Source organism: Roseburia sp. 831b, assembly GCF_001940165.2.
Lineage (GTDB): Bacteria > Bacillota > Clostridia > Lachnospirales > Lachnospiraceae > Roseburia.
In genome coordinates, this window is the sequence record NZ_CP135162.1 from 2530001 (window position 1) to 2645343 (window position 115343).

Genomic DNA, 115343 nt, shown 5'->3' on the forward strand with positions numbered 1-115343 from the left:
TCCACTGTATGGAAACCGTTTTTCTTCGTATCTGCCATCTGGACTCCTTTGTATCATTGAACTCTGTCGGTATCAGTATAACATATCAGTCAAATGAATTCATCTCTTTTTAATGTGGAAGGGTTAAGCACTGTCCTTCATAAATCTGATCTGCATTTTCAATGCCGTTTACCTCACACAGCTTATCCATCATCGCATTGGTCTGATATAGCTTCATACAGATTCCGGCAAGGCTGTCCCCTTTTTGTACTACATAATACCCCTGATTTAAATACACCTTTGCCTCCGGCGAAATATTTGCAGCGGTTGTTGTCGCCGTCTGCTGGGATGCCGGCGCATTATCGGGCTGAGTCGTGGCGTCCGGCTGGGCGGTGTTATCCGACTGAACTGTGGCACCTTGCTGTGTTTCATTATCGGGCTGTGCTGCAGCATCCGTCGGCCGCGCAGATGCTGCCTGGGTTGTCGTGTCCGCTGCCGGTGCAGCATCCGGCTGGACAGTTTCGTCTGCCTGAACCGTAGTCTCTGTCGCAGGCTGGGCGTCCGATGTCTCTGTTTTCTTTTCGACATTTCCTTTTAAGGTTTCGATTGCAACCTTTTGCTCACTGTCTGTCTCCGCAAACACCGTCTGTGCTGTATTCATCTGTGAAATCGTTTCCTGCAGATTTTTCATCCGCACGTTGTTCCGATAAGCGGCAAAAATTAGCACCAGTGTTGCAATTGCCAATGCGTATGTCGGCGAAAAACGTTTTCTTTTTTCTTTCACAGGTGCTGCCTTTGAAAACCGCATCCTATTATTTTCTTCCTGTTTCGATACTTTTTCATGCTCTATCGTAACCTCTGCCGGCTTGTCCTTCTCTTTTGCTAATGCAAGCGCCTTTTTCTCATGATACAGATAGAAGCCTTCCCGCATAGAAAGTTCTCCGTGACGATTGCAAAAGAAATTCTCTTCTTTTTCCACAGAATCCATTAAAAACAACACCTGATGGCGTCCTCCAAAATGCGTCATATGTAACTGTGTCAGGCGATGCACCATTCCTGGCGTTCCTCCTTTTAAATCAAATGCCCAGCCGACAACAATCATTTCCTCAGAAAAGTGTTTCATTTTCTTAAAGACATATCCCCAGGTGGAATCACTCCAGACCGGAAGCCCCTCCTGCATCGGCATCGTCTCTAGTGATAGCGCATACTCAACAAAAATGCATTTTTGCTCCTGAAAATCTTCCAATTTTCCAAGCAACACAAAAACTTTCCGTTCCTCGAATGTTTCCTCGCTCCATGCCACCTTGCGGTGTAAATATTGATACACATTTTCCGCTACATAAATCCGGTCACCAATATCTGCATTTCCAATCTGGCGTATTTCCTTTGGTAGTCCTTTTTCTTTCTCCTTTTCTTCCTGAATAATCTCAATCATGCCACAGACCTGTCCTTTCTTTACGCAATTCCATTCCCGCTCTTTGTTGTTATATCTGGGAATCCTAAGGAAAAATTTAGCACAAATCGTTTTCTTTTTTTGGTGGATTATGGAGGATTTTTCAAAAAGTTTTCGACAGAAGACGCTCCTTTTGGGCAAGAAAAAAAGCTGCCGTATCAAATACGACAGCTTTTGAAAAAACATACTGTTATTTTGTAAAAGAAAGAATCGCCTAAGCTCTTACAAATGCTTTTACTTTCTCGTAAATGCTCTTTGCATCTAATCCGTATTTCTGAATTAATTCCGTAGCCGGGCCAGATTCTCCAAAGACATCATTGACACCAATCTTCATTACCTTGGTTGGAGCTTTCTCGCTTAAGACATCACATACAGCGCTTCCAAGTCCGCCGATGACGGAATGTTCTTCGACTGTGACAACTTTGCCAGTCTTTGTAGCAGATTTTACAACCAATTCTGCATCGATTGGTTTAATGGTATGAATGTTGATAACCTCAGCATTGATTCCGTCAGCCTCTAACAGTTTCGCAGCTTCTAAGGATTCACTTACTTCAAGACCTGTTGCAAAAATGGTAACGTCTGTTCCTTCTTTTAACACAACACCTTTTCCAATCTCGAATTTGTATGTTTCCGGGTCATTGATAACCGGAATTGCAAGACGTCCGAAACGAAGGTATACAGGACCTACATACTCATAAGCTGCTTTGACTGCTGCTCTTGCTTCTGTATCGTCTGCAGGGTTGATGACTACCATTCCCGGAATCGTACGCATCAATGCAAGATCTTCCAGACACTGGTGTGTTGCACCGTCTTCACCAACAGAGATTCCGGCATGTGTTGCACCAATTTTTACATTTAAATGTGGATAACCGATTGCATTACGAACCTGCTCGAATGCTCTTCCTGCTGCAAACATTGCAAAGGAACTGATAAATGGTACTTTTCCACAGGTAGCAAGACCTGCTGCGATACCAGCCATGTTACACTCTGCGATACCGATATCCCAATGACGTTCCGGGAACGCTTTTTTGAAAATACCAGTTTTGGTTGCGCCTGCTAAGTCTGCATCTAAAACGATTAAGTCTTCATGTTCTTTTCCGATTTCAACTAAAGCATTACCATAGCTTTCTCTTGTTGCGATTTTCTTTACTTCTGACATAATGCTTCACCTACTTTCTCTAAATCTGCCATTGCAACTGCATACTGTTCATCGTTTGGAGCTTTTCCATGCCAGTCTACGTTATTCTCCATGAAGGAAACTCCTTTTCCTTTTACCGTTTTCGCGATGATTGCGGTTGGCATTCCTTTTGTCTCACGTGCTTCTTTCATTGCTGCACGAATCTCATCAAAATTGTTACCATCAATATTGATTACATGGAAGTTGAATGCTTCAAACTTCTTATCGATTGGGTATGGAGAACATACTTCATCGATTGTTCCGTCAATCTGAAGGTTGTTGTTATCTACAATAACACAAAGGTTGTCTAATTTTTTGAAACCAGCCCACATTGCTGCTTCCCAAATCTGGCCTTCCTGAATCTCACCGTCTCCGCAAAGTGCATATACGCGGTAATCTTTTTTGTCAAATTTTCCTGCTGCTGCCATACCAACTGCTGCAGAAAGTCCCTGTCCTAAAGAACCACTTGACATATCTACACCTGGGATGTGCTTCATATCAGGGTGTCCCTGTAAGTAGGAACCGGTATGACGAAGTGTCAGTAAATCTTTCTTTGGGAAAAATCCTTTCTCTGCTAATGTAGCATAGAGACCTGGTGCAACGTGACCTTTTGATAATACAAAACGATCGCGGTCTGCCATCTTCGGGTTCTTTGGGTCTACGTTCATTTCCTCAAAATACAGATATGTAAAAATATCTGCTGCTGACAGTGATCCACCTGGATGTCCTGCCTTTGCACTGTGTACAGATGAGACAATACCTTTACGAATCTCATTTGCAGTGATTTGTAATTCTAAATTCGTCATCATGATTTCCTTTCCTTTGGTTCCTTTTAGGGAGCCTGTTCTTTATACCTTCTCCTGACATTTTAAACCAAACTACAATTATAGTTCTGTTCGGCCCTCCAATGCGCGGAGTAAAGTTACCTCATCAATATATTCCAAATCTCCTCCAACCGGAACCCCACTGGCAATTCTTGTCACCTTGATTCCTGTCGGTTTAATCAGTTTACTCATATACATTGCGGTTGTCTCACCTTCCAGGCTGGAGTTTGTCGCAATGATAACCTCATCCACATCCTGTTGGAGACGCTGCATTAATTCTTTTAATTTGATATCATTTGGTCCGATTCCAAGCATCGGCGAGATTGCTCCGTGGAGCACATGATAGACACCGTCAAATTTCCCTGTCTTCTCATACGCTGCAAGATCTCTTGTGTTCTCCACCACCATGATAACCTTGTGATTTCGGCTTGCATCCCTGCAAATCGGGCAGAGCTCTTCATCGGTCAGAGTGAAACATTCCTTGCAATATCTGACATTTTCTTTTGCATCTAATATCGCATGTGACAGACTTTCTACCTGTTCCTTTGGCATGTTCAAAATATGAAACGCCAGACGCTGTGCGGACTTTGCACCGATTCCAGGAAGGCTGGACAATTCTTCAATCAGTTTACTAATCTGTTTGCTATAATAATCCATCTTCTTTGCCCTCCCTATGTAGCTGTTTTAGAATGGCAAACCGCCTAATCCGCCTGTGATTTTGGACATGGAATTGGATGATTCTTCTTCGATTTTACGAAGTGCCTCATTGGTTGCTGCCATAATCAAATCTTCTAACATCTCAATATCGTCTGGATCTACCACTTCTTCGGATAATTTTACTTTTGTAATCTCTTTCTTACCGGAAATGGTAACTTCCACAGCCCCGCCACCAGCTGTTGCTGTCACTTCTTTTTCTTCTAACTCTTTCTGCGCTTCTTCCATCTGTCTTTGCATCTTCTGCGCCTGTTTCATAAGGTTATTCATATTTCCTGGCATACCGCCTGGGAATCCACCTCTTTTTGCCATTTTAAAATCCTCCTTAAATGTCTTCTATTTCTATGTCAAACTGTATCGCCTCGCGTAAATCCGGATAAACTTCCTTGCCCGGGCGACCGCTGTCATTGAGTTTTACAAGTACTTCTATCTGCTTACCAATCCGGTTGGCTGCAAGCTCCTTGAATTCATCCATACAGCCTGCACGGTTCTCTTCGATATATTCGTAAGCATTTGGATCATCAAATGCAAGCAGCAATGTACCGCCTGCTCCTAATGAAGGAATCGCTTTCTTCATATAGGTTCTTGAGATTCCTGCCATCTCAGACAGAATCGAATTCCAGTTTGTGACTACCTGCTGCACATCCTCCGGGACTGCCTTTGGAAACTCTGCTACCGGAGTGGGTGTTGCCGCATTCGCGACATTACCGGCTGCTTGCCCCAAAGCCCCTTCCGGTGCCGCCATCATAACACCTGATGCTAATTTCTTTTCCAGAGAATCGATTCGGTCGATGATGGACTCGTAATCTTTTTCCATCTCTGGTTTACATAACTTAATCACTGCAATCTCAATTAAGATACGCTTCTGTGAAGCATAACGAATCTGATTGCTTAACTCCGAAAAAATACGGATGTATCGTATCAGCACGGGCGGTTCTACCACCTGTGCTTCTTCTTTTAATAATGCAAGATTCTCACTCGATATGTCAAGTACATCTTCCATATCATCGGAACTTTGTACCAGCAAAAGATTTCTCAAATACCACGTGAAATCTGTGACAAACTGTCCCATCTCACGTCCTTCAATCACAAGCTCCTCGATGGTTGCAATCGCGCCTGTGACATTTTTCTCGAGAATCTGGCGAAGCAGGCGGCTGAACACTTCGGTATCCACTGCCCCCAGTGTCTCTAACACCTTGTCGTATGTCAGTTTCTGACCAAGGTAAAAGGCAATACACTGGTCAAGCAGACTTAACGCATCTCGCATGGAGCCGTCGCCTACTTTTGCAATATAACGGATTGCCCGCTCTTCTACGTCAACCTGTTCTTTCTCCATGAGCTCCTGCAATCTTGCTGCAATCGTGTCAATGGAGATTCTTCGAAAATCATATCTCTGGCAACGGGATAAAATCGTAATCGGAATCTTATGTGCTTCCGTGGTTGCCAGAATAAAAATAACATATGCCGGCGGTTCTTCCAATGTCTTTAAAAGTGCATTGAACGCCCCTATGGAAAGCATATGAACCTCATCTATGATATAAACCTTGTATTTTCCTTCCGTTGGCCGGTATGCAACTTCCTCGCGGATTTCACGGATATTATCGACACCGTTGTTGGAAGCGGCATCAATCTCGATGACATTCATCGAGGTTCCTGCTGCAATCGCCTTACAGGTCGGACATTCCCCACAGGGACTTCCGTCCACCGGGTGTTCACAGTTGACCGCTTTCGCAAAAATCTTTGCGATGGTTGTCTTACCGGTTCCTCTTGTTCCACAAAAAAGATAAGCATGTCCGATTCTGTCTGCTTTTATCTGATTTTTAAGAGTTGTTACGATATGATCCTGACCTTTTACATCTTCAAATTCCTGCGGTCGGAATTTTCGATACAACGCTGTGTATGACATGCTTTTTCACCTAACCTTTATCTTTCTTAAACAATATCTTTAATCACCAAAACTGATTCCGGTGCGTTTTGCTTCTTTAATCATCTGGCTGTCCGGATCCACCATTTTTAATTTTCCGGCTACATCGCCGAGTGGAATTCTTTTGGTCTTTCCATTGACCATACCAATCATATAACCATAATCTTCGTCAAGAATTGCTTTTGCGGCTGCCGAACCAAGTCTTGTACAAAGAACTCTGTCGTAAGGACATGGACTTCCTCCACGCTGTGTATGCCCCGGAACGGTCACACGCACCTCAACGCCGGCTTTTTGCAAAATCTGGTCTGCAATCTCGTAGGAGACGGATGGATATTTGGCATTCGCCTTTTTCTCCTTGTATGCCTTCTTGGAAAGGTCTGCGTCCGCCTTGGAAATTGCGCCTTCCGCAACTGCAAGAATCGTGAAACCTTTTCCCTGGCGTGTTCTCTTATCGATTGCTTCGATTACCTTATCGATATCATACGGAATCTCTGGAAGCAGGATAATATCTGCGCCACCTGCGATTCCTGCATATAACGTCAGCCATCCGACTTTGTGTCCCATTACTTCCACAATAAACACACGGTTATGGGAAGCCGCTGTTGTATGAATACAATCTATGGCGTCGGTTGCAATGTTAATGGCACTTTGGAAACCAAACGTCACATCCGTTCCATAAATATCATTGTCAATTGTCTTTGGAAGATGGATGATATTGAGGCCTTCCTCCCGAAGCAGGTTCGCTGTCTTTTGCGTTCCGTTTCCACCAAGAATCACAAGACAGTCCAGGGATAATTTATAATAAGTCTGCTTCATTGCTGCGACCTTATCCAACCCATTCGCATCCGGTGTGCGCATAAGCTTAAACGGTTGTCTGGAAGAGCCTAAAATCGTACCGCCTTTTGTCAGAATCCCGGAAAAATCCTTCGCCGTCAGCAAACGGTAATCACCGTAAATCAACCCTTTGTAACCGTTTAAAAATCCATAAACTTCTAACTCGTCTACATTCTCACTTAACGCTTTTACCACACCTCGCATCGCTGCATTCAGTGCCTGGCAGTCGCCACCGCTTGTTAACATTCCGATTCTTTTCATTGACAGCACCTTCCCTTCCACATATTCGTGTACATTATAATATATTTTATCACTTTGAACAACCCAAAACTTCACTACTTTCGCTTTTGAATGCTTGCAATTTATCCAAAATATGATATACTAGATAGGTGTTTTTTATACATTTGGAGACGTATCGAAGTGGTCATAACGGGGCTGACTCGAAATCAGTTAGCCGGGCAACCGGCACGCGGGTTCGAATCCCGCCGTCTCCGCTAAAAAAGCTATCACAGATTGTGATAGCTTTTTTATTTGTATTATGTAAACCTATCGTCTTTTTTTAGGTCAGCTTTCCTTCTAAATATCGAATCAGCTTTCTTAGCATTTCTTCATTTGTACTGTAATAGATTCGGTTTCCTTTTTTCTCTAAATTCAGAAGATGTGCTTCGTACAATTCGTTCGTGTGGTGGGAAATCGTTGCCGTCGTCAGTCCTAAATGCTGTGCCAGCACGCTTCCGTACGCCGATGCCTCCTTGGTAAGCGATAAAATTTCAAATTTATTTTTTTCACTGATGAGTCGTAATGTCTTAAGTGCCTGCTCATCCGAGAGGGTTGTCTCCGATTCGTAACAATCTCTAATTGTGTATCCTTCCCCAAATAAGATGCCTGCCGTTCCTACACATGGTCCATTTACTTTTCCGGTTTCCGGGTCCATATCGAATGTGACACCCATTCGTGTCGGCACAAAGATACATGGCCACAGCGTCCATTCCTCTATGGGTCTTTCTATATCCTCTTTAAAATGAAAAATCTCTTCCATATAATCCGGGAAGCTTTTGCCACCCAGTTCTTCCGTCCAATATTCACCAAAAATAGAAATCCATTCCTGTATCTGCTTTTGGTATTTTGTAATCTGGTTTAGCGCACGCTCCAATAACTGGTTTACTTTTTCAAAATGCGTTTCGCGATTTAAAATGATATCCTGCAGTGCCAGTTTTTTCTCATCTGGAATATCCATCTTCAAAATAAAAGAGATAACCTCCGCTAAACTTTCACCAAATTTTACGTCAACAACGTCCTGAACGGAATTATTGTAAACGCAAAGGCGATGATACACGTTTTTGTAATACTCGCTCTCTTCCATCTTTAAGATAGAATCTGACCATTCCTTCGGTGTTGCATACCAGAGTGGGAGATTGCTTTCCCAGAGATAAAGGATATGGGTCAGACGCTCTCCTCCCCAGTCTTCTGCTCCGAAATAAAACAAAACATCTTCCCACTTGTCTTTTAACACTGCTTTCGTGTCGGCGTCAATCTCTTTTAAAATAGAAAAAACCGATTCAAACCGTTTGTTGCGTTTTGCATTTTTCGCAATTTCTTCTTTATAGTCTTCTAACGTCTTTTGGGATGCAGCCATACTCAAAAGATTCATCGCCTCTGTGAGTGGTCTTATCTCTTTTTGAATTCCGTTTGCCATCGCGTACCTCTGTTTCTAAATTGTTATTAGATGTACGTCTAGTATAACACAACTACACCTCGTTGAGGGATTTATTTGCGAGCATCAGAATAGTTGCTGCTACTGCCAGTCCACCTGCAATCAAAAAGATAGTTGCAGTTCCCATCACTTTGGTGACTGCGGTAAGGAGAAACGATACGATTGGATTGACCGCAACCGTCAACGCTGCAAAAATAGCACCTACTCTTGCAAGATAACCTTCCTCTACCACTTTTAACATTTCAACGGAGGTAAATGCACTCGCAAGTGCCGCAGAGATTCCCAGCAAAAATGTTAAGGCTGCAAAAATCACATACATCGCCAGTTCAGAGGCGTATAGTGGACGACATGCCACCGTTCCAATATAAAAAGCTGCGATTGCCAGTCCACAGAATACGCACAGTGCTTTTCCAGACACCTTAGAACGAATCATTGGATATAGCACAGAACCTGCCAGCATGGAAAGGGAAATGCTTACCCCCATAACAGACAATGCTGCTGCACCGCCACCTAGTACTTCTTTGATAAATGGTGCCTGTAAACTGTTTAACGGAACCAGAATTCCATTTAAAAACAGGGCAATCATGCAAAGGAGTAAAATTGCTTTTTTCCGAAAAGAATAGGATAACCCTTCTTTTAAGGTCTCAACATATTCTTTTGCATCGAATTTCTGGTGTGCCTTCTTTTCTTCCCTGGTATTCATGGTTGCAATAATGCCGGCGGAAATCACAAACGTTGCCATATCCAGATAGATGGCGCCGCTTGTTCCAATCACGGCGATGATTCCTGCTGCAAGTCCGGTTCCAATCAGTTCCACAACGGTGCTTAATGCACCGGATAGTGACATTCCATAGTCGTAGTATTCTTTTTCCAGAATCATTGGGGTGATTGCCGTAGATGCCGGGGTACGGAACGCTTCTACTGTTGAGATCATCAATGTTGTAAGTACAAGGTGCCATGCCTGTAATATCCCAAACAAATATCCGGTCGCCACATAAGCTACGCAAAGTGCGCGAATCAGGTCTGTTATTACCATGATCGCCTTTTTATTTCTCCCTTCCACGAATGCTCCCGCAAACGGCGTAATCAAAACGGTCGGCAGGGTATTCATTCCGTAGATAAGTGCTGACCACATCGCATTTCCTGTCAGTTCGTACACAATCCAGGTCGATGCAATTGCATCGATTGCATCCCCAAAGCGGTTCACCACCAAAGCACTGGTGGACTTCATGTATTCTTTTTGTTTCAGGACACCGCGGTATCCTATCTTTTTAGCTTCTTCCATCACTGTTTTCTCCTGTCTCTTTTGTATAGATTTGTTTGTTACACTGTGTTTCTTGATATTGCATTACCTGTATTTCTTGATATTGCATTACCTGTGTTTTTCTTGATATTGCATTACCTATGTTTTTCTTGATAGTACATTTCCTGTGTTTCTTAATATCAAATAGGTTTCTAGTGGTTTGTTAGATATACTTCTTATATCTGTTATTATATTAAATTTAATTCTAATGTCAAGTGAAAGTCATTAGATATATTTCTAATGTTCGAGACAGAGAAGAAGTTAGAACTTTGTTTTTCATGGGGGATGGTACAAAAAACTAGAGGTGGAAACATTCTATTTTATAAATAGAACGTTTCTGTTGAAAAATTATCCAAAAACCACTCGAATCATCCATATTATGTAAACCATTTTATTTGTTTTGGATAAATGCGACGAACATTTAAAAATTTGCCCAAAATTTTGTAAAAAAAACGGGTTTTCTGGATAATTTTTTTCAAGTCATACATTATTATCCAAAAACCCTTTTTTATGTAAACTAGCGGCTATAAAATCAATCAAAATCGGACAATTTTAAAAAATATATACTTATATGTCCAATAGCACGCTTTGTTTAAATTTTTTCAAATACTTTTCGTTTGTGGCATTTCTATTTTTTCTGTGGCTGGAAGCGCGACATCTTTTTCAAATACTGATTCTTGAGTTCATTCTCTTCCTCAAGGCGTTTGATTTCACTTTTTAAATACTGCATGTATTCGCGTGTTAATTTGACCCCACCGCGGACTGCAACATCCTCGTGCTGTTCCATCTCATCAAGCCACTGGTTCAATGACTTATCTCTAATGTCATTGTATGTATTATCTTTTGGAAAAAACATGATGTGTTCCTCCTTATCTTTTTCTATTTCTTTCCGTGCAAGCGCACTATTTTCTCGTAAACACTGCTTTCTCACCACCTGCACAGCTTAAATCCAGCTGTAATCTCCTCCGGTGAGTGCAAGAGACAAGAGAGCATCCATTCGTTCTACTTCCTCGACTCCTTTTACGACCTGAAGAAGCTTCGCATCCTCTTTTGCAACCGGCATCTGCTCATCCGGTCCAATCTCCATATCCGGTTCCTCACCACAATATGGGCATACAATCTGTGGTCCGATTTTTAAGGATAAAAAGCGGCTTCCACAATCCTTACATTCATAATATCCGCACATTTCTGTGCCATCTGGTACATAATACATGTTTGTTCTCCTTTTTTATGTAAACCTATCTGTTTTTTCAAAAATATCTTATCCGTTCGTTTGCGACGCACCGTAAAAGTGTACTTGCTGTTCGACCAATTTTTCTCCTTGGTAAACGAGCTTCAACGTGAAAAATCGAGATTCCTCTTCTAAGATCAATTTTAAAAAGACCGCGTCCCCTTCCCAGGTCGGAAGTTCCTGCACATTTTCTTTTGGAATCCAGGCAAGTTCCCCTTCGTCGCACTCGTGCAGTTCGCCTTCGAATTCGTTTGCGGTAAAAAGACACATTTCTTCCCGTTCTGTTTCATCGCTGATAAAAGTCACCAGTCCCCGGAACTGATAGTTCGTCAGATGAAGTCCCGTTTCCTCTGTAACTTCACGGAGCAGACATTCTTCCGGGCTTTCTCCCTGCTCCATGTGACCGCCTACACCAATCCATTTTCCGGCATTTGGGTCTTCTTTTTCTTTATTGCGATGGAGCATCAGGAACTTTCCATCCTGCTCAATATAACATAGTGTTGTCATTTTCATTCTGACCATCCTGCCTTTCTATCCACAGACTGACGATTCCTGCTTCGCTTTTTCCACGAGACGACGGAAAGAATCCGCAAAACGTTTATCATCTTCCTCAGTACGCTTGGATGGCCCTTTTAAATGCGTCTTTTGGCGTTTGCTCATCCTTGCTTTCTTTGCCATGTGACGCTCCATCAACATCTGGTCGATGTTCTCATTGGTGTACCATTTTCCACTCTGATGAATGGCGTAGGCACCTTTTCCAAGCGCCATCGCAGCGACTCCATAATCCTGGGAGACCACAATATCGCCTTTGTGGCACAGATTAATCAGGGCATAATCCACCGCATCCGCACCTGCTCCAATGATTTTTACTTCGGCGTATTCCGAACGTAAAATATGATTTGTATCGCAGAGCAGGGTGCAGGGGATTTCATTTTCTTTTGCAATTTTTTCTACAATGCCTACCACCGGGCAGGCATCTGCATCTACATAAATGTGCATGCACCTCTCCTTTTATCTGCGATAGCCGCAGCCTTCACGCCCTGGCATGTCCTCACTTTTTACAAAGCGTGCCTGAAATTCCATGTTGATGTCACGCAATTCCTTTTTCCCATCGATATAATCCTGGTACATTTCTGCAAGACCAGACATACAGCCATCGCAGCTTGCCTCAATATTTCCAAGTGACTCCGCTACAATGCACTCTCTTTCTTCTTTTGTTGTTTCGCTGATCAAATATGACATTTTTACTCCATTCCGTGCCACTTTTTGTGCATCGTGACTTTCATACAAATCTTGTTTGTGAAAAATTTATCACACTATTATCTTACATAATGAACGCGATTTTCCTCGTATCTGTCCTGCTGCGATCTTTCCTCTGCCGGATAGCCACATGGAACAAGTGCAAACGGTGATAATTCTGACGGAATATTTAAGACTTTTCTTACCGCATCCATACGCTCTTCTGACGGTGAAATGCCCATCCACACAGCGCCAAGACCTTGTGCATCTGCCTCTAACAGCAGGTTTTCGACTGCTGCACTCAAATCAATATTGAAATATTCCGGCGCAATTCCTTCGTGGCGAAAACATGGCACAAACACAACCGGCGCTCCTGCTGCACATCCCGCATACGGCGATGCGGCCGCTAACTGCTGAATCACTTCTTTGTTGGTCACCACATAAAACTCCCATGGCTGCTGGTTACAGGCAGATGGTGCCGCCATCGCTGCGCGGAGAAGCTGTTCGATTTTTTCCTGCTCTACCTCTTTTGTCTGGTATTTTCGAATACTGACTCTATGAAAAATGCTGTTCATTGGTTTCCTCCTTTGCGATTGGATTTGTGGTTATTATAACATATTTGGGGGGAATTGATAGGGTCTTGAAAAAGACTCTTTTCTCCATAATCCTTATTTCAAAACCTTCTTCACCTGTTTCTCCGTCGCAACCGGATAAACCTCCCGCATGTGCTCCACAATTTTCTGCCAGGATTCTTCTGGACTTTCGTTATAACAGGACGTCACATAATCGTAACCGTGTATATGCTCCGGTGCTGCATAAACGGCTACATCCCAGCCATATTCTACACCCTTTTTGTTTTTGCGTTTTCGAAAATCACAGTTGCATAGATAAAGCTGCATCATCAGATTTGTGATGGCTCCGTCAAATCCTTTCTCGCCGTCTTTTCCAAAACCGGCAGCTTTCTTTAATTCATTGGAAAGCATCTCTGTATGGGCGTTATCCTCGATGAAATGGTCCATAATCTTTTTTTGTTTGTTCGGCGCTTTTCCATCTTCGTAGAGCGAATCAAAATCATAGCCATCTCTTCTATAATTTGCAAAAACAGGCAGCCATTTTTTCGAAATGAAACCAGCTTTTTTGTCGAAAAATTTGCCGTAAACGATACCGCCGCGTCTTGTGATGATGGCGCGCCACATCCACGGATCTTTTGCCGGGTCATTGCACCACCAATATTCCGGCACTGTCCGTTCCTCCAGTGAAAATCCTGGAATCTGGTTTTTAAAAAGTGGTAAAAAACCTACCTGATTGATATATTCAATTGCTTCGTCCACGCTGTGAATGCATTCCGGGTCGTCCCAATCCACGCCATACATCACCCACGTTCCAGCTTCATTTCCCATATATTGTCTCCTTTAAAAATTTTACCTTTTGTTTCCCAGGAAACATTGCCCCGATTTGCAATATACAAACCTTCCTTCTACTTCTTCCACCCAAATCCTATTACAGCAAGAAAAAATCCTGCACAACAATTTCCTATTACACAAGAAAGGCGCCCCACCACTTCTGATGGAACGCCTTTTCATCCTTAATTAGAAGTCTACTTCTGTATCATAATAACAGCATTTCAGCAATTTTTCCATCTCTTCCTGACTAGGCTGTCTTGGGTTTGAACCTGTACAGGCATCGAGGATTGCGTTTGCTGCAATTTCCGGTAATCTCTCTAAGAATACTTCCTCTGGAACGAAGCCTTGCTCTGTTGGATAGCTGTCCTGACCGTAATTCTTGATGCAGTGAGGAATCTTTAAATCATCATTCATCTTACGCAGGTACGCAATCAGAAGTTCTACCTTCTCATCTAGGCTGTTTCCGCCAAGTCCCATGAAGTCTGCAATCTCGCCGTAACGTTTCTTTGCGGTCTCATCTTTGGCATTGAAAGCGATAACCTTTGGAAGATACATTGCGTTTGCTGCACCGTGAATAATGTGTGCACCGTAGTCTGCAAACGCTGCACCGGTCTTATGTGCCATGGAATGCACAATACCAAGAAGTGCATTGGAAAATGCCATTCCTGCAAGACACTGTGCGTTGTGCATGGAATCTCTTTTTGCCATATCTCCGTTATAGGAATCTACCAAATCTCTCTGAATCATCTTGATTGCATGCAGCGCAAGTGGATCTGTGAAATCACAATTTGCAGTGGAAACATACGCCTCAATTGCGTGTGTCATGGCATCCATACCGGTATGAGCAACCAGTTTCTGTGGCATGGTCTCTGCAAGGTCTGGATCTACGATTGCAACATCTGGTGTAATTTCAAAATCTGCGATTGGGTATTTGATACCTTTTTCATAATCGGTAATAATCGAAAATGCGGTTACTTCTGTTGCAGTTCCAGATGTGGAAGAAATCGCACAGAAATGAGCTTTCTGGCGAAGTGGTGGAATCCCAAATACTTTACACATATCTTCAAATGTGATATCTGGATATTCGTATTTAATCCACATTGCCTTTGCTGCATCGATTGGAGAACCTCCGCCCATTGCAACAATCCAGTCCGGTTCAAATGCCTGCATCGCAGCCGCACCTTTCATAACAGTCTCAACAGAAGGGTCTGGTTCGATACCCTCGAATAACTGCACTTCCATGCCGGCTTCTTTCAGATACTGCTCTGCCTTGTCCAAAAATCCAAAACGTTTCATGGAGCCACCGCCCACACAAATCATTGCTTTCTTGCCCTTAAATGTCTTAAGTGCTTCCAGGGCACCTTTTCCGTGATATAAGTCTCTTGGTAATGTAAATCTTGCCATTGTAAAAACCCTCCTATAAATAAGATGTATGTTTTCTGAATTGTTAGATTTTTAACAAATTCATTGGTTATATTATACCATATATTTTATTTTATAGAAGGGTTTTTATGCGATTTTAATATAATTTAAGAATTATTTTTCACTTATTTCATTTGGATTGTCATGACATCCTGCACATCCTGTAAGGACTTTGCAATGTAAATCTGGTATTCACCAGGTTCAACTACAAATGCTTTTTCTTTTACGTCGTAGTAGGTAAAAGCCCGGCGTGTCAGCGGAATCTGCACCACTTTGCTCTCGCCTGGGGCAAGCTCTACCTTATCAAAACCGCGCAGCTCTTTTACCGCTCTGTCAACCTTGGATTCTCTCATACCAACGTAAACCTCAACGACTTCTTTTCCAATCCGCTCTCCGGTATTTGTGACGGTCACTTCTACCATGGCAGCCACTTCATCAAGCACTTCTTCCATATCCGCTGATTCGGCTGCGGCAAGCTGGTAAACCTTCGCATCGGAATACGCAAAGGTTGTGTAGCTTAATCCATGACCAAAACAGAATTGAACCGGAACCTGATATTTTTCGTAATAACGGTATCCAACGTAAATGCCATCTTTGTAGGTCATCGTTGTATGCGCATCCATGTGTTTCTTTTCTTCTTCTGTAAGCGGTCTTCCTGGATATTCTCCAAGTGCGACTGCGCCACAGTCTTCCATACAATATGGCATAGACTCTGGAAGCTTTCCAGATGGATTGACGCGTCCAAACAAAACGTCTGCCAAAACATTTCCGGCTTCCATACCGCAGTACCACTGCCATACAATGGCTTTTGCCTTATCCTTCCATTTTCCCATGGAAACGGCATTTCCTGCCATCACTACGATAACGGTATTCGGATTGACTGCAAGCACTTCCTCAATTAATTTGTCCTGATCGTATGGGAGTTCCATACTTTCACGGTCAAATCCTTCCACATCATAGTCATGATTTAAACCAACCACAAGAATGACATCTTTGGCGTCTTTTGCCAGCGCAACCGCTTCCTCACGAAGCTCGGTTCTCTTTTGCAAAACCTCCTCGCTGACTTTTTTTCTCTCAGCAAGAACGGCATCCTGATCCAGATTTTCATCCGTACTCTTTTCCTGCCAGCTTTCTTCGCTTTCTTCCTTCGGTGATACATAATAACCTCTTGCGTAGGTTACTTTAGTATTGCCGCCAAGCTGACTCTTTAATCCCATGAGAGGAGAGATTTCATAGAGTGCCTTGATTTCAGCGCTTCCACCGCCTAGTGCATGTAAACGCTCTGCATTGTCACCAATTACTAGAAGTTCCTTCATCCACTCTGCCTGGAATGGAAGTCTGTGTTCTTCGTTTTTCAAAAGAACAAACGACTCCTCTGCTGCCTTGCGCACAGTCTCGCGATGCTCTGGGGTATTGTAGCATCCGGATTTACGCGTGATATTTTCTGCCGCATCTAACATCTTTAAGCGGAACATCAGAAGAAGAAGGTGACGTACTTTTTCGTCGATATCCTTCTCTTTTGCTCTGCCTTCTTTTACGGCTTCTATCAATGGGTCTGCCAAGATATATTCATCAAAATTATAGGTGACTGACATTTCTAAATCGAGCGGACTCTTTGCGGCAGCTTCCGTGTGGTGAACAGCGCCCCAGTCGGATACAACCATGCCGTCATATCCCCACTCTTTACGCAAAATGTCACCGAGCAGCTCCTCATTTTCACAGCAATGCACGCCACGGAATAAATTGTAGGCTCCCATCAGAGAATAACTGTGACCTTTTCTCACTGCTGCCTCAAATCCCGGCAGGTAGATTTCACGCAATGCACGCTCGTCAATCTCTACATTGACCCACAAACGCTCTGTTTCCTGGTTATTCAATGCAAAATGCTTCACGCATGCTGCAACATCACTTTCCTGTATTCCCTGAATCAGTGGAACTACCAGTTCTGAAATCAGATAAGGGTCCTCGCTCATATACTCAAAATTTCTTCCGTTTGCAGGAATTCTTTTGATATTGATTCCAGGTCCTAAAATAATATCTTTTCCACGTCCACGGGCTTCCTCTCCCATGACACGTCCTGCCTCGTATGCAATCTTGCGGTTCCATGTCGATGCAATTGCGCTGTTGCTTGGGCAGTATGTTACATAGTCATCGGAATTCCCCACCGGAACCCAGTTCGCTTTCGGGAATTCCTGACGAACCCCCATGGGTCCGTCAGACATATGTACGGCAGGTATTCCAAGACGTTTTACCTCGCCGGAATAAAACAATGCATCTCCATGAATCATGGCAACTTTTTCTTCTAGTGTAAGCTTTCCTATCAGCTCTTCGATTTTTTGATTCATTTCCTGTATCTGCATGATCGTCTCCATTTCCATACTTTTGCAGTATCTTTGATTTTCCTAGCACTCCACTGTGATGATGTTCTTGCATTCGGATAAGAAGGTACTGTTTCCCTCTTTGCTTAATACTGCTCCGTCTGCGCTCTTTGCGTCACAGTTTACAAGTTCGATGCGATATGGTTTCTTTGCATCTGTTTTAACTACAATTGTATTTCCATTCTTGGTAGCTTCTGCGGTAAAATCAAGTTCTCCAGCCATATTGTAAACTTCTGTCTTTGCGGTCTTTCCATCTTCCAGTGCAAATACACGAAGTAAGACATTGTCAGCATAATCATATTCTGGATTGTCGTCACATGCACCAACTGCAACGATAGAGTTTGGACGTACCATCAATGGGATGTCGCAGTAACCGTATGTTCTAGAATACCAGTTACCAGACTCTTCCTCTTCTCCGGTAAAGAAGTTCGTCCAGATTTCTCTCTTTCCATTCTCAGAAACAGGAAGATAATATTCACCAATGCTGTTTTCATTAAAAATTGGTGCAACCAGTAAGTTATCACCGAGCATGTACTGACGGTCTAAGTACTGGCACATGCGGTCCCCTGTGTATTCGAGTACCATACTTCTCATGGATGGAACACCATGTGTATGAGCCTGAACGGCGGTCTTATAAATGTATGGCATCAATTTTGCTTTTAATCTGGTAAAGAATCTTACAACATCCACTGCTTCTTCATCATAAGCCCATGGCACACGGTAAGAAGTACTTCCGTGTAGTCTGCTGTGGGAAGAAAGAAGTCCGAATGCGCACCATCTCTTATAAACATCTGGTGTAGAAGTGCTTTCGAATCCTCCGATATCATGGCTCCAGAATCCAAAACCTGACATCTGAAGGGAAAGTCCACCACGTAAGCTCTCTTCCATGGATTCATAGTCTGACCAGCAGTCGCCACCCCAGTGTACCGGGAATTTCTGTCCGCCAACGGTTGCGGAACGTGCAAATAATACAGCCTGTCCTTTTCCTTTTTTGCGCTCTAACAGCTCAAATACGGTCTTGTTATATAAGTAGGTATAGTAATTGTGCATTTTCTCCGGATCCATTCCATTGTAATAAACACAATCCGTAGGAATTCTCTCACCAAAGTCTGTCTTAAAACAGTCTACACCCATGTCGAGCAGGACTTCCAATTTATCCTGGAACCATTTGCATGCGGCAGGGTTTGTAAAATCTACGATTGCCATACCTGGCTGCCACATATCCCACTGCCATACGGAGCCATCCGGTCTCTTTAGGAGATAACCGTGTTCCATACCTTCCTGGAACAGTGGAGATTCCTGTCCAATGTAGGAGTTGATCCAGACACAGATTTTTAAGCCTTTTGCTTTGATACGTTTTAACATACCTTCTGGATCTGGGAATACTCTGGAATCCCAGGTAAAATCTGACCAGTGGAAATCTTTCATCCAGAAACAGTCAAAGTGGAATACCTTCATTGGAATTCCACGGTCTAACATACCATCGATAAAGCTCATGACGGTCTCTTCATCGTAATTGGTGGTAAAGGATGTGGATAACCATAAACCAAAGGTCCAAGGTGCCGGAAGTGCAGGTTTTCCTGTCAAATCAGTATAACGGCTTAATACATCCTTCATCTTTGGTCCATTGATGAAAAAATAATCTAAGCATTCCCCTTTTACAGAGAACTCTGCCTTTGTCACTGCCTCTGTTGCAAGTTCCATCGACACACGGCCACTGTGGTTGACAAAGATACCATATCCTTTATTGGAAATGTAGAATGGAATATTTTTGTAGGACTGTTCTGTGGAAGTACCACCATCCTCATTCCAGATATCAATCGACTGACCATTCTTTACAAATGGTCCAAAATGTTCCCCTGCGCCGTACAGTAACTCGCCAACGCCGATGGAAAGCTGCTGACGCATGTATGCATCGTCATCGTAGCTGGATACATAAGCATCCCCTCTCCAGTTCGTCTTCATGTATGCGAGGTCACGTCCACTGCTGGAGCACATTTTTTCTTCTCCATTGTAGTAGGTCATCGACCAGTTTTCTTTTGTGATAACAAGTTTTGCATTTCCACTGTGGATGACGATTTCAGAATCGCTGTCTTCCACATCTACTTTTGCATTTTCATCAATATTCAGCTCAAACTTCGGGCTCTTATCTAACACTCCAAGATAATGGGATGTCTTGACACGGATTACCTCCGGCATCGGTGTTGTAATCTCAATGGTTAAATTCGCACCGCCTAAGGTATCGCCTCTGTGTGAGATTTTATGTGTTGGCGCACATAACGTTACCTTGGAATCCTCAATCTTTGTGAAATAAACTTCCGCTGGCGGGAAGCATGCCATTCCTTCTTTTTGTAACCAGCAACCATTACTAAATTTCATAAATACCTCCTTGTCTGTCGCTCATAGACATACACTATATTGTTGCAAACACATTACTTTCATTTTCCCACAGTATACCGAACTTCCTACTCGAATTATACCGCAAGAATTCCACTTATGATACCCAGCATTTTTGACAATCCATCTCAAATTTTTATGGTAAAAAAGCTAAAAAAAAATGCGTATTTGTTTTAAGTGAAATATGATATACTTTTTAAATAAAGAAGAAACAAATCAAAGATATGGGGTTTTACATATATGTTTCAAAAAATAAAAAATACATTGGCAATTCCAAGAATCAAACAACAGATCAATCTTATTTTTCTGTTATCTTCCATTATCCCAATTTGCGTATTTGGCCTGTTTGCCATTTTAAGTGCGCGCAAGCAAATGCTAGAACAATACGAATCGCAGCTAGAAACCGATGCGCTTCGTGTCAACTCTACCCTTTTTGACCTTACCACGACAATCCGCATCAGCACCGCGAACATTTTGGACAACGAAAATTATTGGACACTGTTTAACGAGGACTATACAGAGGACTCTGTCGCATCCTATCAGAGCCTTGTCAATTATCTTCATACATTCCGTAACAACACGGCCGCTATCTCCTCTATCTGTATGTACACGGATAATCCTAGTATTCCTGATAACGACTACACCAAAGTCATGACATCTGGATTTGATTCTGAACCGTGGTATCAATACCTGGAATCGGCGTCCTACAATACCTGGATTTGCGCACCTTACGAGGACCGCTTCGGGAACACCAGCTATGAGCTGACACTTGTGGAAAAAATCGTTTTAAAAAACAGCCCTTACAACGCCTATCTTGTCACCAGATTAGACAGTAACTATATCCGGAACCGCCTTTTGACCGGCGAAAACCTGATTATGGCATCTGTGGATGAGAGTAAGATTTTCTTTTCCTCGGACCGCTCCTGGATTTGGAGGGAAATGCCTTGCTCCTCTGATTTCCAGAATCGCAATTACAAATATACCGGCCCCGTGACGATTGACGATGCGTCGCTTTTAACCTCCATTGTGACGTTTCATCCGTACCAGACGGACAACCGGTTTTACATTTTGGTGAGCGATAAAAGTGCTTACAAGGATATTAACCAGATTACCATCATCTATCTTGTAATTTTACTGTTTGCGACACTCGTTCCGACACTGTTAATTCTCTTCTTTTCTTCTTACTTCAGCGGAAGAATTGAGGTTTTAAAACACGCAATGCACCAGGCGAGCCTTGGCGACTACAATATTATTGATCAGTTCCGTGGGGATGATGAACTGACCGATACTTTCCGGGATCTGAAAACAACCGTTCGTCAGATTCATGAAAAAGAATCCCGCTTCTACGAATCGCAGTTGAACGAACAACAGCTGATTAATACGCAGCAGCAGATGGAATTTAAAATGCTTGCAAGCCAGATTAATCCGCATTTTCTGTATAATACCTTAGAAACCATCCGTATGCAGGCGATTGCAAGCAATAGCCGTGATGTTGCCGACTCCATCAACCTGCTCGGGAAAACCATGCACTATGTTCTGGAAAATACCGGAACGGATTCCACTACGATTGCCAAAGAACTGGCTCATGTAACCACCTATTTAAAAATTCAAAAACTTCGCTTTGGCGACCGCGTCAACTATGAGATTCATGTGCCGCCTTACCTGAATCTGGAGCAGTTTCGCATTCTTCCACTGTTGCTTCAGCCGATTGTGGAAAATGCGATTATCCATGGGTTAGAGGGTGTCACACAAAATGGCATGGTGAACATCGACTTTATCTTAGAGGAGCCAAACCTTTATATTACGATTCATGACAACGGAGAGGGCATGGATTCCAAAGCCGTTCACGCACTGCGGGAACATATCAATGAAAAAGACAATACTTCCTCGGTATCGATTGGTCTAAGGAACATTGACCATCGTCTGCGCTTACTGTATGGTGAGGAATATGGGTTGTCAATTGAAAGTGAACTTCACAACGGAACAACCCTTACTTTGACACTGCCGCTTAGTCAGCTGATTGACGCAGAAGCACTTTCTGATATACTAATGTTACGGGAAGAATATTTAGATTCTGATATGGAAATTGACGAATAACATGATTGTTTAAAAGGGGATTTTACAAATGGAACACACGATGATTAACGTACTTCTTGTGGATGATGAAGCTATCGTCCGCGAAGGTATCAAACATTTAATTGACTGGAATAACTTAGGATTTTGTATCTGTGGAGAAGCCTCAAATGGGGAAGAAGCTCTAGAAAAAATACGAAAATATCAGCCAGGCCTTGTACTTTTAGACATCCGTATGCCAAAACTGTACGGAACCGATTTGATTGCAAAAGTAAGAGACGAGGAATTTACCGGTGATTTTATTATCCTGAGCGGATATTCTGATTTTCAATATGCACAGACTGCGTTGCATTACGGTGCTGCCTTTTATCTGACGAAACCAATCGATGAAAAAGAACTTATCGATGCTGTGTTATCTGTCAAAAAAAGAATTGAAAAACGCATGAATCAGACCTTTTCCATGAATCAATATCTAAGAAAAGCAAAGCTTACCGTCTTTCAGGACTTGCTTCTTGGAAAAGAATTCAGCGATTCCATCAATTATATGGAGCTTGGTCTTACTGCGCCCATTTATCAGGTTGTGATGTATGAAGGGTACACGCCTTTTTATCAGTCCTATAATTTTGCGGACATTTTGCGTGTAACCAACCAGGGCAACGACTCTTTTGAGCATGTTATCATCGAAAATTCCAACGTCATTCTTTTAAAAGGGAATTTTGCTCTCGACCGCTTCAATTCCTGTTTGAAATATTATTCCAACGGAACCGAAAAGAATTCCCCACTCGATACCATTTTTCTTACCTATGGTCCATCGGTATCCACGCTGTCGCAGATTCATTCCTCTTACGAGACCTGCAGACAGTTGATGAGCAGACGTTTCTTTTGTTCCGAGAACCAACATGTGTTATCCTATGAGATGCTGCCATCTACCTCGAGTCAGACGATTTCCTTAACGCCAGAGACTGCCAACGATTATAGTGAGCGGCTGATGAACTTCATCCAATCTTTCAACCGGAAAATGATTTCCCAGGAGCTTGAAAATCTACGGGATGAACTTTTCCATTGTCAGGACAATGTCATGAGCATGAAACACTTTCTTGCTGATATTTTCCTTCAGATTAAGCAGATGACACTGCATCTTTTTCCAAATGCAGACATTCCGTTCGCACATAATTCTGCAATTATTGAATTAATTGAAAACAAATATTATTTATATGAAATTCTTACGTATTTCTCCGAACAGTTTGATGTGATTATCCGCGCCATTGGAAATAATTCTACGGAAAGTATTTTTGATGATATTTTATTCTATATCAAACATAATTATCAGAAATCCTTAAAGCTTGAAACACTGGCTCCGCTTTTTGGCTACAACAGTTCTTACCTTGGAAAGCTGTTCTCCCAGAAAACAGGCCTGTCTTTCAACAGTTATCTTGACGAGCTTCGGATTGCAGAAGCAGCCAACCTGCTTGTGAACACCTCCATGAAGGTGTACGAGATTTCCGCACAGGTTGGCTACAAAAATGTGGACTATTTCCACCAGAAATTTAAGAAACAGAAAAATGTAAGTCCTGCAGAATACCGGAAAATGTATTCCTAATTCTCTACCTGTAAAATTGCGACGTCTTTTTTTGCAAGTGTCAATTCCTCATTGTGGTAACTTTTTCCGGTCAAAATATCTTTGTAGTTACCTGAAAGCTGCACTGTTTTCTCTTCCTCTGCATGATTTAATACAAAAAGATATTTTCCTTTTTCATTTTCACGGCTTGTCACTTCTACCAGTTCCGGTGTCTTTAATACCGGCTTAACACCTGCATTTTCGCAGATTTCGGTCAATAGCTTCTGATAGAACGCTTCATTGGATGCCGTTCCAATGTAGTATGCTTTTCCTTTTCCATAGGAATTTACGGTAAATACTGGCGAGCCGGCATAAAAATCTTTCTCATAAGCAGAAAGTGCCTCTGCCCCTTCCGTATGAATGATGTCGCACAAAAGTTTTGCCGGATAGTTCTCTCCTTCGTAGGTGAAAGCATTCTCCTCTCCGTTTGGAAGTGCATCGATTTCTTCCACCCAGATTCCCATAATATCACGGAGTTTGCCTGGATAACCGCCGAGTGTGACAAGATCATTTTCCTGCACAATTCCACTGAAAAAAGTTGTCACAAATGTTCCACCATTTTGGGTGAAGCTGCGGATTTTCTCATCATAATCGCCTTTTACCATATAAAGAACCGGTGCAATCACAACGGAATAAGGCTCCAGCTCGTCTTCCGCTCCAATAATGTCTACATCATAATTCCTCTTACGGAGTGCCTCATAATATCTGCCAAACTCGGTCAAATAGCGAAGCTCACAGCTTGGTCCAGCAGAATATTCGAGTGCCCACCAGTTATCCCAGTCAAAAAGCAATCCAATCTTTGCCTTTGTGCGGCCTCCTAAGGTTAAGTCTCCGATTTCTTCTAACTCTTTTCCAAGTGCTGCAATCTCACGAAACACTCTTGTGTTCTCATTTCCAACATGGTCAATCACTGCTCCGTGATATTTTTCACAGGCTCCAATGCTTCTTCGCATCTGGAAAAACATGACGGTATCTGCTCCATGCGCAACTGCCTGATAACTCCAAAGTCTCATCACACCCGGTCTTTTTAACGCATTGTAGGATAACCAGTTCGTCACACTTGGAGTCTGTTCCATCAGTGCAAATGGTTTTCCCTGCTTAACACCTCGCATCAAATCATGTGCCATTGCAATTTTTGCGTAGGAATCATCATTTGACGGATAATTGTCCCAGGAAATGAAGTCCATGTATTTTGCCCACTTCTGATAATCCAGAGGCTTGTAAAATCCCATCAGATTTGTCGTAATCAAAACGTCCGGCGTAATCTCTTTGATTGCATGATATTCGTCCTTATAACGCTCTAACATGGAATCGGACATAAATCTGCGATAATCCAACGAAATTCCCTGGAACATCGTTCTCTCGTACGCAAAATGCTCACTCCGTAAATCCGGCAGTACAATCTCATCCCAGTCATAGAAGGTATGTCCCCAGAACGTCGTGTTCCATGCTTTATTCAAGGCTTCCAAAGTGCCATATTTTTCTTTTAACCAGATTCGGAATGCCTTTTCACAGTTGTCGCAGTAACATTCCCCTCCAAACTCATTGGAGATATGCCATGCGACGATATTTTCGTAATCTTTGTATCTTTCTGCAAGTTTTCTTGCCAGTCTTACGGAAAACTTCTTGTAAGTTGGACTATTCGGACAGGAATTGTGGCGTCCTCCGAATTTTCGTTTCATTCCGCCAAACTCTGTCCGTAAAATATCCGGATATTTTTTTGCCATCCATGCCGGGTGTGCACCGGTGGAAGTTGCCAGGCAAACAGAAAGGCCATTCTTTTTTACCATATCCATAATCTTGTCTAACAGACTAAAATCATAGACATCGTCATCTTTTTGTAAAAGTGCCCAGCTAAAGACATTTAGTGTGACAATGTCAATTCCTGCCAGCTTGAACAAGCGCATATCTTCTTCCCAGATATCTTCGCTCCACTGCTCTGGATTGTAATCTCCACCATATACCATCTTGGAAATTTTGTTACATTCAATCATTTTTTTCTCCCACTCCTTGTAAGGAAAAAGCGCCGGCAGTCACTCCACCGGCGTTTCTTCGATTTTTCTATTCTTTTATAGTTTTTATTTTGCAGAATCAATAGATTCCTGGAATGCTGCAAACTGTGCTTCACAGTTAGCTTTGTCTACTTCGTAAACATCATCATATCCAAGTCCTTTACAGGTATCCTGCATTTCTTTTAATAAGCTGTTGAATTCTTCATCACTGGATGCAAATGCCATCTGCCATGATTTTTCAAGGATAACCTGACCACACTGCTCTTTAATTGTCTGCATATCTGTTGTGTAATCTGGAACTGCATAGTTGGTACCTGGCTCAGTTAATGCTTTTCCAATGCTGTCAAGGTATTCAATTGCTGTTGTATCGATGGATACTCCATAATGATCAGCCCAATCCTCTTTTAATGCAGAAGTTGTTCTTTCAATATAGTCAGGCCATGTCTGGTAGTTGTAGCACATACCTGTTTCCTGGTTCTTAGCTGTCATACCAACTGCTTTGTAGTTCAATGCAGAGATACCATCTTTCCAAGTACCGCCGCCCCACTCATCTGGAACCTGTAAAGAATCATCAATATCTACAAATGCTTTTACACCAAAGTCTGTAAGTTTTGGCTGACCGTCATCACCCATTTCCCAGGTAAGACCTTCTGGACCACATGCTCCACCTGTCTGTGTTGCACTCATCTCAATTCCTTCTGGGCTGTATAACCAGTCAATGAAATCTGCAAGTCTCTGTGGATCCTGAGCTTTGCTTCCAATCATGATGGTATTTGTCATTTTACCCTGTGGGCTTCCGCCGTATCCAAGGCACTGCATATCATCGATAACTGCTGACTGGAATCCTTTTCCTGCTTCCATATTCTCAGTTGTGTTGTAGTAACCTGCTCCAAGCCATGGCCACAAGGAGTAAAGAACCTGACCATCTGTGTATTTGCTTGCTAAGGTATCGAAATTCTGGGTTGTAGATTCTGGGTCTACCAGTCCAGCTTTGTTTGCTTCATACATGAATCTTAATGCACGAACATATGCGGAATCATCATCAAGTGCACTCTGAACATCGGTTCCATCGGATTTACCAAGTGCAAATCCAGATATGAAACGGTATCCGTATAATGCTGCAATACCTGTTGCATTCTGCATAACTGCACCATCCCAGTCTTTGAACCAGGAGAACATGTAAGTCTGTTTTCCGGAATCACTGGTTGGATTTGCTTCCTGCATCTGTTTACCAACTTCAAGAAGATCCTCTAAGGTGCTCATTTCTGGATATCCAATCTGTTTGTAAACATCCCAACGAAGTGATGGAGCATTGGTTGGATCTGTTGCTTCTGAAGGATCTGTTGGGTCTCCTGCTGTAATCTCACTTGGCACTGCCCAGGTTCCTTCTTTGCCTGCAAGGGCGCTGCAGGCTTCGATTGCGTCACTGTACTGTTTTAAGTTATCGCAATCAGTGATTAAATCAGTCATATCGTAAACCAAATCTGCCTCAACCAAGTCTTTTAACTTATTCTGATCCGCATTAATCAGAATCAAATCCCCTAAGTTTCCGTTTGCGGAACGTGTCTGATATAAGGTATCTCCCCCACCTGCTACGTTTGGCGCAATAATGTTCAATTCCATGTTGAATTTGTCTTTTACTACTTTTGCAAACCAACCGGACTGAATTCCCTGGAAGTTTGCCTGTGAATCGTATACATCGATTGTCAGGAAATCTTCATAAGGTCCTCCATGTGCTGAACTTTTTGCAGAAGCGCTTTTACTTCCCCCATCACTGCCGCATCCTGCTAACAGTGAAGCCGTCATTGCTCCGACAAGAGCAATACTTGTGACTCTTTTTAATGATTTTCTTCTCATAGAACCCTCCTTATTTTATCATCATCAACCCTTTACTGAACCAATCATAATACCTTTTACAAAGTATTTCTGGAACATCGGGTAGATAAACAAAATTGGTAATACAACGATAACGGAAATCGTCATACGAATGGATGTTGGTGTCTGCATCGTAGCGATGTTTGCTACCGAAGCAGCGTTTCCTGTTGACTTAACCAGTGAAGCAAGTGAGCTTGCCTGGTTTAGGTATGTATATAACAAATACTGTAAGGAATACAGTTTCTGGTCTGTAATGTAAATCAAGGTATCCTGGAAGGAGTTCCACTGACCAACTGCTGCCCAGATTGCAATGGTTGCAAGAATAGGTTTACTGGTTGGAAGAATTACCTTGAAGAATATGGTTAAAATTCCTGCTCCATCTATTTCAGCCGCTTCCTGAAGGGAACGTGGAATGGATTCCACATAAGTTTTTACCATAATAACGTTGAATGGCTGAATAATCGCAGGGATAATGTATACCCAGAAAGTGTTGGTCAGATGCAATGTTTTCATTGTCATGAACATTGGAATCAAACCTGCATTAAAATACATGGTGATGACCAAAAGTCTGTACCATAATTTTCTGTGCCACATTTTTTCCTGTGTGAACATAAATCCCAAATACGCGGATGCCATAACGGTACATGCTGTACCAATTACTGTTCTTCCTACGGATACCAGTGCTGCCGTTCCAATACCGCTCATTTTCAAAACATCGATGTAGTTCTGGAAATGAATCTGTTTTGGAAGAAAGTTGATTAATCCGTTGTTACTCATATCATTTGCACTGATTGAGTTGATAATCAAATAGTAGAAAGGGTATGCACAAACGAGTGTAATCAATGCAAACACCAGATAGTTCACAATGTTGAATGCATGATCCGCTTTGCTATACTTAATTTTATTTTTTCTGTTTGTAGTTGCTGCTCTCATTGTTTCTCTCCCTTCTACACGATTGTCTCACCACGAGTTTTCTTCGAAGCGAAGTTTACAATCCATAATAATGTAACACTGACTAAACTCTTTAGAATACCGATTGCGGTACCAAGCGATAAGCTCTTTCCGGTCATACCAATGTTATATACATATAGGTCGAGAACCTGAATGGATGCTTTGTTAAAGGAGTTCTGGAATACGTAATACTGATCCATACCATTGTTTAAGAAGTTTGCAATGGATAACATCAACATTACGAAGTAGGTTGGAAGAATACAAGGGATTGTAATATTTTTGATGATTGCCCATCTTCCTGCTCCATCTACTTTTGCGGCTTCAAACATTTCCTGGTCAATACCTGCAATCGCTGCAAGGTACATGATTGCTCCCCATCCAAGACCTTTCCAGGTAGACCAGAGAATCATCTTCAACCAGATGTGATCTCCACTGTCAAGGAACTTAATTGGTTCTGTAATCAGTCCAATCTGCTGAAGGACTGAGTTTGCCATACCTGTTGTGGAAAATAATGCAAATGCTACGGCATATACCAAAGTCCAGCTGATAAAGTTTGGAAGTGTTGTCAATGTCTGTACGACATTTTTGAACCACTTGCATTTAATCTCATTTAAGAATACTGCAAACAATACCGGTAAGAAAGATGTTGCTATACCAAGCAAACTCATTGCAAATGTATTTTTCATTACCTGAAGCAACTGGCTTACCTGTGTGCTGTTGCTGAATAGTGTCTTAAACCATTTCAATCCCACGAACTGACATTGTGAAAGTTTTAACGGTGCTCTATAATCATAGAATGCATAAATCCATCCATGTAATGGAAAATAAGAAAACATAAATGTTAGAATCAGGAACGGTAAAATCAGAAGAAACAACTTTTTACCTTGTGCGTCGTTCCGTTTTGCCTGTTTCACTTTTCCTGACGAAGTCGATGACTTTTTAACCCTTGCCATATCGGTACCTCCCTTTCGATTTATCTAAATTTTACCATTCTACCTCTTTGGGAAATACCTAGAAAATTTCATTTTATTTTCCGAGAAAATTAGATTTTTTAGGGTATTTTTATAAAATCATGAAAAAACCATGCATTCCGTCTCTATTTTTTCGGGTAATTTTTCTGTCATATTTTCTAGCCTGTCCTTGATTCTGTTTTATGTAAACTATTTTCATTTTCTTGATGGTTTGTTTTATGTAAATTCTTCTTATTATTCTTTTGGTCTGATTTGATAGGTAATATCTTCTCCCTCCCACTGGATGTCAATCGTTTTGTTGCCATGAAGGCATAAGCCTTCGACACTTCCTTTTTTCCATGCTTTTGGAATTGCCGGAAGAATCTTCACTTCATTCCCCATTTCCTGCACAAACATTTGTGCCATCGCCATGGTGCCTGCAAAATTGGCATCAATCTGAAACGGCGGGTGGCTTGTCCACAGGTTATCACAGATGGATTTCGTCAGCAAAGTTTTCATATAAACGTATGCCTGCTCTCCATCCCCAAGAATTGCAAACAGATTTGCAATCCACGCACAGCTCCAGCCGGTATGTCCGCCACCGTGGGAAATGCGGTATTCGATGGATTTTCTGCACGCCTCTTTTAACCTTTCATCCTGACGGAACTCTTCTCCCGGAAAAAGCCCGTACGCATGCGAAATGTGCCGGTGTCCCGGTTCTGTCTCCTCAAATGGGTAAATCCACTCCAACAGCCTTCCGTCCTCGCCAATCTGATATGGAGGCAATTTTTCTCTCCGTTCGTTTATCTCTGCTAAAACTTGTTGTCCTTCCTCGATTTGCTCCTTGGAAAGAGCTTTTTGTTTTACTAATTCCAGATATGCCTTTTCATAATTGTTAAAAATTTCACGCACAATCGTCATGTCCATCGTTGTTCCCATGCTGATGGGTGAAATTCCTTTTTCAGTGCGAAACTGATTCTCTGGCGATGCCGACGGACAGGTCACATAGCGGCCTTTATATTCTACCAGCCAGTCGATGGTAAAGAAAGCTGCTTCTTTTAAAATTGGATATGCAAATTCTTTTAAAAAATTAAGATTTTTCTGATATTCATACGCTTTCCACAATTCCTGGCACATCCATTGCCCGGATAGCACGAAAAAGGCGTACAGCGAGCTTCCTTCGACACCGCCTTCTTTTCCATAAGGCACACCCACCGGATTGGTGATGCGCCAAAAATCCGTGTTGTGTCCTACGCAAAATCCTCTGCATCCAAAATGAACCTGCGCTGTTTTTCTGCCGCTTATCGACAAATCCTTTAACAGTGAAAAATATGGCTTCATGCACTCCGCAAGGTTACAGATTTGCGCCGGCCAATAATTCATCTCAACATTGATGTTTGTCGTGTAGTTGGAACTCCACGGCGCACGCATTTCCCAGTTCCAGATTCCCTGCAGATTTGCCGCCTCCGTTCCTTCCCGCGAAGAAGAAAGTAACAGATACCTTCCATATTGAAAAAACAGTGCATACAAATCCGGGTCGTCTTTTCCTTCCTTTAAACATTGGAGCCTCTGGTCGGTTGGAAGTTCCTTTACTTCGCCCAAATCCAGTTTGACACGGTCAAATAATTCCCGGTAATCTTTGATATGGGCTACCTTTTGTTCTTCATAACTTTTTGTTACGGCTGGTATCTCTTTTACCTGAAGTGGACATTCTCTCGTTCCACTTGCTGCCTGTAATGCCAGCTCGCAGTAGGTCGCGTTTTTCACAAAAAGATGTTCGCCGTCCGATTCAACGATTCCATCCGTCGCCGTGACATGAAGCTCTGTCACAAAGCAGATTCCCTTCGTTCCCCAGATGATTGGATGTTCACTTTCTAAATAAGATGGTTCCACATGTTCCGGGCACTGTCCGCTCATGCGAAGTCCCTCTGGGATTTTTTCTATTACAGGGCGCAGTTCACTTTCCAAAGAAAACTGCAGGTTCATCTTTTCCGATGATGCGTAACGGATTCCAATCAGGTGATCCGGGTAGCTTGCAAAATATTCTCTTTCGTAGGTGGTATTTCCTTTGCAATAGGAAATCGTGGCGATTCCTTTGTTTAAATCGAGGACTCTTTTGTAATCCTGGATGCTCTCGTTGTTCTGGATTCTCACATGTTCCTGATCTTCACTGCTATTTTTTTCCGCTCCTGTGCTTTTTACGCGGATAAACAGATTCCCCATTGGGAGATAATTTTCGCCAAACTCCCCAAGCAGGTGCTGCTCTACCATCTTCGACGCTTCGGTGTAATCTCCCGCAAAAATTTTTTTGCGTACCGGCTGTAAATATTCTCTGGCGTGATAATTGTTGGTATCTCTGGCAACACCCGACCATAAGGTATCAAGATTTAGGCCCAATTTTTCCTCTTCCGTTCCCCAAATCATCGCACCAAGATCTCCGTTTCCAATCGGATGCACCTGTTCCCAGACAGAAGCAGGCGCAGTAAACCAAATTTTGTTTTTATCGTTTTTCCCCATCCTAATAACCCTATCTTTCCGAAACCTGCAATTTTTCAGGTATTTTCTCCTATTTTTCTTTTACAGAAGCCTTTAGCCATTCTCTTACCAATGGCAGCCAGCTCTGGCATTCCTTTTGCACACCATATCCATCCGGCGTTTCCGCAAGACTGTCACAGGTGGATAATCCGTGTCCGCCTACCGGATACATATGGAATTCCACCGGAATCTCAAACTTTTTCATTGCTTGGATGAAAAGAAGCGAATTCTCGACCGGAACGCAGTCGTCGGTATAGGTATGCCACAAAAATGCTTTTGGCGTATCTTTGGATACCTGTTTTTCCAAGGACATCTTTTCCAACATTTCCTCTGTATACTGCGATTTCAAAAGTGCTTCAAAAGAACCTCTGTGTGCATATTCGCCGGATGTGATGACCGGGTAGCAAAGAATCATCCCCGCCGGTCGGAACAGCTCATTTTTACAGCCAAGTTTCCCTGCAATCCATGACTCATTCCAGAACACACCGACACTTGCTGCCAGATGACCGCCTGCGGAACAGCCTAAAATATAGATTTGATTGGTGTCTATGCCCCATTCTTCTTCGTGTTCCCGAATCAGTTTCATTGACTGACACGCCTCTAAAAGTGCAGTGGGATATTCTGCCGGTGCAACGGAATATCTTAAGATTGCAACCTGATATCCCATTTGTAAAAACTGTACCGCCAATGGGTCTGCCTCCCTGTCCGATGTAAATTCATATCCACCACCCGGACAAATCAGTATCATTGGCCTTTTTTCTATTTTAATTTCCGGGGATTTCTCCCATAAATAAATGTGTAATTTTGCGTATGGCAGAGAGCCCTCCACCTGAATTTTATATTCGTTTGTAATCATGGTTTCTTCTCCTTTTTTAGCCTTGCCGGCATATAATCACTGCGTTTATCGTATCATCCTGCGGCCGAATAGAATACCCATATTTTTAGCGAAAAGTACCTAGGAAATTGGGGATTTCCTAGAACGCGCAAAAAGGATCCTTTCTAGAATTTCTTCCAGAAAAAGACCCTTTTCCTGATTTCTCAGCCGATTATCCTTTGTATTTCTACATCATTTCTTTTTGGATTCTTTTTGCAATGCCTTCTGCATCAAGTTCATATTTGTGTAACAGTTCAACCGCTGGTCCAGACTCTCCAAACACATCATTGATACCTATCTTTGTAAGTTTTGTAGGCCATTTTTCTGCAAGAACTCCTGCCACGGCATCACCGAGTCCACCAATTACAGAGTGTTCTTCCACCGTGAAGATTCTGCCCGTCTTTTGGGCTGCTGATATTACAATCTCCTCATCCAATGGTTTGATTGTATGAATGTTAATAAGCTGCACATCAATTCCTTGCTTTTCTAGAATTTCAGCCGCTTTCTGGCTTTCCGATACCTCGAGTCCTGTTGCAATAATAGTGCAGTCTTTTCCATCCCGAAGTTCGATCCCCTTACCAATTTCAAACTTATAGGATGCCTCGTCATTGTATGCAGGCACAGCTAGTCTTCCAAATCTTAGGTATACTGGACCTTCTAACTCAAATGCTGCATGAACCGCAGCTCTTGCCTCAACATCATCCGATGGATTGAGAATCGTCATTCCCGGTATGGTACGCATCAAAGCAATATCTTCATTACACTGATGGGACGCACCATCTTCCCCTACCGATATACCAGCATGTGTGGCTCCGATTTTTACATTTAATCCAGGATACCCAATTGAGTTACGCACCTGCTCAAAAGCACGGCCTGCTGCAAACATTGCAAACGTACTGATAAACGGTATATATCCGCAGGTGGATAATCCTGCTGCAATACAAGTCATATTTGCCTCCGCAATACCGCAATCGATATGTCGCTGTGGGTATGCTTTCTTAAAAATTGCCGTCTGTGTTGCTGCTGCAAGATCAGCATCAAGAACGATTAATTTATCGGACTCATTTCCAATCTCAACCAACGCATTTCCATAACTGGCACGCGTTGCAATTTTCTTTACTTCTGGCATAATGCTTCACCTACTTTCTCTAAATCAGACATTGCAATTACATACTCCTCATCATTTGGAGCTTTTCCATGCCATCCTGCCTGATTCTCCATAAATGAGACACCTTTTCCTTTTACTGTCTTTGCAATAATGGCTGTCGGCTGTCCTTTTGTAGCTTTTGCCTCTTCAAATGCCGCTCTTAGCTGTTCCATATCATTTCCATCCTTCACATTTATAACATGGAAATTAAATGCCTCAAACTTTTTATCAATTGGATATGGCGAGCAGACCTCTTCAATTTCTCCATCAATCTGAAGATTATTATTGTCCACTATCACCACCAGATTGTCTAATTTACGGGCTCCGGCAAACATTGCCGCTTCCCAAATCTGCCCTTCCTGGATTTCTCCATCTCCGGTAAGTGTATACACACGGTAATCCTCATTCTTCAGTTTGCCTGCAAGTGCCATTCCAACTGCAACCGACACTCCCTGACCAAGTGAACCAGATGACATATCCACACCTGGAACGTCATTCATATTCGGATGTCCCTGAAGATAATGCCCCAAATGACGAAGTCCAACAAGGTCCTTCACTGGGAAATAACCTCTGTTTGCCAATGCTGCATAATATCCTGGTGCTGTATGTCCTTTTGACAATACAAAACGGTCTCTCTTTGGATCCCTCGCGTTTTTTGGGTCAATATTCATCTCCTGGAAATATAAATAGGTAAAAATATCTGCTGCTGAGAGGGAACCGCCTGGGTGTCCCGCTTTTGCACTATGAACACCCGTAATAATTCCCTTACGAACTTCAACAGCCATTTTTTGAAGCTCTAAATTTGTCATAAGATTCTCCATTCTTGAAAAATATAATTATTCACCAAACACTGCAATATAATCTTTCTGGAATTTTGCAATTCCCTGGTCTGTTAATGGATGTTTTGTCATTGCCTCGATTACATGGTATGGAATTGTTGCAATATCTGCACCTGCAAGAGCGCAATCTGTAACATGGATTGGATTACGAATGGATGCTGCAATAATCTCTGTCTCATATCCATAAATTCTAAAAATCTCTGCAATGTCACGAATCAAATCAATTCCAGCCTGACTAATATCATCTAATCTTCCAAGGAAAGGTGATACATATGTTGCACCTGCATTTGCAGCAAGAATTGCCTGATTTGCAGTAAATATTAATGTGACATTTGTTTTAATTCCCTCTGCAGATAACACTTTCACAGCCTTTAAACCTTCTATTGTCATTGGAATCTTTACAACCATGTTTGGATGTAATTTTGCAATTTCACGTCCTTCTGCAATCATGCCTTCTGCATCTACCGTTGTTGCTTTTACTTCTCCTGAAATAGGTCCATCTACAATGGATGCAATCTCTTTTAAAATTTCTTCCTGTGGGCGTCCACCCTCTTTTGCAATGAGAGATGGATTTGTCGTTACACCACAAATAACACCCATATCGTTTGCTTTCTTAATCTCTTCAATTTTTCCTGTATCAACAAAAATTTTCATCTCTAAACCTCCTAAATAATAAACTCACTTTATCTGTTTTCTGATAATTTTTTATGCAAAAGGATTCTCTGTCTTATATGGAATGCTTGCTGGCTGGTTATAGTTGATATCTTCCACTGGTACACCTATGTACTTAAACACTTCAAACAGGGCTTTTCCATAATGACCAAATGCGACTGCTCCATGATGTGGATAGTTTTTCTCAATTAATACATGACGATAGAATCTTCCCATCTCTTTGATTGCAAAAATACCAATTCCACCAAATGATTTTGTTGCAACCGGAAGTACTTCCCCCTGTGCAACATACGCACGAATCTGGCAGTCAGCGGTTGACTGTAAACGGTAGAATGTAATATCTCCTGGCGTAATATCTCCTTCTAGTGTTCCATTGGTAACCTCAACCGGGAGACTTCTTGCCATAATCATCTGATTCTTCATTTCACAACTTGCAAGTTTCTTTGAACATGTATTTCCGCAATGGAAGCCCATGAAAGTATCGGTATGTTTATAGTCAAATTTTCCTTCTATCGACTCTTTGTACATATCCTTTGGTACAGAATTGTTGATATCAAGAAGTGTAACCGCATCTTCACTGACACATGCTCCGATAAACTCACTCAATGCCCCGTAAATATCTACCTCACAGGAAACCGGAATTCCTCTTCCTGTCAAACGACTATTTACATAACATGGAACAAATCCAAACTGTGTCTGGAATGCTGGCCAGCATTTTCCAGCAATTGTAACATATTTGCGATATCCTCTATGTTCTTCCACCCAGTCTGTCAGTGTAATTTCATATTGCGCAAGTTTCTCTAAAATTTCAGGCTTCTTGTTGCCAGTGCCAAGCTCCTTTTCCATATCAGCAACAACCTCTGGAATTCTCTTATCTCCAGCATGTCTATTGTAAGCTTCGAACAAATCAAGTTCTGAATTTTCCTCGATTTCAACCCCTAAATTGTATAATGGTTTTATTGGAGCATTGCATGCAAGGAAGTTCAATGGTCTAGGACCAAATGAAATAATCTTAAGATTTGCAAGTCCATCAATCGCCCTTGCAATTGGAAGAAATTCATGCATCATATCTGCACATTCCTCAGCATCTCCAACCGGATACTCCGGAATATAAGCTCCAACATTACGAAGTTTTAAATTATAGCTTGCATTAAGCATACCACAATATGCATCCCCACGTCCCTGTACCAAATCATTCTGTGTCTCTTCTGCTGCAGCAATAAACATTTTAGGGCCTTCAAAATGCTTTGCAAGAAGTGTCTCTGAGATTTCAGGTCCAAAGTTTCCAAGGTAAACGCAAAGTGCATTACATCCTGCTTTCTTGATATCCTCTAATGCCTGAACCATATGAATTTCACTCTCTACAATGCAAATTGGACATTCATAAATATCATCCGCATTATATTTCTTTGTGTAGGCGTCAACCAATGCCTTTCTACGGTTTACAGATAAGCTCTCTGGAAAACAGTCACGGCTTACCGCCACAACTCCCAACTTAATTTTTGGTAAATTATTCATCATTATATCTCCTTCTCTTTATAACTCACGCAATATATGCGCATTTTTCTTACTGTTAAGATTTTACTATCTGAGCAACTTAATTTATATAAATAATTAAGTTGTATTTAAAAATTATTTGACTTAATCAACTTAAGATTTTACACTATATCATATATCAATTATTCAGGAGAATGAAGATGTCTATCACTGCAAAAGAACTAGCAAAAAAATTATGTCTGTCTGAAGCTGCTATTTCCATGGGGCTAAATAACAAACCAGGTGTGAGCACCGATACCAGAAAGCGAATCCTAGAGGCTGCCCAAAAATACGGGTACGACTTTTCCCGTATTCATCCAGCCGAAACGATTCAGATAGATCGTGGCATTATTTATCTGGTTGTATTTCGTAAAAACGGAGCATTAATTCCTGATCCACCTGTCAGTATCATTTCCAATCACGGAATCAATGTTCCGGATGTATCCTTTTTTGCACAACTCTCAGAAGGAATTGCAGCCACAAGCAAGAGTTACGGTTTTCACCTTAATATTTCCTATCTCTATAACGAAGATGATATTGATAATTTTATTGGCGAATTTAAAAGATTCCATGCAAAAGGCGTGCTTATTCTTGGAACGGAAATGTGTGAACATGAATTACGGCCTTTTGTCAAAAATCATGTTCCTTTTGTTCTCATCGATAATTACTTCGAGGGACAAAATGCAAATTACATTCTAATCAACAATGTACAGGGCGCCTATCTTGCAACCGAATATCTTATTCACAAAAACTTAGGACAACCTGGTTATTTACGCTCTTCCTATCTGATTACTGGGTTTGAGGAACGTGCAGATGGTTTTTACAAAGCAGTACGCAAAAATGGAATGGCCACCTCACGTTCCATTGTCCATGAATTAACCCCCTCCGTAGAGGGTGCTTATTACGACATGAAAGAATTACTAAAAAGCAACGTAGAACTTAGCAAATGCTATTTTGCAGACAACGATCAGATTGCTGCGGGCGCTCTTCGAGCATTTACCGAAGCCGGTTATCGGATTCCACAAGATATTTCTATTATTGGCTTTGATGACATGCCACTATGTACCTACACAATTCCAACCTTAACCACCATACATGTTCCAAAACAATATATGGGAGAATTGGCCGTAAAACGCCTTGCAGAAATTATTGAAAATCCATCTTCTTGCCCAGTAAAAATAGAAGTTGCAACACAAATCAAAAAAAGGAAGAGCTGTTAAGCTCTTCCTTTAATTCTGTCCGTAATAGGCATTTGCCCCATGCTTACGGTAAAAATGTTTATTTTTGATACTATCCGGTGCCGGTTTTACATTTGGATTAAGCAGTTCCGTTTTAATTGCCATCTTTGCCACTTCTTCTAGAACTACTGCATTATGTACTGCTTCTTCTGCATCTTTCCCCCATGTAAAAGGTCCATGATTTTTGCAAAGAACAGCCGGCGTATAGACAGGGTTAATTCCTCTTTCTTCAAAAGTCTCAATAATTACTTTTCCTGTATTTCTCTCATATCCTTCGTCAATCTCCTCCTGTGTAAGATTTCTTGCACAAGGTATTGGTCCAAAAAAGTAATCTGCATGCGTCGTTCCATATAATGGAATATCTCTTCCAGCCTGGGCCCAGGCTACTGCCTCCGGCGAATGTGTATGTACCACTCCACCAATTTCCGGATACTTTTTATAGAGCTCAAGATGCGTTGCCGTATCAGAAGATGGTTTGTATCTTCCTTCTATTTTGTTTCCCTCTAAATCCATCACAACCATGTCTTCCGCAGTAAGCTTATCATAATCTACACCACTTGGCTTAATGACAAAAAAACCAGTATCACGATCTATTCCACTTACATTTCCCCATGTGTAGGTAATCAAACCTCTCTTTGGCAATTCCATATTTGCCTCATAAATCCGTTTTTTTAACTCTTCTAGCATACTATCCTCCGTTCCCGCTATTTTTACAATGGTAATGCCTCTACTGCTGCCTGCTGTACCGGCACTGCTGCCTTATAATTTTCAATAAATCTATCATAGCCTTTCACATCTTCTGAATCCGGCTTGACAACAATACTTTCCTGTCCTACAAATACTTTATCATTCAGATATTGTTCTAGAGTCTTGTCAGCTTGTTTTTCTGCCATATACGCAGCAAGAACCGCCATTCCCCAAGGTCCGCCTTCGCCTGCAGTAGACATTAGGGCTACCGGTGCATTCATCGCCGCTGCAAGAATATTTTGCCCAACACCTTTTGTCTTAAAAAGGCCGCCATGACCATATATTGTATCAACTTTTACCTTTTCTTCCTTGAATAAGATATCGCATCCTACCTTTAGTGTTGCAAGCGATGCATAAAGGTTTGTTCTCATGAAGTTTGCAAGATTTACTTTACTATCCGGTCTATGGAAAATCATTGGACGTCCTTCATTGGTACCGATTACAGGTTCTCCGGATAATGTATTAAATGCCACTATGCCATCACAATCCTTAGCACCATTCATCGCATTTGTATATAATTTTCCGTAAATATCATTTATATCAAGATTCATTCCAAACAAGTCGGAAAACTCCTTAAACAAACCTACCCACTTATTCAAATCGGATGTACAGTTATTGCAGTGTACCATTGCAACAGCATCACCAACCGGTGTCGTAACAAGATCAATCTCTTCATGTACGGCTTTCAGATCTTCCTCCAAAACTACCATCGCAAATACCGACGTACCTGCTGAGACATTTCCTGTGCGGACTGCAACTGAATTTGTTGCTGTCATTCCAGTGCCTGCATCTCCCTCTGGTGGTGCCATTGGGCATCCGGCTTCTAGGTTACCTGTGACATCCAGCTTCTTTGCACCTTCTTCGGTCAGATAGCCCGCCACTTCACCTGCCACTTTAATTGTTGGAAGTATTTCATCTATCTTCCATGGATATTGCTTTACTGTACTAAGAGATGCAAACTGCTCCAGCATCTTTGCATTATAATTTCTGATTTTAGAATCTATCGGAAACATTCCTGATGCATCACCGATGCCAAGTACTTTTTCTCCACTTAACTGCCAGTGAATATAACCTGCTAACGTAGATAAATATGTAATGTCTTTCACATGTTCCTCTTTATTCAGAATTGCCTGATATAAATGGGCAATGCTCCATCTTTGCGGTATGTTGAATTGAAACTGTTCTGTTAGCTGGCTTGCAGCTTCACCTGTTATTGTATTTCTCCACGTACGAAATGGAACAAGCAGTTTTCCTTTTTCATCAAACGGCATATATCCATGCATCATTGCCGAAATTCCTAACGCGGCAAGTTTTTTTACAGGAATACCATACTTTTCTTTAACATCCTCTGTCATCTTTTTGTAACAATCCTGAAGTCCTCCCCAGATATCAGCAAGTGTATAGGTCCAAACTCCATTTTCTAACCGGTTTTCCCATGCATGCTCCCCAGTCGCAATTGGAACATGTTCCTCGTCAATTAAAACCGCCTTAATTCTTGTTGAACCAAATTCAATACCAAGAACCGCTTTCCCATTCTCAATCGTATTTTTTGCATTTATCATTTATTTGCCCCCACTTTTTCTATTTTGCATATCATAATATTACTACAGTTTTAGCTTTTGTGTTATAAATATTAAAATAATTTTCTCCGTTTCACAACGTTCTTCCCACTTACTCTGCTATCTAACCCGCAATTCCACTACACTGCATTTCGGAAGTTTTGCAGTTATTATATTGCCCTTTACCTTATATGCTGTAAACGCAGTCTCTCTTACATTTTCCGGATTCTCAAATGTATTGTAAGCTCTCATATCATCATTTGAGACAATATTTGCCTCTACTATCTCATACTCGCCTTTCTCTGTAAGCACAATATCAAGTTCCTTGTCATCTGTTGCAGATAAATTGTTAAGTGTAATTGTAATAATTCCATCCTTTTTCGATACGGATTCTGTAATTTCTGGCACACCCCATTCCTCTGTTCCTATAGTTTGAACATTATTCAGCGTGCTGTCTAAAAGCTTTGCTCCCTGATGATGGCGATACATATGGAATACATGATAAGTAGGTGTCTTTATCATTTTTTCTCCCTCTGTAAGGATAACAGACTGGAGTACATTTACCATCTGGGCAAGGCAAGCCATTCTGACTCGGTCACAATGTTTATTAAAGATATTTAATGTAATACCAGCTACAAGGGCATCACGAACTGTGTTCTGCTGATACAAAAATCCTGGATTTGTACCTGGTTCACAGGTAAACCAGGTACCCCATTCATCAACAGATAAACCGATCTTTTTCTCAGAATCATATTGATCGATAATTGCACTATGTCTGTTAATCAAATCTTCCATCACAAGGGCTTTTCCAAGGGTTTTATACCATACAGCATCATCAAAATCAGTAGCACTCCCTTTTATCTCCCATCCCTCTGGATGTACATAATAGTGGAGGGAGATATAATCCATGAATCCGTGGAACTGCCCTGGTGTATGGTCGAAGCAGGTCTTCATTACGCCTTCTGTCCAATGATAGTCATCCACATTTGCACCACAACATACCTTTGCAATTGGTTTTTCAGGATTATAATTTCTCACATAAGTCTGGTAACGGCGATACATATTGGCATAAAATTCTGGTGTCATGTTACCACCGCAGCCCCAGTTTTCATTTCCCACTCCAAAATAATCAACTGTCCATGGCTCTTCCTGTCCGTTCTTCTTACGCAAATCTGCCATTGGTGAAACGCCCTTAAAGGTCATATACTCAACCCATTCTGACATCTCCTGCACTGTGCCGCTTCCAAGATTTCCATTGATATAGGTCTTACAGCCAAGCTGCCTGCAAAGTTCCATAAACTCATGGGTTCCAAAGCTATTATCTTCTACCACTCCGCCCCAGTGGGTATTTATCATTTTCTTTCTCTTTGATTTTTCTCCAATTCCATCCTTCCAATGATATTCATCTGCAAAGCATCCACCTGGCCATCTAAGCATTGGAATATTGATTTCTTTAAGTGCCTCCACTACATCTGTTCTCATTCCATTGACATTTGGAATATCAGAGTTTTCTCCTACATATAACCCCTCATAAATGCATCTTCCCAGGTGTTCTGAGAAATGTCCGTATATCTCAGGAGCAATTGTATCTAATTCTTTTCCATCATTGATTAGTAATTTTGCCATATTTTTCTACCTTCCCCGCTTATGCGTTACATTTTTACTGAAGTTCTCTCATAAAAACACTTCTCAAATAGATGACATTCTATCCCTCATCTGCTCTCCACGGTCTAACTGCGAAATGCAGGTTCTGCTCGTGACTTCTATTACCAGCTATGATAGGGACATCTGCTAACCGGACTTAGCGCCCTTAGTTCTACATAACAGCCACAGGCTGCACAGATTCCTGCATTAAGTCTTTCACATTCTTTGCACAAAGACAGCCTGCGCTCATACTCTCCTTCTGGCACTCTATCCTCTGCTTTTATTGCTGCCATATATTTTTCTATCATCAAAGCATCCGCCGCTGCCATTTCCCGCATGAGACATTTTTTACAAACCCTATTCATAGTCAAATACCGGTCTTCCATCTTCATTCCACTTAACACGCATCAGCATTGCGTGACGGTTTGGATTATAGAGTGGATTGCCCACTATCTTTGCCTCTGTTCTTGCGTGGTATACAATAATGTCATTACCTTCTTCATCCTTCGTAAAGGAATTGTGGCCTGGACCGTAGATACCCTTTTCCTCATTTGTTGCAAGAACCGGATACCTTTCTTTTGTCCATGATCTTGGGTCTAGTAGGTCTGCATCCTCATCTGCTGAAAGCATTCCTACACAATACTGGATTCCCGTCTCACTAGCGGAATATGTCATAAATATTTTACCATCATGCTTTATGATTCCAGGACCTTCATTTACCCAGAAACCATGTCTCTCCCAGTCGTAATCCGGTGTTGTAAGAAGTTCCTGTACGGTCTTTAAAGTATAGCCATTTTCCATTTCAGCGATATATAGATTTGAAATCTGTTTTCCTACACCTACTTTCTCCGCCCAAATGTAATACCATTTACCCTTATTTTCAAAAACAGTTGCGTCAAGAGAAAATGCCTCAAAGGAGAACTCATCCTCCTTTGCCCTGACCATCTTGCCTTTTTCAATCCATTCATCTTTCATCGGATTATCGCCCTGACACTCTAACACATATGGTCTGATTTCCCACTCGTCTTCCATCTCACCACCTGCAAAATAGATGTACCATTTTCCAAAAAGATAATGGATTTCCGGTGCCCAAATGTGCTTGCTCATAGGACCTGACTCATGTTTTTTCCAGAGCACTTTTTCCTCTGCCTCTGCAAGACCTGCAAGGGTCTTTGCACTTCTTAAAACAATTGTATCATATGCCGGAACCGATGCTGTAAAATAATAGGTTCCGTCTGTGTGTTTGTATACATATGGATCTGCCCTTTGCACAATCCATGGTTCATTATATTTTACTGTCTTATCCATTTTCCTACTCTCCTAACTCTGTATATTTAACTCCCCAGATGCTCTCATTACTTCCAACCGCTGTAAAAGTCATAACATCTGTTCCGGCTTCATCCTTCATCTGACAGAATACGCCGCTGTACTCCTTGTCATCATATATAATATGCACATAGCAGCTTCCATCCGTCACCTTCCAGCTTCCTTCTATATCCTCCCCGACAACAGTTCCATCATCATTCAGATATAGGATAACTGGCTCTGCCACCTCACTGTCAATTCCTGTCCCTTGATTAATCACGTAGTATCTGCCAACAAGATTTTCATTGTCATATCCAGTGTCGGATATTGTCTCTCCATCCGTATAATAGGGAAGCATGCAAGGCCAGCCCTCTTCATTTATAAAATATTGCTTAACCCTTGGTGTATGAGTTTCAGACTGCATATCAAATCTGGTGTGATAGCAGATGTATCTCTTGCCATCCTCATCTATCATTGCAGAACAATGGCCAGTTGCCTTATATCCCATTTCAAGGCTAGGGAGATAATAATTACCTGATAGTTTTAATCCATAAAATGCATTGGCATCCCCAATGTTGGGATAAGCGCCGTTCATATCCACATAATCACCATCCACTGTTTTAGACCTGAAAACCCTAATCTGATAACCTCCATCCCTTGTCAGCTCACCATAGGCAACATAGAGATAATAGTATCCAGCATTCTCATCATATAATATATAAGGTGCTTCAATCGATGTATGTCCTCCACCTAAAAGTCTCTTGCCAAAGTATGGGTCCACATTATTGTCTGGATCAGCCTCTGGATGAATAACCTGACCTGTAGACTCATCTATTTCCAACAAGAAAATTCCTCCTGACCATGAACCATATACCATCCACATTTTTCCATCTGCATCATAAAACACGGTTGGGTCGATGGCATTTGGATATTCCTTGTAGTTATACTCATATCCCGCTTTTTTTGTATACGCATCAATAGCCGTTTCCTTGTCCACATAATCCAGCACATTGGTCGCCTCTATTGTGTCAACTGTAAAACCAGAATAAATAAGTGTACCTTGCCATTCGTATGGACCATCTATATGCTCAGATGTGGCATAAACTATGTCTGATGTATTCCAGTTAGAGGATGTACAATAATACATGTAGTAAAGTCCCTGCGCCTTGTTATAAATCACATCCGGCGCCCACACATGAGGCTCTCCATCCTCTGTCGGATTAAGACTTGCCTTATTACCAGCATAGTCAAATTCTCCTGAATCATAGTTTTTTAAATCTGTAAAAACTTTATTTTTTCCTGAATAACCATTTCCAATCACTTTCCAGTTCAGCATATCTGTACTGCTCGCAGCTGCCATATGGGAACCAAAAATATAATAGGTCCCATCCTCCTCTATAATGGAAGGATCATGAACAGCAACATCCTTAATAGTCTTTGCTGTAGCTATTCCATCATAACTAACAGTAAAATCATACTCTGGCGTCTTATTAAGTACACCGCTTGCAACAATAGCGATTGTGCCACCACCCACAGCAATTGCTGCAAGTCCAGCTGCAATACCTATTTTTACTCCTTTTTTCATCATAACCTCTAATCCTTATACATTATATTTTAGATACTTCTATAATATTTTACTAAATAGTAAATATGTCGTCAATCTATTTTCAATAATTCTTTTATTTTTCTTCATCCTATATCAATCTAGTAAAAGCAACCTTGTAATAAGAATGAAATTTCTTATTACAAAAAAAGAGACCACAAATAAACATGTGGTCTCTTTTTTATTAAACTATTTTACATTTCGCTATACGTTATATGAACTTTGATATCCTGGCTGTAGTTCCCAAACTCACTGCCAAACAGTGTAAGCCCACCGATATTTTTTGCATCATCCATAATCTGAAATTTAAAGCGAATAACACTCTTATATGTTAACTTAAACTGGTCGATGTTCACATCGGATATTTTTAGTCCATCTATAAAACAACCTTTTTTATCAATGGTAAGCATCTTAAGAAGTCCATACTGGTTCCAGTTTACCGGCCACCAATCAGGTGTAAAGATACCTCTGACATCCCCAAAATCACCCGCACTGGTCCATGTTCCAAGATATACATCATTTAAGACAAACGAGATATCAGACGGCCAGTCACTGTTGATGCCTGGTGCTTCTGAGCCAAGTTCAAACGAAATTGTAATCTTATCAATCTTTGTGGCATCCGGCAACAAATTCGGAATAATGTATTCCACATATCCGCGGCCAAACCAAAGAATCCCCGCATTGATTCTGTCCTGATGCGCAAAATACCTAGGATCGTCAACCTCCCCTATCAGGTTATGGGAAGTTGCAATACCACAGGTCGGATAAATCTCATAATCAGAATAATGTCCAATCTTCACATCTGTATCGTAAATCAACTCATTGCCACTGCTCTCATCACCACTGATATCAAACATAATCTGAGTCTCCTTCAAACGACACATCTTCTTGTTTCCATGAACATTTCTCTCCGACAAGACAACAATAATTCCTGTCTCTTCGAGCATTCGTATGTGGCTTGTCAAAGCTCCATTGGTCACACCAAGTGCCTTAGCAATCTCATTCATACTCATTTCCTTATGTTCAAGAAGAAGCTTGATTATATTTATTCTTATTTCAGAACCTAGTGCCTTAAATACCGGCACTCCCTCCTCAAGTTTTTTAATGTGAATCATTGTATCCTATTTACTCCTAATTATCTCTTTTTCATCCAATAGCAAACGTGCTCATCCGTGTACCCTGTAACAGCAAGCGTTTCCTTGCTATTCTCGTAATCACTACACCTATATATTTTATACTTTCCAGGCAAACTTTGAAAGTCCTTTATGGAAACTATTTTCGATTTTTTCAGACCATTATCTCTGTCATCTAGCAAAATATACTCCCATTCACCCGGTATCTCGTTTTGATTTACAGCTTCGAATGTTTCTCCTTCGTAGTTCTCCGGTCCAAGTACCGGCCAGCCATCGAGGAAAAACATTGGCCTAATCATCATATAATGTCTGCTATAACTTACTCTGCCCTCCATATTCTCGACATATTCATTGCATTTTGCACCATCTCTGATATGATGCACAAAAAAATAATTCCTGCTCCTAGGATCATAAAACGGAACCCCATGCCCCGGTCCACGAAATCCATTCCATGCCCAATTTTTCTGAGCATTTCCATGTTTGGGATTTTTTCCATCAAATTGATAACTGTTGGCTATCTTCTGCCCCAGCGCCTTCTCCCGTAAATCCAATCCATTTCTGTCAACATATGGTCCTGTTACATATTTGCTCCTTCCAACCCGAATGTCATAATCATTTCCAAGCCATCCATAAGACTGAAATAAGTAGTAGTACCCTGTTTTTTTTACATAGATTATGGACGCCCCTTCTGGTCCATCCATAATCGGTGGATTCCCTTTTTGGGCAATGCATTTTCCTAAACTTTTGGGGGAGCCGTCTAATGAAAGTCCTGTCATAGAATTAAGTTCTTTTATATAAATTCCTCCAAAAAACGAACCATAGACCAAATATGACCTTTCCTTTTCCCATATAATGTGCGGGTCAATTCCATTTGGTTTGCTGTCATCTGTCTCCCAGGTATCGACCACAATACCACGATTTTCAAATGGTCCAAGCGGATTTTTTGAACATGCCAGCCAGATTCTTGACTCAGAACTTCCAAATGCTCTTGTGGCAGAATAGTACATTCTATACTCACCATTCACGTATTCTGTAAATGGTGCCCAAAAATTTACCGTCTTTGGAAATTCACCATTATCTCTCGCCTCTTCTATTGCTGCGTCCGATAGTGCAATACCTTCATATTTAAAATGTATCAGGTCCTCAGAACTTCTAATGGGAATTCCAATTTTATCCTCGAGACCAAGAGGAGGATCATAGACATCTGTACAATATGAATAATATTTTTCACTTACCGGATCCCACATCATAGATGGGTCATGAGCCCCGGCATTTCCATATTTTTTTACATTATATTCATTAAGTGTAAAATAGTGTTCCATCTTAGCCTTTTACACCCGCAATTGCCATCGACTCAATAATATATCTCTGGAAAAAGAAAAACAGTAACAATGTTGGTATCAATGCCAGTACTGATGCAGTCATGATAAGTGGATAGTTGCTATTTACCGCATACTGCGAGTTAAACTGTCTGATTACAACCTGCAATGTCTGCCACTCGTCATTCGCCACAAATATCGTTGGTGCAAGATAATCATTCCAAATCCCCATGAACCATAGAATAATCTGTGTCATCACAGCTCCCTTCATCAATGGGAAAAAGATTGCATAGTACATTTTAAAGTATCCACACCCATCAATCTTTGCCGCCTCCACAAATTCATACGGAATACTGGAAAGATTCTGTCTTAAAAAGAAAATCATGCCCACATTACCAAATAATCCTGGCAGAATAAGTGGCAAAAGACTATCTGTAAGTCCCCATCTGGTAAACATAACATATTGTGGAATCATAATTACAGCAAACGGAATCATCATGGTCGCAAGAAGTCCTAGGAAGATTCCATTCTTACCTTTAAATTTTAATTTGCTGAAGGAAAATGCTGCAAGTGATGATGTAAATCCGCCTACAAGAAGCACCGGAATTTCAACAAGCATTGTGTTTCTGACACCCTTAAGGAAATTCGAATCAAAAAGTACTTCTGCATAGGTACCGGTTTTTACCGGATTCGGTATCAGGCTAAACTTACCTGATAAAATCTGTCCTTTCGTCATAAAGGATGCGCACACCATATAGATAAGTGGAAATACCATCGCAACTGCTCCAATTGCAAGAACGATAAAGACAACAACGTCCATTCTTTTTTCTTTTTTTGTTCTTACTCCTGAATCCATTCTTTCTGTATTCTTAGCCATCTCATCGCCCCCTTAATCTATTGTTTTCACCCATTTATCCTGCCCCTTGAAATTAATCGCAGTTATGATAAAGATGATGATTGCCAATAAGAATGCCATTGCGGATGCATATCCATATTTATTCGCTGCAAACTTATCATATAAATAGAATACAACCGTTGCTGCCGAGTAGTTTTTGCCACCTGTCGGAAGCATAACAAGGACTTCAACAAATGCCTGGAAACCGCCAATCATACCAGTAATCAGCAAATAGAATGTAACCGGTGATACAAGCGGCCATGTAATATTTTTAAATAACTTCCATCCATTCGCTCCATCAATTCTGGCTGCTTCATAGTAATCTCTAGGAATGCTCTGAAGCCCAGAGAGATAAAGAATAATCGACGTTCCTAATCCCTTCCATGTCATGAAAATGATCATGGAAACCTTTACCCAGGCTTCATTTCCAAGCCAGTTCGGTCCCTGTTTTCCTGTAATGCCTTTTATAATCACATTGATAAGTCCGTTATCATAGTTAAATACAAATGCCCAGAGAATCGCAACTGCTACCAGAGAGGAAATAACCGGTACATAATACATTGTTCTAAGAACTTTGATTCCTTTTATTTTACGATTCATTCCCATGGCAATAAAAACCCCTAGGAACATGCCGATTGGAATACCAATCATGTATACAATCGTATGACCAAGAACCTTCCAGAATTTTTCATCTGTAAAAAGTTTTATATAGTTTTCCAATCCACAAAAATGATCTATCATATTGTTCATACCATTCCAGGTTGTCAAACTTGCAATAAACGAAAATACAATCGGAAATGCCATAAACACCAAAAAACCGATAAATGGAGGCGCCACAAACGCCAATCCATAACAATGCTCACGAAATGCAGCCTTGCTCATTTTTTTCTTTGGGGATTTATACCCCTTTTTGCTCATAAGTCTTTCCTCCATAACTACCTTCTTATATAGATGGGAATGGACAACGCGCCCATTCCCATTGTTATTTTTCTATTTTACAGGATTCATTACTGATCTTCGTATGCCTCATCAAGTAACTGCTGCATCTCTTCCTGAACTTCATTACAATATTCTTCAGTTGTCTTGGAACCATCCCTTACTGTATCAAATCCTTCAAAGAATTTGTTTAACCACTCTGCGTTTGGAGTATATGTCTCATCATTAAATCTTGAGTGATATCCATTCTGGTTATTTAAGTAGTTAAATAATACTTCATAATTATCTGGATATTTCAGTGTTCCATCATCGATTGCTTGTGCAAACTCATTTTCTGACATGGATACAAGGTTCGGAATCAATACCGAATTTCCTCCTTCAATACCTGACTCAAGCTTCATAGCCTCATCAGATGCAGACATGTAGTAGGCAAGCTTTGTAGCAAGAACATCGTTCTTTGTATTAGCACTTACACAGTATCCAACAGTTCCACACCATGCATAGGTCTCACCGGTTGAAAGTGTTGGGTATGCACAGAGATCCCAGTTAAAGTTTACAACCTCAGGATCCATGAATGCTGCGATATCCCATGTACCACAAGCATAGAAACCAACAGTTCCATCAATCCATCTCTGGTATACCCCAGTTCCCGCCTCTTGTTCAACGGTTGGTGTTACATGATATTCTGTTGTAAGAGCTACCATATCATCTACAGCCTCAATAAATGCTGGATCTGTAACGTTTACTGTCTTATAATCATCTGTAAGGAAACTTGTTCCATTTGAGTATATCCATGGCTGAATCATAAGAGTTGGTGCAAACGCACATCCCCACTGGTCAAGCTCTCCATCCCCATCTGTATCTTTTGTAAGAGCCTTACATACCTCAACGAACTCCTCATAGGTATATGGATGATCTGGATCTGGATAATCAAGACCAGCCTCATCAAACAAATCTTTGTTATATGCATAAGCAAATACGGAAGAATCGTGCGGTAAACCATACTGTCCATCCTCATACTCATATGCCCCAAGTGTGCTTGCCAAAATATCCGAAGTATCTAACCCCTCGCTCTCCAGAATTGGCTTCATATCAAGAACATATCCATTATCAACATAAGACTTTACATTTTCCGGCCCCATGTAGAATACGTCTGGAAGGTTTTTGGCTGTCATCATACCAGTAATGGTTGTGCCATAATCATCCTTAATACTAAACTGCGCATCTACGGTACAGTTGTTCTCCTCTTCAAACTTTTCGAAAAGTTCCTGATACATTTCCTGTTCCTGGTCGTTACCGTATACATAAATGCTAACGGTGTCCTTTCCAGATTTTTCTTTTGATTTTGCACCAGTATCTGTTGAATCTGATGCTCCCCCACATGCTGTTAGTGATGTTGCTAACATAGCTGCCACGATTGCGGCTGAGACGAATCTCTTTTTCATTAATTTCTCCTCCTTAATGAATCAACACATTGCACATTTTTGCTGTGCTTTATTTTTTGTAATTTTATAGTATCAGATTGTTTTAGTATTTTCAATACTTCTTTACTATTTTCTAAAAATACGTCAGTTGCTATGACAGAAAATCGCTATTCATATACTATATTTTAGTTATATTGCACAAGTTTTTTTATTTTTAGTGCCACTGTTTTAGTTTTATCTAAACTAAAAATTTAATAAAAGATAGACACCTTTGAAAAAACGTAATATAATAATCAAAAAATAAACATGGGGGTACTTTATGAACTTTTTATCTTCTGATTCTTGGTTAGGACGTTTTTTTAACCTTGTATTTGATTTGGTTATTATGCACGTAATCTGGATAATTTGCAGTCTTCCTATCTTCACAATAGGCGCTTCCACTACTGCTCTTTACTATGCATTTATGAAAAGAACAAGACGTGATGAAGGATACATATGGAAAAACTTTTTTCATTCTTTTAAAGAAAATTTCAAGCAGGCAACAATGATATGGTTCCTTCTATTAGCTATAGGAGCCCTTTTATTTACAGATATCCGAACCGGCATGGCTGTCACCACTAGCTTTGGGCAAGTTATCATTTTTGTATCATCCATTTTGCTTGTACCCTTTTTTCTGGTTCTTTTGTACATTTTTCCAGTACAGGCAAAATTTGAAAATACAATTTTTACCAACATAAAAAATGCACTTTTAATGTCGGTTGCCAACTTTGGATATACCTTGCTCATGCTTGTGATTATCCTGACTTTTGGTCTTTGTTTTATAGGCTCCAAAACTTTTATCGGACTTTTTGTTGTGTGTGGGGTTGGACTTATCACATGGATTCTTTCCAACTTTTTTATCATAATCTTCCGAAAATATCTTCCCGATGAATACGATGAGGACATGGAAGCTACGGGCACAATCTCAGATAGAATAGAACATTAAAATATCAGTGCACGGTTTCTTTTATCACAGAAAGAAAACGCTCCCCATATTTCGCAAATTTGTTTTCACCCACACCGGAAACATTCATCATCTCTTCTTTATTAGAAGGCACTTTGGCTGCCATATCAATCAAAGTCTTGTCACTGAAAATAATATAAGGTGGCATCTTTTCCTCTCGCGCAATTTCGAGGCGGAGTGCCCGAAGCTTATGAAACAATTGGAAGCCGGCTGAAGTCAGCGATTCCGTACCCTTTGCCTTCTTTTTCGGCTTCGAAGCTTTTTCCGGCAGCTTATCCTCGTCCGTAATTTTGACCAACACTTTTGTGCCAGAAGCTTTCAGGGCGCTGATATCGCCAAGCTTTATGACCTGATAGTCCCCGACCACCAGATAGCCTTCCATTACCATCTGTTCCAGCAGACGCCGCAAAAGTTTTTTGTTCGAGGAAGCTAGTACGCCGTATGACTTGTAGCCTGTCGCCCCGATTTCTTCCAGCCTTGCCGTCTTCGCGCCCACAACCGTGTCGATAATGATTGTTTTTCCATACCGGCCTTTGGCTTCAAAAACGCAGTTAATGATTTTCTTTGCTTCCTCTGTCATATCCAGAGTTTCAAATTCGCGCAGACAGTTGCCGCAATCCTCGCACGGTTTTGACGGGTTCTCCCCAAAATACTTCAAAATATAGTTGCGCAGACACTCTGTCGTATAGCAATACCGCTCCATCACCTGAAGCCTTTTCGCATCACGTTCCTTTATCGTCTCCCTGTCTGCCGGGTCGATATCCGCCATTTCCTTGTGCTCTAACAAAAACCTGTTGATTACAATATCCTGCGGAGAAAACAGCAAAATGCACTTAGAATCTAAACCATCCCTGCCGGCTCTGCCCGCTTCCTGATAGTAATTTTCCATGCTTTGCGGCATATTGTAGTGGATGACAAACCGCACGTTTGATTTGTCGATTCCCATTCCAAACGCATTTGTCGCAACCACAATACTGGTATAATCAAATACAAAATCTTCCTGCATCTGCTTTCTGTCTGCCGCACTCATTCCAGCATGATATTTCGCAACTGACACACCTTTTTCCTTCAAAAGCTCATATACGCTGTCCACATTTTTTCTGGTAGCGCAGTAAATGATGCCGCTTTCGTCCGGGTGCTTCGCTATGTAATCCACAATATACTGTTCCTTGCTCTTTGGCTTATCCACCTGAAAAAACAAATTTTCCCTGTCAAATCCGGTTACCATCGTGTATGGATTGTCCAATCCAAGTGTACAGACGATGTCCTCGCGGACGGTCTCCGTCGCCGTCGCCGTGAATGCACTGATAATCGGGCGCTTTTCTAATAGATTCACAAACTCCACAATCTTTGTGTAACTCGGACGGAAATCCTGTCCCCACTGTGAAATACAGTGCGCCTCGTCCACCGTTATCATCGAAATCGGAACCTCTTTTGCAAGATTTAAAAATCCCTCCGTCACCAGCCGCTCCGGAGCCACATATATCAACTTATATATCCCCTGCTTCGCCCTGCTGACCGTCTCGAAAAATGCGCTTTCCGACAATGCACTGTTGATAAATGCTGCAGAAACGCCCGCATCATTTAATGCTTTTACCTGATCCTGCATGAGCGAAATCAGCGGTGAAATTACAATTGTAATTCCAGATAATAACATAGCAGGAATCTGATAACAAAGCGATTTCCCGGCGCCGGTCGGCATGACTGCAAACGTATCTCTGCCTGAGAGGATGCTGTCGATTATGGGCTTCTGCCCCGGCCGGAAGGTGTCGTAGCCGAAGAGGTCTTTTAGGGCTTCTTCGGGGGTGTTGTAATGGGTTGGATGTTTAGGGGTGTTGGTCATTTTTTTATTTCCTTATATACTCAATATTTTATTAGTGTATTTTCTTTTCATTTATAATCCATCAATATCTAAATCTACTATCATCTTACCAATTTGCTGTTCTTTTAAAAGATAACACATATATATTGGAAGATATGTCACTGTTCCTGCCTTTTCTACATTGCCGGTGGAAAAAACATATGCTTTTTCTATATGATAATCCGAAACGTTCATAAAATTGTCTAACGCTTTATGCACCTTATAGGATTTTCCTGACTTAACCTCGATTGGGACGACTTTTCCTCCCATCTCTATCACAAAGTCCAGTTCACCCAGATTCTTCTTTTTACAAAAATATGGTTCAAATCCATTCGCCGATAACTGCTGTGCAACCGCGTTTTCAAAATGCGCCCCGTTGTTAACTTCCCCATTTTTATTAATTAATTCAACTTTTGTTTCTGCGGGATACGCACTTGTAAGCAACCCAATATCACTCGAAAAAAGCCTAAACACATTACTGCTTTTACTTGCCAAAAGGGGAATAATTGGGGCATCCGCATTATAAACAGGCAGCACAACGCCTGCATCTTTTAACCACAAAAAGCTATTTTCATATCTATTAAACTTTAGTTCTTTATCCAGCATTGTAAAAACAAACTTTTTATTCTGCTTATTTAATTCAGCCGGAACGATTTCATAAATAGATTTTAGTTTTAGCTTTTTATCTTCACTCTCATATTGCGTAAAATCCTCTTTGTATAGCGTCACAATGTCTCTTTGTATCTTATCAACCTCACGTATATCCTTCGTATCAATGTAAGTTTTTACAGCATCCGGCATTCCTCCAACAATAAGATACACGAAAAACAATGACAAAAGTTTCTGATGTATAAATTCATCTACCGGTCTGCAGGTTTCAAATTTTTCTTTCAACATCTCTAATGTTGTTTTCGATACGTGATTCGCTATCATAAATTCTTCAAAATCCATAGGATACATTCGCAAAACCGATAGATATCCAACCGGCGCAGATGCAATTCCACGAAGTTCTACCCCTAATAAGGAACCACTCATAACATATTTAAAGCTTCCTTCATCCACAAGAAATTTTATTTTGGTTACTATTTCCGGGCATTTCTGAATCTCATCAAAAAAAACCACCGTCTCATGCGGTTTACAATTCTCCGGCATAATCATTTTCAATTTAACCAGAAACTCCTCCGCACTCATTTCCGTATTCAAATAAGTAACCATGTCTGGCTGATCGATAAAATTTATTTCAAACTTTGCATATCCACTCTTGCTAATCTCGTCTCTTATAAGCCAAGTCTTTCCTATTTGTCTTGCGCCCGTCACCAGCAGTGCCTTGTTTGAATTTATTAACCATTCTTCTATTGTAATAGAGTCTTTTCTGTACATAAGCCTGCACCTCCAACTAAACAATACACCTTTTGCCCCGTTTTTTCAATTGTTTATGTTGTATTTTGCCCCGTTTTTGTAATTAATATGTATATATTTTGCCCCGTTTTTTCAATTGATGTAGTAAAAATAAAATCAGCATCAAATCTATCCATAAGTTCAATGCTGATTCTTTGTCTTTCCAACTCATCCTTTTTCCGTTACAACTTTTGTCTTTTACTGCCTTAATCTTAGAACCTTTTAATTGCCCCACAACTCTTCTAATGAATACCCTCTAGCCACGCAAATTGCCTGTAACACTTCAAGAACATCTGCCATCTTTATCTCGAACTAATTTGTTATATATTTTCATTGAATCCTCCTATGCAAGATTCCATATTTCATAGCCTTGTCTTCTTGCTGAATCGCATACCGGACACATATTTTTTTCTAAGATATTAGCAAAATCTGTTAACGAATTTGCCTTGCCCACGATTTTCTAGAAATCTCTACTTTATACAAATTCTTCTGTTGTCTGGTATTTCACATATTAACCTATATAAAAACGATAACACACCATTATTATTGTATTCTTTTGACAGGAGAGTTTCAAGAAATTTGTGACTGCTTGACATCCCTCATCTTCATTTTGTTCCTTTACATCACTTATCCAATATTTAATTGCATTTTTCCAAGTAAGTCACCGATTGTACAACTTAATGGTCCGTCTGACTCCAACAATGCATAATCAACTAACTTATATTCCGGATTCAATTCAAGTTTTTCAATCAGCTTTCCGGTATTGACCGCATCATCTAGTCCATCGTGAAAATTGCCTTCTGGCTCAATTTCTGCACGTTCTAGTGCTTCTTCCAAACTAAAATGCCTGTCCAAATGGAATCGTTGCGTAAATACCTCTTGATAATCTATCCACCGATTTTCGTCCATAAATATATTAATTTTGTCACTCTTTATATCCTTCGCCTTTATTTCTCGCAAAATTTGCAATTGATCCGAATTGCTCCATGCGTAAACTCTGTATTCTCTATCTCCAATCCAATCAACTAAATGTTCGAGTGCTTCTGTCAATTTTGGTGCTCTCTTAATTTCATAATTTTTTATTCCTGTCAATTTTTCTATAAAATTATCTAACACCCCATACTCAGGATTAACATATTGACAAAGTGTCGCAATTTTTTTGAAGCGTTCATCTAAAAGAACCGCTCCAATCTGTATTATCTCACTTGCATATTTGTAATTTCTTTTATAAAGTTTTTGAACTCTACACATTTCTAAATCTATCACTAAATAATTCATATGTACCTCCCGCCTTCTCAACTGTAAGTATTTTCTATCTATTCTTTCACGAAAAGTCAATTTTTCATTTTTACCAATCCTCACCAGCTTCATCCATCGCATCATCTACGCCATCTGCGTAGTCACTATCGCTATCATATCGGTCGTAATCATAATCTCCATCCATATAGATGTCATCGTAACCGTCATCATACGAATTATAGTTACCTGAAGTAACGCTTGATGTATGATTTTTCGTTCCATCACTATATGATGAATCACTTGATGTATAAGATTTATTTTCACTACTATAACTGTCCTTTGTCTCTGAACTACTCTCAGTCGTCTTGTTTGAATAAGAAGAACTGCCATTGGAATATGAATAACTACTTGTATATGGCTTATGTATATAACAATAGCTACTATTTGTTGCCTGTTTATTGTCACATCCAGATTTAATACACTTTGGTTCATTAGCCTCACTCACAGTGCCTATCAAATAAAAAATTGCTATAACTACAAGAAAAATTATTATTTTTGCCCCAAATGATGAATTCCCATTCTTATTACAATTATACATTGCCATATGCCCAACCTCCTATTTTCACTAATTAAAATAGCTTTTTCTAAAAAGTTTTCCTTCTTGTTACTTTCTATTATGCACTTCTCATGTCCTATAAACCGGACACATATAGCAATGTAATTAACTTTTTCATAATACAACCTAAACTGTTATCTTGGTTTTTAATAACATCCCCTGCTGCAAAATATACAATGCCCGCCTTGCACATTTTTACAGTATATCAAAAAAATCAAAAAAAATAGAACCCCTCACTCATTCGTAAGGAAGTCCTATTTTTCAACATCTTCTCTTCAATTTTAGTACAACTTCGCACCCGCCGGAATATGGTTATCCACCATCAAAAGATGAAGTTCTTCATCCTCGCTGTCCTTCTTGTTGTTGACTGCTGAAAGCAGCATACCGCAGGACTCAATTCCCATCATAGCCCTAGGCGGAAGATTGGTAATTGCAATCAGTGTCTTTCCAACCAATTCTTCCGGCTCATAGTATGCATGAATTCCGCTTAAGATGGTACGGTCTGTGCCGGTTCCATCGTCAAGTGTGAACTGCAATAATTTCTTTGATTTTGGTACTGCAACACATTCTTTTACTTTTACAGCACGGAAGTCTGATTTGCTGAAGGTTTCGAAATCGACAGCTTCCTCAAATAAAGGCTCTACCTTTACGTTGGAGAAATCAATCTTCTCATTTGCTGTGAAGAATCCGTTGTTGTCATTTACAGCAGCTTCTATGGAAGTGCCTTCGGAAGTCTTAGAAACCTTCTTATCAGAATCTAACGACTTCATTGTCGGGATTTCACATCAATTTAATTTACATTGACGCTTTTTCCTTTAATAAAGCCCTTTTCGGCTCATCAACATCGTTATAATAACACTTCTTTGTTGATTACGCCACTAAAATTTGTCGTACTTTTGTCGTATGGCACACATTTTGTCGTACTCAGTCAGTCCCAGTAGGACTCTTTCCTAAAATACATCTAACTTGTGTGCTAAATTTTGAATTGCTTCTTGCTTTTTGGTATCGGTAACTTCCGCATAAATATCCATCGTCGTTTCGATGTTTGCGTGTCCCATAATGGACTGAATTACCTTTAAGTTTGTTTCATTCTCGCAAAACCTTGAGCAAAAGGTATGTCGCAAATGATGACATGAGAAATGTGGTATTATCACAGGCTCACGATGTTCTTTTGAAGCCTTCACCACTTCTTCTGCATTGTACGCTTCATATATACGCTTGATTGCCCGATTGACTGCTTGCGGATTATGGACATTCCCAAAACGATTCATGAAGATAAATCCTTTCATTCCATCAATTTCGGTTTCATTAAACCCGTTCTCCTTTTGATCTTCCCACTCCGTCTGGAGCGCATCATAAACAGTATCCATCATCGGAATAATGCGTATACCTGCTTCTGTCTTTGGAAGGGATACCGCAAACGAACACATAGGGTGGTCTTTATATTCTCTGCTGTAATAGACTAAGCTGTGATTGATATTGATCATTCGCTTATCAAAGTCCACATCTTCCCACCTGATTCCGATTGCTTCTCCAATTCGACACCCTGTTCCCAACAGGAACTTAAAAAACGGTGCCCAATGATAAAATGTAAGACTGTTTTCTACATAGTTGATAAAAGCTCTCTGCTGTTCTATCGTCAAAGCGTGTCTTACACCATGATTTTTGCCTGGCTGCTTTTTAATCTGCGCCATAACTCCATCGCTCGGATTAACTCGAATAATGTTATCACGCACTGCAAGCTGAAATGTCGGGTGCAGGACTGTATGAATTGTTTCCAGCGTATTTATCTGCATTTCCTTTTCCTTCAGTAAGTGCTGGTAAAACTGCAACACATCTGAATACTTCACAGAAGCGATTTTCTTCTTTCCAAATCCATCTCTGATAAAGCGGTCATACATATACTTGTAATTTCTCATAGTCGTTCCTCTAAGTTCTGACTTCGTAGAAATATATCTGTCAAAAACAAAGTTGACTGTCGAATTACCCGCCGCATACGAATCCAATCCGTCCAGTTGATCTTTAATCAACTTTTCTTCCCTCTGCCGCAGCTCCATGATGTCCTTAGAATAAATGCTCCGGCGTTTTCCCTCCGGATCAGTGTATGTATAAACATACTTACCATCACAGCTACGCTGCGTTTCGCCTTTTCTTAAAACCCTTCCTTTGTTATCCTTTCTTGATTTCGCCATCTCGTCTCCTTTCTCAAGGAAAGAGATTTCGTACTAACTACTCAAAGGTTTTTCCATTGCATATTGCAAATCAATACCTTTTTGTAGCACCTGCGTTATGGTCATGTCATGTTTGGACGCATATTCTCTAAGTTTTGCGGCTTCTTCCTCTGTCAGTTTCAATCCTATTAAAGTCTTTTTAGGATTTTCCGACTTTGGTCTACCTGTTCTCGCCACAGCATACACCTCCATCCATTTCATATTCATTATACTTTCGGTTAAACCAAAAGTCAACACATTTTTGGTTATACGAAAAATCTTTCTCAAAACTCCAACTACCTATTTCACACGAAATGACTCCAGATATTGGTCAAACACATCAAGGTCAACCAGCACCATTCTGTCTATCTTCAAAATAGCACCTGCGTCTTTCGCAAGAGTCTGAAACTTATTCATTCCCATGCTATACATTTCTGCTCCTTCCTTATATCTGACTAATCTTTTCTTGTTAATTGCCTTTGGTATTCTTTGCATCAATAAGTCCTCCTTAATTTAAGCACACAGTTTTATCTGCTTATAAACAAATAGAATGTGCTTCTACATATTTATAAGCAGATAAAAACTGCATTACAGGTGGCAGGTCATTACTCTGCCCACATCGGTATCGCACCGTCATCCAAATTGACCGGATTTATCCGGAAGTATCATTATCAAAAATATGTATCTTTGCCCCGTGCAACTGCTACACATTTTGCCAGACATCCCTCGCTACTTACCTTAACTTCAATACCAGATTTCAGTATTCCTTCGTATGAACCTTCTCTATAAAAGAAAGCAGGTATCTCTTGGCGTGTCCGCATAGTGGCTCCACATATTCCACACGTCCTGTATGCAATCAATATTCAGTTGTCAAGGTACAGGGTGCATACGCACCGATCAGCGAATGGAAAGGGACACCGCTGACCGACTGCTATGCAACTTCAAAAGCCAATATTTTTGTTATCAGCTTTGTTTCTAATCTGCGACGTAAAGTTTCATCAACACAGTAATGCGGATTCCCGCACTCATCATAGAGCATTCTTGTAGACAGAGCTGCAATATACCCCTCGTAATGTTTCAAAACCTCTTTGATTGCTTCCACATCGCCGGAAGCCGCTGCCGCAATGATATGGTAAGGCAGCAACTTTGAACATTTATTTGATTTCTCCATTCCTGATTCCCTCCATAATCTTTTTTAATGCCTGGAGTGAGCTTACCCGGTGATGATGAATGGTACTTCTGACAAGGTTCATGTGCTTTGCGATCTCCGTATCTGTCATATCCAGAAAAAAAGACAGCAAAATAACATTCCGCTTCTTTTCTGGCAGATACTTCAATGCTTCACTGATCAGCTCGTCCTTTACCTCAATATCATAATCAAGGACACGAAATACCTCTGATTCTGCTATATAATCATCCTCAGTATTCAACCGACTCAACTCCTCCTGCGTTAGTTCCGAGAAAGAAACTTCATGCTTTTGCCGATAGCTTCTTGCCCGTTCATAGTCAATCATTTCATTCTTTAACAGGGTTTTACAAAAGCTGTCAAACTGTTTCCTTATTCTTAACTGCTTTTCGGAAGAAGATTGCTCCATAAGAGTTCACCTCCTTCCGCACCCATTTGGAACAGAGTGAAATATCTCCCTTTCACTCCGTAGCACGAATGGAAATATGAACAGCGTCGAAAAATCGACAACTTTTTGAAAAAAATTTTATGTATATAAAAAACGCCCTTGCAGGTACATACCCACAGGACGTTTCCTATATCCGATATTAAATTTTTACCACACAGTACAAGTGCGTATAGTGCACTTTCAATGATATACTTTGCCACATCTACGAAGATGCGACCTATAAAATTACCTTTCCACGCAAAATGCCGGACAGGTTCCTGATAACATAAAAATATCCTCTAAACTGTTCAGAACACATAACTCTCCCAAACATATTCAAAGGACAAAACAACGTGAAAAAACCTTTGAATACTGCGTTTTTTTATATGCAATATCCAAAGTCCCTACATTCCATTAGTGCATTATACCCCTTTTCTAAAGTGAATTATTAGTGCATTTCCAAACCAAAACGTGCACTATACACTATACATGGAGGTGCATATATGGCTAAAGCTAAGAAAATTGATAAAGACATGGGTTTTCGTCTTAAAAAGGCTAGACTGGATCAAAAGCTGACATACGATGAGTTATCAGAAATGTCCGGTGTTTCCTCAAGGTATATCAAGGAAATTGAAAATCATGGCAATATTCCAAGCCTTGAAAAATTGGGGCAACTGATTCGTGCATTACATATCTCCGCTGATCCTTTCTTTTATCCGGCAGCTCCAACTGACAATTTGGATTATCAAAGGCTGCTGGTCTATCTCTCACAATGTACGGAAGAACAGATAACAACGATTCTTGCCATTGTGGAAGCCTATCTTCGGACATATAACAAACCCACAAATTAGAATAGCAGAAAGATTTTGATTTTAACTTGATTGTTTCTGAATTATTCTGGAGAAAAACAGGGTGGAAGTTCCATGATTGGACGCTCCACCCTGCTTACTTATTTCATTATTGTATTCAATAACTCTTTTACCTTAACACTCTCTTTAACAATCCCAAGTCCGGCAAATATCTGTACTGCATCTACGATACCCTGATAATAGGCTCTCTGTTGTTCCTGAAAGTGTGCATGGTCTACAATATCCATATAATTTTCTAAAAAATTTCTCTGCTCTGCTGAAAGCTCAGATAAGAATTTTTCATATTCCCGGTTTGCTTTTTTCAGTTCCTTATCAGCTTTCTTTGTTTCCTCTGTCTGTATGGAATACTCCCGTTCGCCTGCATCGCTTCGAAGCTCCTCAAAAACATCAGATAATCTTTCAAATACTTCATTCATTTTGTGTCCACCTTTCTCTAAATAAGTATTGCATTTTACAGGCAGTATTATCAATCCTAAAATTTCTTACAACAATATTTTTCTGTACTTCATCTTTAGAAGTATATTATCAAGATTATTCCGTAAAATCAATCATGTGACACTTCATCTTTAGAAAGTTGGTGATGATATGAAAATTTACTGGAATAAAGAAAGCAATTCCAAAAATCTGATAGGTCAGAGAGTAAAGGAATTGCGTACAGAAAGGCAGCTATCGCAAAAAGCACTGGCAGAACAGCTCCAGCTTGCCGGATATGAATTTAGCGATTTGACCGTATTACGAATAGAACAAGGGACACGCTTTGTACCGGATTATGAAGTGGTTGCCCTTGCTGAATATTTCCAAGTATCATGTGAATATCTTTTAGGTGTCGGAAACGAAAAATAAGCAGTGATCTGTATTTCTTCTTTACAGACCGCTGCTTAAATTTTTGTTGAAACGATACCCAACTCCCCAGACCGTCTGTATATAAATTGGTTTACTAGGATTATCTTCTATCTTCTCTCTGAGATTCCGAATATGGCTCATTACGATATTATAATCTCCAAAATATGGCTCTTTCCAAACATTATCGTAAATTTGCTCCTTACTAAATATTCTACCCGCATTTTGAGCAAGCAATAAAAGGATTTCAAATTCTGTAAAAGTTAATTTTATTTCTTTATCCTTTTTCGTTACAGTACGCCTATATATATCTATCTCTAATTCACCATATCTCTGCACGTCCTTCGTACCATCAAATACTTGCAACGATTCAACTTGAGTATTAACATATTCTACCATATTTTGAAATAACTCTTTTTCGTCATCTTCAAAGGTTAATATCAACATTTTCCCATACTGACCACCACCTTTTATCCACCTTGTACATAATATCAATGAATCACTCAAAGCTGATTATTGGCTCAATTTGTTCTTTAATTTCAAGATATTTTCCTCAATTTTCCTAATCGTCTCCTCAAACACTTCATCACTCTGTCCTGAAGGATCGTCTAATCCCCAATTTTCTGCATACTGACTTGGAACATTTGGACAGCTTACATTACATCCCATAAAAATCACCACATCCGGTTCTGGAATATCTGTAACCAACTTGTTATACTGTGTCTGCTCCATATCTATTCCATGCAATTTTTTCATCATACGAACTGCATCTTGATTGATGTGGTCTTTCAGTTCTGTTCCTCCCGAATAACTTTCAAAAACGTCAGAAGCCAGCTTTTTTCCCAATGCTTCTGCAATCTGACTACGGCAGGAATTGTGTACACAGACAAATGCTACTTTAGGTTTTCCCTCACACTCAATCTCCGGCTTATAGGTTTCGTAGTCATAATCAATGTTCAATGTGCCATCATCACCATAATAATGAATTGCTCCCATTGGACATTTGTTTTCACATCCATGACAGCCATGCACACAACCATTCCCATAAACCACTTTCGGTTTATGAGTATCTTCATCCGGCTTATACACACCATGTTTACACATATCATTGCAGACCATACAGCCTACACATTTATCATAATCTATAACAGGATACCATCCTTTGCTCATTATAGTACCTCCAATAATTTTTCTCCTTTTATCTGCTCGCCACTCCATGCAATAACTGCAAATTTACCGTTTGTGTGTTGCTCTACCCGGTTAATCCATTCCACTTCACTTGACGCCTTTGTTTTTAACAAAGAATTTGAAATTTTTGCCTTACTAAATGATTGGTTGATTACCCACCAGTTCACATCAAGATTTGCACGCTCCAAATCTTCCTCCAAACGCAGAGCTTCATATACAGGTGTTGCTTCTGGTAGCGTTACGATGATCACTTCCGTTTCAGCACTCTTTAATCTTGGCAGAAGTTTTTTAACAGCTTCCAGTGTTTCACCCTTTGTCCTTTGGATTTCTTTATCATAACTTTCTGTCGATTCCAACAAAAGCAGGGTGTGCCCTGTCGGGGCGGTATCAATGACAACAATCTCATCATCCGCCTTTTCCACTATCTCGGCAAATGCACGAAATACTGCGATCTCCTGCGTACATGGTGAACGCAAATCTTCCTCAATATAGGCAATATCCTCATCCGACATATGATTCTCTTTTGCCTTATCAAGAACCTCTGTCTGATATTTCTTCAATTCTACCGCTTCATCAATATGGCTCATTGTAATTCCATCTGCTTCATTCAATACGAAATTAAGATGTGCCGCAGGATCAGTAGTCGCTAAATGTACTTTTTTACCTCTTTGGGAAAGTCCCATTGCAATCGCCGCCGCTATCGTTGTTTTTCCTACACCGCCTTTTCCCATTGTAAAGATGACTTTTTTATTATTTTTATCTAAATCATCTACAATCTTACCGAGAGAGAAAAACTGTTCTACCTGGACTTTCTTATTCGTCTGTACATATTTATCTTCTGTCAGCATTGCTCTCACATTATCAAGTCCTGTAATGTTATAAGCACGAAGCGGTATTTTATACTGTGTCAGGCTCTTTAATTCTTCTGGCATTCCATCTAAGGCTGCCTGCTGTTTGCTGAAAAACATTTCTGATAACTCATCATCATATTCTGCAAGTACACCGTTGATAATAAGTGCCTGATTTTTGATTCCCAATTCAGAAAGCTCGGCAGATGCTCTCCTTGCTTCCTTTAATGGTGCTTCTTCCGGTCTTGTTACAAGCAATAAAGTTGTATGCTTTGCATCAGCAAGTGTTTCCACTGCCTTTTTATATACTGCCTTTTTACTCTCCAAACCGGACAGTTGCCCCAAACAGGAAGCTCCATGTGTGCTTTCACTAATAAAGTTGCTCCATGCTGAAGGAAGTTGGAGCATTCTTAATGTATGACCTGTTGGTGCTGTATCGAAAATAATATAATCATACTGATTCTGTATCTCATCATCCGTAATAAAATTTGAGAACTCATTAAAAGCTGCAATCTCAATCGTGCAGGAACCCGAAAGCTGCTCCTCCATATTTTTGATAACTGCATCCGGCAATTTACCTCTATATGGTGCAATTACACTTTCCCTATATTCAGCCGCTGCTTCGATAGGGTTCAGATTGGCTACCACAAGACCAGGAACTTCCGGTATTGCAACTCCTTTATTATCAAGTTCCATTGAAAATACATCCTGTAAGTTAGAAGCAGGATCTGTGCTGATTAACAACACTTTTTTTCCCGCATCAGCCAATGAAACAGCCGTAGCACAAGCAGTAGATGTCTTTCCTACACCACCCTTTCCTGTATAAAAAAGGTATTGTGTCAATTTCATATTCTGCGGAGAGAAACTTTCCATCAGCAGCAACCTCCTTTACAACAGCAGCCATTTGTTTTTTTATCCTGCTCTGAAACTCCAAGTACATCTGCCGACAGTCCAAGCCACTCTGTAAATTCCTCATTTGACGGATAGTGACCAATCGCTCTAATTTCTCCTTCTACCAAAATAACAGGCAACTTATCTACACCATACCGATTTATAAAATCATTCACAACCTTATTGTCTACAAACGCCTGTGGCGCATTGGAAAGATTGAAACGCTCTACGATAATACCTTTTTCTTTCAGAGTATTCAGTACCGTCGAGATACGCAGTAATTCCGGATCGACACCTACTCCACAAAGTCCTGTTGCACAGCACATAGCTGGTTCAAATATTTCCATTTTATTCATAATTACAACTCCTTTTCTATTTTGACATACCATTCATATCACTGAAACTAAAACAACTATCTGCATTATCTGATGTTCCATTCATATTTATTATTGAATATCTATCTTTTGCATTATTCATGTTATTTATAGAGTAAACGCTGTTATCATCACTTTTTCCATTCAAATTTTCCCATGAAATCTTATTATTCATCCGTATACCTCCTAGTCAAACCATTTTTTTGTTTGATTAGCAATCTTTACAAGTAACAACATAACCGGAACTTCCGTAAGCACCCCAACTGTTGTTGCCAAAGCCGCAGAGGAAGTTGTTCCAAAAAGTGCAATCGCTACTGCAACTGCAAGTTCAAAGAAATTGGAAGCACCTATCATTCCTGCTGGTGCTGCCACATCATGTGGCAATTTCAAAATCTTACAAGCCACATATGCAATCGCAAATATCAAACAGGTCTGTATGATAAGTGGCACAGCAATCAAAATAATATGAAGCGGATTTGACAATATTACCTCTGTCTGAGAAGCAAATATAATAATCAGGGTAAGTAATAACCCGACAGTCGTTGCATTGTCAAACTTATGGATAAAAGTATCCTCAAAATACTCCTGCCCCTTACTCTTAATAACACCCACTCTTGTTACGATTCCTCCAACCAAAGGAATTACAACAAACAGAAATACACTAAGGAACAACGTGCTGTATGGCACTGTTACATTTGAAACACCAAGCAAAAACTTCACAATAGGTACAAATGCAACCAGAATAATCAAATCATTTGTTGCCACCTGTACCACTGTATAAGCCGGATTGCCGTTAGTCAGTGTACTCCAGACAAACACCATAGCAGTACAGGGAGCTGCTCCTAAAAGCACTGCCCCTGCAAGATATTCCGTTGCCAGCTCCGGTGCAATCAGTCCTTTAAACACTGTAAACAGAAATACAGAAGCAATCGCATACATGGTAAATGGCTTAATCAACCAGTTTACAATCCATGTAACAAACAATCCTTTCGGGTTTTTTCCTACCTGTTTTACGCTTTGAAAATCGACTTTCATCATCATTGGATAAATCATAACCCAAATTAGGATTGCAATCGGTATGGATATTCCTGCAATTGAAAGTTCATCAAGGAACGCAGGGACAGCCGGAAGAAATTTTCCGATCAATACCCCTACTACCATACACAAAATTACCCATACTGTAAGATACTTTTGAAAAATGCTGATTCCATTACTTTTTTTTACATTTTTACTCATGCTTACTCACTCCTTTACTATGATCACAGGAACATAGTTTTCTTGCTTTATTTTTGTCACTGGCTTCCCTATCGCTCTGAAAAGTTGGCAGTTTCTTCAATCCGTCCAAGAGATACAGCCACAATTCCTTATGCTCCTGCTGAAATGCCAAGCTAATGCGATAATACGTCCATAGTGCATCTTTCCTGCTTTCTACAATTCCACACCTTTTTAATACTGTCAGGTGTCGTGAAACATTGGACTGTGTAAGATTAAGCGTTACCTCTATTTCACAAACACATAATTCTGTATCAATCAGGATTGAAAGAATCCTAAGCCTGCTTTCCTCTGAAAGTGCTTTAAATATCTCTGTCAAAATATCCCTCCTTATTCGTATATGCTCATTTACTCATATAGTATGCTAAAAATGTGCCGTTTGTTACAAACGGCAACACTTTTTATAAATTTTTAGTATCCAAGTTTATGCAATAATTTTTCTACATCTGCTACCTTAAGTACCTTTCCCATAGAAACAACTTTCTCATTGACAACCAAACCCGGCATACTCATAACACCATATCCCATGACTTTCTCCAGATCGGTAATGTATTCTACTTCTACAGACAGACCTGTATTTTTTACTGCTTCTTTTGTATTCTCGTATAGCTCATGACAGGACTTGCAACCGGAGCCAAGTACCTTGATACTTACCAAAGAATCTCCCACATCATTACAGCAACAGTTTTCCGTTTCTGCATCCGCAGGGTTACTACCACAACAGCAACAGCTTTCTTCCTTTGTTTCCTCTACAGGTGCATTGCACGCACAGGCAGGCTCCTGTTCTTCTTTCTTCTTTCCAAAATTAAATAATCCCATTTTAAAGTCCTCCTAAATTATATTTTTATTAAAATGCTAACCAGAACATATAAAGTCCAATCAGCAAAATGGTTGTTCCCATTACAATCTTTAATGCGATTCCCACTTTGTTATACTTCTCATTACTACTGATTTTCTTAACAAAACTAATGGAAGTCCCTGCCACAATTACTAATGCACTGTGTCCGATAGAATATAGGAACATCAGCAAGATGCCCCAAATCAAGTTTCCTTTCCCCGCTACAATAGCAAGCAAAGCAATCAATACAGGTGTGGAACAAGGAGAAGAAAAAACACCACCCAATACTCCGGCAATAAATGCTCCAATAATCCCCTTTGCCTTACTCTTGGATAACAGATTTATGGAAGGAATAATCTGAAATATCTCCCATGTCTGTAAAGCCATAAGTACCATCAATACACCAAGCACCAAATACCAAATCTGTGAAGAATTACCCATTAGTTTTCCTGCCGATGTAGCAATCAGCCCCAAAGTAATAAATGTTACTGCTGTTCCCAATGCAAAAATTACAGAGTACCTAAAAGCTTTTTTTGTATTCTTCTCGCCGACACCTCCCACATAGCCAATAATCAGAGGAATGTTGGAGAGGGCGCAAGGAGTAAATGATGTTAATACACCGGCTAAAAGTGCCAGAAGCGGGGCAATCCACATATTACTTTGGATAGACTGGGCAATCTGATTTAACCATGTGTCAACCATTATTCTACCCCCATTTCCTTTAATATCTTACGAAATTGTTCTTCCGTCAATCCCCCTTGATGAACTGTAAAAACGTGTTCCCCACTTTTTCTGTCACTATACATCACAAATTCTATTTCCTGCTGTAATTCATCACTTGGAACAAATGGTGTCCCCTCTGCATTGAATAACACTTGCGTTGGAATAACCTGAACTGGTACATTGCCCGCTGCATCCTGGTATTTCCATACATCTGTAAACTTGATAAACGCTTTTCCTGCAAATTCTTCATTCATTGCTTCCAACACAGGAGCCATCTCTTTACATGGAATGCAACTGTCAGAACCATAGTCTGCGATTATCGGCAGCCCATATTCTGATAAACTTGCAAAATCAATCTGCTCAGTTGCATTCAAGGAAAAATCTGCACTCTGCAATTCTTCCGGAATATCCTGCACCTGTTCATCACGATTTTGATTATCTACTATATTTTCTTTTTCTGATGAGTTTTTAATAACCCACATACCCACAACAACCGCAACGATCATAAGTGGTACAATTATTTTTAATATTAATTTCTTTTTTTCTTTCACTAACAACTACCTCCACAAGAGGTCGTGTTATCACACTTTTTTTCCTTGCCGTTATAAAAACGTTTGAGATTCTCAGGAAGTACATAAGTATCACAGGAATAAACCTGCTGAAGATTCAGATTATCTAAAATTGCACTTGCCAGCATCTCTTTCGTTGGTACTGTATATGTCTTACCCTGATATTTAAACACCCGGCAATCTACATCTGTGCCAGCAATATCACTACAGCATCCACAATCTGACTCTAAAACACTTCCGAATATATCCTGTCCATTGACAAGAATTGTAGGGGAAGAAACGAAATGATACTGCTCCGCAATCTGTGCGGTTGTCATTTCATGCTTCTGATAATCAACTGTATATCCTGCCAGTTCTAATGCCGGACGGAGAACTTCCACCACTTCATCTAAAACAGTATCCGTACCGATACAGCGTTCACAGATATTCAAATCAAGATACAAATACTCAATACTCAATTTTTTGCAAGATTCTGTATCCGACTCAGAAGAACAGCAACAGTTTGACGCCGCACTCATATTGCCAGTATCTCCAACATAAGAGATTGCGCCAGACGGACATTTTTTCTGACAACCATGACAATGGTCTATACAGTTATCTGGATTAACTACCACTGGGACTGGGAATTTACTCTTGTCATAAACACCATGAGGACAAAAGTTCACACAAGTACCACACTCTACACAAGTTAAAATATCTACAACAGGATACCATTTTTTTACCATATTCTACCTACCTAAATTAACAAATACTGAAACGCATTGAAGAAATATCCAACAATGATAATTCCTATCGTGCAGATTGCAATAAATATTCCTAACAGCTTCGGTTTTACTGCTTTCTTTAACATAATCATCGACGGCAGAGAAAGTGTGGTAACACCCATCATAAAGGAAAGTACAACACCTAACCTTGCACCTTTAGCAAGCAGAGCTTCCGCAATCGGAATACATCCAAATATATCTGCATACATCGGTACTCCGGCAATCGTGGCAATAATAACTCCAAATGGATTGCCTGTACCTAATACCTTGACAATGATCTCCTCCGGTATCCAATTATGAATAAATGCGCCAATGCCAACACCAACAAGTACATACGGAGCCACCTTTTTTGCTGTCGAAACAACTTGTTCCCACGCATATTTCAGACGATCTTTTTTTGTAAGTTCTTCCTGCGGAACATCTATGGATTTACCATTCCGAATAAATTCCTCTACCTGATTTTCCAAGTGCATTTTTTCGATTAAAGTTCCGCCAGCAACCGCAATAACAAGACCGACAACCACATACACAATAGCTACTTTCCAACCAAAGATACTCATAAGGAGTACAAGCGAACCTAAATCCACCATAGGGGACGATATGAGGAATGAAAACGTAACACCTAAAGGAAGTCCCGCACTGGTAAACCCTATGAATAATGGTATTGATGAACAGGAACAGAACGGAGTTACTGTTCCTAGAAGGGCAGCTATGATATTCGCCCATATTCCCTTAAATCTCCCTAATATTTTCTTGGTTCTCTCCGGTGGAAAATAACTTTGAATATAGGAAATCATCAAAATCAGGAAGCCAAGCAGTACCATGATTTTTATTGTATCATAGATAAAAAACTGTATGCCTCCACCCACCTTACCACTTGTGTCTAGTCCGGCTGCTTCCAGACCACTGCCAATGAGTCTGTTCAGCCATTTCATTCCTAAAACTTCATTCTGGAAAAAATCCCAAATATTTTTTAACATGACACTTCTCCTTTCATTCATGTATCTAAATATTCAAATCTTTCTATATTTAATGCAAACAATTAGTCGTGCAAAAAAGTTCATTAAGAACTACCCTTTACAACACGACTTTTCTTCTGTTCCACCCGAATGATTTGCAAAGTAATCTAAGCATTCTCTAATTTCTTCTAAACCTTTATCAGAAATAGAATAGTGCATCCACTTGCCTTCTTTTCTTCCAACGACAACTCCTGAATCACATAATATTTTCATATGATGTGATAATGTCGGCTGGGTAATCTGCATTTCTTCCAAGATACTGCAAGCACACCTTTCTCCATCTCGTAGCAGCTCTAAAATCTGCAATCTATTCTCATCGCAAAATGCTTTAAACATTGCCGCCATTTTTTTATTATCCATAATTGCACCTCCATTCATTGAAGTTTATCTATGTGTAATTATAACATCGCATTGAAGTTTGTCAATATGTTTTTTTGCTTTTTCATCTCTAAAAACTAGATTAGCAAGCACTGCCCCTGTCATGACACATGGGCTGAAATTAACTTTTATGCCACAAGCATAACCCGTAAATTTCCATAGGGAAGTATCCCTAACCCTCTTTGAATTTTCTTTCAATTCCTGCCGGAAGTTCTTGACCTTTCCTTTTGCTTTTGCTACAATTTTTCTTGGATAATTCTATCCAAAAATCGAATACACTTTGAAACAAACTGTTGTAAAACATCGAACATTTTACAGCAGTTTTTTTGTACCCAAAAAAGGAAGGAGTTAAAGAAATGGCAAACAGAAAACGCACTAATCCGGTGCAATTCTATCTCGATGATGACGAGCAGTATATCCTGGACGAGAAGTTCAGAGTATCAGGCATGAAAAGCAAGTCCGCCTTCTTACGAAAGCTCATTTTGTATGGCTATGTCTATGACGTGGATTACAGTTATCTAAGAAATTATAATACGGAGCTTGGACGTATCAGCTCAAATTTGAACCAAATTGCCAAGCGGGTAAACAGCACCGGAAACATTTATCAGGAAGATATGGACGAAGTAAAGGAGTTGATGAATGAGGTATGGCGTACACAAAAATCCATGCTATCAAAGCAACCGTTGATAAAGCGATAGACTACATCTGCAACCCCGAAAAGACCGATGAAAAAATGTTCGTTTCTTCTTATGCCTGTTCTCCGGAAACCGCAGCTTATGACTTCAAATATACTCTCGACCACTGCCGGGAAAACAGTCCCAACAAAGCCTATCATCTGATACAGGCTTTTGCTCCGGGAGAGGTTGGTTTTGAAGAAGCACACCGCATTGGAAAGGAACTTGCAGATAAACTTTTAGAGGGGAAATATTCGTATATTGTAACCACCCATATTGACAAAGGACACGTTCATAATCACATCATTTTTTGCGCTGCTGACAACATCGAACACAACAAATATCACGACTGCAAACAGTCCTATTACCACATCCGGAATCTGAGTGATGAGCTGTGCAAGGAACACAATCTTTCCGTCATCATTCCGGGTGCGCAGCGTGGCAAAAAATACAAAGAATGGCAGTCCGACCAGAACGGTTCTGCATGGAAAACGCAGATCAGAAAGGACATCAATTTCTGCATCAAGTCGGCTTCCACTTACGAAGAATTTCTGCTTCTGATGAGAGCCAAAGGGTATGAAATCAAAGGGGAAACTTTTGAAGAAGGAGCTGCCAAATACATCTCATTCCGCCCTCTGGATAAAGAGCGTTTTGTGCGTGGCAGTGCGAAGTCTTTGGGTAAAGAATACACAAAGGAACGTATCAGGGAACGCATCGAAAGGAAACGGGAACGAAAGGCAGTGATCCAGAAAAAAGACTACTCTGCCCGCAGGCTCATTGACACCTCTGACGAAAAATTTCAGAACAGTCCGGGACTTCAAAGGTGGGCTGCCATTGAGAATTTAAAGACTGCCGCACAGAGCTATAATGAAGTCGGCTCCCTTGCAGAACTGGAACACAAAATTGCGGTGAAAACCGAAGCCGGAAAGTCTGCAAAACAGAGCGTGGTAGAACTGGAACACCGTATCAAAGACCTTGCGGAAATCATCAAATATGCACAGCAGTACAAAGACAACCGCTCCTATCATATTGGCTACAAAAAAGCCAAGAACCCTGACGCATATTTCCGCAAATTTGAAAGTCAGATTATTCTTTATGGCGGTGCCAGACGTATGCTTGAACAGGCGGGCATAAACTTAAAGGGCTTGAATGTCGATAAATTAAAAGCTGAGTACCAGGAACTGATGAAGCAGAAAAGCGAGCTGACTTTCACCTATAAAGATTGTGAAAAGGAAGTGCGTGAGCTGAAACGGAAACAGGAAAATCTCAATCAGTATCTTGGGAAAAATATGCCCACTACTCAAGACATAAAGAACAGGCAACAATCTCTATAAATTTGGTAGTATGTTAACCCATTTTATAGTATAATCAATTCACTACTTAACAAAGGAGCAATCTATTCATATGCTTACATTCATAGACGAAAGTGGATACCCTCGCCCTACAGATTCAACCAAGAATCCTATCCTGCTTGGTGTCTGTATCCATGAGAATGATATTAAACCGATCACAAATCAGATATACAAATTAAAAGATTCCATTTACGGAAAACAGGACGAAATAAAGTCTACAAAACTAATTCGTGAAGCAACTATTACTAAGAATCGTACAAATAATAAAGCGTATGTTGAAGGCATGGTGGACATCATTACCTCTTATGACGCTGCTATTTTTGCCATAATTATGGACAAGCCAGATGAACCAATTATTGTTCCAGATAATCATCTTCCAAAGCAGTATTACCTCCTTTTAAAAAAGGTTGAATTTTACTGTAACCATCATCACTATGGCAAGGCAATGATGATATTTGACGAGGTACACGAAGACGCTGATCGGAAAATTGCCGAAGCAATTACTGGTTTTTTATTCAAAACTAAATTCGGGCGTTCTTTCCATCACATATTAGAAATGCCCTTGTTTGTCAGCTCCGCTGTAACTCCTGCAGTACAGTTCGCTGATATATTTGCTGGTATCGTGAGACATTATTATGAAAATGAACTTGACCAAATAGAACCGGAAACAGAATTTCAGGAATGGCTTGTAGAGCTTTTTACCAAATTACATAATCTTACAGAAAATAACTTCATCCCTAAATCACATTATCTGGAGTATGGATTTCAGAAAATGGGTAAAAACTTCTCCTATCCTGTAAGTGAAAAATTTACTACTTCCGATAATGATGAAAACCTTTTAGGTGAAGATATTTCTAATGATTTATCTGAATAATTTTTTGTTTGACTTCATACAAATATGGTGTATAATATTATTAGAGTCATATGTTGTTCCGTCCTGGAGCTGCGTAGGACTCGTAATATTAACAAAAGTGTCGCACTTGCAGTTTAGCAAGTGCGATTTTCTTTTATAAAATTAAAACATCTTTTTTATATTTTGCATAAATAAATCTAATTCCTTTCCTATAACCTGATAAGTTGGATTACTACTCAAATATTCAACTATAAGCAATGCTGCAATTAAAAAAACAATCCAAACACCTAAATATAATTTTTCTGATTTGCTTATGGTTTTTTTCATTTTATTCAGACCTTCATCGTTACCAAATGTCTCTAACAAATCATCTTCCGTCAAAATATCCTTATAATTCAATTTCAATTGTTCGTAGCTTTCATATACCTTTTCTATTTCATAACGTGATTGAAAATAGCATATAAATAAGTATACAAATGAACCTGCCAAAACACATTCAACCAATACTGTAATTTCTCTTGTAAAAAGATTATTCAATGGTTGATCGGAAACGATATTTGCCAATATAACAGAAAAAATAAAACCAAAAATAGCAATAAGATTTGATTTAAATTTATCTAATAAACTTGTCGCATATTCCCCTGTTTTCGATACTATATCACTTATGAACTCAGCCACCTTATTCTTTAACTCCAAATAGTCTTTTACGTTATCTTTCAAATACATATTATAATTAGACTGTATTGAAGCCATAACTTTATCATCAATTTCTATTATAGAAACATACTTGCAATGTAAACTAATAACATTTCTAGCTATTATCGCCTTGTCTATTGGACTACCATCTGTATATATCCAATTATATATTCTATATAATACTTTATTGTCCGGAATATTATTTATATCGCAACAATATTCCATTGTACGCTGTCCATTTATGATGCCTTTTAACTGCCTTCCATTTATTGATGAAGAAGTGGCAATAAAACTAATAGATAATAGCATTGTAATTTTCTGAAATAACTCAGTTAGTGGATTACTTTCATAATTAATTGTTATTTTAAAATCATCTGGTAGTACTTCATAGGTGTCAAAATTATAAAAATATGAAACTTCTTTGCAACTCTCCATTCTCTGTTTTCTATTGAATTCTGAATTTGTAATCTGGCTCCTATATGGTACAAAAAACATTGTTTTTGTAGCAAACATTGTCATCGGACTGTAAACATCAAAAACCAAAAACGTTGATACCTGACTCAATAGACCAGAAAAAGCTATCATAACTTGTTCTATTGATAACATTAAAATATCTTTTACAAACTCATCATACGAATAAATAGAAAAATGATTTTCCTCTACTTTTTTATCAATGCGCAACTTAACATTAATAGTTTCATCATCAAGTGTATTTTTTAAAAATGTTTTATACTCTTCCTCTCCTTCTGTTTTTGAGGAAGAAACCTCAAAAATCCTCTCATTTTCATCTTGTAAAGTTATCTTAATATTATCCCTTTTGGGAATAAAATTGATTATATTAAAAAAATAACTATAATCTGGCGCATTATTTAAATCAAAATTAAAAGAGGCTTCATACACTTTCATTCTTTCGGAAACAATTATATCTCTTATTTCTGCCAAACTAAGTAACTCTGCAAGCATACTTCTACACCTCCTTTTATTTTATCATTCATCTGAAAAAAGTTTATATGTCAGATCATTATCCGTTTTAATCCTTATATATCTATTTCCATCTGGTTCCCTATATGCCTTAATTGTATCGCCAAAATCATCTATAGCATCCGTTATTTTTAATTGAACTCCTTGGCAGACATCATACACTTTTCTAATACGAGCATTGATAACTGATGATACTGTATTAAACTGTTTATCAAATTTATGTTTTTCTGGTAATTCTCTTATCTTTTCAATTACTTTGTCCATCTTTTCTTGATCTAATTCTACCGGATGATAACTCTCCAATGTATTTTGTATCATGGTATCATAATCTATATAATCATTGGACTTAAAATATGCTATCAAAGAATTTCTGAGTAATGTATGATCTCTAGGCGCAATATTCTTTACATTTCTATTTAATGCACTATCTATTGCACGAAATGCTTTGTCTGTGTTTGTTTCATCACTCACAACTTGGTCTAACTCTAAAAAATTATCATACCAATATTTTGCAACTGTATTAGAATAAACCTTTGCCGAATAACTATCAGCGTTTAAATTATCAATTTCAAAAATACAAGACTTCCAAAGTTTTTTCATATCTTTTGAAAAACCAGATTTAAAACTAAAATCAGAATCATCCACAAAATCTGTATGTTCTACTTTTGCAAGCAGATACGTATACTTGTCCTTGTCCTCATCGTATAATAAAGCTTGTATTAAGCTGCCTTTTTGTACATTTGTATTCATATGCACAACAGTAGTTTGTGCCTCTCTTTCTTTTAAAAGTAATCTCTGTGCAATAAAATCAATTTTTCCTGTCACATATTCCTCGTCAATTTGATTTCTGACTATATCTAAAATACAACTTATGACTTCAGTATTAGCTGAACGAGTTTTATATTCACGAATAGAAGTATTACCATTTATATAAGTAATCAATTGACTTACATATTCAGAAAATGTCTCTGGAGTTTCTCTAACATATACAGCATTATTCTCATAATCAATAATTCTAATGGTTTTAATTACTATTTCCATGTGTAACCCTCCTACTGATATTTTTTATCATTATATCACATATTATTAAAGTCACAAACATAATCTTAATGATACATTTTAGTAGCTCTCAATATGTTCTGCAATAAAGGCAGCCAGCAATACCGCCAACTGCCTATCCTACCTACATTTCTTCTGCCGCTTCCAAAGATACTTCTGCAAATTCCTCATCGGTCATGCTCCGGAGTTTTCCCAAGACCTGCTCAGCAAGCTCCACCATATCGCTGTCCTTTATGTGCGGCATTACCTGTCTGATGTTCTCAAGCATCTGCGTCCTGTCCTGTGTCTCAAATACACACATGAAATTGATTTCTTCTACTGTAAATTTACTCATCATTTTACATCTCCCTCTGTGATTTTTTATCTTTCTCCGGCGAAGTATGTTCTGCCCTATCCCGCTGTTCGATAACAGCCTTTTTCTCCGCCAGCTTCTCCTTAATGGATATTCTGCCTTTGGACTGTTCCTGTTCTTTCTTCTCCGCTCCGTTATTGAGAACATTGTCAATCTGATTATAATTCTGCTCGGTCAGTTCCTCCACCTTTGCGAGTGGCTTGTATTCTGCCAGCTTGTCAAGCAGCTCCTTTGCCCTTCTCGCAGTCTGAACCGCTTCACTGTCATCAATCTCCACACCCTGTCCGAAAATGTCTGTAATGCCCTCTCTGACGCCTTCAGAAATGACCGCATTGAGAAAGTCATTCAGATACCCAGTATTTCCGCTTCTGATGTCCTCAGTGATGTTGGCAACCTGTGCTTCCCTGTTATCAACCGTATCCTGATACTGATAGGTGTCATAATCATAAGAAAACTGGTCTATCTCCGTAGCAAGGATAGCCGCCTGCCACTTCTCCAGCGAACCACGCACTTCAATATCCGGCAACTTGTCAATCAGCTCCTCTATTACCTCGATTGCTTTCGGATCGTCTGTTATGTCCGGTACATAATCCAAGACCTCCAGGTCAATGACCTTGCCGGAGAGAATATCCATTTCCACGTCCTCATAACGCTCAGTGCCCTCAGTGTGTATATTAATGCCGATACTCGTAATCCCATTCATGCGCTCTGGTGGTATGCTTTTCCACACAGTGATTGCTTCCTCCACACTTGCGATATTCTCATGGAACTCTCCCAGACTGTGAAATTCGCCGCACTCTGCAACTGTTAAGGTAACGGTTTTCTCCGGTGTGGCTTCCACCGCAGACGCTTTCTGCATTGCCTGTTTCTCTGCAAGATAGCTCTCCACTCCCGGAAGATAGGTTGCAAGTGTTCCGGTCTTACCCTCTGTGATAGGATTGATGTCAACCTTCACACCGCCAATCATAAGACCGTCCTCGTTAAAAGCATTGAACAGATCATCTTCATGCTCCCTGCCCTTATACTCCACAACCACATCCAGATCGGAGCCTGCTTTCTCCAGTCCTCTGCATCTGCTTCCGGACACCACCACATCCACAAGCTCAACATCTATCTTATACTCGTCAATCTTGGATTGCAGATATGCCCAAACAGTCTGCTCTATATCGTCCTGTGTCTGTCCGTTGATTCCGTTAAATAATTCCTCTGTCTTTGCCTTGAAATCAGCAACAACACTGTCTGCTTCCGGTACTTCCGCCTGGATACGCTCATTCAACTGTTCACGCTCCACCGCTTCTGTTTTCTCCATAAGCTCCTCATAGTCCACCGGAATACGCTTATCCTGTTCTGACAGTCCAAAGTCCTCCAGAACGTCCTTTAACGCCGCATGAATGGAAATATCAGGATTGTCATACACGCCACCGTCAATCAGCTTGTAATCCGCATCAAAAACGGAATAATCATAGCCCTCCGTACAGGTCTGTATGCTGACATATTTATCTTTTATGGAAAATGCCATCTGATCCGGCTCCTTTACCTCAAAATACGGATTGTCCCACTCCGTAATCGGTACATTTTCCTCGATGTGCTTCTGGTTGGCAGTAGGCATTAACTTTTCCATCTTGCCCTGTTCATAGAGCGTATCGAACCGGCTCATATAAAGGGAAATATCATCAAGACCGCCCTGTTTCAACTGATGTTCAAAACGCCGCTTCACAAAGTCTTTCACTTCCTCCGGTGTCATATCCCGGTGGACTCTTACCTTGTCGATGCCGATGCTGTCACTCAACGTCTGCAAATCGTCCATGAAGTGCTTACTTTCCTTTGCTTCGCTGCTGTGGATAAAATCAAGGGACAAGACATTTTCGTTATTCCTTACATGGATCACATCAAATTCAATGCCATGCACACTGACACCAAAGGTTGTCCTTGCCTTGTCATCGCAGTACTGTGCATCTTTGCCACGATAAGCCTGAAATGCTTCCATTGCTTCAGAAATGCTGTCAAAACGCTCCAGCTTGCTCCTTTCTGAGCTGTTCTCTGCCCATGTGCTTAAATCCGCAATGACATAGTAGGATACCTTGTCATTTTCAATGTCCATGTGCTTCTGAAGCTGTCTTGCTTCCATGATGCGCTCAAGCTGTGTCCTTCCGTTTACCATGTAGGAACCGATGTTATTTTCTTTATTGAAAGGCATATTCGCCATTTCCCGCTCTGCTTCATAAAGGGCAGCCGCAGCTTCCTCATAGGTATCGTAATGCACTCCTGCAGGTGTGATGTCCTTGATCTGGTTTTGTAAATGCAAAAGTCTGAAATCCCCATCCGCATACGGATCGTCAATAGCAAAATAATTCTGTTCCAAGTCAAGCGTACTGACCTCACGCCATTCGTTGTAATTGACAAGGAACACTTCATTTTCCCTGCCCTGTTCATCCTGTGCGTGTTCCTGTGCAATCTCCGAAAGGATCTCCGCCGTTTCATCAATAACCGAAGCCTGTTCTTTTGTATGCTCTACCATAAGCTCCCTTGTAAACTCCGGCACTTCCCTGTAACCAAAGGAATCCACATAATGGCTTGTGTTCTCTCCGTTCTGATGAAGCACCACCACATCGCTGACAGAAAGGGAATGTCCTCGAAAATCTGCCGGATGAGCTATATTAAAGCGGGTGTAAATATCTTCAAGGCTTGTGCCTTCCTCTAACGGTGCGATATAAAGCAGTTCATAATTCTCCTTTGTGACCGCAATGCCCTTGCTTTCAAGATAGTCCATTCCCATAAAGCGAATATTCCTTGCTTCCTCTGTATCTTTGAGCTGATAAATGCCAAATCTGTCCTCACTGCCAAATAGAAGCTGTGCTTCCCTGTTTGCAGGGCTTTCCTTTCGTTCTTTCATATCCACAAGCTCCTCTGTATCGGTATTGTAGCGGACATCAAGGTGATATTCTCCAAATTCTTTTGTATCTTCATTGGCAATCTCAGTAGTCCATGCCCCTTTACTCTCCAGATATGCTTGAATACTCAGCTTATCGTCCTCACTCATGGCTGAAAGAATGTCCATAAGTTCCTGTCTGTCCATGCCCACAACACTCACAAGGCTGTATTGTGTCAGATCATCATTCTGTATCAGAAGAATACTCTCCTTATTCTGCTCCTGCTCCACTGCCCTGTCCTTCTGTAACTCTGCTAACCTGTCCTCAATGCCTGTGATCAGCTCCGAAGCGGTCTTTCGTATGGTATCAAGGGAAGATTTCAGTTCTTTCATATCCCGGTCACTGCTCCATCCGGCAATATACCCAAAGGAATAGTCCGATGTATCAATACCGAAATGCTGACATACCGTATAAGCAACGCTCTCTGCTTCCACTTCCTTTGTATTGCGGTCTTTGTCTAAAACCTTATCTATATCCTGATTCCGTTCCCAGTCATGGAGCATTGCGTGTGCCACCTCATGGATAGCGGTTTTTACGGTCTGACTCTGGCTCATCCCCTCCTGTATGGCAATCCGGTGGTCGGTGGTATGGAAATACCCCTTCACATCCTCGTCTATATCTTCATAGGTAACAGGAACCGGGGCAACCTCCGTAAGTGCCTGCATAAAGTCCTCATAGTCCTCCACGCTTCCTGAAAGCTCATTTACCCCTATGTCCGGCAGTTCCTTTCCGTCCGTCTGTGACACATCAAATACCGGAACCACACGAAAGGCGGGTATCTTAATCTCCACTTCCTCCGTAATGGGCATTCCGTTCTTATCAAGCATAATCTCTCCCGTTACCGGATTAAGTTTCTCCTGTTCTTCCTTAATCTTGTACGGTGCTGGAGCAAGGATACGGATACCCTTTTCCCCTTTCTTAACGTGCCTGTCAAAATTTTTCTGCCAAGCCTTGAATCCAGCCACTAACGTAGCGTCAGGCTTTTGCATTGCGATTAACATGGTATTGTTAAAGCTGTAATTATGAAATTTTGACATAGTATTCAGATAGGTCTTGTACTTCTCGCTTTCAAAAAGCTCCTTGATTCCCTGCTCCAGCTTCTCCGTTATTTCCTGTACTTTCTGTTTTTCTGTTTTAGCGCCTGCCATTGTATGTCCTCCTTATCATAAAAACAGGAAAAAGCAGATAGATTGCTACCTGCTCTTTCCATACAACTTTATAAACTTGCTTCCTGACTCTTGGTCTTTGATTTTTCCGGTTCTTTCTTCTGCTGTTCCGATTTCACTTTCATCTGTGACAGCTTTTCTTTAACGGACACCCTGCTCTTTTCCTTATCCTTTCCGGTATCCAGTCCGGCACAGACCTTATCCAGCTTCGCTACTGCACCGTCAATCCACTCCACCTGTTTCTTTAAGGCTGAGATATGCTTCTTAATAGGCATATTCAATACCCTTGTAAGGGCAACGCCCTCTTTTTCGTCCGACACTTCCTTTGTGCCTTTTCCGGTTAAGAGCCTTCCCACGTTGGCTACGCTGTTTCCGATCTGCTTGAGCTCGTCCCCAATGCTGTCTATTTGGTTGGCGGTCTTTTCATAACTGGTAAGCACATCAACCATCTTCTCCCGGCATCCGGAAAGCACCGACTTCACACTGGAAATTCCTTTCTGAAGAACCCTGTTCATTTCCTCTTTTCCCTTTTCCTTAAAGGCGGTTACTGCCTGTGCTGCGGTGTCAATCAAATGGTCTTTCAGTTCCGATAAACGTTCTGCAAGACTGCTTACCTTCTCCTGGAGGTATGACACCTTATCCAATAGCTGACTTTCCGCTGCTTTCGGCTGGCTCTCCTGCATCTTTTCAAGCTGCTTTCGTACTCCCTGCAGTTCGTCCACCATAGCGGAAAGCTGTAACTGCATCCCGGCGATATACTGCAAGACCTCCATAAAGTCCTGTGACTGCTCTTTCATGTCCTGCTGTCCCATAAGCTCCATGAACTGCTTCATAACGTCCATTTCCTCTGTGTTCTGTTCTTTCTTTGGTTCGTTTGCTTCCATCGCACCCTCCTATAAACTTTCCTCTTTTCCTTTGCTCTTTGTTACTTCCGGTTTCTCCGGCATCTTCTGATCGGATATTTTCTGCTTCATCTCTACAAGTTTCTCCTTGACGGATACCCGCCCTCTGGAACCGTCTGCTAACATCCGTTTCTTGTCATGCTCTGCGATACGTTCCGACATAAGAAAACTTGCAACAGGCTTTAACGGTTCCTCAGCCACCGCCTGTATATCTTCTGCCTTGTCCGGCTCGCCCTCCTGTGCCTGTGCGCTCCGCTCTCCGGTTTCGTCCTCCGGCTCATCATCTCCCATATCCAACGCATTATCGCCCTTTTCGTCCATATTAAGAAGTGCATTTAACTCTGCAAGGCGCTCTAGCTTCTCCGCCAGTTCCTGCTCCTGTGCAAAAGGTTTTGTGACCTCCACCTTTGCGGTTTCAAGCTGATGTTCCACGTTGGAAAGCTTCTGCTCCACGTCTGCCATTTTCCCGGTCATTCCCTCTAACGCATTGGAAAGTCTTTGCAGATTTCCAAGCGGATCGGCTCCGATTTCCACCTCATGGCTCAGACTTCCTTTTAAGCTGACCGTAAACTTTGAGAAGAACGAGTCAAAGGACACGCTCATCTTAAAGCCCTGAAATTCTCCGATTGTGACCGCCATGTTTGGCTGTTTGGCACTCCGGCACATATCAATTAAAGCCGCACCCGCTTCCTTTTTGTCCGTATAGGTACGGTTGCCTATCTTCATGGAAAAAGCGTCCTTATCCACAGGCTTATACGCCGCATAGGTCTGAATGTCCGTCCGATACCCTTCAAGCCTTTCTTTTAAGGCTGTGATCTGCATCGGGTAATGCTTTGCGATATTGTCCTCCAGACGGTAACGCTGGCTTGTGTGGTTCGCCTTTAAGAGCTTCAGTTTTGACACCTGTATGTCTAAGTCCATCTTCTCCTTGATGTAAGGGTTTCCGGTTGCAAGTGCCTTTACCTCCGCATAAGAGAGCGCCGCTTCGTCAATGTCCTCACAGCTTCGTACCGGGGACTTGCTCGTCATGATCTGCCCGATAAACTTCTGCTTGTTCTCAATGAGCTGCCATGAATAGCTGTCGAAAGTTCCTTCCGTCACATACCGGAAAATCTTGACCTTATCATTCATATTGCCCTGTCGTAAAATACGACCTTCCTGCTGTTCAATGTCAGTCGGTCATTTTTTGCGGACAGTTCATACATGCTATCCTTTTCTGTTCTCTGCTCCTGCGTTTGCTCTCGTTTGATTTCTCCCTCCGTATCTTCTTGGCACAAGCAGGACAATACCTTGATGCACCAGAGCCCGGGACATATTCAACGCCGCACACCGTACAATTTTTAGCGGGCATTGCTGCCCACCGTTTTGTAGGTATGATATGTAATTCATCGACAAAGCCGATGAATTTATAGTAAATCTTGATTTCCTGCTTCACTGTTCCGTCTGCCATCTTCTCACGCTCCGAAACAAGTATCTTGTCTATGAGTGCGTTTATAACTGTTGCATCCAGTTCTTTTAAGCCTTGATAATTTCGGATAAGGGCGAGGAAGTCACGGATTCCCCGTGATTTCTCGTAGCTTTCATTAAGAGTTTCCGTCACCTCTTTCAGCCTTGCTTCAATTTCAAGCTGCTCTTTCTGGTATTTCCCCGACATCATCTCAAAATTCCGCTCGGTAATACGCTCCATGACCTTATCCTCGTAGAGAGAGGAAAACAGCCTGTCCAGTTCCGCAAGGCGTTTGTTCAGCTTCTTACGTTCTTTCTCTAATGCTTTCGCCCTGCTCTGGTCTGTTTCCGTGAGCCGCTTTTCTATGGCCCTGACCGCCTTTTCATCATTCACTGCCATATCCGCAAAACAGTTGATGTCGGCAAGAACGGCATTGAATAAATCCCTTGCTTCTATATTGTGGGCACTACACTCGCTTCTTCCGTTTCTTGCATAATTATTACATGAATACTGTACACAGTCGATAATCTCTGGGCGTTTCCTCCTGTGTACGTTCATTGCCCGCAGAGCACATCCGCAGTCCACACACTTGATAACGCCTGCAAAAATATTTACAAATCCTCCCTTGTTCTGTGGAAGCCTACGACTTGTAATAAGCTGTTGGACAATATCAAATTCCTCCTGCGTGACTATTCCCTCATGGGTATTGGGTATCACTTCCCATTCTTCGGGCAGCTTAGAGGGGCGTTTCTTGCTTTTCATATTGGCGGCAATCCGTTTGTAGCCTACAAGATTTCCCGCATATATCGGGCTTCTTAAAATGCTCCTCACGCTGTTCCCACTCCAAATATAGCGTTTGTCCTCGTTCCCCTCAAAATGACGTTCAAAGCCTGTTTCGCCACGCTCCGCCGCATAAGCGGCAGGGCGTAGGATATGCTGTTTATTAAGATGTCTGCAAATTTTGGCAACTCCATTCCCTTTTAATGCAAGGTCGAATATCTCTTTTACAACATGTGCCACTTTATCATCTATCAGCAGATGGTTGTGGTCGGCAGGGTCTTTGATATAGCCATAAGGGGCGGTAGTTCCCATGAATTTCCCCTGTTGAAACCTCGCCCGATATGCCGATTTTATCTTAACAGATATGTCAGCGGCATACATTTCGTTTAAAATGTTGCGGAAAGGCGTGATGTCCATAGCAGATTTATTCAAGGTATCTACGCCGTCATTGACCGCTATATACCTCACGTTATGCTCTGGGAAGAAAACTTCCAGATATAACCCACAATCAAGATAGTTTCTCCCCAGACGGGATAAATCTTTCGTAATCACGCAGTTTATCAGACCGCTTTCAATGTCTTTTATCATATTCTGGAAACTTGGTCTTTGGAAATTTGTACCAGAATAACCATCGTCCACATACGTTTTTGCTATGTGCCATCCCTGCTTTTTCACATAATCCGTGAGGATGGATTTCTGTGTCGCAATGCTCGCACTCTCGTTATCCGTACCATCGTCTTTAGATAAGCGGCAATAAATGCCGACTAAATAGATTTTCTTTTCTTCTTTGATTCCTGCCATACTGTAAAACCTCCGTATCTGTCCTATCTGTTTTCATGTCCCATTGCGTACATTCTAAGCGGACAGCCCCTCATTGTCGAAGGTGTCGCCCTCGGCAATCTTCTTCCGAATATCCTCGGAGATAATCGGGACAAACGCTTCTGTAACGGTCTGTGTGCCGACATATTCACGGCTGATTATCATCTGCACTGGTGCTTTTGGCACGATACGCTTTCTCTTTTTATCTGCTTTCTTATCCTCGCCCATACTTAAATCTTCCTTTCCAGACAGGGCAGGGAAGAGTTTGGAAATGTCCCCGCCCTGCCAATCAGATACCATTAATCCTCGCTGTTTAATTCTTTCTGTAATGCTTTAAGGAGTGCCGCCGCTTCATCAGCGTTCAGCGTGATTCCCTTGCCGCACTTTTCACGGTTCGGGGAAAAGCTGCGGATGTCATACTTCGGCTCTTTCCCATTCCATGAAATGAGATTGATTTCCTTTGTGTAGCCACTGTCGCCCGTAGACAATACTGCGATTTCCTTTACGATTTCATACTGGATTTCTCTCATTCTCCATACCTCAACTCTCTGTATTTACTTCCCGAAAAAAGAAGATTAGCGGCTGTCACGGTTGCGTTTCCTCTGCAACTCACGCTCCAAAAGTTTGATGATGGTTTCCTCCATCTGCTTCGGCGTTGTGTTCTTCGGAAAGTATTTTTTCAGCTTGCTTGTGTTGATTTTCAAGGTTTCTTTCTGGTTGCCCTTTTCCTCCGTCATAATCGCAAATATCGTATCCATGTCAAGCCGCCCGCTCTGGCTTAACTGTTTCATCCGCTGTGCCTGTGAGAGTGAGGGCGTTGCTTCTTCGCTCTCCATCGTGGCAAAGAGGTTTTCCTGCTCGTCTTTCTTCAAGAAGGACAGTTCCACCGCAGGCGTGAGGGCGATTTTCCCCTCGTCCACCATCTGCAAAATCGGCGGTATCAGTTCCGTCAGGCGGATAAAACGCTGCACGGTCATCCTGCCCACGCCGAAGCCCTGTGCCACCTTGTCGTCCGTCCGCAACTTCGTCACAACTTGTGACGAGGTTAAGTCTGTGCGGAAACCCTGCCGCTTCATGGCTTCGGATTTCATCTTGTAAGCAAACGCCCGCTCCGATGGCAGGATATTCTCACGCTGCAAATTGCTGTCTACAAGGGTGATGATGGCTCGGTCACGGTCTAAGGGCAGGACAAACGCAGGCACGGTATTTATCCCTGCAAGTTCAGAAGCACGGACACGCCGCTGTCCTGCAATCACTTCATAACCGTCCCCGTCCTCTTTCGGGCGTGTGATTATCGGCGTGACAATGCCAAATTCCTTGATGCTTTCCGCTAACTCTGACAGTGTTTCATCTTCTGCCACATGAAACGGATTGTCGGGGAACGGGTACAAGTCTTTGGTCTTTAACACCTTAAAATCCTGTTTCTTCATTCACATATCTACCTTTCTTTCGCTCTGCTTCTATGATTTTTCTGCAATTCTTCCAACACTTCGGGCGGTATTTTTGACAGCAGCCGCCCCATCTGCTCGTTGGTTCTCTGCAATTCAAATATCTTCTGATTCGCTTTCTGCACCTTTAGTTCCTGCTCGTACTTTTCATCACGCATACGCCCCGCATAGTCTGATTCCTGCCCAATTCTCTCTTTCAAACTGTCGATATACGCCTGCTGTTTCCCGATTTCCTTAGAGAATTTCTCCACGTCTGGCAGCCATGCAGAGAGTAAATCTAACGCTTTATCCCTTTTCTTCCCTGCGTTAAAGGCGTTGATGTCGGATAGGGCAGACACGATTTCTTCATACTGTTTATCAAGCCTGCCGCCTAATTTATAGAGCCATGTGGGGACGTGTTTCCGCTTGGTTTCCATTGAGGACTGCCCCCGTTCAAGCTGATTCCACCGTGAGGACATCCGCTCATGGTAGGCGGTCTGCCACTCGGATAATGATTTCTGGTTGCCTAAGATAGCTTTCGCTGACAGCTTATTGTCTGGCGTAATCGGCACAAAGCAGAGGTGCATATGGGGCGTTCTCTCGTCCATATGGACGACAGCGGAGAGGATATTCTGCTTTCCAACACGCTCCGAAATGAAGTCAAGAGCCGTCTGGAAATACGCTTTTTGTTCTTCGGGCGGTAACTGGTTCATAAATTCTGGTGAAGCTGTGATGAGCGTTTCCACCATCATCACGCTGTCTTTCCTTGTCCTGCACCCCGCTTCGGCTACCATGCGGTTAATCTCTTTCTTGTAGGTGTACTTTGGTGGTGCTATGAGATGGTAATTGTTTTTAGAGCGTTCCATATCTATATCTGGGTTGCTTTTGTAGGCTTCTTTCTTCCGCTCGTTGTGGCGTTCACAAGCCGCAACGCCGCCCGCTTTTCGTTTCTGGAAACGCAGGATTGCATAAGGCATAGGCGGATTCCTCCTTTCTTTCGGCGGGTGACCGTCCTTTGGGGTGACAGCGGTGACGGTGGTGACAGCAGTTTTGGGATACCCCCTGCCGACTGCCGCAACTGTCACCCTCACCCCCTGCATGACGGTCATGTCGATGATGACGGTGTTTTTGGGATACCCCCCTCGCAAGAGCCGTCACCGTCATGCCGCCATTCTTTTATCCGAAGCCGTAAGGCGTAGGATAGCAGGGCACAGCCCTGCCTTAAGGGAGTCCAGAGGGAACGTCTGGCACACGACTTTGCAGGGCAAAGTGTAGTGTGTTACACCCTGTAAACGCAGTCGGAAAAATCGGAATGATTTTTCTGACCGCAGGGGTGGTTTTACACGACCGAAAAGGGCGAGTAAATCTCACGCCTGCATTTTGCGTTTACGGGGTGTTCTCCCGTAGGGATGACAGCGGCAGGGTATCCTAAAATCACTGTCACCACCGTCACTGCTGTCACCCGCAGGGCAGAGCCGCCAGCTTTACATGGCTTTAAGCGTCAATGACAGTAACAGGGGGGTATCCTAATATCGCTGTCACCACCATCACCGCTGTCACCCGCCCTCCTTGCAAGGGCAATCCGCCTGCCGTCTTTCCTGCGGCTGTACTGGTAGCAGATACGGTTCTCGCTTAAAAATGTGGTGCGGTATTCATTCAGCCATTTCGTAATCACCGTGGGTATGGTTTCCGTTTCCCCCATAGCGGCTAACAGTTCCGTTGCCGTGCCTATCCATTCTTCCTTATCCCTCATAAAATCCACCAACCGAAAAAGGACATCTGGTATCGTTTCTTTCGCAAGCTGCTCCTGCGTTTTCCGCTCCACAAGCTCCCAACGGCAATCACGGAAACGCAGCGTGTATTCCTGATAAGGCGTGTCCCTGCCCGTCACATACAGCTTGGCGGTGTCAGACGCACGTTTCTCCTTTTCCAGAACAAAGGTAGCGTCCGCACTCCCCGTTAATCCTGTCGTCCCAGACACCTTGTTGAACACGTCGCTGTCATTCTGCTTTCGGATGTGGTGTACGACAATGACCGCCAGAGAGTGCCTGTCGGCAAAGTCTTTGATGAGGGAGATGTCCCCATAGTCGCTTGCATAGGCATTGTCTTTTGAAGCTGTACGGACTTTCTGCAAGGTATCAATGACAATGAGCCTGCTGTCTGGGTAATCTTTCAGATAATCTTCAAGCTGCACGATAAGACCGTCTGACAGCTTGCAGCTTGCCACGGCAAAGTGGAGCCGCCCGCTTGCTTCGTCCGTCAAACGAAATAACCTGTCCTGTATGCGGCAGAACGTGTCCTCAAGGCAGAGGTAAAGCACATCGCCCTCCATTGTCGGCATATCCCATAAAGGGATTCCCTGCGACACGCATAAGCATAGCTTCAGCATGAGCCAGCTTTTGCCTATCTTCTGTGAGCCGCAGAACAGCGATAAGCCTGTCGGGATAAGGCTGTCCACCACAAAGGATGGTTTCTCAAGCGGTTCATAAAGGAGCGTTTCGGCGTTGACTGTCTGTAACTTCTGCATGGCTTTCCTCCTTTCGGGCGGTGTCTTTGTTTTCGTTGCACATAGGCGTTGACCTCCTTAAAAATAGATTTACTCCCACGGAAAAAAGTGAGAGTATGTAATGCCGCCAATCCCACACAAATAAAAAACAGATTTCTTTTTCGGGCGGTGTCGGTCACGGTTGGAGATATTTCTTCAATTTCCGCCTTTACTTTCTCCTTTGCAATCGCAACAGATTTCTGTATTGCCGAAGCGGTGCAATGCTCCATAGCGGCGATTTGGTAAAAATTGAACTCATACTCGTAGTAGAGCAGGAAACGCCGCCTTTGTATCTCTGGAAGGCTCCCAACCGCCTTATAGAGCGTTTCATTCCGTTCTTCCTCAACCATGCGTTCATCAAGGCTCTTAGGCACACGCAACGCCCGTCTGTAAAGGGTTTCGTCCCATACCTCGTTAAACTCCCTGTGCCGCTCGTCCCATTAGAAAAGATTCCTGTTCCTGCGCTCCATCTGCCGAAACTCCATAAAGAACTGTTCCGACACTTCCAACTCGTGGGATTTGCCCTGCCCGTCCTTAAAGCTGATAAAATACCTTGTGCCGCTTTCCGTGGATTCCTCCCGAAGCGTGTATGCCTTAACCCTGTATGCCATCCTGTTGTCCTCCTGCAAAAAATGAGTGAGGGGATTTCCATCCCTCACCCAGTAGCCCGCAGGATGGCAGGCTGTTTTAGAAGCTATAAAATTTTCCGCAGCTTCTTCCGCAGATGGTCTAACCTCGCATAGATGGCACCAGTCGTCAAATGCACAAGCGGGGCAATCTCCTTTGTGGAATACCCCTGCATTTTCAGCAGGACGATTTTCAAGGTACGCCCGTCCACCGTGACTAATACTTGATAGAGATTTTCGCTCTCAATCTCTTCCAGTAACTCCGCAACCGTACCCACTTCCGCCTGCCGCTCCCTGCCTGCCATGTCCTCAAGATATTCCGCAACGTCATTCGTCCATCGGTAAAACCGCCTGTTGGAATTGAAGTCTGCCCTGTCCGCCATGCGTATCTGCTCAATGGTCGCTTCATCAACGCCGCACTCACGCAGCAGCTTTTCCTCCGCTTCTTTCCAGATACGCCATTTCCTGTCCTCCCGTCCGTGGTTGTATGCCATTCTTACTTCCTCCAATCAGAATTGATTGAGAGGGCAGAGAAAAGCCCCCTCATCTTCCCAAAGGAAAAAACAAGGGGGCTGAACGCCTTAAATTTTAATTTTCTATTATCTTTCTTAGTTTTATTAGGATTCTGGCTTTGCGTTTGTTTACAACGCTCTGGGTTATGCCCAACCTCGCCCCGACTTCACGCTCGGAAAGTCCGTCAAAAAAGATTGCCTGTATCAGCTCCTGTTCACTATCCGACAGCAAAGGCAGGGCGGCTTTCAGCCTGTCCACCATGACCGCATTGACAACGGTTTCTGCAATGTCCACCGCTTCATCAGTGATAAAGTCCAGAGGATTCCCCTCGCTGTCCGTAAATCCGTCGAGAGATAGCAGTCTATTCTTTGTATCTAATTTTTGCAGATAACGCCACCGTTCCTTGTCACGGTAGAAGTCTGTGTATTGCTCCCTCACGACTTCAAGCAGACAGCCTTGAATGGGGATAAACAGCTTGTCCATATAGGTCTGGTCGGATTCCCTGCAACGGCAGAACTCCGTGTAGGATAATTCCACATAGCCGCCACTTTCTCTGATATATACCTTTCTTGGTGCATATTTCACCATAAATACCTCCCATCTGAATTTTTGAAATGTAAAAAATCCAGATGGAGAGGCGGAGAACGACACCGCATATCAGAAACAGCCCTACGGCACTTTCCAACAAAAATCGACAAAAGAAAAACCGCAAAGGCTCTGTGACCTTTACGGTTATAGGAAATAGTAATTCTATTGTATGGAGATTGTACTTCTACTTTCAAGGTGAGAAGTACCGTTGCACTGGCAGAAATTTTTTTAACTGGTTTCCTGCCGTTCTCTGATATGCTATGTATTGATAAATTTTGCTTCGTATGAGCAGATAGATAACTGCCCGAAAAAAGGACATAAAAAAATCCCTCCAAATTTAAAAACAAATTCAGAGGGTAATTTAGGGTATAACAAAATAACCCACCCGAATATCGTTTTTTTTATTTGGTGAGTTTGTTCTTTCAAATACGAAACAAATGCTCATGTACGGTAAAGTATCACAAGAAAATTATGTCGAATTGACAGCCGCCTCCGCTATACCGAATAAGGAAATAAAGAGTCCTCAAATTTTGCGCTACTAAATGAAGACGAGCGGAAGTAATCTCCCGCTCGTCAGTAAACTTAACTATGCCATATCAATCCCGCTTCTTTCCCGCCACCGGCACTAAGAACAGCGCGGGCAACAGCAGGAAAGCGGTACAGACCAGCCCCCAGGGTATGGACACCTGCTGGGCTACCAGCCCCACAATAGGCCCGCCGATGATCTGCCCGAAAGAGTCCAGCTGTCCGCTGGTGGAAAAGACTGTGGCGCGCATTTTCTCATCCACATGGTCGTTCATCCAGGCGGCCAGCACAGGCTCCTTGATGGTGCGCATAAGCCCCGCCAGCAGGAACACCAACAACATGAACCAAAAGCTCCGCCCCACCGCGAAGAGAACCAGGCACAGGATATACCCGGCGCTGGTGGACATGACCACACTGGTTCGGCTGACAGTCCCTTTTTTCTCCATGCGGGCGATGAGCAACTGAGAAGCCAGAATACCTAAGCCGCTGCCGATAAGACTGATAACACCGAACCAAGTGACGCTGTTCAGCGGCCCGATAACGGGTATTACCGTGTCATCCAGAAAATGAGCGGTGGAGAGCCGGTCAAAGCCTTCACTGGCAAGTCCCCCGCATAGTGTGATTGCTAAGAGCGCCAGCAACACAGGTGCGCCTTTCACAAAGCCCAGGTTGAGCTTGAACAGGCAGACAAAGTCTTTAAGCAAGCCCTGCCGTTCCTCAATAGCAGGGGAGAAGTTGGTTTCTGGCATGATGCGAACCAACACCAGCCCCAACAACAAGCACAAACTGCCCCCCAAGATGACAGGCATTTGCAGGTTTATGTTTCCCAGCAGTGTGCCCAGCACCACGCCCAGAACGCCGCCGATTTGCCCCATTTGACTGCCCCGCAGGAACACCTTGTCTATGGGTTTGTCCTCTTCCTCCGAGGCAATCCACGCCTCCAGAGCGCCGGTGATGAAGGTATCACCGCAACCCCAGACAACCTGGGCCAGCAGAACCGGCGCGAACCACGGTAGCGCACCCTCCATCAGAAAGCCCAGGCCGTAGAGGAACATTCCAATCAGCACCGAGCGCCGACGGCTATACAAATCCGCCACCACACCGGTGGGTATCTCGAACAGAAAGCAGGAGGTCTCCAGAACCGTCCCTACCAGGACAAGCTGGAAAGCATCCAGCTGCACCACCTCCAGGTGGTACACGATGGAAAGCACTGTGGACATAGAAACCGCCAGGGAACAGACAAATCGGAACAGCAGGTAGACAGAATATGCCTTTGAATTTTTAGCAAACATGAAGTTACATTCTCCTTTCAAATCTCATTTTATATGACTTTTGCAAGCTGTTAAGCTAACTTGTTGAACATATGCCGAACCTTATCTATACGGCTATTCGGGCGGCGGGGTTGGCAAATAAATTTACCAATAGCTGGCTGGTATCCTTTTAACTCTGTCAAGCAGACTCCCTGCCCATTTGTGAAATAAGTTAAATCGTTCCTGTATTCTTGAATACATCTAGCAGGGATTTCTCCTTTCAGAATGACCTCGTCATTCTTTATCTGAGTACTTACAATATCTGCACAATACCTTGGAGCATCATGATACGCCCGTGAGAGATATTCCTGCGGTGCATAAATTTCAAAGTGGAGATATGGCTCTAATAGTTCTGTCCCTGCTTTTTTTAAAGCCTGCTCCAATACGATAGGGGAAAGCAGCCGAAAGTCTGCGGGGGTACTTACAGGACTATAATACAATCCATATTCAAAACAGATTTTACAGTCTGTCACTTTCCATCCATACAGCCCCTGCTCGCAGCCATAAAGAACCCCCTCCATAACCGCATTTTGGAACGATTGATTTAAATATCCAAGTGAAACTCTGCTTTCATACTGCACTCCGCTTCCAATAGGGAGCGGCTCTATGGACAACCCGACAGAAGCCCAGAAAGGATTTGGCGGGACTTCTATGTGGATGGTATATTCTGCTTTTCTAAGCGGTCTTTCCATATATATAACAGTAGGCTCTTTTATTTCTGCCTCCACATGATATTTTTCCTCAAGGATGGCACAAATGACTTCCATCTGCACATTCCCCAAAAAAGAAAGTATAATCTCATGCGTTGTAGTATCCACATAATATTTTAAAAGAGGGTCGCCATCTGAAATTTCTGTAAGTGCCCCAAGCAATATTTCCCGCTGTTCAGGTTTCTTTACTGCAATCGTTGTTTGGAGCATAGGGAGAGGATTTTCAATAAATTTTCTCTGCGGCAACAGCATTTCGTTCCCCAAAATACTGTTTAGCTGCAAAACATCATTTGGTAAAATTACAATATCACCAGAGCAGGCTGTATCGGATGGATATAATTCACCGTTTGTCGGAACACACATCTCTGTGATTTTTATTTTCTCTTTTTCAGATATTCTAATAACATCCCTCAAATGCAATGTTCCGCTATATATACGCACATAAACAAAACGCCGCCTTTTCTCTGAATATTCAATCTTAAAAACCTGCCCGCATAATTCAGATTGACCTTCAGGCGTTGATGAATAAAATTTACTGGCAATCACTTCTATAAGCTGCCGAATCCCCAGATTGTTTTTAGCGCTTCCGTGATAAACGGGAAATAACGTTCCGTTTTGGAATCTCCTGTTTTCTTCCTGTTCCAGTTCTGACATTTTAAACGGTTTCCCTGACATATATTTCTCTAATAGTTCATCGTTTCCCATAATTACCGCATCCCACTGTTCCATATCGTCATTGTCCGTTACATTTATATGGGGATGCTGCCCAACCTTTTGCTTCACTATAATTTCCGAAGAAAGCTTTGCTTTCATTTCCCGATATACCATTGGCAAATCAATCCCCTCTTGGTCAATTTTATTGATGAAAAAGATTGTCGGAATCTTCATTGTCTGTAGTGCATGAAACAGTATACGGGTCTGTGCCTGTATGCCATCCTTTGCAGAAACTAATAATACTGCTCCGTCTAAAACGGATAAAGAACGGTATACTTCCGCCAAAAAATCCATATGGCCTGGCGTATCTATAATGTTGACTTTTACATCCTCCCACTGAAAAGATGTCACTGCTGTCTGGATAGTGATTCCCCTTTGACGCTCCAAATTCATTGTATCTGTCCTTGTTGTGCCTTCATCTACGCTCCCTGGTTCTGCAATTGCACCACTGGTATATAATAAACTTTCCGTTAATGTTGTCTTTCCTGCGTCAACGTGAGCCAGAATGCCTATGTTAATTATTTTCATGTGATTTTCCTCCTATCAACACCCAAAAAAGGGCATAAAAATACCCAGTGATAAATACTCCTATCACTGGGTAAATAACTCCAATAGCCCCAAAACACTTATATGTTTTCGGGCATATAAAATTACATGATAAAAGTATTCTTAAACTGGGTACAAAAAACTAAGCCCCATATTAAAAGTGAAACGGGACTGCTACTTTTTGTTCCCACTATCAAATTGACAGTTTATTTAAGAATACCTTGCCGCATATTTATTAACTCCTTGTATAATACTGAATCTAATTATATTCCTTAACCCTTTATTTGTCAAGCTGACAAACTAAAGCAGAAAAAGCGGCAGGATTTCCCCCTGCCACTAATCATCTGTTTATGCAAAAATAATTTCCTTTTCCACAATCTCCCTCGCACAAGCCCTTATGTTATTGAGGCATCCTGTCCATTCTAAGGCGTTTTCTGCCTTTAGCTGTTCCGTTATGCCCTGTGCCTGTTTCATACCCTCTATGAGCCTTTCAAAGCGTTCCTGTGCCTGTCTGTTGATGTCGGCAAGGTAGGCGTTTAGCCTGCCGCTTGTAAGAAGATTGGTGTATGTAACTTTACGGTACTGTTTTAGATAATCTAAATGCCGTTGCCCCCAGATGCCTATTGCCTGTTCTTCTTCGGCGGGTACAGTTAAGCACGGTATCAAATAATCCCCTTGCCTTTCGTATTTGCCGCCCAGTTCCTCAAATAATGATTTTGCCATTGTCTGTTACCTCCACATTCTTTTTTATTTTGAATGTCCGCAAAATCCGTCCTACATCAGTCCTACAGTATGTATCACATAATCACATGGCAGATTATAGGCTTTTGTTATCTTTGCTTCTCCAGTCTCACATCCGTTAAGTATCCTGCACTCTGCCAGAAGTTCCGGTCCTGCTGCTCTGTGAATTGCACCATCTACACCACCTCCACCAAGAAGTGAATTGTTAGCTGCATTTACGATTGCCTGCACATCTGTTACTTTTGTTATGTCACCTTTTATCGTCTTAATCAAATACATCTTTCTTACCTGCCTGTTTATTATATTACCTCTGCCCCAAATGGCATCAGAGACAATTTTGCAATTTTGAAAAACTGCTTTCCGAAAGGAATTCCGATAATTGTTATACAACATATCAGACCTACCACAGCATTTCCAACTGCCATAGGAATTCCTGATACAATCAGCCAGATAATATTTGCAATTAAGCTAACTGCACCGCCGCCATATACCACTTCTTTTCCAAACGGAAAAAATGCCAAACCTGCAAACTTAAAGCACTGTAAGCCTATCGGTATTCCTATTATGGAAATGCACCACAGGCAACCTGCCAAAACCCACGACAATCCACTCAACAATCCACCACATATAAACCAAAGTATGTTTCCTAATATGCTCATATCAATATTCCTTCTCTATCTCTCCATCTATTCCATACATTTTCTTGAATGCATCAAGGTCTGCCTGATTTTTAATCAGCATAACCTCCTCTATCTTACCTGTATGAATGTCCTTAAAGCCTGCAACCTGCTCACCATTACATATGCTTGCCTTGATTACCGGTTTCTTATTTTCTTTATCATATGTCTTTATAACTGTCTTTTTCTTAAAGAGTCCCACTCTGAGCACCTTCTTTTGACTTTGCTATCAGTATAAGTTTTTCAAAGGACTGTCCAAAACGTACATCATCATCTTCTGTACGCTTTCTCGGTCCTTTCATATGATTCTTATGAGAGCTGCGTCTTGCCTTCTTGTTAAGATGTCGTTCCATAAGCATCTGATCTATGTTATCATTCGTATACCACTTGCCAGATTGGTGAATAGCATATGCACCTTTTCCAAGAGCCATAGCAGCGACACCATAATCCTGAGATACTACTACATCCCCTTTATGACAAATGCTGATCAGTTTATAATCTACTGCATCTACTCCTGCACCTACCACAATCACATCGCTGTAATCAGAATGCAAAATGTGATTTGTATCACACAGCAATGTGGTGGGAATATTGTATTTCTCTGCTATTGTCTCTACAATGTCCACTACCGGACACGCATCTGCATCTACAAATATCTGCATTTTCTCCTTAAATCCATTTCATATCAGTTATAGTTAATTGGTGTGCGTACTTCTATAAGATTTCCTGACGGATCATAGAATCTTACAAGTTTCTGTCCACCTTCAAGTTCCGTTAATTCCGTAACATAACTTACAACATACTTGCCAGACTCCAGTTTTTCAATAATGCCTTCTATATCATTATCTTCAAAATAAAGCTCTGTCATATTGTTATGTGGAGTTGTATGTATTTTTGTACTATCATACCATACATCTACATCTTGTAACACAAGCCCCTCAGACATTATCACATTGCCTTCCAGCCTTGTAATCACACGCAGTCCAAACAGTTCTTCATAAAAATTAATTGATTCGTCAATGTTATCAACAATAATCAATACATTTTTCAAACTCATGATTTATGTACCTGCCTCTCCATTTCTCGTTGAATCCATGTCATAATTACATCTACAAGATAATCCTGCTGCACCTGACTCAATTCCCTGCCGGGCTGCATTTTATGCCACTTTCGGATGCACTCCCTACAGCATGTAGCTGTTGCGTGCTGAGCAATAAATACCGGATGACCACGCATTGGTGTCTGCTTGCCATCATTTGCTATATATGCCGGAGCTTCTCTCTTTGCAATAAAGTCCTTAGCATGTTGTCTTATTGTATCAAGGCCTTTTTCATTTATGTAATCAATATCTTTCTGCTTCAGATGGAAACTGCTTCGGAACTTGGAATTATCCAATCTATCAAACAGCTGCTTATACCACTCTTCTTTAGTCATTAGAACTTCACTACTTCCGGTTCATGCGTAAATGATGAAAATGTAGCGGTTGCATTCTTGAAATAGAATACCTCGGTATTTCCATCATCTCCTAATAGTTACTTAAATAAATCCATAATGCCAAAGCTCGTCTTCTTATAAACTTTATTGTAAGCTGCTTTCTTTGGATCCTTAATCCATCCTGCACCTTTTTTTCCGTACCCTGGAATTAAAGCTTTCTTAATAGCTCGCTTGGCTTTTCCGGTTGTTCTTGCCTTTATTGATTTCTTTATACTGGGTGTTCTCATTCCAAACTTCATCTTAATCGCCTCCGTTGTTCCATAAAAATCACCTATTATTACTATCTATCAATAATAGGATTATACCACCATTTACACATCTTCAACAAACACAATATCATAGATTTTTTTGGATTTCTTCTTACAATATGTATCTGGTCCCAAAATCAACCAATGCTCTTCGAGTTATTTATTCTGCATTATCTAAGAAAAACTTTACGTTAGATGAGATACATCAAGCCTTGTTTGTGTAATTTCTCGGGGCGAAAACAGGGTAAATATTCCTTTCTAAGCCTTTCAAAAAATCACAACAAGGTCTTTGTACTAACCTGTGGTTATGTATTGAATTATAGGTTTTAGGTAACAAAAAAACACCGTATTACTACGATGTTTTTATGCTATTCCGAAGATTAGTAATTATTTTTTACTTGTTAAGTACAAAATTTCTGAATTGATCAATAGTCAATGTTTCTTCAATACCGTTTTGGTATTTTGTAATTCTCCAAACATCTTCTTTCATTATAGGCAAGTAAAAAATATGACCTGTAACAATCGAAGCCTGCTTATAGCACTTCTTTAGTTCTGTAGCCAGCTCGATAAACCTATGCCTTCCAATACTGTATATAATTGAAGCTTCTCCAATTCTCGCAAACTTTTTGATTATCTGCTTATTTGTTCCTGGCACTTTATATATGTGTTTCATAAACTCATCAAACCTTTCCTTTTTTACCAAATGTATACGTGTAAGCTTGTATAAAGAACTTGCAGCCTTAGCTATATATTCAGTTTCTTCAACACTAAATCCATATTCCTGAGCCACCTCTTCGACCCTTATGTATCTTTTTATTACCTCCCCACCGTGAAGATAAGCCCTAACATCCGGCTGTAATTGTGTTACCATCCTTTTCACCTACTTATAAAATTCATCATCAACTATATGGAATGTCTCAATGTACTCATCAAATATTTTTAAATTGACAAGTACTAACTGACCTAACTTATAGACTGCTTTGGCATCCTTAGCCATTTGCATAAACTTTGATACGCTCATATGATACATTTCTGCTCCTTCGCTATATCTTACAAACTTTGTATTACCATTCTTCTTAAATTCCTGATATGCCTTTGTGTGTTCCATTATATTCACCTCTTATTTATAAAAATCATCATCTGCTATGTAAAATGTTTCAATATATGCATCCAATTTATCCAGATTAACCAATACCATTCTATTAATCTTATATATAGCCTTTGCATCTTTTGCCAATTGCTGAAATTTTGACAAACTCATACTATACATCTCTGCTCCTTCTGGATATCTAACATATTTTTTACTATTCTGCTTTTTAAACTCCTTATAAGCTTTCGTGTGTTCCATATTAACCATCCTTTCTAAAATTGATCTTATGACGCAAAAAAGAGGACACCTTCTAAATTTCTTTAGAAAATGTCCTCGAAAGTAATACTTTTTTAAATTTGGAACTAGGCAATCTAGTTATTAGCATTTTACACGCTTTTTTTGACTATGCCAAAAATTGGTCAAATCTTGGTCAAAACCCATTGACCAACTATATATTTTATTACATCCAAATGCTGAAACCCTTGATTTTCCTGCATTCTTACTTATCAATAGACTTCATCGTCGGGAAGAGTAAAACGTCTCTGATTGCCGGTGAATCTGTGAGCAGCATCACAAGACGGTCAATTCCGTAACCGATTCCACCGGTTGGTGGCATACCGATTTCAAGTGCATTTAAGAAGTCTTCGTCTGTGTGGTTTGCTTCTTCGTCTCCAGCTTCGAATGCCGCATCCTGTGCTGCGAAACGTTCGCGCTGGTCGATTGGATCGTTCAACTCGGAGTATGCGTTACACATTTCCCATGTGTTGATGAAGAGTTCGAAACGCTCTACCTTGCTTGGGTCGGATGGTTTCTTCTTGGTTAAAGGAGAAATTGCCACCGGATGATCCATGATGAAAGTAGGCTGAATCAGTTCTTTCTCACAGAACTCTTCGAAGAAGAGGTTGATGATGTCACCTTTGGTGTGACGCTCTTCGTATTCTACATGATGTTCTCTTGCGAGTGCTTTTGCTGCTTCATCATCTGCTACGGTATCGAAATCGATTCCGGTATATTTCTTGATGGCATCGTTCATGGTGAGACGTGCAAATGGTTTGCCAAGGTCAATCTCAATGCCATTGTAAGTAATCTTTGTAGAACCACAAACTTTTTCTGCAAGGTAACGGAACATGCTCTCGGTAAGTTCCATCATGCCTTCGTAGTCTGTGTATGCCTGATATAATTCCATCAGAGTGAATTCCGGGTTATGACGGGTATCAACACCCTCGTTACGGAATACACGTCCGATTTCGTAAACACGTTCTAATCCACCGACAATTAATCTCTTTAAGTATAACTCAAGAGAAATACGAAGTTTTACATCTTCGTTCAATGCGTTGTAGTGTGTTTCGAAAGGTCTTGCTGCTGCACCACCTGCGTTGGAAACAAGCATTGGTGTCTCAACTTCCATGAAGTCACGTCCATCTAAGAAGTTACGAATCTCTTTAATAATTTGAGAACGTTTGATGAAAGTCTCCTTAGACTCCTGGTTCATGATAAGGTCAACGTAACGCTGACGATATCTGGTATCGGTATCGGTAAGTCCGTGAAATTTCTCCGGAAGAATCTGGAGAGATTTTGACAGTAATGTCATCTCTTCTGCATGGATAGAAATTTCTCCTGTCTTAGTGCGGAATGCATATCCTTTTACACCATAGATGTCACCGATATCAGATTTCTTGAAATCTGCATAGGATTCTTCTCCGATGTTGTCTCTTGCCACGTAAATCTGAATATTTCCTTTTAAGTCCTGGATATTGCAGAAAGATGCTTTACCCATGACACGTTTGAACATCATACGGCCTGCAATGCTTACCTGAATTGGCTGTGCATCCATGATGGCTCTTCTCTCGTTGTAATCGGCATTGATGACATCTTTTTTTGCAGCTTCATCAAGTCCTTCTATGTTTGGTGCAACTCTTCCGGCGAGAATCTCTGCCTCATGTGCGTTGTACTGTTCTTTTACATCGCTGCTGTGATGAGTCACATCATATTTTGTAATGACAAATGGATCTTTTCCATTGTTCTGTAAATCCTGTAATTTTTCACGACGAACCTTTAAAAGCTGGTTCAAATCCTGCTGATTATTATTCTGGTCAGCCATATTGTTCCTCCTCTGTCCTGCTGCATCGCTTGAGGATTGCGGCAGTCTTAGTTTGATCTTTGAATCTCAAGAACTTTGTAAGAAAGCTCTCCTGCTTGTGTTTCAACTGTAATAACATCACCAACTTTAGAACCAATCAATGCACGTCCTACCGGTGACTCGTTGGAAATTTTACCTTTTAAGCTGTTTGCTTCTGTGGAACCAACAATTTTATATTCTAATTCTTCATCAAATTCCATGTCTAAGATTCTGACTTTACATCCGATGCTGATTTTGTCTAGGTCAACTTCTTCCTCTACGACAACTTCTGCGTTTTTCAAAATCTTTTCGATATCCTCGATACGTGCTTCAATATCTCTCTGCTCATCTTTTGCTGCATCGTATTCTGCGTTCTCAGATAAGTCTCCCTGCTCTCTTGCTTCCTTGATTTTCTGGGATACTTCTTTACGTCTTACAACTTTTAAGTTTTCTAATTCGTCCTCAAGTTTTTTCAATCCTTCATAAGTCAGAATATTTTTCTTGTCCATCTTGTTCTACCCTTCTTCATTTATTTTCTTCAGTGACAGGCTACATACCCCTGCCCTTCATCTTTTTTTATAAAAAGCCTCTTCAAATCTGTCTCGCATGGGCTTTTGTCCTTGAATTTTGGTGTTCTTAACAATCACAGTATTATAACCGATAGGCACCGTAATGTCAAGATTTTCGGCTATTTGCCACGTCTTTTTGTAAATTGGAATGTAATCATTTTGAGGTGCTACAAAAAAATCATAGCACCTTCCCTTTTTTTCAAAGTCGAGAATCAGACACTGCCTCCCATACCCTGCTTTTTGCCTTTCCATCTTATCTTTCTGGAAAAGTGACACCACAAGCCCGTTCTCCTCATACATTCTCTCAACAAATGTGGAAAAATAGGCTGGTCTGTCCGTTAAGATTGTCAAAAAATTCAAATCATCTTCTAACTGTTCTAGCAAAAGTAGTACAGTATCTTCCTCAAAAATTCCAAACTCCTCTTCCTGAAAAAAAGAATTCCAATCATCATCCACAGGATTTGTGATTTTTTCATCAATTATCCACAATTCCACATTTTGTAGTGTATTTTTTCTTCTTTTCAAAATCTCATTTAAGAAAAATTGTGGTCGTTGGAAGAAAAACTGGTGTACTTCCATCTAACGCCTCAAATTTTGCCTGTTTTACATATTATATGAGGCTACTTCACGAAATAGAGCCTCAAGCTGTTCGTAACTTTCCACTTCGTTAATTCTGCCGCGAAGTTTGGATGAATTCTTATAACCACTTGTGTACCAGGCTGCATGTTTGCGGATTTCGCGGATTCCGGTGTACTCCCCTTTAAATGCAAGCTGCATTTTTGCATGGCGCAACAGCATCTCGGTCACCTCTTGAAAACCTGGTTTTTCCGGGTAGGTTCCTGTCTTAAAATAAGATAAAATCTGCGAAAAAATCCATGGATTTCCTTGTGCACCACGCCCAATCATGAAACCATCGCATCCGGTCTGCTCTTTCATTGCAATCACATCTTCTGCTTTTAAAATATCACCGTTTCCAATGACAGGAATTGATACCGCCTCTTTTACCTGTCGGATAATGTCCCAGTCTGCTTTTCCGGAATAGTACTGTTCTCTTGTTCTGCCATGCACGGCGACTGCTGCCGCACCGGATTCCTGTGCAATATGCGCCATCTCAACCGCATTGACATGTTCGTCATCAAATCCTTTTCGGATTTTTACTGTCACCGGTTTTTCAATAGCAGAAGCAACTTTTTCAATAATTTTTCCGGCAAGAAGCGGATTCTTCATCAGTGCGGAACCGTCTCCGTTGTTGACTACTTTTGGAACCGGACATCCCATGTTGATATCTAAAATATCGAACGGCCGCTCCTCAATCTGTTTTGCAATCTCGCCCATAATATCCGGGTCGGAGCCAAATAACTGCAATGATACCGGATTTTCTCTTGGGTCGATAGTTAAAAGTTCTTCGGTATTTTTATTTTTATAAAGAATCGCCTTTGCACTGACCATCTCCATGCACAAAAGACCCGCACCTTGTTCTTTGCATAGTAAGCGAAAAGGCAGGTCTGTTACGCCTGCCATTGGTGCTAATATCAAATTGTTTTCGAGTGTTACATTTCCAATTTGTAATTTCTGAATTGAATTCATGTTACATCCATTTCTATTTCTGTCTATTTTGCTTCTTGTAGATGATATTCATACCTTTTAATGTCAGATATGGGTCATAAATATCAATCACTTTTGTTTCATTTGCAATGATTTTACCAAGTCCACCTGTTGCAACTACTTTGACCTCACCAACATTGGCTTCTTTGATCATATTTTTTACAATGTATTCGGTCTGACCAATCTGTCCATAGACAAGACCTGCCTGCATACTGCTGATGGTTTCTTTTGCAAGAATACTCTCAGGTTTTACAATCTCAATCTCTGGAAGTTTTGCAGTGCCTTCCCACAAAGCTTTTGCAGAAATACGAATTCCCGGTGCTGTAACCGCACAGAGGAAGGAACCATCCTTATCCACCAGATCATAGGTGGTTGCAGTTCCAAAATCTAATACTAAAACAGGGCCGCCATAAATTCCATAAGCCGCAGCCGCATCTACAATTCGATCCGGTCCAATCTGACGTGGGTTTTCTGTAACAATACGAATTCCCGTTTTAATGCCCGGCTCAACAATAATCGGTGTGATGTGTAAGTACTTGATAATCGCTCCCTCTAAGGAATGCATCACATTTGGTACAACCGATGCTACAATTGCATCCGATATCTGGTCACGAGAAATCTGATTCTGCTCCAACAGATTCAAGATAATCATACCGTACTCATCCGATGTCCTTGGCATCTTTGTCGTGATACGGAACGTTGTCCTGATGTCATCCCCTTCAAAAACTCCAACTGTGATATTTGTATTTCCTACATCAACTGTTAATAACATGATTTTTCCATCCTTTCGGAACATTTCGTTCTTTTGTCAATGCCCATGTGGGGCACTGCCTTTTATTCTTCAAACCCGATTCCTAAGAACATGGTTTTGTAATACATTTCTAATGCACTTAAAATTTCTTCTTTTGTCTGCTGAAGCTGTTTGATTTTCAATCCGCATCCAATGTCATCATACAACAAATCTCCTTCATCACAGGAGGTACGGAACTGTAAATCCCCATTTTCATCAAACACCAATTGCAAAATTCCTCCGATATCCTCAGTAAAAAGGACACACATAATTTTTAGTTCGTCCTTGATACTGTCCGGAAGATTTTTGAAATTCTCATTTAAATAAAACTTCTTGTTATAAGCACTTGCACCGCAAAGTACTACTTCTTTGTTACTAGACATATCCATAAATTCCTCTCACTGATACTTCTCCTGAGGACACGAGCTTTCTTGACTCCCAGGTCTCAACAATCAGCTCACCTTTGGCTGTGATTCCTCTTGCTGTTCCCTCAAACGGTTCTCTCGGATCTAATACTCTGACTTTCTGGTTCAGATTTACCAGATTGGCATTGTACTCTTTCAACATACCACTTAAGTCTTCTGTCTGTAAATAGATTTCGTAGTATTTTTCGAAAGCCTCCAAAATTGCCTCAATCAATTCTGCACGGTTGAAATGCTTTCCTGTCACCAGGAAAAGAGAGGTTGCCATATCTGCAATCTCTTCCGGGAAACTTTCATTGTGTACATTAATTCCGATTCCCACCACAATGTGGTTTACATAATCAAACTGTGCACTCATCTCGGTTAGGATGCCACATACCTTTTTTCCATCCATGACAATGTCATTCGGCCATTTGATTCCGGCTTCATGCCCTGTCACTTTTTCAATTGCCTTTGTCACCGCAAGCGCACTCACAAGGGTAATGACGGATGCACGGTTTGGATTGACCTGTGGTTTTAACACCAGTGTCATGGAGATTGTGGTGCCTTTTTCTGACTCCCAGTTTCTTCCGCGTCTTCCGCGTCCTGCTTCCTGTTTGTCTGCAACCACAAGCGTTCCATTTGGATGTCCTTCCTCTGCAAGCTGTTTCGCAAGCGTGTTGGTGGAGTCTATGACATCCCGGTAATAAATCTCACACCCTGCCCACTTTGTATTTCGAATACTAAGAAGTTCGTTTTCACTAAGGGTATCCGGTGCTGAAATCATGCGGTACCCTTTGTTCTGAACGGCTTCTATCTCATAACCTGCCTCTTTTAACTGGTTGATGTCTTTCCAGATTGCGGTTCTGGACACTCCGAACTTCTCACAAAGTTCTTGTCCGGACACGTAATCGGTCGCCTCTCTTAATAATTTTAATAATTCTACTCTCATCTCTCGCCCTTAATCACGAAGTGTTGCAAGCATAATTGCTTTGATGGTATGCATTCTGTTTTCTGCCTCATCAAACACAACGGACTGCTCACTTTCAAATACTTCGTCTGTTACCTCTAATTCGCTGTAACCAAATTTTTCGTAAACTTCTTTTCCAATTTTTGTCTTTAAATCATGAAATGCTGGCAGACAGTGCATAAATACTGCTGTGTCCTTCGCATTCGCCATTGCCTTTGCATTTACCTGATATGGCATCAAATCCTTAAGACGCTCTTCCCAGATTTCGTCCGGCTCTCCCATGGATACCCAGACGTCGGTATAAATTACATCGGCATCTTTGGTTCCTTCCGCCACATCCTCTGTCAAAGTAATAGTTGCGCCTGTTTCTTTTGCTACACCTTTACAGTAATCCACAAGTTCCTGCTCCGGGAAATACTTTTTCGAGGTGCAGGCTACAAAATCCATTCCTAATTTTGCACAGGTCACCATTAAGGAGTTGCCCATATTATAACGGGCATCGCCCATATATACAAGTTTTATTCCCTTTAATCTGCCAAATTTTTCTTTGATGGTTAACATATCTGCTATCATCTGTGTCGGATGGAACTCGTTCGTTAAGCCATTCCACACCGGAACACCCGCATATTTTGCGAGTTCTTCTACGATTTCCTGTCCGTAACCACGGTACTCGATTCCGTCAAACATACGTCCAAGCACTCTTGCAGTATCTGCAATACTTTCTTTTTTTCCTATCTGGGAGCCGGACGGATCAAGATACGTTACATGCATACCCAAATCATGTGCTGCCACCTCAAAGGAACAGCGGGTACGTGTGCTTGTCTTTTCAAAAATAAGTGCAATATTTTTGCCAACAAGTTCATCGTGACGAATTCCCTGTTTCTTTTTTGCCTTAAGCTCTGCTGCAAGGTCAACCAGGTATTCAATCTCTTCCGGTGTATAATCTTTTAACTTTAAAAAATGACGTCCTGCTAAATTCATAATCCTATCCTCCAACTTCTCTCTTTCGCGAAACTATGTATTGTCTTTCTCTTATGCAAAACTATACGATATTCTTATCTTATGTAAATCGGGCTGTCAGATGACAGCCCGTTGATAACGTATCCTTTGTTATACTGGCCCGGATTACTCCGTCCATCTTCTCGCGCCTTGCGGCGATTATTTAACGTCGTTTGCTGCGACCTCAACAACAGATTTTGCAAGACCAGCCATTCCCTGAATCTCGGATGGAATGATAATCTTGGTTGCTTTTCCGTCTGCTGCCTTTGCAAATGCTTCCAGGCTCTTTAACTGGATAACACTCTGATCCGGAGCGGCTTCTTTCAACATACGAAGACCGTCTGCATTTGCCTGCTGAATCTTGATGATAGCATCTGCCTGACCTTCTGCCTCGCGGATGGTTGCTTCCTTCTTTGCCTCTGCACGAAGAATGGCTGCCTGTTTCTCAGCTTCTGCATCAAGGATTGCGGATTCTTTTTTACCTTCTGCAACAAGGATGGTAGATTTCTTCTCACCTTCTGCACGAAGAATTGCCTCACGACGTTCACGCTCTGCCTTCATCTGCTTCTCCATCGCATCCTGAATGGCTGCTGGTGGAATAATATTCTTTAACTCTACACGATTTACTTTGATTCCCCAAGGATCCGTTGCAACATCAAGAGATGCTCTCATCTTGGTATTGATGGTCTCTCTGGATGTCAGTGTCTCATCCAGCTCCAAATCACCAATGACATTTCGAAGTGTTGTAGCGGTTAAGTTCTCAATCGCCATAATTGGATTCTCAACGCCGTAAGCGTACAGCTTTGGATCTGTAATCTGGAAATATACAACAGTGTCAATCTGCATGGTTACATTATCCTTTGTGATAACTGGCTGTGGCGGGAAGTCTACAACCTGCTCTTTTAAAAGAACTTTCTTTGCCACACGATCAATAAATGGTGCCTTGAAATGAATTCCGACATTCCAGGTTGCAAGATATCCGCCCAGACGTTCTACGACAACTGCGTATGCCTGTGGCACGATTTTAATGCAAGATACCAGAATGCATAAACCTACGATGATTAGAATAAAAAATGCAATGATAAAACCCATTTTAATTCCCTCCATTTTCTTTTTGTTGAACTTTCCTGATTCCTGATTGAATCATTCTATGCTTATCTTACATATTACTATACTTAAAATGAGAAAACAAGAAAAAAGTGCCATGTTTCCAAACATGACACTTCTTTAGGTTCTAATTAGTAAAATACGTGATTTCCAATTACTACGCCTCCCTGACCGGAACTTGTAGGACGGAAAGATAATGCGCCTCCGGTGTTATCCACACCATTTAAGGCTTCCTGTGCTGCCTGCATGCAGCTTCCTTTTGGTCCGTTTGCAACCGTTGCTGCCACGGAACCGTTACCAGCCGGTGTAAACTGACCGCTCTGATAAATAACGTTGTAAATGCTTCCTGGATAGGAGCCGCTTCTGACACGGTTCATGACAACCGCACCAACCGCTACCTGACCTTCATAACATTCGTTTCCAGCTTCACACTGGATAATTGCAGCAAGCAATGTCACTTCATCTGCGGATGCTGCCACGGATGCCTTCTGGGTTGTGGCTGCAGTCTGTGCTGCCTTCTTCGCAGCTTCTTCCTCTTCCGCTTTCTTGATAGCGGCCTGCTCTTCTTCAAGGGTAATTCCTTCCCCTAAATCAAGAGACAATGTAACATATCCTGCACTTACAAAACCTGTGCTTCCATCATAGTTTACTGCTACCCAGCCCTCTGGTGTTCCCACATCAGAGGCAACCGTTAAGTCTGTGCCTTCTGTCAAGGCTGTGATTACAGAGGCATCTTCTGCTGCTTCGCTTCTAAGACGAAGTCCATTCGTTCCTACTTTTGCCACTGTATCAAAATTTGCTTTTGCATAATTCAATGCATCTGTGCCAAACAAGCAATACTCATTTTTCACATATCCATCCACGTTACCGGATGTAATATGTGTCCAGGTTTCTCCTGCCTCTACAACCGTTGCCTTGTCACCTTTGTATAACTTGCCAACAATCGATGCATTCTCATCTGCCTCTGCTCTGACATAAAGGAATTCGTCTACATTTGCCATCAGATTGCTCTGCCATGACGCTTCTTCCTCTGTCATCGTCTCTGCTGCCGGTGCCACTTCTTCACTCTCCTGCTCCTGACCAGATGCAACTACATCTGTCTGTGTCTGCTCCACACTGACAGTAACAGTTTCCAGTGAATCCAGTGCTGTAAATTCCATTGATTTTAAATCGATGGTAACACCAGCCATTCCGTTCTTTTCTATGTCCGTAGCTTCTTCTGTTAGAACCCTAGTCGCTGCCACATTCGTAACACCTGTGTTACCATTGTTTGCAACTGCTGCGAATATGGTCATTGTTGTGAGCGATGCTGCAACAACAATTCCTTCTACCGCTTTCTTGTCTAATCTCATCTAAACCTCCATCAGTGAATTCTACTCTGATACTTCAAGTAGTATTACACTTTTGTTTCGTTTTATTCAATTTTATTACAATTGTTACGGATTTGTTACGCCTCGGATTATAGCAGAGCCCTATTTTCTTGTCAAGTTTTTGCAATTTTCTGTGTATTATTTACAAATCTTATTCTCTTTTTTGTAAGTTTTTCCTCTTGATTTCACAAAAAATTTGTTTTTCTTAAAATTTAGGGCAAATATTTTCTTAAATATTGCACAATAAATCTTTTGTTTTTCTTAAGAAATAAAAATTCCATTTTTTCATTTATGTCGAATTATTCTTTAAAAAAGACCATTTATGGAAAAATTTCCTGTAAAACCTCGTTAATGAGTACCTCTGGCGGCTCTGTAATCGCAGTCTCTTTTTCACATTTTGGTCTTTCCTTCTCTTCTTTTTGAGGTTCCATTTTGCGCTCCTGGTGATGGAATTCCTCTCTCAGACACGCAATCTTTTTCTTTTGTTCCTCCCGAATCTCTCTTATCTGGTGTAAGACTGCTAGCATCAGCAACGCAAGGACGATTTCACCTGCTATCGCAATATAATAAGCGGCCTGCACCATATCACTCCTTTCTCCTTATCTTAGAACTCTTTTTGACTGTCTTTTCATCAAGCCCATTTCCACTTCTGACATCCTAATTATTAACTCCTGATATCCTAACTATTATAGGAAACTTTTCTTCCCCTGAAAAGAGGACAGACCCTACATCTCGCCGCAAGTTACGACAAGATAGGACCTGTTAATCTGAAATCTGATTTTCTTCGTCATATGGCACCAGATATCCCGAAATGCAAAAACCATATTCCGCATTTACCTGAATCAATCTGTTAAACGAACTTTCCGTGATAATCTGAAGCAGTGCCCTTGTACTTGTATATTTTCGAACCGGGCAAACCCAATAAATCATGTCACTTCCATGAATTAATTTTAAAATCTGGGAATTCCAGTATTCTTCCACGCAACAGTTTGGAAGCCCAATCGCGCGAACCTGATTGCGAATCTCCCAAAAACGCATTGCTATATCGGAAAAATATCTCCTTAAATTGATATTTCCCAGCAATAACGTACCATACCGTGCATATTGAAACGAATGTTTTTTCTGATTTTGCATGACATCATGGTCATGGTGATATTGGCAAGCCATACTGCAGGACGAACCGTCATTCGGAATATACGACATACAGGAACGGCTGCTGTGAAATACTTTTCCTGTCATCATGCTCTTAATCTGCGTCGGATGGTCGTAGAGCGGTCCGTGATACATCACAATCGAACCATAGGCATCTCTGCCAAAACTTTTTAAGAAAAGTTCAGTTGCTTCCCCAACTTTTCCCTGATCAATCTCTTCCTTCCACTTCTCGCGCACAAGCTTGGAAATCTGTGTAATATCCGGTCCATACACACCAAAATAGAAAATCCACTGATTCTCAAATATGTAGCCAGCATGCACCACCGGCACATGCACACCCTCCATCTCGTCCACCAGATTTTGAACTGTCTCATCGACAGCCTCAAAATGAATCCCGGTTGTAAGAGACGCATCTACATTCGATATCGGCGTTCCATTTTCATAAAGAAAATAAATATGTTCCACATTCTTTTCTTTCAAAAAATGATAGGGCGCATCTAAAAACTGTATCATTTCTTTTCTTCTTCCAAATGCGTTTGGCATGCATTCTGCAATCATCAGCCTTTGAATCGGCGTCAGATAAGGAAGTATCACGGTTTTGACATGCTTTTGTTCCAGCAGGACAAAAAGTCTTCTAATATAGGACAGGGAATAAGAGGCCAGCACAAAAAGATCCACTGCCACTTCCCCGGTTCCCTGTCTTTTTAAAATTTCAATATCATACTCATCGCTCTGATATTGTTCCTGTCTGACGTAATTTTGCGAATAACTTCCCGCAGCATAAATAAAATTCGTATAACGCTCCATCGAGCGGTCAAAAATACATCCAGACTGAACAATCCCGTCTCTTTCGTTCTCAAATAATGTTCGGAAATAGTTTGCGAGCACCTAAAGAGCCTCCCCATTAAAAACAACTATGTTATGTTTTCATTTTAGCCAATATTTCTATTTTTACAAGTCTTTTCTTGACTTTTGTGCATAAGGGTATTATAAATAGGAAGAGTTTTGTACTTATGATTGGTGCAGAAACCGCAAAATTCAAAAGAGAATTTTTCGATTTTAAAATCGCATATTATATAGAAGAAAGGACACGATTATCCTATGAAAAAAATTGTTATGACTGGCGGTGGAACCGCAGGACATGTTACACCAAATATTGCTTTAATGCCTGCTTTAAAAGAAAATGGCTATGAAATTTCCTATATCGGTTCTTATGCCGGAATGGAAAAACAGTTAATCGAAGAACAGAACATCCCTTATTACGGCATCTCATCGGGAAAACTGAGACGTTATTTTGACTGGAAAAACTTTTCCGACCCATTTAAGGTATTAAAAGGATACGGTCAGGCTGTACGCCTTTTGAAAAAATTAAAACCGGACGTAGTCTTCTCAAAAGGTGGCTTTGTTTCTGTTCCGGTTGTGCTTGCCGCAAAACGCTGCAAAATCCCGGCTATTATTCATGAATCGGATCTCACACCAGGCCTTGCAAACCGCCTTGCCATTCCTAGTGCAAGCAAAGTTTGCTGCAACTTCCCGGAAACCATGAAATATCTCCCGGAGGGTAAAGCTGTCCTAACCGGCTCCCCAATCCGCCAGGAACTTCTCTCCGGCAAAAAGGAAGCCGCTATTTCTTACTGTGGATTTGAGGGAAGAAACCTTCCTGTTATCCTGATTGTAGGCGGAAGCAGTGGATCTAAAGTAATCAACTCCGCTGTCCGCGCCATCCTTCCTGAATTACTGGACCACTTCTCCATTATTCACCTTTGTGGAAAAGGAAACCTAGATGAATCTTTGAAAAATCTGGAAGGCTACGCACAGTTTGAATATGCAAAACAGGAATTAACCGACATGTTCGCCTTAAGTGACCTTGTTATCTCCCGTGCCGGTGCAAATTCAATCTGTGAACTGTTAGCACTTCATAAGCCAAATATTTTAATTCCACTCTCCGCAGCAGCAAGCCGTGGCGACCAGATTTTAAATGCAAAATCTTTCAAGGCACAGGGATTTAGTTATGTGATTGAAGAGGAATCTTTAACCGATGATACGTTAAAAGAAGCAATCCATGAAGTCTTTGCTCATAAGGAAGACTACATCAATGCTATGAAAAAGAGCAATCAGATGAACTCTATTGATACGATTTTATCTTTAATCAAAGAGGTCTCTTTGAAGAAATAATTTATGGATTTTCCCATAAATATAAGGAATAAAGAATTACAGCTTAACCCAAATGTGACTTTCTAAAGAGGTTTGAAAAGGCAGCACTTAACTTTTAAAAGTGCTGCCTTTTTCTATTGTCAGTAGGTGTCACCTATTACTTTATGGCGCCCATTCTCTCGCTGTCCTTCATCTCTTACTTTAATTCATCGCGGATTTCTGCGAGTTCTTCCGGTGTGAATTCCAAGTGATTCCACAAAATCATATCATCATTTTTCGCATTCTTGTATCTTGGAATCAAATGCATATGGAAGTGAAATACGGTCTGTCCTGCCACTTCTCCGTTGTTCTGTAAAATGTTAAATCCATCACAATGAAGTACTTCCTTCATATGGGTTGCCAGTTTTTTCGCAAGTTTCATGGCTTTTGCAGCGACATCCTCATCAATCGTAAAAATATCTGCTACATGATTCTTTGGCAGAATCAGCGCATGTCCCTTGGATGCCGGACTGACATCTAAGATTACCTTAAAGTCATCGTCCTCGTAAATCGTATTGGATGGAATTTCTCCAGCAATAATTTTACAAAAAATACAATTCTCGTCTCTCATCTTTTTCTCTCCTTACTTGTCGAATTTTGTTGTACTGTTTCCGTTGAACATTCTGTCTTGTCATGCTACACTAGTTGTAATTACAACTGTAACAGTTGCTTTATTCTCAGAAAGCAGGTTTTATTATGTTAAACAATGATGATTATCTTAAAATATTTCACGAAATCAAAAATTCTATTACCCTAATCGGAAGTTCTCTTCAACTTCTTGAAAAAAAGCATCCCGAAGTAAAAGATTTCGAATACTGGAGTGAAACCATGAACGACATCCAGTTTCTAAAAAACATGGTAACCGAACTATCCGCTTCCCGCATCAACGAGAAACTCCATATCACTCCTGTCTCCTTAGAAAAATTTCTAGGCGAACTTGAGGATTCGGTCCGTTCGCTTTCCTGGCAGCATTTCTACTGTAAATTTTCTATTGAACCAAATCTTCCTTCTGTCGAATTCGATTCTTCTCGCATGAAGCAAGCCATCATTAATCTTTTAAAAAATGCATACGAAGCAATGCTTGCAAATCCTGCCAATCCGGATTCCTCGGAAATTGGCACCGTCAATGTGCATGTTTTCCAGAAAAATCAACAATTATACATCAATGTCATTGATTGTGGCGGCGGGCTTGACCCATCCTGCAGTGACAATCTGTTTCAGTCCACTACAACCACAAAAGAATATGGCAGTGGGCTTGGACTTCTCATTACCAGACAAATCGTAGAAGCTCATCATGGCACCTTATCCTATGAATCCAGACCAGGTGATGGCTGTACTTTTACCATCCAGCTTCCATTTAAGCAAAATTAAATGCTGCATCCAGGGTTCTAAGAATCTTGAAATTACCTTTTGCAGTCATTTCACCTGTCATGAAAGCTCTCTGGAATGTCATTCTTCCGCTAATGACACCTTCTAATACGTCAGGGGATAATTTGGCATAAACATCAATATTATCTTCCTGGCCGTAATGAATCTCTAAATTCTCGTCCTTGACTTCCACAAAAAGTGGTTTGTCTTTTCCTTCAATCATAAACAGATATCTTGCATGGAAATCGTTCTGCTCTACAAAGTGGCTCTGGAAATCCTCGATATACTCTCTGCCTTTTTCTTCATTCTTTTTATCCATCTTATCCTTAAAAAGACTTGCAAGTTCTTCGATGTCTTCCTTCTGCTTCTTCACATAAGAATCATCCGACACATATTTGGATAACTGCTCGCTCTCCTGTGGGGTCAGTTCCATCTGCTGTGTGCGCAATACACGTTGTTTTACAGCCTGGTTACTGGTCGGAAGGCTCTTCACCTTCTGCGAAATGGTACGATATAAATTTTCTGCCTTCTTCTCAATAATGAGCGTATATTCCTCATTCATTTCAAATGCCAGCAAATCATCCACATATCCGCAAAGACCCGGACATGGCAATCCGCCTAAAATCTCCCATGCATTGGCAAGTGTCACCTCACCTTCACGCTCTCCGTATGTGGTTGACATAACGATTGGCTGCATGTAAGTCTCTGTAATTTTTTCCTTATCTCCATATAGCCAGCATGCATCCAGAAACTGCTGCATGTATCCACCGATTCCAAGCCATTCAATCGTCGTCGCAAGAATAATTCCATCCGCCTCTTTCATGGTCTGTGGAAGAACTGCAATCTCATTCTTGTGTTCATAAATATTGATTCTTTCTACCTCAACACGAAGTTCCTTTAACACTTCCTCCATTTTATTCAAAACATACAACGTCGGATCATCCAGCAACCCTCTTCCACCGTAATAAATATTTACCTTCATCTGTATATCCTCTCTCTAGCCTTTATCTTACAACGAATCTTCCCTTCGTCTCTTTTCGAATTCCTTTTCTGATATTTAGTATATAAATTTTTTATTCTAAAATCAATCTTTTTGCGGTTTTCTGCGATAGAAAAGTACAGAGAAAAGAAATCCCACGATAAGCCCGCCGATATGACAGAAATTATCCACGCCGGCCGTTACAAATCCATAATACAGGCACAACACAATCATGAGAATCATTCCTCTTTGTGTCAGGCCATCAAATCTTCCACGATGACGGATTACAACCCAGAGCAAACCTCCAATCACGCCAAATACCGCGCCGGATGCTCCCGCCGATACCGCAAACGAATTCTGATGAATCATTGTAAACAGAGAAAGCAGACCTCCTCCGATTCCAGCAAGAAAATACAATGTGATAAATTTCACATGTCCCATTGCCGGTTCAAGCCTTGAGCCGACACAGGCAAAAATCACCATATTATTAAGTAAATGTGCTACTCCAAAATGAATAAACATCGATGTCAGAATTCTCCACCATTGATTTCCATACAAGACATACG

115 protein-coding genes, 1 tRNA gene and 6 pseudogenes (2 of these 122 running past the window's edge) are annotated in these 115343 nt (G+C 41.1%); 12 read left to right on the top strand and 110 right to left on the bottom strand.

Features of this window, described 5'->3' with window-relative positions; translation table 11 throughout:
• From BIV16_RS11575 to BIV16_RS11610, 8 genes are all read right to left on the bottom strand, one after another.
• On the bottom strand, positions 1–38 hold the start of the coding sequence (locus tag BIV16_RS11575) for a DUF5711 family protein (RefSeq protein WP_075680290.1). Its footprint begins 1156 nt before the window's first position; 38 of the gene's 1194 nt are visible here — the first part of the coding sequence; the start codon lies at positions 36–38; the stop codon falls past the left edge of the window.
• 71 nt (positions 39–109) lie between these two features.
• A complete protein-coding gene (locus BIV16_RS11580) occupies positions 110–1414 on the bottom strand; it encodes a LysM peptidoglycan-binding domain-containing protein (protein ID WP_075680291.1) in 1305 nt (434 codons plus the stop codon).
• Between the two features lie 232 nt (positions 1415–1646).
• Complete coding sequence (locus BIV16_RS11585) at positions 1647–2591, bottom strand: transketolase family protein (protein ID WP_075680292.1); 945 nt, start codon at positions 2589–2591, stop codon at positions 1647–1649.
• Entirely contained in the window at positions 2579–3415 is an 837-nt protein-coding gene (locus BIV16_RS11590; RefSeq protein WP_075680520.1) for a transketolase, read from the bottom strand. Before BIV16_RS11590 ends, BIV16_RS11585 begins: the two co-directional genes overlap by 13 nt.
• 78 nt (positions 3416–3493) lie before the next feature.
• On the bottom strand, positions 3494–4090 hold the full coding sequence (gene recR, locus BIV16_RS11595) for a recombination mediator RecR (protein ID WP_075680293.1): 597 nt from the start codon (positions 4088–4090) through the stop codon (positions 3494–3496).
• A gap of 27 nt (positions 4091–4117) precedes the next feature.
• On the bottom strand, positions 4118–4459 hold the full coding sequence (locus BIV16_RS11600) for a YbaB/EbfC family nucleoid-associated protein (RefSeq protein WP_075680294.1): 342 nt from the start codon (positions 4457–4459) through the stop codon (positions 4118–4120).
• Between the two features lie 13 nt (positions 4460–4472).
• A complete protein-coding gene (gene dnaX / locus BIV16_RS11605; RefSeq protein ID WP_075680295.1) occupies positions 4473–6053 on the bottom strand; it encodes a DNA polymerase III subunit gamma/tau in 1581 nt (526 codons plus the stop codon).
• A gap of 39 nt (positions 6054–6092) precedes the next feature.
• Positions 6093–7166 carry a 6-phosphofructokinase gene (locus BIV16_RS11610; protein WP_075680296.1) on the bottom strand — a complete coding sequence of 358 codons (1074 nt, stop codon included), beginning with the start codon at positions 7164–7166 and terminating at the stop codon, positions 6093–6095.
• 145 nt (positions 7167–7311) lie between these two features.
• On the opposite strand from BIV16_RS11610, the gene BIV16_RS11615 reads away from it, so the two are divergent.
• A tRNA-Ser gene (locus BIV16_RS11615) sits at positions 7312–7399 on the top strand.
• A gap of 65 nt (positions 7400–7464) precedes the next feature.
• Here the strand turns inward: BIV16_RS11615 and BIV16_RS11620 are convergent.
• The 12 genes from BIV16_RS11620 to yicI form a co-directional block, all read right to left on the bottom strand.
• Complete coding sequence (locus BIV16_RS11620) at positions 7465–8601, bottom strand: ArsR/SmtB family transcription factor (RefSeq protein ID WP_075680297.1); 1137 nt, start codon at positions 8599–8601, stop codon at positions 7465–7467.
• Between the two features lie 52 nt (positions 8602–8653).
• Positions 8654–9904 carry an MFS transporter gene (locus BIV16_RS11625; RefSeq protein ID WP_075680298.1) on the bottom strand — a complete coding sequence of 417 codons (1251 nt, stop codon included), beginning with the start codon at positions 9902–9904 and terminating at the stop codon, positions 8654–8656.
• A 646-nt stretch (positions 9905–10550) separates the two neighbouring features.
• Positions 10551–10778 (bottom strand): hypothetical protein, encoded by a 228-nt coding sequence (locus BIV16_RS11630; protein WP_075680521.1) that lies wholly within the window; start codon positions 10776–10778, stop codon positions 10551–10553.
• Between the two features lie 87 nt (positions 10779–10865).
• Entirely contained in the window at positions 10866–11135 is a 270-nt protein-coding gene (locus tag BIV16_RS11635; protein WP_075680299.1) for a hypothetical protein, read from the bottom strand.
• A 48-nt stretch (positions 11136–11183) separates the two neighbouring features.
• On the bottom strand, positions 11184–11666 hold the full coding sequence (locus BIV16_RS11640; RefSeq protein ID WP_075680300.1) for an NUDIX hydrolase: 483 nt from the start codon (positions 11664–11666) through the stop codon (positions 11184–11186).
• Positions 11667–11684: 18 nt separating this feature from the next.
• Positions 11685–12152, bottom strand: coding sequence for a YaiI/YqxD family protein (locus BIV16_RS11645; protein WP_075680301.1), 468 nt, complete (start codon positions 12150–12152; stop codon positions 11685–11687).
• A gap of 12 nt (positions 12153–12164) precedes the next feature.
• The gene (locus BIV16_RS11650) at positions 12165–12395 is read right to left on the bottom strand and encodes a purine biosynthesis protein PurH (protein WP_075680302.1); all 231 of its coding nucleotides are present in this window, start codon (positions 12393–12395) and stop codon (positions 12165–12167) included.
• Between the two features lie 77 nt (positions 12396–12472).
• Positions 12473–12967: a nitroreductase family protein gene (locus BIV16_RS11655; protein ID WP_075680303.1), complete on the bottom strand. Its 495-nt coding sequence runs from the start codon at positions 12965–12967 to the stop codon at positions 12473–12475.
• Positions 12968–13060: 93 nt separating this feature from the next.
• Positions 13061–13792 (bottom strand): AlkZ-related protein, encoded by a 732-nt coding sequence (locus tag BIV16_RS11660; RefSeq protein ID WP_075680304.1) that lies wholly within the window; start codon positions 13790–13792, stop codon positions 13061–13063.
• 189 nt (positions 13793–13981) lie between these two features.
• Complete coding sequence (locus tag BIV16_RS11665) at positions 13982–15199, bottom strand: iron-containing alcohol dehydrogenase (protein ID WP_075680305.1); 1218 nt, start codon at positions 15197–15199, stop codon at positions 13982–13984.
• Positions 15200–15342: 143 nt separating this feature from the next.
• The gene (locus BIV16_RS11670; protein ID WP_075680522.1) at positions 15343–17577 is read right to left on the bottom strand and encodes a beta-glucosidase; all 2235 of its coding nucleotides are present in this window, start codon (positions 17575–17577) and stop codon (positions 15343–15345) included.
• 42 nt (positions 17578–17619) lie between these two features.
• Positions 17620–19974: an alpha-xylosidase gene (yicI, locus tag BIV16_RS11675; RefSeq protein ID WP_075680306.1), complete on the bottom strand. Its 2355-nt coding sequence runs from the start codon at positions 19972–19974 to the stop codon at positions 17620–17622.
• Positions 19975–20232: 258 nt separating this feature from the next.
• Here yicI and BIV16_RS11680 point away from each other — a divergent pair, with 258 nt between their 5' ends.
• Positions 20233–22089 carry a sensor histidine kinase gene (locus tag BIV16_RS11680; RefSeq protein ID WP_075680307.1) on the top strand — a complete coding sequence of 619 codons (1857 nt, stop codon included), beginning with the start codon at positions 20233–20235 and terminating at the stop codon, positions 22087–22089.
• A 28-nt stretch (positions 22090–22117) separates the two neighbouring features.
• A complete protein-coding gene (locus BIV16_RS11685) occupies positions 22118–23665 on the top strand; it encodes a response regulator transcription factor (protein ID WP_242940364.1) in 1548 nt (515 codons plus the stop codon).
• Here BIV16_RS11685 and BIV16_RS11690 read toward each other — a convergent pair.
• The 10 genes from BIV16_RS11690 to BIV16_RS11735 form a co-directional block, all read right to left on the bottom strand.
• On the bottom strand, positions 23662–25677 hold the full coding sequence (locus BIV16_RS11690; RefSeq protein WP_075680308.1) for a beta-galactosidase: 2016 nt from the start codon (positions 25675–25677) through the stop codon (positions 23662–23664). The two genes, BIV16_RS11685 and BIV16_RS11690, sit on opposite strands and share 4 nt — an antisense overlap.
• A gap of 84 nt (positions 25678–25761) precedes the next feature.
• On the bottom strand, positions 25762–27552 hold the full coding sequence (locus BIV16_RS11695) for an extracellular solute-binding protein (protein WP_075680309.1): 1791 nt from the start codon (positions 27550–27552) through the stop codon (positions 25762–25764).
• Positions 27553–27576: 24 nt separating this feature from the next.
• A complete protein-coding gene (locus BIV16_RS11700; RefSeq protein WP_075680310.1) occupies positions 27577–28503 on the bottom strand; it encodes a carbohydrate ABC transporter permease in 927 nt (308 codons plus the stop codon).
• A gap of 14 nt (positions 28504–28517) precedes the next feature.
• Positions 28518–29474 (bottom strand): ABC transporter permease subunit, encoded by a 957-nt coding sequence (locus tag BIV16_RS11705; protein ID WP_075680311.1) that lies wholly within the window; start codon positions 29472–29474, stop codon positions 28518–28520.
• Between the two features lie 252 nt (positions 29475–29726).
• Positions 29727–31988 carry a glycoside hydrolase family 95 protein gene (locus tag BIV16_RS11710; protein WP_075680312.1) on the bottom strand — a complete coding sequence of 754 codons (2262 nt, stop codon included), beginning with the start codon at positions 31986–31988 and terminating at the stop codon, positions 29727–29729.
• 49 nt (positions 31989–32037) lie between these two features.
• Complete coding sequence (locus tag BIV16_RS11715) at positions 32038–32862, bottom strand: alpha/beta hydrolase (RefSeq protein ID WP_075680313.1); 825 nt, start codon at positions 32860–32862, stop codon at positions 32038–32040.
• A 205-nt stretch (positions 32863–33067) separates the two neighbouring features.
• Complete coding sequence (locus BIV16_RS11720; protein WP_075680314.1) at positions 33068–34009, bottom strand: transketolase family protein; 942 nt, start codon at positions 34007–34009, stop codon at positions 33068–33070.
• Entirely contained in the window at positions 33997–34836 is an 840-nt protein-coding gene (locus tag BIV16_RS11725; protein ID WP_075680315.1) for a transketolase, read from the bottom strand. The genes BIV16_RS11720 and BIV16_RS11725 overlap by 13 nt, the downstream gene beginning before the upstream one ends.
• A 27-nt stretch (positions 34837–34863) precedes the next feature.
• Entirely contained in the window at positions 34864–35520 is a 657-nt protein-coding gene (fsa, locus tag BIV16_RS11730) for a fructose-6-phosphate aldolase (protein ID WP_075680316.1), read from the bottom strand.
• Between the two features lie 51 nt (positions 35521–35571).
• A complete protein-coding gene (locus tag BIV16_RS11735; protein WP_075680317.1) occupies positions 35572–37056 on the bottom strand; it encodes an L-fucose/L-arabinose isomerase family protein in 1485 nt (494 codons plus the stop codon).
• A 179-nt stretch (positions 37057–37235) separates the two neighbouring features.
• On the opposite strand from BIV16_RS11735, the gene BIV16_RS11740 reads away from it, so the two are divergent.
• Positions 37236–38294 carry a LacI family DNA-binding transcriptional regulator gene (locus BIV16_RS11740; protein ID WP_075680318.1) on the top strand — a complete coding sequence of 353 codons (1059 nt, stop codon included), beginning with the start codon at positions 37236–37238 and terminating at the stop codon, positions 38292–38294.
• 9 nt (positions 38295–38303) lie between these two features.
• Here the strand turns inward: BIV16_RS11740 and BIV16_RS11745 are convergent, their stop codons facing one another.
• The 11 genes from BIV16_RS11745 to BIV16_RS11795 form a co-directional block, all read right to left on the bottom strand.
• Positions 38304–38999 (bottom strand): L-ribulose-5-phosphate 4-epimerase, encoded by a 696-nt coding sequence (locus tag BIV16_RS11745; RefSeq protein ID WP_075680319.1) that lies wholly within the window; start codon positions 38997–38999, stop codon positions 38304–38306.
• A gap of 23 nt (positions 39000–39022) precedes the next feature.
• Positions 39023–40621 carry a xylulokinase gene (locus tag BIV16_RS11750; RefSeq protein WP_075680320.1) on the bottom strand — a complete coding sequence of 533 codons (1599 nt, stop codon included), beginning with the start codon at positions 40619–40621 and terminating at the stop codon, positions 39023–39025.
• 117 nt (positions 40622–40738) lie between these two features.
• Positions 40739–42244 carry an alpha-N-arabinofuranosidase gene (locus BIV16_RS11755; protein WP_075680321.1) on the bottom strand — a complete coding sequence of 502 codons (1506 nt, stop codon included), beginning with the start codon at positions 42242–42244 and terminating at the stop codon, positions 40739–40741.
• Between the two features lie 140 nt (positions 42245–42384).
• Positions 42385–42627, bottom strand: a complete 243-nt coding sequence (locus BIV16_RS11760) for a DUF6171 family protein (protein ID WP_075680322.1) — start codon at positions 42625–42627, stop codon at positions 42385–42387.
• Complete coding sequence (locus BIV16_RS11765; RefSeq protein WP_075680323.1) at positions 42620–43570, bottom strand: glycoside hydrolase family 43 protein; 951 nt, start codon at positions 43568–43570, stop codon at positions 42620–42622. The genes BIV16_RS11760 and BIV16_RS11765 overlap by 8 nt, the downstream gene beginning before the upstream one ends.
• A gap of 4 nt (positions 43571–43574) precedes the next feature.
• A complete protein-coding gene (locus BIV16_RS11770; RefSeq protein WP_242940365.1) occupies positions 43575–45155 on the bottom strand; it encodes a glycoside hydrolase family 43 protein in 1581 nt (526 codons plus the stop codon).
• A gap of 209 nt (positions 45156–45364) precedes the next feature.
• Complete coding sequence (locus tag BIV16_RS11775) at positions 45365–46285, bottom strand: ArsR/SmtB family transcription factor (RefSeq protein ID WP_075680325.1); 921 nt, start codon at positions 46283–46285, stop codon at positions 45365–45367.
• Between the two features lie 20 nt (positions 46286–46305).
• Positions 46306–47625, bottom strand: a complete 1320-nt coding sequence (locus BIV16_RS11780; protein WP_075680326.1) for an arabinan endo-1,5-alpha-L-arabinosidase — start codon at positions 47623–47625, stop codon at positions 46306–46308.
• 1 nt (position 47626) lies between these two features.
• Positions 47627–48499 (bottom strand): carbohydrate ABC transporter permease, encoded by an 873-nt coding sequence (locus BIV16_RS11785; RefSeq protein WP_173664548.1) that lies wholly within the window; start codon positions 48497–48499, stop codon positions 47627–47629.
• Between the two features lie 12 nt (positions 48500–48511).
• A complete protein-coding gene (locus tag BIV16_RS11790; RefSeq protein ID WP_083625196.1) occupies positions 48512–49435 on the bottom strand; it encodes a carbohydrate ABC transporter permease in 924 nt (307 codons plus the stop codon).
• A gap of 89 nt (positions 49436–49524) precedes the next feature.
• Positions 49525–50898, bottom strand: coding sequence for an ABC transporter substrate-binding protein (locus BIV16_RS11795; protein WP_075680328.1), 1374 nt, complete (start codon positions 50896–50898; stop codon positions 49525–49527).
• 298 nt (positions 50899–51196) lie between these two features.
• Between BIV16_RS11795 and BIV16_RS11800 the strand changes: the two genes are divergently transcribed.
• On the top strand, positions 51197–51862 hold the full coding sequence (locus BIV16_RS11800; protein ID WP_075680329.1) for a YesL family protein: 666 nt from the start codon (positions 51197–51199) through the stop codon (positions 51860–51862).
• 4 nt (positions 51863–51866) lie between these two features.
• On the opposite strand, the gene recQ is transcribed toward BIV16_RS11800, so the two are convergent.
• The 10 genes from recQ to BIV16_RS11850 all read right to left on the bottom strand — a co-directional run bounded on the left by recQ (position 51867) and on the right by BIV16_RS11850 (position 60799).
• Positions 51867–53723, bottom strand: a complete 1857-nt coding sequence (gene recQ, locus BIV16_RS11805) for a DNA helicase RecQ (protein ID WP_075680330.1) — start codon at positions 53721–53723, stop codon at positions 51867–51869.
• Positions 53724–53774: 51 nt separating this feature from the next.
• A complete protein-coding gene (locus BIV16_RS11810; protein WP_075680331.1) occupies positions 53775–55121 on the bottom strand; it encodes an ATP-binding protein in 1347 nt (448 codons plus the stop codon).
• A gap of 645 nt (positions 55122–55766) precedes the next feature.
• Complete coding sequence (locus tag BIV16_RS11815) at positions 55767–56417, bottom strand: 3'-5' exonuclease (RefSeq protein ID WP_075680332.1); 651 nt, start codon at positions 56415–56417, stop codon at positions 55767–55769.
• A gap of 70 nt (positions 56418–56487) precedes the next feature.
• Positions 56488–56982 (bottom strand): hypothetical protein, encoded by a 495-nt coding sequence (locus BIV16_RS11820; protein WP_242940366.1) that lies wholly within the window; start codon positions 56980–56982, stop codon positions 56488–56490.
• 293 nt (positions 56983–57275) lie between these two features.
• Positions 57276–57764 carry a hypothetical protein gene (locus BIV16_RS11825; protein WP_075680333.1) on the bottom strand — a complete coding sequence of 163 codons (489 nt, stop codon included), beginning with the start codon at positions 57762–57764 and terminating at the stop codon, positions 57276–57278.
• A 180-nt stretch (positions 57765–57944) separates the two neighbouring features.
• The gene (locus tag BIV16_RS11830) at positions 57945–59186 is read right to left on the bottom strand and encodes a site-specific integrase (RefSeq protein ID WP_075680334.1); all 1242 of its coding nucleotides are present in this window, start codon (positions 59184–59186) and stop codon (positions 57945–57947) included.
• Positions 59187–59219: 33 nt separating this feature from the next.
• Positions 59220–59402: a hypothetical protein gene (locus BIV16_RS11835; RefSeq protein WP_330546296.1), complete on the bottom strand. Its 183-nt coding sequence runs from the start codon at positions 59400–59402 to the stop codon at positions 59220–59222.
• A 102-nt stretch (positions 59403–59504) separates the two neighbouring features.
• A complete protein-coding gene (locus BIV16_RS11840; RefSeq protein WP_004070602.1) occupies positions 59505–59699 on the bottom strand; it encodes a DUF6462 family protein in 195 nt (64 codons plus the stop codon).
• Between the two features lie 436 nt (positions 59700–60135).
• Positions 60136–60375 (bottom strand): helix-turn-helix domain-containing protein, encoded by a 240-nt coding sequence (locus BIV16_RS11845; protein WP_075680335.1) that lies wholly within the window; start codon positions 60373–60375, stop codon positions 60136–60138.
• Positions 60359–60799 (bottom strand): RNA polymerase sigma factor, encoded by a 441-nt coding sequence (locus BIV16_RS11850; protein ID WP_075680336.1) that lies wholly within the window; start codon positions 60797–60799, stop codon positions 60359–60361. Before BIV16_RS11850 ends, BIV16_RS11845 begins: the two co-directional genes overlap by 17 nt.
• A 521-nt stretch (positions 60800–61320) precedes the next feature.
• Between BIV16_RS11850 and BIV16_RS11855 the strand changes: the two genes are divergently transcribed.
• Complete coding sequence (locus tag BIV16_RS11855; RefSeq protein WP_075680337.1) at positions 61321–61668, top strand: helix-turn-helix domain-containing protein; 348 nt, start codon at positions 61321–61323, stop codon at positions 61666–61668.
• Between the two features lie 98 nt (positions 61669–61766).
• Here the strand turns inward: BIV16_RS11855 and BIV16_RS11860 are convergent, their stop codons facing one another.
• Positions 61767–62102, bottom strand: a complete 336-nt coding sequence (locus BIV16_RS11860) for a hypothetical protein (RefSeq protein WP_075680338.1) — start codon at positions 62100–62102, stop codon at positions 61767–61769.
• A gap of 169 nt (positions 62103–62271) precedes the next feature.
• Between BIV16_RS11860 and BIV16_RS11865 the strand changes: the two genes are divergently transcribed.
• Complete coding sequence (locus tag BIV16_RS11865) at positions 62272–62529, top strand: helix-turn-helix domain-containing protein (protein ID WP_075680339.1); 258 nt, start codon at positions 62272–62274, stop codon at positions 62527–62529.
• Between the two features lie 21 nt (positions 62530–62550).
• Here BIV16_RS11865 and BIV16_RS11870 read toward each other — a convergent pair whose 3' ends face one another.
• The 14 genes and pseudogenes from BIV16_RS11870 to BIV16_RS11930 form a co-directional block, all read right to left on the bottom strand.
• A complete protein-coding gene (locus BIV16_RS11870; RefSeq protein ID WP_075680340.1) occupies positions 62551–62973 on the bottom strand; it encodes a winged helix-turn-helix domain-containing protein in 423 nt (140 codons plus the stop codon).
• A gap of 66 nt (positions 62974–63039) precedes the next feature.
• A complete protein-coding gene (locus tag BIV16_RS11875; RefSeq protein WP_075680527.1) occupies positions 63040–63447 on the bottom strand; it encodes an arsenate reductase/protein-tyrosine-phosphatase family protein in 408 nt (135 codons plus the stop codon).
• Positions 63448–63642: 195 nt separating this feature from the next.
• Positions 63643–63744 (bottom strand): annotated as a pseudogene (locus BIV16_RS15765) (hypothetical protein); the annotation flags it as partial.
• The gene (gene arsA, locus BIV16_RS11880; protein WP_075680341.1) at positions 63696–65435 is read right to left on the bottom strand and encodes an arsenical pump-driving ATPase; all 1740 of its coding nucleotides are present in this window, start codon (positions 65433–65435) and stop codon (positions 63696–63698) included. The pseudogene BIV16_RS15765 and the gene arsA, both read right to left, overlap by 49 nt.
• Positions 65435–65809, bottom strand: a complete 375-nt coding sequence (arsD, locus tag BIV16_RS11885; RefSeq protein ID WP_075680342.1) for an arsenite efflux transporter metallochaperone ArsD — start codon at positions 65807–65809, stop codon at positions 65435–65437. Before arsD ends, arsA begins: the two co-directional genes overlap by 1 nt.
• A gap of 16 nt (positions 65810–65825) precedes the next feature.
• Positions 65826–66002, bottom strand: a complete 177-nt coding sequence (locus BIV16_RS11890; protein WP_159435932.1) for a hypothetical protein — start codon at positions 66000–66002, stop codon at positions 65826–65828.
• Between the two features lie 11 nt (positions 66003–66013).
• Entirely contained in the window at positions 66014–67063 is a 1050-nt protein-coding gene (gene arsB, locus BIV16_RS11895; RefSeq protein ID WP_075680343.1) for an ACR3 family arsenite efflux transporter, read from the bottom strand.
• Positions 67056–67418, bottom strand: coding sequence for an ArsR/SmtB family transcription factor (locus tag BIV16_RS11900; RefSeq protein ID WP_075680344.1), 363 nt, complete (start codon positions 67416–67418; stop codon positions 67056–67058). The genes arsB and BIV16_RS11900 overlap by 8 nt, the downstream gene beginning before the upstream one ends.
• 92 nt (positions 67419–67510) lie before the next feature.
• Complete coding sequence (locus BIV16_RS11905; RefSeq protein ID WP_075680345.1) at positions 67511–67918, bottom strand: thioredoxin family protein; 408 nt, start codon at positions 67916–67918, stop codon at positions 67511–67513.
• A gap of 28 nt (positions 67919–67946) precedes the next feature.
• A complete protein-coding gene (locus BIV16_RS11910; protein WP_075680346.1) occupies positions 67947–68639 on the bottom strand; it encodes a cytochrome c biogenesis CcdA family protein in 693 nt (230 codons plus the stop codon).
• Entirely contained in the window at positions 68639–69211 is a 573-nt protein-coding gene (locus BIV16_RS11915) for a thioredoxin family protein (RefSeq protein ID WP_075680347.1), read from the bottom strand. Before BIV16_RS11915 ends, BIV16_RS11910 begins: the two co-directional genes overlap by 1 nt.
• Positions 69211–69954: a DUF2703 domain-containing protein gene (locus tag BIV16_RS11920; protein WP_075680348.1), complete on the bottom strand. Its 744-nt coding sequence runs from the start codon at positions 69952–69954 to the stop codon at positions 69211–69213. The genes BIV16_RS11915 and BIV16_RS11920 overlap by 1 nt, the downstream gene beginning before the upstream one ends.
• Before the next feature lie 11 nt (positions 69955–69965).
• On the bottom strand, positions 69966–70973 hold the full coding sequence (locus BIV16_RS11925) for a permease (RefSeq protein ID WP_075680349.1): 1008 nt from the start codon (positions 70971–70973) through the stop codon (positions 69966–69968).
• A 90-nt stretch (positions 70974–71063) separates the two neighbouring features.
• Positions 71064–71372, bottom strand: a complete 309-nt coding sequence (locus tag BIV16_RS11930; protein ID WP_075680350.1) for an ArsR/SmtB family transcription factor — start codon at positions 71370–71372, stop codon at positions 71064–71066.
• A gap of 374 nt (positions 71373–71746) precedes the next feature.
• Here BIV16_RS11930 and BIV16_RS11935 point away from each other — a divergent pair, with 374 nt between their 5' ends.
• From BIV16_RS11935 to BIV16_RS11945, 3 genes are all read left to right on the top strand, one after another.
• A complete protein-coding gene (locus BIV16_RS11935; RefSeq protein ID WP_075680351.1) occupies positions 71747–72088 on the top strand; it encodes a MobC family plasmid mobilization relaxosome protein in 342 nt (113 codons plus the stop codon).
• On the top strand, positions 72037–73398 hold the full coding sequence (locus BIV16_RS11940) for a relaxase/mobilization nuclease domain-containing protein (protein ID WP_075680352.1): 1362 nt from the start codon (positions 72037–72039) through the stop codon (positions 73396–73398). Before BIV16_RS11935 ends, BIV16_RS11940 begins: the two co-directional genes overlap by 52 nt.
• 70 nt (positions 73399–73468) lie before the next feature.
• Positions 73469–74290: a DUF3800 domain-containing protein gene (locus BIV16_RS11945; protein WP_075680353.1), complete on the top strand. Its 822-nt coding sequence runs from the start codon at positions 73469–73471 to the stop codon at positions 74288–74290.
• Positions 74291–74431: 141 nt separating this feature from the next.
• Here the strand turns inward: BIV16_RS11945 and BIV16_RS11950 are convergent, their stop codons facing one another.
• The 41 genes and pseudogenes from BIV16_RS11950 to BIV16_RS12145 all read right to left on the bottom strand — a co-directional run bounded on the left by BIV16_RS11950 (position 74432) and on the right by BIV16_RS12145 (position 111125).
• Positions 74432–75928 carry a hypothetical protein gene (locus BIV16_RS11950; RefSeq protein ID WP_075680354.1) on the bottom strand — a complete coding sequence of 499 codons (1497 nt, stop codon included), beginning with the start codon at positions 75926–75928 and terminating at the stop codon, positions 74432–74434.
• A 24-nt stretch (positions 75929–75952) separates the two neighbouring features.
• On the bottom strand, positions 75953–76987 hold the full coding sequence (locus BIV16_RS11955; RefSeq protein WP_075680355.1) for a hypothetical protein: 1035 nt from the start codon (positions 76985–76987) through the stop codon (positions 75953–75955).
• Positions 76988–77129: 142 nt separating this feature from the next.
• Positions 77130–77339 carry a transposon-transfer assisting family protein gene (locus tag BIV16_RS11960; RefSeq protein WP_075680528.1) on the bottom strand — a complete coding sequence of 70 codons (210 nt, stop codon included), beginning with the start codon at positions 77337–77339 and terminating at the stop codon, positions 77130–77132.
• A gap of 4 nt (positions 77340–77343) precedes the next feature.
• The gene (locus BIV16_RS11965; RefSeq protein WP_083625172.1) at positions 77344–81435 is read right to left on the bottom strand and encodes a YodL domain-containing protein; all 4092 of its coding nucleotides are present in this window, start codon (positions 81433–81435) and stop codon (positions 77344–77346) included.
• Between the two features lie 68 nt (positions 81436–81503).
• Complete coding sequence (locus BIV16_RS11970; protein WP_075680356.1) at positions 81504–82337, bottom strand: DUF6674 family protein; 834 nt, start codon at positions 82335–82337, stop codon at positions 81504–81506.
• 9 nt (positions 82338–82346) lie between these two features.
• Positions 82347–83534 (bottom strand): annotated as a pseudogene (locus BIV16_RS11975) (helicase); the annotation flags it as partial.
• Positions 83527–85383, bottom strand: a complete 1857-nt coding sequence (locus BIV16_RS11980) for a recombinase family protein (protein WP_001820670.1) — start codon at positions 85381–85383, stop codon at positions 83527–83529. The gene BIV16_RS11980 and the pseudogene BIV16_RS11975, both read right to left, overlap by 8 nt.
• A 54-nt stretch (positions 85384–85437) precedes the next feature.
• Positions 85438–85629 (bottom strand): hypothetical protein, encoded by a 192-nt coding sequence (locus BIV16_RS11985; RefSeq protein ID WP_001820669.1) that lies wholly within the window; start codon positions 85627–85629, stop codon positions 85438–85440.
• Positions 85630–85700: 71 nt separating this feature from the next.
• The gene (locus BIV16_RS11990) at positions 85701–85931 is read right to left on the bottom strand and encodes a YdbC family protein (protein WP_001206986.1); all 231 of its coding nucleotides are present in this window, start codon (positions 85929–85931) and stop codon (positions 85701–85703) included.
• Between the two features lie 45 nt (positions 85932–85976).
• The gene (locus BIV16_RS11995) at positions 85977–86831 is read right to left on the bottom strand and encodes a ParB/RepB/Spo0J family partition protein (RefSeq protein WP_000743700.1); all 855 of its coding nucleotides are present in this window, start codon (positions 86829–86831) and stop codon (positions 85977–85979) included.
• Between the two features lie 8 nt (positions 86832–86839).
• Complete coding sequence (gene mobV / locus BIV16_RS12000) at positions 86840–87805, bottom strand: MobV family relaxase (protein WP_001820668.1); 966 nt, start codon at positions 87803–87805, stop codon at positions 86840–86842.
• A 517-nt stretch (positions 87806–88322) separates the two neighbouring features.
• A pseudogene (locus BIV16_RS12005) lies at positions 88323–89355 on the bottom strand (AAA family ATPase).
• A 154-nt stretch (positions 89356–89509) separates the two neighbouring features.
• Positions 89510–89984, bottom strand: a pseudogene (locus tag BIV16_RS12010) (RNA polymerase sigma factor).
• Between the two features lie 83 nt (positions 89985–90067).
• Positions 90068–90493 carry a sigma-70 family RNA polymerase sigma factor gene (locus BIV16_RS12015; RefSeq protein WP_000323895.1) on the bottom strand — a complete coding sequence of 142 codons (426 nt, stop codon included), beginning with the start codon at positions 90491–90493 and terminating at the stop codon, positions 90068–90070.
• Positions 90494–90587: 94 nt separating this feature from the next.
• The gene (locus BIV16_RS12020) at positions 90588–91097 is read right to left on the bottom strand and encodes a sigma-70 family RNA polymerase sigma factor (RefSeq protein ID WP_105116765.1); all 510 of its coding nucleotides are present in this window, start codon (positions 91095–91097) and stop codon (positions 90588–90590) included.
• A 599-nt stretch (positions 91098–91696) separates the two neighbouring features.
• A complete protein-coding gene (gene tet(40), locus BIV16_RS12025; protein WP_009247026.1) occupies positions 91697–92917 on the bottom strand; it encodes a tetracycline efflux MFS transporter Tet(40) in 1221 nt (406 codons plus the stop codon).
• Between the two features lie 50 nt (positions 92918–92967).
• Complete coding sequence (gene tet(O), locus BIV16_RS12030) at positions 92968–94887, bottom strand: tetracycline resistance ribosomal protection protein Tet(O) (protein WP_075680358.1); 1920 nt, start codon at positions 94885–94887, stop codon at positions 92968–92970.
• A gap of 366 nt (positions 94888–95253) precedes the next feature.
• Positions 95254–95628 carry a TnpV protein gene (locus BIV16_RS12035; RefSeq protein WP_001129922.1) on the bottom strand — a complete coding sequence of 125 codons (375 nt, stop codon included), beginning with the start codon at positions 95626–95628 and terminating at the stop codon, positions 95254–95256.
• Between the two features lie 60 nt (positions 95629–95688).
• Positions 95689–95925: pseudogene (locus tag BIV16_RS12040) on the bottom strand (macro domain-containing protein); the annotation flags it as partial.
• A gap of 20 nt (positions 95926–95945) precedes the next feature.
• Positions 95946–96305, bottom strand: coding sequence for a YccF domain-containing protein (locus BIV16_RS12045; protein ID WP_075680359.1), 360 nt, complete (start codon positions 96303–96305; stop codon positions 95946–95948).
• 1 nt (position 96306) lies between these two features.
• The gene (locus BIV16_RS12050) at positions 96307–96525 is read right to left on the bottom strand and encodes a hypothetical protein (protein WP_012740422.1); all 219 of its coding nucleotides are present in this window, start codon (positions 96523–96525) and stop codon (positions 96307–96309) included.
• Entirely contained in the window at positions 96512–96985 is a 474-nt protein-coding gene (locus BIV16_RS12055) for a YaiI/YqxD family protein (RefSeq protein ID WP_075680360.1), read from the bottom strand. The genes BIV16_RS12050 and BIV16_RS12055 overlap by 14 nt, the downstream gene beginning before the upstream one ends.
• Positions 96986–97008: 23 nt before the next feature.
• Positions 97009–97380 (bottom strand): VOC family protein, encoded by a 372-nt coding sequence (locus BIV16_RS12060; protein WP_075680361.1) that lies wholly within the window; start codon positions 97378–97380, stop codon positions 97009–97011.
• Positions 97377–97757, bottom strand: coding sequence for a DUF4186 domain-containing protein (locus BIV16_RS12065; RefSeq protein WP_075680362.1), 381 nt, complete (start codon positions 97755–97757; stop codon positions 97377–97379). The genes BIV16_RS12060 and BIV16_RS12065 overlap by 4 nt, the downstream gene beginning before the upstream one ends.
• Positions 97757–97846: pseudogene (locus BIV16_RS15815) on the bottom strand (pyridoxamine 5'-phosphate oxidase family protein); the annotation flags it as partial. The gene BIV16_RS12065 and the pseudogene BIV16_RS15815, both read right to left, overlap by 1 nt.
• A gap of 9 nt (positions 97847–97855) precedes the next feature.
• Positions 97856–98056, bottom strand: coding sequence for a hypothetical protein (locus tag BIV16_RS12070; protein ID WP_075680363.1), 201 nt, complete (start codon positions 98054–98056; stop codon positions 97856–97858).
• 403 nt (positions 98057–98459) lie between these two features.
• Positions 98460–98936: a DUF6462 family protein gene (locus BIV16_RS12075; RefSeq protein WP_193788651.1), complete on the bottom strand. Its 477-nt coding sequence runs from the start codon at positions 98934–98936 to the stop codon at positions 98460–98462.
• Positions 98937–98945: 9 nt separating this feature from the next.
• On the bottom strand, positions 98946–99173 hold the full coding sequence (locus BIV16_RS12080; RefSeq protein WP_075680364.1) for a DUF6462 family protein: 228 nt from the start codon (positions 99171–99173) through the stop codon (positions 98946–98948).
• A 12-nt stretch (positions 99174–99185) separates the two neighbouring features.
• Positions 99186–99413 carry a DUF6462 family protein gene (locus tag BIV16_RS12085; RefSeq protein WP_075680365.1) on the bottom strand — a complete coding sequence of 76 codons (228 nt, stop codon included), beginning with the start codon at positions 99411–99413 and terminating at the stop codon, positions 99186–99188.
• Between the two features lie 241 nt (positions 99414–99654).
• Entirely contained in the window at positions 99655–101256 is a 1602-nt protein-coding gene (lysS, locus tag BIV16_RS12090; protein WP_075680366.1) for a lysine--tRNA ligase, read from the bottom strand.
• Between the two features lie 47 nt (positions 101257–101303).
• Entirely contained in the window at positions 101304–101783 is a 480-nt protein-coding gene (greA, locus tag BIV16_RS12095; protein ID WP_075680367.1) for a transcription elongation factor GreA, read from the bottom strand.
• Between the two features lie 57 nt (positions 101784–101840).
• Positions 101841–102422 carry a hypothetical protein gene (locus BIV16_RS12100; RefSeq protein ID WP_075680368.1) on the bottom strand — a complete coding sequence of 194 codons (582 nt, stop codon included), beginning with the start codon at positions 102420–102422 and terminating at the stop codon, positions 101841–101843.
• Positions 102423–102446: 24 nt separating this feature from the next.
• Positions 102447–103430 (bottom strand): tRNA dihydrouridine synthase DusB, encoded by a 984-nt coding sequence (gene dusB, locus BIV16_RS12105; protein ID WP_075680369.1) that lies wholly within the window; start codon positions 103428–103430, stop codon positions 102447–102449.
• A 13-nt stretch (positions 103431–103443) separates the two neighbouring features.
• The gene (locus tag BIV16_RS12110) at positions 103444–104220 is read right to left on the bottom strand and encodes a type III pantothenate kinase (RefSeq protein WP_075680530.1); all 777 of its coding nucleotides are present in this window, start codon (positions 104218–104220) and stop codon (positions 103444–103446) included.
• Positions 104221–104282: 62 nt separating this feature from the next.
• Positions 104283–104621: a DUF6145 family protein gene (locus BIV16_RS12115; RefSeq protein WP_075680531.1), complete on the bottom strand. Its 339-nt coding sequence runs from the start codon at positions 104619–104621 to the stop codon at positions 104283–104285.
• Positions 104614–105591 carry a biotin--[acetyl-CoA-carboxylase] ligase gene (locus BIV16_RS12120; RefSeq protein WP_075680370.1) on the bottom strand — a complete coding sequence of 326 codons (978 nt, stop codon included), beginning with the start codon at positions 105589–105591 and terminating at the stop codon, positions 104614–104616. The genes BIV16_RS12115 and BIV16_RS12120 overlap by 8 nt, the downstream gene beginning before the upstream one ends.
• Positions 105592–105600: 9 nt before the next feature.
• Positions 105601–106590, bottom strand: a complete 990-nt coding sequence (gene argF / locus BIV16_RS12125) for an ornithine carbamoyltransferase (RefSeq protein WP_075680371.1) — start codon at positions 106588–106590, stop codon at positions 105601–105603.
• Between the two features lie 177 nt (positions 106591–106767).
• The gene (locus BIV16_RS12130; RefSeq protein ID WP_242940367.1) at positions 106768–107700 is read right to left on the bottom strand and encodes an SPFH domain-containing protein; all 933 of its coding nucleotides are present in this window, start codon (positions 107698–107700) and stop codon (positions 106768–106770) included.
• Between the two features lie 146 nt (positions 107701–107846).
• On the bottom strand, positions 107847–109067 hold the full coding sequence (locus BIV16_RS12135) for a cell wall hydrolase (protein WP_075680373.1): 1221 nt from the start codon (positions 109065–109067) through the stop codon (positions 107847–107849).
• A gap of 338 nt (positions 109068–109405) precedes the next feature.
• A complete protein-coding gene (locus BIV16_RS12140; RefSeq protein ID WP_075680374.1) occupies positions 109406–109669 on the bottom strand; it encodes a hypothetical protein in 264 nt (87 codons plus the stop codon).
• A 178-nt stretch (positions 109670–109847) separates the two neighbouring features.
• Positions 109848–111125, bottom strand: a complete 1278-nt coding sequence (locus BIV16_RS12145; protein ID WP_075680375.1) for a hypothetical protein — start codon at positions 111123–111125, stop codon at positions 109848–109850.
• Positions 111126–111338: 213 nt separating this feature from the next.
• Here BIV16_RS12145 and BIV16_RS12150 point away from each other — a divergent pair, with 213 nt between their 5' ends.
• Positions 111339–112412 carry an undecaprenyldiphospho-muramoylpentapeptide beta-N-acetylglucosaminyltransferase gene (locus BIV16_RS12150; RefSeq protein WP_075680376.1) on the top strand — a complete coding sequence of 358 codons (1074 nt, stop codon included), beginning with the start codon at positions 111339–111341 and terminating at the stop codon, positions 112410–112412.
• A 175-nt stretch (positions 112413–112587) separates the two neighbouring features.
• On the opposite strand, the gene BIV16_RS12155 is transcribed toward BIV16_RS12150, so the two are convergent.
• Positions 112588–113001: an HIT family protein gene (locus BIV16_RS12155; RefSeq protein WP_075680377.1), complete on the bottom strand. Its 414-nt coding sequence runs from the start codon at positions 112999–113001 to the stop codon at positions 112588–112590.
• A 125-nt stretch (positions 113002–113126) separates the two neighbouring features.
• On the opposite strand from BIV16_RS12155, the gene BIV16_RS12160 reads away from it, so the two are divergent.
• Complete coding sequence (locus tag BIV16_RS12160) at positions 113127–113801, top strand: sensor histidine kinase (protein WP_075680378.1); 675 nt, start codon at positions 113127–113129, stop codon at positions 113799–113801.
• On the opposite strand, the gene BIV16_RS12165 is transcribed toward BIV16_RS12160, so the two are convergent.
• Together BIV16_RS12165 and BIV16_RS12170 are read right to left on the bottom strand one after the other, a co-directional pair.
• Positions 113788–114780, bottom strand: coding sequence for an SCP2 sterol-binding domain-containing protein (locus tag BIV16_RS12165; protein ID WP_075680379.1), 993 nt, complete (start codon positions 114778–114780; stop codon positions 113788–113790). The genes BIV16_RS12160 and BIV16_RS12165 overlap by 14 nt on opposite strands.
• Before the next feature lie 102 nt (positions 114781–114882).
• Positions 114883–115343, bottom strand: the end of a protein-coding gene (locus BIV16_RS12170) for a rhomboid family intramembrane serine protease (protein WP_083625174.1). 649 nt of this gene lie beyond the right edge of the window; the window shows 461 of its 1110 coding nt (coding positions 650–1110); its start codon lies off the right edge, out of view — the gene reads right to left on this strand; it ends in the stop codon at positions 114883–114885.

Bases quoted from the DNA above. Each gene is read 5' to 3' on its own strand.
- BIV16_RS11580 (WP_075680291.1), bottom strand. From the start codon at position 1,414: ATGATTGAGATTATTCAGGAAGAAAAGGAGAAAGAAAAAGGACTACCA.
- BIV16_RS11585 (WP_075680292.1), bottom strand. From the start codon at position 2,591: ATGTCAGAAGTAAAGAAAATCGCAACAAGAGAAAGCTATGGTAATGCT.
- BIV16_RS11590 (WP_075680520.1), bottom strand. From the start codon at position 3,415: ATGACGAATTTAGAATTACAAATCACTGCAAATGAGATTCGTAAAGGT.
- recR (WP_075680293.1), bottom strand. From the start codon at position 4,090: ATGGATTATTATAGCAAACAGATTAGTAAACTGATTGAAGAATTGTCC.
- BIV16_RS11600 (WP_075680294.1), bottom strand. From the start codon at position 4,459: ATGGCAAAAAGAGGTGGATTCCCAGGCGGTATGCCAGGAAATATGAAT.
- dnaX (WP_075680295.1), bottom strand. From the start codon at position 6,053: ATGTCATACACAGCGTTGTATCGAAAATTCCGACCGCAGGAATTTGAA.
- BIV16_RS11610 (WP_075680296.1), bottom strand. From the start codon at position 7,166: ATGAAAAGAATCGGAATGTTAACAAGCGGTGGCGACTGCCAGGCACTG.
- BIV16_RS11620 (WP_075680297.1), bottom strand. From the start codon at position 8,601: ATGGCAAACGGAATTCAAAAAGAGATAAGACCACTCACAGAGGCGATG.
- BIV16_RS11625 (WP_075680298.1), bottom strand. From the start codon at position 9,904: ATGGAAGAAGCTAAAAAGATAGGATACCGCGGTGTCCTGAAACAAAAA.
- BIV16_RS11630 (WP_075680521.1), bottom strand. From the start codon at position 10,778: ATGTTTTTTCCAAAAGATAATACATACAATGACATTAGAGATAAGTCA.
- BIV16_RS11635 (WP_075680299.1), bottom strand. From the start codon at position 11,135: ATGTATTATGTACCAGATGGCACAGAAATGTGCGGATATTATGAATGT.
- BIV16_RS11640 (WP_075680300.1), bottom strand. From the start codon at position 11,666: ATGAAAATGACAACACTATGTTATATTGAGCAGGATGGAAAGTTCCTG.
- BIV16_RS11645 (WP_075680301.1), bottom strand. From the start codon at position 12,152: ATGCACATTTATGTAGATGCAGATGCCTGCCCGGTGGTAGGCATTGTA.
- BIV16_RS11650 (WP_075680302.1), bottom strand. From the start codon at position 12,395: ATGTCATATTTGATCAGCGAAACAACAAAAGAAGAAAGAGAGTGCATT.
- BIV16_RS11655 (WP_075680303.1), bottom strand. From the start codon at position 12,967: ATGAACAGCATTTTTCATAGAGTCAGTATTCGAAAATACCAGACAAAA.
- BIV16_RS11660 (WP_075680304.1), bottom strand. From the start codon at position 13,792: ATGGGAAATGAAGCTGGAACGTGGGTGATGTATGGCGTGGATTGGGAC.
- BIV16_RS11665 (WP_075680305.1), bottom strand. From the start codon at position 15,199: ATGGCAAGATTTACATTACCAAGAGACTTATATCACGGAAAAGGTGCC.
- BIV16_RS11670 (WP_075680522.1), bottom strand. From the start codon at position 17,577: ATGCAGATACAGGAAATGAATCAAAAAATCGAAGAGCTGATAGGAAAG.
- yicI (WP_075680306.1), bottom strand. From the start codon at position 19,974: ATGAAATTTAGTAATGGTTGCTGGTTACAAAAAGAAGGAATGGCATGC.
- BIV16_RS11680 (WP_075680307.1), top strand. From the start codon at position 20,233: ATGTTTCAAAAAATAAAAAATACATTGGCAATTCCAAGAATCAAACAA.
- BIV16_RS11685 (WP_242940364.1), top strand. From the start codon at position 22,118: ATGGAACACACGATGATTAACGTACTTCTTGTGGATGATGAAGCTATC.
- BIV16_RS11690 (WP_075680308.1), bottom strand. From the start codon at position 25,677: ATGATTGAATGTAACAAAATTTCCAAGATGGTATATGGTGGAGATTAC.
- BIV16_RS11695 (WP_075680309.1), bottom strand. From the start codon at position 27,552: ATGAGAAGAAAATCATTAAAAAGAGTCACAAGTATTGCTCTTGTCGGA.
- BIV16_RS11700 (WP_075680310.1), bottom strand. From the start codon at position 28,503: ATGAGAGCAGCAACTACAAACAGAAAAAATAAAATTAAGTATAGCAAA.
- BIV16_RS11705 (WP_075680311.1), bottom strand. From the start codon at position 29,474: ATGGCAAGGGTTAAAAAGTCATCGACTTCGTCAGGAAAAGTGAAACAG.
- BIV16_RS11710 (WP_075680312.1), bottom strand. From the start codon at position 31,988: ATGGGGAAAAACGATAAAAACAAAATTTGGTTTACTGCGCCTGCTTCT.
- BIV16_RS11715 (WP_075680313.1), bottom strand. From the start codon at position 32,862: ATGATTACAAACGAATATAAAATTCAGGTGGAGGGCTCTCTGCCATAC.
- BIV16_RS11720 (WP_075680314.1), bottom strand. From the start codon at position 34,009: ATGCCAGAAGTAAAGAAAATTGCAACGCGTGCCAGTTATGGAAATGCG.
- BIV16_RS11725 (WP_075680315.1), bottom strand. From the start codon at position 34,836: ATGACAAATTTAGAGCTTCAAAAAATGGCTGTTGAAGTTCGTAAGGGA.
- fsa (WP_075680316.1), bottom strand. From the start codon at position 35,520: ATGAAAATTTTTGTTGATACAGGAAAAATTGAAGAGATTAAGAAAGCA.
- BIV16_RS11735 (WP_075680317.1), bottom strand. From the start codon at position 37,056: ATGAATAATTTACCAAAAATTAAGTTGGGAGTTGTGGCGGTAAGCCGT.
- BIV16_RS11740 (WP_075680318.1), top strand. From the start codon at position 37,236: ATGTCTATCACTGCAAAAGAACTAGCAAAAAAATTATGTCTGTCTGAA.
- BIV16_RS11745 (WP_075680319.1), bottom strand. From the start codon at position 38,999: ATGCTAGAAGAGTTAAAAAAACGGATTTATGAGGCAAATATGGAATTG.
- BIV16_RS11750 (WP_075680320.1), bottom strand. From the start codon at position 40,621: ATGATAAATGCAAAAAATACGATTGAGAATGGGAAAGCGGTTCTTGGT.
- BIV16_RS11755 (WP_075680321.1), bottom strand. From the start codon at position 42,244: ATGGCAAAATTACTAATCAATGATGGAAAAGAATTAGATACAATTGCT.
- BIV16_RS11760 (WP_075680322.1), bottom strand. From the start codon at position 42,627: ATGAATAGGGTTTGTAAAAAATGTCTCATGCGGGAAATGGCAGCGGCG.
- BIV16_RS11765 (WP_075680323.1), bottom strand. From the start codon at position 43,570: ATGGATAAGACAGTAAAATATAATGAACCATGGATTGTGCAAAGGGCA.
- BIV16_RS11770 (WP_242940365.1), bottom strand. From the start codon at position 45,155: ATGATGAAAAAAGGAGTAAAAATAGGTATTGCAGCTGGACTTGCAGCA.
- BIV16_RS11775 (WP_075680325.1), bottom strand. From the start codon at position 46,285: ATGATTCACATTAAAAAACTTGAGGAGGGAGTGCCGGTATTTAAGGCA.
- BIV16_RS11780 (WP_075680326.1), bottom strand. From the start codon at position 47,625: ATGGAACACTATTTTACACTTAATGAATATAATGTAAAAAAATATGGA.
- BIV16_RS11785 (WP_173664548.1), bottom strand. From the start codon at position 48,499: ATGGCTAAGAATACAGAAAGAATGGATTCAGGAGTAAGAACAAAAAAA.
- BIV16_RS11790 (WP_083625196.1), bottom strand. From the start codon at position 49,435: ATGAGCAAAAAGGGGTATAAATCCCCAAAGAAAAAAATGAGCAAGGCT.
- BIV16_RS11795 (WP_075680328.1), bottom strand. From the start codon at position 50,898: ATGAAAAAGAGATTCGTCTCAGCCGCAATCGTGGCAGCTATGTTAGCA.
- BIV16_RS11800 (WP_075680329.1), top strand. From the start codon at position 51,197: ATGAACTTTTTATCTTCTGATTCTTGGTTAGGACGTTTTTTTAACCTT.
- recQ (WP_075680330.1), bottom strand. From the start codon at position 53,723: ATGACCAACACCCCTAAACATCCAACCCATTACAACACCCCCGAAGAA.
- BIV16_RS11810 (WP_075680331.1), bottom strand. From the start codon at position 55,121: ATGTACAGAAAAGACTCTATTACAATAGAAGAATGGTTAATAAATTCA.
- BIV16_RS11815 (WP_075680332.1), bottom strand. From the start codon at position 56,417: ATGAATTATTTAGTGATAGATTTAGAAATGTGTAGAGTTCAAAAACTT.
- BIV16_RS11820 (WP_242940366.1), bottom strand. From the start codon at position 56,982: ATGGCAATGTATAATTGTAATAAGAATGGGAATTCATCATTTGGGGCA.
- BIV16_RS11825 (WP_075680333.1), bottom strand. From the start codon at position 57,764: ATGAAGTCGTTAGATTCTGATAAGAAGGTTTCTAAGACTTCCGAAGGC.
- BIV16_RS11830 (WP_075680334.1), bottom strand. From the start codon at position 59,186: ATGGCGAAATCAAGAAAGGATAACAAAGGAAGGGTTTTAAGAAAAGGC.
- BIV16_RS11840 (WP_004070602.1), bottom strand. From the start codon at position 59,699: ATGCAAAGAATACCAAAGGCAATTAACAAGAAAAGATTAGTCAGATAT.
- BIV16_RS11845 (WP_075680335.1), bottom strand. From the start codon at position 60,375: ATGGAGAAATCAAATAAATGTTCAAAGTTGCTGCCTTACCATATCATT.
- BIV16_RS11850 (WP_075680336.1), bottom strand. From the start codon at position 60,799: ATGGAGCAATCTTCTTCCGAAAAGCAGTTAAGAATAAGGAAACAGTTT.
- BIV16_RS11855 (WP_075680337.1), top strand. From the start codon at position 61,321: ATGGCTAAAGCTAAGAAAATTGATAAAGACATGGGTTTTCGTCTTAAA.
- BIV16_RS11860 (WP_075680338.1), bottom strand. From the start codon at position 62,102: ATGAATGAAGTATTTGAAAGATTATCTGATGTTTTTGAGGAGCTTCGA.
- BIV16_RS11865 (WP_075680339.1), top strand. From the start codon at position 62,272: ATGAAAATTTACTGGAATAAAGAAAGCAATTCCAAAAATCTGATAGGT.
- BIV16_RS11870 (WP_075680340.1), bottom strand. From the start codon at position 62,973: ATGTTGATATTAACCTTTGAAGATGACGAAAAAGAGTTATTTCAAAAT.
- arsA (WP_075680341.1), bottom strand. From the start codon at position 65,435: ATGGAAAGTTTCTCTCCGCAGAATATGAAATTGACACAATACCTTTTT.
- arsD (WP_075680342.1), bottom strand. From the start codon at position 65,809: ATGAATAAAATGGAAATATTTGAACCAGCTATGTGCTGTGCAACAGGA.
- BIV16_RS11890 (WP_159435932.1), bottom strand. From the start codon at position 66,002: ATGAATAATAAGATTTCATGGGAAAATTTGAATGGAAAAAGTGATGAT.
- arsB (WP_075680343.1), bottom strand. From the start codon at position 67,063: ATGAGTAAAAATGTAAAAAAAAGTAATGGAATCAGCATTTTTCAAAAG.
- BIV16_RS11905 (WP_075680345.1), bottom strand. From the start codon at position 67,918: ATGGGATTATTTAATTTTGGAAAGAAGAAAGAAGAACAGGAGCCTGCC.
- BIV16_RS11910 (WP_075680346.1), bottom strand. From the start codon at position 68,639: ATGGTTGACACATGGTTAAATCAGATTGCCCAGTCTATCCAAAGTAAT.
- BIV16_RS11920 (WP_075680348.1), bottom strand. From the start codon at position 69,954: ATGGTAAAAAAATGGTATCCTGTTGTAGATATTTTAACTTGTGTAGAG.
- BIV16_RS11925 (WP_075680349.1), bottom strand. From the start codon at position 70,973: ATGTTAAAAAATATTTGGGATTTTTTCCAGAATGAAGTTTTAGGAATG.
- BIV16_RS11930 (WP_075680350.1), bottom strand. From the start codon at position 71,372: ATGGATAATAAAAAAATGGCGGCAATGTTTAAAGCATTTTGCGATGAG.
- BIV16_RS11935 (WP_075680351.1), top strand. From the start codon at position 71,747: ATGGCAAACAGAAAACGCACTAATCCGGTGCAATTCTATCTCGATGAT.
- BIV16_RS11940 (WP_075680352.1), top strand. From the start codon at position 72,037: ATGGCGTACACAAAAATCCATGCTATCAAAGCAACCGTTGATAAAGCG.
- BIV16_RS11945 (WP_075680353.1), top strand. From the start codon at position 73,469: ATGCTTACATTCATAGACGAAAGTGGATACCCTCGCCCTACAGATTCA.
- BIV16_RS11950 (WP_075680354.1), bottom strand. From the start codon at position 75,928: ATGCTTGCAGAGTTACTTAGTTTGGCAGAAATAAGAGATATAATTGTT.
- BIV16_RS11955 (WP_075680355.1), bottom strand. From the start codon at position 76,987: ATGGAAATAGTAATTAAAACCATTAGAATTATTGATTATGAGAATAAT.
- BIV16_RS11960 (WP_075680528.1), bottom strand. From the start codon at position 77,339: ATGAGTAAATTTACAGTAGAAGAAATCAATTTCATGTGTGTATTTGAG.
- BIV16_RS11965 (WP_083625172.1), bottom strand. From the start codon at position 81,435: ATGGCAGGCGCTAAAACAGAAAAACAGAAAGTACAGGAAATAACGGAG.
- BIV16_RS11970 (WP_075680356.1), bottom strand. From the start codon at position 82,337: ATGGAAGCAAACGAACCAAAGAAAGAACAGAACACAGAGGAAATGGAC.
- BIV16_RS11980 (WP_001820670.1), bottom strand. From the start codon at position 85,383: ATGGCAGGAATCAAAGAAGAAAAGAAAATCTATTTAGTCGGCATTTAT.
- BIV16_RS11985 (WP_001820669.1), bottom strand. From the start codon at position 85,629: ATGGGCGAGGATAAGAAAGCAGATAAAAAGAGAAAGCGTATCGTGCCA.
- BIV16_RS11990 (WP_001206986.1), bottom strand. From the start codon at position 85,931: ATGAGAGAAATCCAGTATGAAATCGTAAAGGAAATCGCAGTATTGTCT.
- BIV16_RS11995 (WP_000743700.1), bottom strand. From the start codon at position 86,831: ATGAAGAAACAGGATTTTAAGGTGTTAAAGACCAAAGACTTGTACCCG.
- mobV (WP_001820668.1), bottom strand. From the start codon at position 87,805: ATGCCTTATGCAATCCTGCGTTTCCAGAAACGAAAAGCGGGCGGCGTT.
- BIV16_RS12015 (WP_000323895.1), bottom strand. From the start codon at position 90,493: ATGGCATACAACCACGGACGGGAGGACAGGAAATGGCGTATCTGGAAA.
- BIV16_RS12035 (WP_001129922.1), bottom strand. From the start codon at position 95,628: ATGGCAAAATCATTATTTGAGGAACTGGGCGGCAAATACGAAAGGCAA.
- BIV16_RS12045 (WP_075680359.1), bottom strand. From the start codon at position 96,305: ATGAGCATATTAGGAAACATACTTTGGTTTATATGTGGTGGATTGTTG.
- BIV16_RS12055 (WP_075680360.1), bottom strand. From the start codon at position 96,985: ATGCAGATATTTGTAGATGCAGATGCGTGTCCGGTAGTGGACATTGTA.
- BIV16_RS12060 (WP_075680361.1), bottom strand. From the start codon at position 97,380: ATGAGTTTGAAAAATGTATTGATTATTGTTGATAACATTGACGAATCA.
- BIV16_RS12065 (WP_075680362.1), bottom strand. From the start codon at position 97,757: ATGACTAAAGAAGAGTGGTATAAGCAGCTGTTTGATAGATTGGATAAT.
- BIV16_RS12070 (WP_075680363.1), bottom strand. From the start codon at position 98,056: ATGAAGTTTGGAATGAGAACACCCAGTATAAAGAAATCAATAAAGGCA.
- BIV16_RS12075 (WP_193788651.1), bottom strand. From the start codon at position 98,936: ATGGTAACACAATTACAGCCGGATGTTAGGGCTTATCTTCACGGTGGG.
- BIV16_RS12080 (WP_075680364.1), bottom strand. From the start codon at position 99,173: ATGGAACACACAAAGGCATATCAGGAATTTAAGAAGAATGGTAATACA.
- BIV16_RS12085 (WP_075680365.1), bottom strand. From the start codon at position 99,413: ATGGAACACACGAAAGCTTATAAGGAGTTTAAAAAGCAGAATAGTAAA.
- lysS (WP_075680366.1), bottom strand. From the start codon at position 101,256: ATGGCTGACCAGAATAATAATCAGCAGGATTTGAACCAGCTTTTAAAG.
- greA (WP_075680367.1), bottom strand. From the start codon at position 101,783: ATGGACAAGAAAAATATTCTGACTTATGAAGGATTGAAAAAACTTGAG.
- BIV16_RS12100 (WP_075680368.1), bottom strand. From the start codon at position 102,422: ATGGAAGTACACCAGTTTTTCTTCCAACGACCACAATTTTTCTTAAAT.
- dusB (WP_075680369.1), bottom strand. From the start codon at position 103,430: ATGAATTCAATTCAGAAATTACAAATTGGAAATGTAACACTCGAAAAC.
- BIV16_RS12110 (WP_075680530.1), bottom strand. From the start codon at position 104,220: ATGTTATTAACAGTTGATGTAGGAAATACAAATATCACAGTTGGAGTT.
- BIV16_RS12115 (WP_075680531.1), bottom strand. From the start codon at position 104,621: ATGTCTAGTAACAAAGAAGTAGTACTTTGCGGTGCAAGTGCTTATAAC.
- BIV16_RS12120 (WP_075680370.1), bottom strand. From the start codon at position 105,591: ATGAGAGTAGAATTATTAAAATTATTAAGAGAGGCGACCGATTACGTG.
- argF (WP_075680371.1), bottom strand. From the start codon at position 106,590: ATGAATTTAGCAGGACGTCATTTTTTAAAGTTAAAAGATTATACACCG.
- BIV16_RS12130 (WP_242940367.1), bottom strand. From the start codon at position 107,700: ATGGGTTTTATCATTGCATTTTTTATTCTAATCATCGTAGGTTTATGC.
- BIV16_RS12135 (WP_075680373.1), bottom strand. From the start codon at position 109,067: ATGAGATTAGACAAGAAAGCGGTAGAAGGAATTGTTGTTGCAGCATCG.
- BIV16_RS12140 (WP_075680374.1), bottom strand. From the start codon at position 109,669: ATGGTGCAGGCCGCTTATTATATTGCGATAGCAGGTGAAATCGTCCTT.
- BIV16_RS12150 (WP_075680376.1), top strand. From the start codon at position 111,339: ATGAAAAAAATTGTTATGACTGGCGGTGGAACCGCAGGACATGTTACA.
- BIV16_RS12155 (WP_075680377.1), bottom strand. From the start codon at position 113,001: ATGAGAGACGAGAATTGTATTTTTTGTAAAATTATTGCTGGAGAAATT.
- BIV16_RS12160 (WP_075680378.1), top strand. From the start codon at position 113,127: ATGTTAAACAATGATGATTATCTTAAAATATTTCACGAAATCAAAAAT.
- BIV16_RS12165 (WP_075680379.1), bottom strand. From the start codon at position 114,780: ATGAAGGTAAATATTTATTACGGTGGAAGAGGGTTGCTGGATGATCCG.